General features: G+C 38.1%; 119 protein-coding genes and 2 pseudogenes (1 of these 121 running past the window's edge). 27 read left to right on the top strand and 94 right to left on the bottom strand.

Going from position 1 to position 115,343, the window contains the following annotated elements:
- The 36 genes and pseudogenes from IYQ23_RS05615 to tgt all read right to left on the bottom strand — a co-directional run.
- Positions 1–3,607 (bottom strand): Spy0128 family protein (locus IYQ23_RS05615; protein WP_195674353.1); only part of this gene is annotated, 3,607 nt, incomplete at its 3' end.
- A gap of 376 nt (positions 3,608–3,983) precedes the next feature.
- Positions 3,984–5,027: a translation elongation factor Ts gene (gene tsf / locus IYQ23_RS05620; RefSeq protein WP_003026508.1), complete on the bottom strand. Its 1,044-nt coding sequence runs from the start codon at positions 5,025–5,027 to the stop codon at positions 3,984–3,986.
- 82 nt (positions 5,028–5,109) lie between these two features.
- Positions 5,110–5,892, bottom strand: a complete 783-nt coding sequence (gene rpsB, locus IYQ23_RS05625; protein ID WP_003026510.1) for a 30S ribosomal protein S2 — start codon at positions 5,890–5,892, stop codon at positions 5,110–5,112.
- A gap of 232 nt (positions 5,893–6,124) precedes the next feature.
- Positions 6,125–6,598, bottom strand: coding sequence for a sigma-70 family RNA polymerase sigma factor (locus tag IYQ23_RS05630; RefSeq protein WP_195674354.1), 474 nt, complete (start codon positions 6,596–6,598; stop codon positions 6,125–6,127).
- 426 nt (positions 6,599–7,024) lie between these two features.
- Positions 7,025–7,411, bottom strand: a complete 387-nt coding sequence (gene rplQ, locus IYQ23_RS05635) for a 50S ribosomal protein L17 (protein WP_003026513.1) — start codon at positions 7,409–7,411, stop codon at positions 7,025–7,027.
- A gap of 11 nt (positions 7,412–7,422) precedes the next feature.
- A complete protein-coding gene (locus IYQ23_RS05640; RefSeq protein WP_003026514.1) occupies positions 7,423–8,361 on the bottom strand; it encodes a DNA-directed RNA polymerase subunit alpha in 939 nt (312 codons plus the stop codon).
- A gap of 44 nt (positions 8,362–8,405) precedes the next feature.
- Entirely contained in the window at positions 8,406–8,789 is a 384-nt protein-coding gene (rpsK, locus tag IYQ23_RS05645) for a 30S ribosomal protein S11 (RefSeq protein WP_001118385.1), read from the bottom strand.
- A gap of 19 nt (positions 8,790–8,808) precedes the next feature.
- Entirely contained in the window at positions 8,809–9,174 is a 366-nt protein-coding gene (gene rpsM, locus IYQ23_RS05650) for a 30S ribosomal protein S13 (protein ID WP_002262317.1), read from the bottom strand.
- A gap of 15 nt (positions 9,175–9,189) precedes the next feature.
- Positions 9,190–9,306, bottom strand: coding sequence for a 50S ribosomal protein L36 (gene rpmJ / locus IYQ23_RS05655; protein ID WP_001808836.1), 117 nt, complete (start codon positions 9,304–9,306; stop codon positions 9,190–9,192).
- Between the two features lie 24 nt (positions 9,307–9,330).
- On the bottom strand, positions 9,331–9,549 hold the full coding sequence (infA, locus tag IYQ23_RS05660) for a translation initiation factor IF-1 (protein ID WP_001029883.1): 219 nt from the start codon (positions 9,547–9,549) through the stop codon (positions 9,331–9,333).
- Between the two features lie 114 nt (positions 9,550–9,663).
- Positions 9,664–10,302: an adenylate kinase gene (locus IYQ23_RS05665; RefSeq protein WP_195674355.1), complete on the bottom strand. Its 639-nt coding sequence runs from the start codon at positions 10,300–10,302 to the stop codon at positions 9,664–9,666.
- Between the two features lie 242 nt (positions 10,303–10,544).
- Entirely contained in the window at positions 10,545–11,852 is a 1,308-nt protein-coding gene (gene secY / locus IYQ23_RS05670; RefSeq protein ID WP_003071319.1) for a preprotein translocase subunit SecY, read from the bottom strand.
- Positions 11,853–11,864: 12 nt separating this feature from the next.
- Positions 11,865–12,305, bottom strand: coding sequence for a 50S ribosomal protein L15 (gene rplO / locus IYQ23_RS05675; RefSeq protein WP_003026525.1), 441 nt, complete (start codon positions 12,303–12,305; stop codon positions 11,865–11,867).
- A gap of 160 nt (positions 12,306–12,465) precedes the next feature.
- Positions 12,466–12,648, bottom strand: coding sequence for a 50S ribosomal protein L30 (gene rpmD, locus IYQ23_RS05680; RefSeq protein WP_003029471.1), 183 nt, complete (start codon positions 12,646–12,648; stop codon positions 12,466–12,468).
- 14 nt (positions 12,649–12,662) lie between these two features.
- Positions 12,663–13,157 carry a 30S ribosomal protein S5 gene (gene rpsE / locus IYQ23_RS05685; protein ID WP_003029472.1) on the bottom strand — a complete coding sequence of 165 codons (495 nt, stop codon included), beginning with the start codon at positions 13,155–13,157 and terminating at the stop codon, positions 12,663–12,665.
- 18 nt (positions 13,158–13,175) lie between these two features.
- Positions 13,176–13,532, bottom strand: a complete 357-nt coding sequence (gene rplR / locus IYQ23_RS05690; RefSeq protein ID WP_003026531.1) for a 50S ribosomal protein L18 — start codon at positions 13,530–13,532, stop codon at positions 13,176–13,178.
- Positions 13,533–13,613: 81 nt separating this feature from the next.
- Complete coding sequence (rplF, locus tag IYQ23_RS05695; protein ID WP_126467823.1) at positions 13,614–14,150, bottom strand: 50S ribosomal protein L6; 537 nt, start codon at positions 14,148–14,150, stop codon at positions 13,614–13,616.
- Between the two features lie 242 nt (positions 14,151–14,392).
- Positions 14,393–14,791 carry a 30S ribosomal protein S8 gene (gene rpsH / locus IYQ23_RS05700; RefSeq protein WP_003026535.1) on the bottom strand — a complete coding sequence of 133 codons (399 nt, stop codon included), beginning with the start codon at positions 14,789–14,791 and terminating at the stop codon, positions 14,393–14,395.
- A gap of 323 nt (positions 14,792–15,114) precedes the next feature.
- Positions 15,115–15,300, bottom strand: a complete 186-nt coding sequence (locus IYQ23_RS05705) for a type Z 30S ribosomal protein S14 (RefSeq protein ID WP_001085699.1) — start codon at positions 15,298–15,300, stop codon at positions 15,115–15,117.
- Between the two features lie 17 nt (positions 15,301–15,317).
- Positions 15,318–15,860: a 50S ribosomal protein L5 gene (rplE, locus tag IYQ23_RS05710; protein WP_003026536.1), complete on the bottom strand. Its 543-nt coding sequence runs from the start codon at positions 15,858–15,860 to the stop codon at positions 15,318–15,320.
- Between the two features lie 23 nt (positions 15,861–15,883).
- Complete coding sequence (gene rplX, locus IYQ23_RS05715; RefSeq protein WP_003026539.1) at positions 15,884–16,189, bottom strand: 50S ribosomal protein L24; 306 nt, start codon at positions 16,187–16,189, stop codon at positions 15,884–15,886.
- A gap of 75 nt (positions 16,190–16,264) precedes the next feature.
- Positions 16,265–16,633, bottom strand: a complete 369-nt coding sequence (gene rplN / locus IYQ23_RS05720; protein WP_003026541.1) for a 50S ribosomal protein L14 — start codon at positions 16,631–16,633, stop codon at positions 16,265–16,267.
- Positions 16,634–16,658: 25 nt separating this feature from the next.
- Positions 16,659–16,919: a 30S ribosomal protein S17 gene (gene rpsQ, locus IYQ23_RS05725; protein ID WP_003026542.1), complete on the bottom strand. Its 261-nt coding sequence runs from the start codon at positions 16,917–16,919 to the stop codon at positions 16,659–16,661.
- 27 nt (positions 16,920–16,946) lie between these two features.
- On the bottom strand, positions 16,947–17,153 hold the full coding sequence (rpmC, locus tag IYQ23_RS05730; RefSeq protein WP_003029476.1) for a 50S ribosomal protein L29: 207 nt from the start codon (positions 17,151–17,153) through the stop codon (positions 16,947–16,949).
- Between the two features lie 9 nt (positions 17,154–17,162).
- Positions 17,163–17,576, bottom strand: a complete 414-nt coding sequence (gene rplP, locus IYQ23_RS05735) for a 50S ribosomal protein L16 (protein WP_003029477.1) — start codon at positions 17,574–17,576, stop codon at positions 17,163–17,165.
- A 3-nt stretch (positions 17,577–17,579) separates the two neighbouring features.
- Positions 17,580–18,233, bottom strand: a complete 654-nt coding sequence (gene rpsC / locus IYQ23_RS05740; protein WP_195674356.1) for a 30S ribosomal protein S3 — start codon at positions 18,231–18,233, stop codon at positions 17,580–17,582.
- A 12-nt stretch (positions 18,234–18,245) separates the two neighbouring features.
- On the bottom strand, positions 18,246–18,590 hold the full coding sequence (gene rplV / locus IYQ23_RS05745) for a 50S ribosomal protein L22 (RefSeq protein ID WP_003026550.1): 345 nt from the start codon (positions 18,588–18,590) through the stop codon (positions 18,246–18,248).
- 14 nt (positions 18,591–18,604) lie between these two features.
- Positions 18,605–18,883: a 30S ribosomal protein S19 gene (rpsS, locus tag IYQ23_RS05750; protein ID WP_000533765.1), complete on the bottom strand. Its 279-nt coding sequence runs from the start codon at positions 18,881–18,883 to the stop codon at positions 18,605–18,607.
- A gap of 237 nt (positions 18,884–19,120) precedes the next feature.
- Entirely contained in the window at positions 19,121–19,954 is an 834-nt protein-coding gene (gene rplB, locus IYQ23_RS05755; protein WP_003026553.1) for a 50S ribosomal protein L2, read from the bottom strand.
- A gap of 17 nt (positions 19,955–19,971) precedes the next feature.
- The gene (locus IYQ23_RS05760; protein WP_003026555.1) at positions 19,972–20,268 is read right to left on the bottom strand and encodes a 50S ribosomal protein L23; all 297 of its coding nucleotides are present in this window, start codon (positions 20,266–20,268) and stop codon (positions 19,972–19,974) included.
- The gene (gene rplD, locus IYQ23_RS05765) at positions 20,268–20,891 is read right to left on the bottom strand and encodes a 50S ribosomal protein L4 (RefSeq protein WP_003026556.1); all 624 of its coding nucleotides are present in this window, start codon (positions 20,889–20,891) and stop codon (positions 20,268–20,270) included. The genes IYQ23_RS05760 and rplD overlap by 1 nt, the downstream gene beginning before the upstream one ends.
- Before the next feature lie 24 nt (positions 20,892–20,915).
- Positions 20,916–21,542: a 50S ribosomal protein L3 gene (rplC, locus tag IYQ23_RS05770; RefSeq protein WP_003026558.1), complete on the bottom strand. Its 627-nt coding sequence runs from the start codon at positions 21,540–21,542 to the stop codon at positions 20,916–20,918.
- Positions 21,543–21,748: 206 nt separating this feature from the next.
- Positions 21,749–22,057 carry a 30S ribosomal protein S10 gene (gene rpsJ, locus IYQ23_RS05775; protein ID WP_002894478.1) on the bottom strand — a complete coding sequence of 103 codons (309 nt, stop codon included), beginning with the start codon at positions 22,055–22,057 and terminating at the stop codon, positions 21,749–21,751.
- Between the two features lie 513 nt (positions 22,058–22,570).
- Positions 22,571–24,388: an acyltransferase family protein gene (locus IYQ23_RS05780; protein WP_195673267.1), complete on the bottom strand. Its 1,818-nt coding sequence runs from the start codon at positions 24,386–24,388 to the stop codon at positions 22,571–22,573.
- Positions 24,389–24,567: 179 nt separating this feature from the next.
- A pseudogene (locus tag IYQ23_RS05785) lies at positions 24,568–25,215 on the bottom strand (uridine kinase family protein).
- The gene (gene tgt, locus IYQ23_RS05790) at positions 25,216–26,358 is read right to left on the bottom strand and encodes a tRNA guanosine(34) transglycosylase Tgt (protein WP_003026563.1); all 1,143 of its coding nucleotides are present in this window, start codon (positions 26,356–26,358) and stop codon (positions 25,216–25,218) included. It lies immediately after the preceding pseudogene.
- Between the two features lie 178 nt (positions 26,359–26,536).
- Between tgt and IYQ23_RS05795 the strand changes: the two genes are divergently transcribed.
- The gene (locus tag IYQ23_RS05795) at positions 26,537–27,382 is read left to right on the top strand and encodes a DUF975 family protein (RefSeq protein ID WP_195674357.1); all 846 of its coding nucleotides are present in this window, start codon (positions 26,537–26,539) and stop codon (positions 27,380–27,382) included.
- A gap of 256 nt (positions 27,383–27,638) precedes the next feature.
- Here IYQ23_RS05795 and IYQ23_RS05800 read toward each other — a convergent pair whose 3' ends face one another.
- From IYQ23_RS05800 to IYQ23_RS05825, 6 genes are all read right to left on the bottom strand, one after another.
- On the bottom strand, positions 27,639–28,133 hold the full coding sequence (locus IYQ23_RS05800; protein WP_195674358.1) for a kinase: 495 nt from the start codon (positions 28,131–28,133) through the stop codon (positions 27,639–27,641).
- Positions 28,134–28,571, bottom strand: a complete 438-nt coding sequence (locus IYQ23_RS05805; RefSeq protein ID WP_195674359.1) for a CoA-binding protein — start codon at positions 28,569–28,571, stop codon at positions 28,134–28,136.
- A 166-nt stretch (positions 28,572–28,737) separates the two neighbouring features.
- Positions 28,738–31,383: a DNA polymerase I gene (gene polA / locus IYQ23_RS05810; protein WP_195674360.1), complete on the bottom strand. Its 2,646-nt coding sequence runs from the start codon at positions 31,381–31,383 to the stop codon at positions 28,738–28,740.
- Positions 31,384–31,681: 298 nt separating this feature from the next.
- Positions 31,682–32,713 carry a sensor histidine kinase gene (locus tag IYQ23_RS05815; protein WP_126467841.1) on the bottom strand — a complete coding sequence of 344 codons (1,032 nt, stop codon included), beginning with the start codon at positions 32,711–32,713 and terminating at the stop codon, positions 31,682–31,684.
- Between the two features lies 1 nt (position 32,714).
- On the bottom strand, positions 32,715–33,401 hold the full coding sequence (locus tag IYQ23_RS05820) for a response regulator transcription factor (RefSeq protein ID WP_195674361.1): 687 nt from the start codon (positions 33,399–33,401) through the stop codon (positions 32,715–32,717).
- A gap of 97 nt (positions 33,402–33,498) precedes the next feature.
- Entirely contained in the window at positions 33,499–36,063 is a 2,565-nt protein-coding gene (locus IYQ23_RS05825; RefSeq protein ID WP_195674362.1) for an SSURE domain-containing protein, read from the bottom strand.
- Positions 36,064–36,214: 151 nt separating this feature from the next.
- On the opposite strand from IYQ23_RS05825, the gene IYQ23_RS05830 reads away from it, so the two are divergent.
- A complete protein-coding gene (locus tag IYQ23_RS05830; protein WP_195674363.1) occupies positions 36,215–36,751 on the top strand; it encodes a histidine phosphatase family protein in 537 nt (178 codons plus the stop codon).
- Between the two features lie 549 nt (positions 36,752–37,300).
- Here IYQ23_RS05830 and glf read toward each other — a convergent pair.
- The 32 genes from glf to IYQ23_RS05985 all read right to left on the bottom strand — a co-directional run bounded on the left by glf (position 37,301) and on the right by IYQ23_RS05985 (position 66,792).
- Positions 37,301–38,395 (bottom strand): UDP-galactopyranose mutase, encoded by a 1,095-nt coding sequence (gene glf, locus IYQ23_RS05835; protein ID WP_049476458.1) that lies wholly within the window; start codon positions 38,393–38,395, stop codon positions 37,301–37,303.
- 8 nt (positions 38,396–38,403) lie between these two features.
- On the bottom strand, positions 38,404–39,819 hold the full coding sequence (locus tag IYQ23_RS05840; protein ID WP_049476457.1) for a flippase: 1,416 nt from the start codon (positions 39,817–39,819) through the stop codon (positions 38,404–38,406).
- 3 nt (positions 39,820–39,822) lie between these two features.
- Complete coding sequence (locus IYQ23_RS05845) at positions 39,823–40,968, bottom strand: polysaccharide polymerase (RefSeq protein ID WP_003031177.1); 1,146 nt, start codon at positions 40,966–40,968, stop codon at positions 39,823–39,825.
- Between the two features lie 120 nt (positions 40,969–41,088).
- Positions 41,089–42,144, bottom strand: coding sequence for a hypothetical protein (locus tag IYQ23_RS05850; protein ID WP_003031170.1), 1,056 nt, complete (start codon positions 42,142–42,144; stop codon positions 41,089–41,091).
- Between the two features lie 89 nt (positions 42,145–42,233).
- On the bottom strand, positions 42,234–42,431 hold the full coding sequence (locus IYQ23_RS05855; protein ID WP_003031133.1) for a hypothetical protein: 198 nt from the start codon (positions 42,429–42,431) through the stop codon (positions 42,234–42,236).
- 10 nt (positions 42,432–42,441) lie between these two features.
- The gene (locus IYQ23_RS05860; protein WP_018543612.1) at positions 42,442–43,410 is read right to left on the bottom strand and encodes a glycosyltransferase; all 969 of its coding nucleotides are present in this window, start codon (positions 43,408–43,410) and stop codon (positions 42,442–42,444) included.
- A 76-nt stretch (positions 43,411–43,486) separates the two neighbouring features.
- On the bottom strand, positions 43,487–44,032 hold the full coding sequence (locus IYQ23_RS05865; RefSeq protein WP_018543613.1) for a serine acetyltransferase: 546 nt from the start codon (positions 44,030–44,032) through the stop codon (positions 43,487–43,489).
- Positions 44,029–45,195: a glycosyltransferase family 4 protein gene (locus IYQ23_RS05870; protein ID WP_003031259.1), complete on the bottom strand. Its 1,167-nt coding sequence runs from the start codon at positions 45,193–45,195 to the stop codon at positions 44,029–44,031. Before IYQ23_RS05870 ends, IYQ23_RS05865 begins: the two co-directional genes overlap by 4 nt.
- A 3-nt stretch (positions 45,196–45,198) precedes the next feature.
- On the bottom strand, positions 45,199–46,371 hold the full coding sequence (cps2T, locus tag IYQ23_RS05875; protein WP_195674364.1) for a beta 1-4 rhamnosyltransferase Cps2T: 1,173 nt from the start codon (positions 46,369–46,371) through the stop codon (positions 45,199–45,201).
- Between the two features lie 37 nt (positions 46,372–46,408).
- On the bottom strand, positions 46,409–47,782 hold the full coding sequence (locus IYQ23_RS05880; protein ID WP_195674365.1) for a sugar transferase: 1,374 nt from the start codon (positions 47,780–47,782) through the stop codon (positions 46,409–46,411).
- A 22-nt stretch (positions 47,783–47,804) separates the two neighbouring features.
- The gene (locus IYQ23_RS05885; protein WP_003026604.1) at positions 47,805–48,500 is read right to left on the bottom strand and encodes a tyrosine-protein kinase; all 696 of its coding nucleotides are present in this window, start codon (positions 48,498–48,500) and stop codon (positions 47,805–47,807) included.
- A gap of 12 nt (positions 48,501–48,512) precedes the next feature.
- On the bottom strand, positions 48,513–49,208 hold the full coding sequence (locus IYQ23_RS05890) for a CspC family polysaccharide chain length determinant protein (protein WP_195674366.1): 696 nt from the start codon (positions 49,206–49,208) through the stop codon (positions 48,513–48,515).
- Positions 49,209–49,216: 8 nt separating this feature from the next.
- Entirely contained in the window at positions 49,217–49,948 is a 732-nt protein-coding gene (gene cps4B / locus IYQ23_RS05895; RefSeq protein ID WP_195674367.1) for a capsular polysaccharide biosynthesis protein Cps4B, read from the bottom strand.
- Positions 49,949–49,950: 2 nt separating this feature from the next.
- A complete protein-coding gene (locus IYQ23_RS05900; RefSeq protein WP_195674368.1) occupies positions 49,951–51,402 on the bottom strand; it encodes an LCP family protein in 1,452 nt (483 codons plus the stop codon).
- A 184-nt stretch (positions 51,403–51,586) separates the two neighbouring features.
- Entirely contained in the window at positions 51,587–52,192 is a 606-nt protein-coding gene (gene nrdG, locus IYQ23_RS05905) for an anaerobic ribonucleoside-triphosphate reductase activating protein (protein WP_003040794.1), read from the bottom strand.
- A 4-nt stretch (positions 52,193–52,196) separates the two neighbouring features.
- Complete coding sequence (locus tag IYQ23_RS05910) at positions 52,197–52,700, bottom strand: GNAT family N-acetyltransferase (RefSeq protein ID WP_024053208.1); 504 nt, start codon at positions 52,698–52,700, stop codon at positions 52,197–52,199.
- A 9-nt stretch (positions 52,701–52,709) separates the two neighbouring features.
- On the bottom strand, positions 52,710–53,207 hold the full coding sequence (locus IYQ23_RS05915) for a GNAT family N-acetyltransferase (RefSeq protein WP_195674369.1): 498 nt from the start codon (positions 53,205–53,207) through the stop codon (positions 52,710–52,712).
- A gap of 59 nt (positions 53,208–53,266) precedes the next feature.
- Complete coding sequence (locus tag IYQ23_RS05920) at positions 53,267–53,407, bottom strand: hypothetical protein (RefSeq protein ID WP_003031250.1); 141 nt, start codon at positions 53,405–53,407, stop codon at positions 53,267–53,269.
- An 8-nt stretch (positions 53,408–53,415) separates the two neighbouring features.
- Entirely contained in the window at positions 53,416–55,626 is a 2,211-nt protein-coding gene (gene nrdD / locus IYQ23_RS05925) for an anaerobic ribonucleoside-triphosphate reductase (RefSeq protein ID WP_195674370.1), read from the bottom strand.
- A gap of 107 nt (positions 55,627–55,733) precedes the next feature.
- Positions 55,734–57,266, bottom strand: coding sequence for a heme transporter CcmD (locus IYQ23_RS05930; protein ID WP_195674371.1), 1,533 nt, complete (start codon positions 57,264–57,266; stop codon positions 55,734–55,736).
- Between the two features lie 54 nt (positions 57,267–57,320).
- Positions 57,321–57,455, bottom strand: a complete 135-nt coding sequence (locus IYQ23_RS09645; protein ID WP_267490141.1) for a hypothetical protein — start codon at positions 57,453–57,455, stop codon at positions 57,321–57,323.
- A gap of 62 nt (positions 57,456–57,517) precedes the next feature.
- The gene (gene cls, locus IYQ23_RS05935) at positions 57,518–59,050 is read right to left on the bottom strand and encodes a cardiolipin synthase (RefSeq protein ID WP_174720870.1); all 1,533 of its coding nucleotides are present in this window, start codon (positions 59,048–59,050) and stop codon (positions 57,518–57,520) included.
- A 259-nt stretch (positions 59,051–59,309) separates the two neighbouring features.
- Positions 59,310–59,747: an SP_0198 family lipoprotein gene (locus IYQ23_RS05940; RefSeq protein ID WP_195674372.1), complete on the bottom strand. Its 438-nt coding sequence runs from the start codon at positions 59,745–59,747 to the stop codon at positions 59,310–59,312.
- A 48-nt stretch (positions 59,748–59,795) separates the two neighbouring features.
- A complete protein-coding gene (locus IYQ23_RS05945) occupies positions 59,796–61,037 on the bottom strand; it encodes a bifunctional folylpolyglutamate synthase/dihydrofolate synthase (RefSeq protein WP_195674373.1) in 1,242 nt (413 codons plus the stop codon).
- A 199-nt stretch (positions 61,038–61,236) separates the two neighbouring features.
- Positions 61,237–61,548: a DUF1292 domain-containing protein gene (locus tag IYQ23_RS05950; protein WP_003027765.1), complete on the bottom strand. Its 312-nt coding sequence runs from the start codon at positions 61,546–61,548 to the stop codon at positions 61,237–61,239.
- Positions 61,549–61,564: 16 nt separating this feature from the next.
- Entirely contained in the window at positions 61,565–61,984 is a 420-nt protein-coding gene (gene ruvX / locus IYQ23_RS05955; protein ID WP_195673242.1) for a Holliday junction resolvase RuvX, read from the bottom strand.
- On the bottom strand, positions 61,984–62,250 hold the full coding sequence (locus IYQ23_RS05960) for an IreB family regulatory phosphoprotein (protein WP_009569646.1): 267 nt from the start codon (positions 62,248–62,250) through the stop codon (positions 61,984–61,986). The genes ruvX and IYQ23_RS05960 overlap by 1 nt, the downstream gene beginning before the upstream one ends.
- Positions 62,251–62,530: 280 nt before the next feature.
- On the bottom strand, positions 62,531–63,088 hold the full coding sequence (locus IYQ23_RS05965; protein WP_003026633.1) for an SP0191 family lipoprotein: 558 nt from the start codon (positions 63,086–63,088) through the stop codon (positions 62,531–62,533).
- A 103-nt stretch (positions 63,089–63,191) separates the two neighbouring features.
- The gene (locus tag IYQ23_RS05970) at positions 63,192–63,761 is read right to left on the bottom strand and encodes an SP0191 family lipoprotein (RefSeq protein ID WP_003026634.1); all 570 of its coding nucleotides are present in this window, start codon (positions 63,759–63,761) and stop codon (positions 63,192–63,194) included.
- 85 nt (positions 63,762–63,846) lie between these two features.
- Positions 63,847–64,245 (bottom strand): transcriptional regulator Spx, encoded by a 399-nt coding sequence (gene spx / locus IYQ23_RS05975; RefSeq protein WP_003026638.1) that lies wholly within the window; start codon positions 64,243–64,245, stop codon positions 63,847–63,849.
- Positions 64,246–64,331: 86 nt separating this feature from the next.
- Complete coding sequence (recA, locus tag IYQ23_RS05980; RefSeq protein ID WP_003040800.1) at positions 64,332–65,477, bottom strand: recombinase RecA; 1,146 nt, start codon at positions 65,475–65,477, stop codon at positions 64,332–64,334.
- A 46-nt stretch (positions 65,478–65,523) separates the two neighbouring features.
- Entirely contained in the window at positions 65,524–66,792 is a 1,269-nt protein-coding gene (locus tag IYQ23_RS05985) for a competence/damage-inducible protein A (RefSeq protein WP_195674374.1), read from the bottom strand.
- Between the two features lie 599 nt (positions 66,793–67,391).
- On the opposite strand from IYQ23_RS05985, the gene IYQ23_RS05990 reads away from it, so the two are divergent.
- Positions 67,392–67,805: an EamA family transporter gene (locus IYQ23_RS05990; protein WP_192876136.1), complete on the top strand. Its 414-nt coding sequence runs from the start codon at positions 67,392–67,394 to the stop codon at positions 67,803–67,805.
- Positions 67,806–67,907: 102 nt separating this feature from the next.
- On the opposite strand, the pseudogene IYQ23_RS05995 reads toward IYQ23_RS05990, so the two are convergent.
- Both IYQ23_RS05995 and ruvA read right to left on the bottom strand, forming a co-directional pair.
- Positions 67,908–68,487, bottom strand: a pseudogene (locus IYQ23_RS05995) (DNA-3-methyladenine glycosylase I).
- 10 nt (positions 68,488–68,497) lie between these two features.
- Positions 68,498–69,088, bottom strand: a complete 591-nt coding sequence (gene ruvA / locus IYQ23_RS06000; RefSeq protein ID WP_049517294.1) for a Holliday junction branch migration protein RuvA — start codon at positions 69,086–69,088, stop codon at positions 68,498–68,500.
- Positions 69,089–69,249: 161 nt separating this feature from the next.
- Here ruvA and IYQ23_RS06005 point away from each other — a divergent pair, with 161 nt between their 5' ends.
- A complete protein-coding gene (locus tag IYQ23_RS06005) occupies positions 69,250–69,759 on the top strand; it encodes a helix-turn-helix domain-containing protein (RefSeq protein ID WP_195674375.1) in 510 nt (169 codons plus the stop codon).
- 472 nt (positions 69,760–70,231) lie between these two features.
- On the opposite strand, the gene mutL is transcribed toward IYQ23_RS06005, so the two are convergent.
- Positions 70,232–72,178: a DNA mismatch repair endonuclease MutL gene (gene mutL, locus IYQ23_RS06010; RefSeq protein ID WP_174721375.1), complete on the bottom strand. Its 1,947-nt coding sequence runs from the start codon at positions 72,176–72,178 to the stop codon at positions 70,232–70,234.
- 253 nt (positions 72,179–72,431) lie between these two features.
- Here mutL and IYQ23_RS06015 point away from each other — a divergent pair, with 253 nt between their 5' ends.
- Entirely contained in the window at positions 72,432–72,872 is a 441-nt protein-coding gene (locus IYQ23_RS06015) for a LytTR family DNA-binding domain-containing protein (protein ID WP_195674376.1), read from the top strand.
- The gene (locus IYQ23_RS06020; protein ID WP_003026654.1) at positions 72,869–73,327 is read left to right on the top strand and encodes a DUF3021 domain-containing protein; all 459 of its coding nucleotides are present in this window, start codon (positions 72,869–72,871) and stop codon (positions 73,325–73,327) included. The genes IYQ23_RS06015 and IYQ23_RS06020 overlap by 4 nt, the downstream gene beginning before the upstream one ends.
- 188 nt (positions 73,328–73,515) lie before the next feature.
- Here IYQ23_RS06020 and mutS read toward each other — a convergent pair whose 3' ends face one another.
- Both mutS and argR read right to left on the bottom strand, forming a co-directional pair.
- Positions 73,516–76,077: a DNA mismatch repair protein MutS gene (gene mutS / locus IYQ23_RS06025; RefSeq protein ID WP_195674377.1), complete on the bottom strand. Its 2,562-nt coding sequence runs from the start codon at positions 76,075–76,077 to the stop codon at positions 73,516–73,518.
- Positions 76,078–76,447: 370 nt separating this feature from the next.
- Positions 76,448–76,888 carry an arginine repressor gene (gene argR, locus IYQ23_RS06030; protein WP_003027809.1) on the bottom strand — a complete coding sequence of 147 codons (441 nt, stop codon included), beginning with the start codon at positions 76,886–76,888 and terminating at the stop codon, positions 76,448–76,450.
- Between the two features lie 103 nt (positions 76,889–76,991).
- On the opposite strand from argR, the gene argS reads away from it, so the two are divergent.
- Positions 76,992–78,680 carry an arginine--tRNA ligase gene (gene argS / locus IYQ23_RS06035; RefSeq protein ID WP_195674378.1) on the top strand — a complete coding sequence of 563 codons (1,689 nt, stop codon included), beginning with the start codon at positions 76,992–76,994 and terminating at the stop codon, positions 78,678–78,680.
- A 54-nt stretch (positions 78,681–78,734) separates the two neighbouring features.
- Here argS and nrdI read toward each other — a convergent pair whose 3' ends face one another.
- The 4 genes from nrdI to malQ form a co-directional block, all read right to left on the bottom strand.
- Positions 78,735–79,190, bottom strand: a complete 456-nt coding sequence (gene nrdI / locus IYQ23_RS06040) for a class Ib ribonucleoside-diphosphate reductase assembly flavoprotein NrdI (RefSeq protein WP_022526075.1) — start codon at positions 79,188–79,190, stop codon at positions 78,735–78,737.
- A 75-nt stretch (positions 79,191–79,265) separates the two neighbouring features.
- Positions 79,266–79,775 carry a hypothetical protein gene (locus IYQ23_RS06045; protein WP_022526076.1) on the bottom strand — a complete coding sequence of 170 codons (510 nt, stop codon included), beginning with the start codon at positions 79,773–79,775 and terminating at the stop codon, positions 79,266–79,268.
- A 149-nt stretch (positions 79,776–79,924) separates the two neighbouring features.
- Positions 79,925–82,183 (bottom strand): glycogen/starch/alpha-glucan family phosphorylase, encoded by a 2,259-nt coding sequence (gene glgP, locus IYQ23_RS06050; RefSeq protein WP_195674379.1) that lies wholly within the window; start codon positions 82,181–82,183, stop codon positions 79,925–79,927.
- A gap of 25 nt (positions 82,184–82,208) precedes the next feature.
- On the bottom strand, positions 82,209–83,732 hold the full coding sequence (gene malQ / locus IYQ23_RS06055; protein ID WP_195674380.1) for a 4-alpha-glucanotransferase: 1,524 nt from the start codon (positions 83,730–83,732) through the stop codon (positions 82,209–82,211).
- A 329-nt stretch (positions 83,733–84,061) separates the two neighbouring features.
- Between malQ and IYQ23_RS06060 the strand changes: the two genes are divergently transcribed.
- The 6 genes from IYQ23_RS06060 to pulA all read left to right on the top strand — a co-directional run bounded on the left by IYQ23_RS06060 (position 84,062) and on the right by pulA (position 91,657).
- Entirely contained in the window at positions 84,062–85,324 is a 1,263-nt protein-coding gene (locus tag IYQ23_RS06060) for an extracellular solute-binding protein (protein ID WP_022526079.1), read from the top strand.
- A 73-nt stretch (positions 85,325–85,397) separates the two neighbouring features.
- Positions 85,398–86,693, top strand: a complete 1,296-nt coding sequence (locus tag IYQ23_RS06065; RefSeq protein WP_125442719.1) for a sugar ABC transporter permease — start codon at positions 85,398–85,400, stop codon at positions 86,691–86,693.
- Position 86,694: 1 nt separating this feature from the next.
- Positions 86,695–87,537, top strand: a complete 843-nt coding sequence (locus IYQ23_RS06070) for a sugar ABC transporter permease (RefSeq protein ID WP_003026676.1) — start codon at positions 86,695–86,697, stop codon at positions 87,535–87,537.
- A 215-nt stretch (positions 87,538–87,752) separates the two neighbouring features.
- Positions 87,753–88,565: a DUF1189 domain-containing protein gene (locus IYQ23_RS06075; protein WP_195674381.1), complete on the top strand. Its 813-nt coding sequence runs from the start codon at positions 87,753–87,755 to the stop codon at positions 88,563–88,565.
- A gap of 10 nt (positions 88,566–88,575) precedes the next feature.
- On the top strand, positions 88,576–89,562 hold the full coding sequence (locus tag IYQ23_RS06080; RefSeq protein WP_003026679.1) for a LacI family DNA-binding transcriptional regulator: 987 nt from the start codon (positions 88,576–88,578) through the stop codon (positions 89,560–89,562).
- A 13-nt stretch (positions 89,563–89,575) separates the two neighbouring features.
- Entirely contained in the window at positions 89,576–91,657 is a 2,082-nt protein-coding gene (pulA, locus tag IYQ23_RS06085; protein ID WP_195674382.1) for a type I pullulanase, read from the top strand.
- 219 nt (positions 91,658–91,876) lie between these two features.
- Here pulA and IYQ23_RS06090 read toward each other — a convergent pair whose 3' ends face one another.
- From IYQ23_RS06090 to hisS, 4 genes are all read right to left on the bottom strand, one after another.
- Positions 91,877–92,812, bottom strand: coding sequence for a YitT family protein (locus tag IYQ23_RS06090; RefSeq protein WP_070496861.1), 936 nt, complete (start codon positions 92,810–92,812; stop codon positions 91,877–91,879).
- A complete protein-coding gene (gene aspS, locus IYQ23_RS06095) occupies positions 92,799–94,553 on the bottom strand; it encodes an aspartate--tRNA ligase (protein WP_195674383.1) in 1,755 nt (584 codons plus the stop codon). The genes IYQ23_RS06090 and aspS overlap by 14 nt, the downstream gene beginning before the upstream one ends.
- A 119-nt stretch (positions 94,554–94,672) precedes the next feature.
- A complete protein-coding gene (locus IYQ23_RS06100; protein ID WP_049516944.1) occupies positions 94,673–94,879 on the bottom strand; it encodes a hypothetical protein in 207 nt (68 codons plus the stop codon).
- Between the two features lie 80 nt (positions 94,880–94,959).
- The gene (hisS, locus tag IYQ23_RS06105) at positions 94,960–96,240 is read right to left on the bottom strand and encodes a histidine--tRNA ligase (RefSeq protein WP_195674384.1); all 1,281 of its coding nucleotides are present in this window, start codon (positions 96,238–96,240) and stop codon (positions 94,960–94,962) included.
- A gap of 228 nt (positions 96,241–96,468) precedes the next feature.
- Here hisS and rpmF point away from each other — a divergent pair, with 228 nt between their 5' ends.
- The 3 genes from rpmF to dcm all read left to right on the top strand — a co-directional run bounded on the left by rpmF (position 96,469) and on the right by dcm (position 98,668).
- Positions 96,469–96,651, top strand: a complete 183-nt coding sequence (gene rpmF / locus IYQ23_RS06110) for a 50S ribosomal protein L32 (protein WP_003026691.1) — start codon at positions 96,469–96,471, stop codon at positions 96,649–96,651.
- Positions 96,652–96,666: 15 nt separating this feature from the next.
- Complete coding sequence (gene rpmG, locus IYQ23_RS06115) at positions 96,667–96,816, top strand: 50S ribosomal protein L33 (RefSeq protein ID WP_003026692.1); 150 nt, start codon at positions 96,667–96,669, stop codon at positions 96,814–96,816.
- A gap of 361 nt (positions 96,817–97,177) precedes the next feature.
- Positions 97,178–98,668: a DNA (cytosine-5-)-methyltransferase gene (gene dcm / locus IYQ23_RS06120; RefSeq protein ID WP_195674385.1), complete on the top strand. Its 1,491-nt coding sequence runs from the start codon at positions 97,178–97,180 to the stop codon at positions 98,666–98,668.
- Here dcm and IYQ23_RS06125 read toward each other — a convergent pair.
- Positions 98,657–99,310 carry an NgoBV family restriction endonuclease gene (locus IYQ23_RS06125; RefSeq protein ID WP_195674386.1) on the bottom strand — a complete coding sequence of 218 codons (654 nt, stop codon included), beginning with the start codon at positions 99,308–99,310 and terminating at the stop codon, positions 98,657–98,659. The two genes, dcm and IYQ23_RS06125, sit on opposite strands and share 12 nt — an antisense overlap.
- Positions 99,311–99,421: 111 nt before the next feature.
- Here IYQ23_RS06125 and IYQ23_RS06130 point away from each other — a divergent pair, with 111 nt between their 5' ends.
- From IYQ23_RS06130 to IYQ23_RS06165, 8 genes are all read left to right on the top strand, one after another.
- Positions 99,422–100,852: a helix-turn-helix domain-containing protein gene (locus tag IYQ23_RS06130; protein ID WP_195674422.1), complete on the top strand. Its 1,431-nt coding sequence runs from the start codon at positions 99,422–99,424 to the stop codon at positions 100,850–100,852.
- 330 nt (positions 100,853–101,182) lie between these two features.
- Positions 101,183–101,614 (top strand): sigma-70 family RNA polymerase sigma factor, encoded by a 432-nt coding sequence (locus IYQ23_RS06135; protein ID WP_195674387.1) that lies wholly within the window; start codon positions 101,183–101,185, stop codon positions 101,612–101,614.
- 260 nt (positions 101,615–101,874) lie between these two features.
- A complete protein-coding gene (locus tag IYQ23_RS06140) occupies positions 101,875–102,189 on the top strand; it encodes a hypothetical protein (protein WP_195674423.1) in 315 nt (104 codons plus the stop codon).
- Positions 102,189–103,277 (top strand): cell division protein FtsK, encoded by a 1,089-nt coding sequence (locus tag IYQ23_RS06145; protein WP_195674388.1) that lies wholly within the window; start codon positions 102,189–102,191, stop codon positions 103,275–103,277. Before IYQ23_RS06140 ends, IYQ23_RS06145 begins: the two co-directional genes overlap by 1 nt.
- Positions 103,278–103,280: 3 nt before the next feature.
- A complete protein-coding gene (locus tag IYQ23_RS06150; RefSeq protein WP_195674389.1) occupies positions 103,281–103,880 on the top strand; it encodes a hypothetical protein in 600 nt (199 codons plus the stop codon).
- 142 nt (positions 103,881–104,022) lie between these two features.
- Complete coding sequence (locus tag IYQ23_RS06155) at positions 104,023–104,652, top strand: replication protein (RefSeq protein WP_195674390.1); 630 nt, start codon at positions 104,023–104,025, stop codon at positions 104,650–104,652.
- Positions 104,624–104,875, top strand: a complete 252-nt coding sequence (locus IYQ23_RS06160; RefSeq protein ID WP_195674391.1) for a MerR family transcriptional regulator — start codon at positions 104,624–104,626, stop codon at positions 104,873–104,875. The genes IYQ23_RS06155 and IYQ23_RS06160 overlap by 29 nt, the downstream gene beginning before the upstream one ends.
- An 87-nt stretch (positions 104,876–104,962) precedes the next feature.
- Positions 104,963–106,228: a tyrosine-type recombinase/integrase gene (locus tag IYQ23_RS06165; protein ID WP_195674392.1), complete on the top strand. Its 1,266-nt coding sequence runs from the start codon at positions 104,963–104,965 to the stop codon at positions 106,226–106,228.
- 275 nt (positions 106,229–106,503) lie between these two features.
- On the opposite strand, the gene IYQ23_RS06170 is transcribed toward IYQ23_RS06165, so the two are convergent.
- Together IYQ23_RS06170 and IYQ23_RS06175 are read right to left on the bottom strand one after the other, a co-directional pair.
- Positions 106,504–108,216 (bottom strand): hypothetical protein, encoded by a 1,713-nt coding sequence (locus IYQ23_RS06170; RefSeq protein ID WP_324253122.1) that lies wholly within the window; start codon positions 108,214–108,216, stop codon positions 106,504–106,506.
- A gap of 416 nt (positions 108,217–108,632) precedes the next feature.
- Entirely contained in the window at positions 108,633–109,496 is an 864-nt protein-coding gene (locus tag IYQ23_RS06175) for a cation diffusion facilitator family transporter (protein WP_022526088.1), read from the bottom strand.
- Between the two features lie 170 nt (positions 109,497–109,666).
- On the opposite strand from IYQ23_RS06175, the gene IYQ23_RS06180 reads away from it, so the two are divergent.
- On the top strand, positions 109,667–110,188 hold the full coding sequence (locus IYQ23_RS06180) for a TetR/AcrR family transcriptional regulator (protein ID WP_195674425.1): 522 nt from the start codon (positions 109,667–109,669) through the stop codon (positions 110,186–110,188).
- A gap of 64 nt (positions 110,189–110,252) precedes the next feature.
- The gene (locus tag IYQ23_RS06185) at positions 110,253–111,422 is read left to right on the top strand and encodes a CynX/NimT family MFS transporter (RefSeq protein WP_195674393.1); all 1,170 of its coding nucleotides are present in this window, start codon (positions 110,253–110,255) and stop codon (positions 111,420–111,422) included.
- Positions 111,423–111,488: 66 nt separating this feature from the next.
- On the opposite strand, the gene IYQ23_RS06190 is transcribed toward IYQ23_RS06185, so the two are convergent.
- Positions 111,489–112,073 carry a DNA-3-methyladenine glycosylase gene (locus IYQ23_RS06190; protein ID WP_037613090.1) on the bottom strand — a complete coding sequence of 195 codons (585 nt, stop codon included), beginning with the start codon at positions 112,071–112,073 and terminating at the stop codon, positions 111,489–111,491.
- Between the two features lie 252 nt (positions 112,074–112,325).
- Here IYQ23_RS06190 and IYQ23_RS06195 point away from each other — a divergent pair, with 252 nt between their 5' ends.
- Positions 112,326–113,150 (top strand): Cof-type HAD-IIB family hydrolase, encoded by an 825-nt coding sequence (locus IYQ23_RS06195; RefSeq protein WP_021002223.1) that lies wholly within the window; start codon positions 112,326–112,328, stop codon positions 113,148–113,150.
- 128 nt (positions 113,151–113,278) lie between these two features.
- On the opposite strand, the gene dltD is transcribed toward IYQ23_RS06195, so the two are convergent.
- The 3 genes in view from dltD to dltB are tightly spaced (at most 15 nt apart) and all read right to left on the bottom strand, a layout consistent with a single transcriptional unit that may run on beyond the window.
- Positions 113,279–114,547 (bottom strand): D-alanyl-lipoteichoic acid biosynthesis protein DltD, encoded by a 1,269-nt coding sequence (dltD, locus tag IYQ23_RS06200; protein WP_037606334.1) that lies wholly within the window; start codon positions 114,545–114,547, stop codon positions 113,279–113,281.
- Positions 114,540–114,779: a D-alanine--poly(phosphoribitol) ligase subunit DltC gene (gene dltC, locus IYQ23_RS06205; RefSeq protein WP_003026725.1), complete on the bottom strand. Its 240-nt coding sequence runs from the start codon at positions 114,777–114,779 to the stop codon at positions 114,540–114,542. Before dltC ends, dltD begins: the two co-directional genes overlap by 8 nt.
- Positions 114,780–114,794: 15 nt before the next feature.
- On the bottom strand, positions 114,795–115,343 hold the 3' end of the coding sequence (gene dltB, locus IYQ23_RS06210) for a D-alanyl-lipoteichoic acid biosynthesis protein DltB (protein WP_195674394.1). It continues 696 nt past the right edge of the window; the window shows 549 of its 1,245 coding nt (coding positions 697–1,245); its start codon lies beyond the right edge, outside the window — the gene reads right to left on this strand; the stop codon is at positions 114,795–114,797.

A 115,343-nucleotide genomic window follows, 5' to 3' on the forward strand; every position in this document is an offset into this window, starting at 1 on the left:
TAGACCACGTTCCGTCAGCTGCCGCTTTCACTTCTTTGGAAGCTACTTTTTCACCATCTGCCAAGAGATTAACCGTAATATATTTCGGACGTTTACCATCTTGGTTATTAGCGTCATCCCAGTTCTTCGTTGCTTTAATATCAATTGTTTCTGGTGTGTATTTATTGGTAATAGTAAAGCCTGTCTTAGCATCTCCGCTGATTTCAGTTGTATAACCAGCTACTGAACTCACTTCAACTACTTTATAATCAATCGGAGCTCCGCCTTTATCTGCATCTAAATCCGTGAAGTTACCTGCCCAGCCATTAGCTTCTGACAATTCAAGAGTTTTGCCTGTATCTTGACCGTCTGCTAAGAGCTTAACTGTGATAGAAGCAGGACGTTTGCCATCTTGATTGTCGGCATCATCCCAGACTTTCTTCACTGGAATTTGTGTTTTAGCAGGGGTATATTTATTCGTGAAGACAAGGTCTTTCGCTTCTTTCGAAACCGTTGCTTTTAATTCAGTAGCACTGATTTTTTCAACCTTGACTTCTACTTCTCGAACAGTCTTATCATAAGTGATTCCTGCTTCAGATCCAGCAACTTCTGAGATGGTATACTTGTGAGTTCCCACTTGGCTCTCATCATATGAGATTGGTGAGAAGGTCACTGTTCCATCTGCAGCGTTGGTTACTGTTTCGACAACAGTTCCGTCTGCTTTCTTCAAGACAAAGCTGTATTTACCTGCTTCAAGAGTTTTACCTTCAAGAACTTTCTTAGCTCCGAGAGTAATGGATGTGTCACCTGCTGGGGTGTATTTGTTAGTGAATGGCTTTTCATCGTCATAGACAACAGTTGATTCAAGGGTGCCTTTACCGTTATCAGTCACTGTAATCGTAGCAGTGATAGTCTTGGTATCATAAGTTACCCCAGCAATATTTCCTACTTTTTCAGCAATCTTATAAGTATAGATTCCAGCAGTAGCAAATGTTAATTCTGAGAACTTAACATTTCCTTCTTTGTCATTCTTAACAGTTTCTTTAACATTGCCATCTTTATCGGTCAAAGTGAACTCGAACTCATCAGCTTTCAACTCACGACCTGTAAGTGTTTTCTTCACTCCAAGACGCATCTTTGCTTTTTCAGCTTTATAAGTATTTACGAATTTCTGAATTCCACCATTATCAATAACAGAAATGGCTCCAGGAGGAAGCAATGAGTCAGAACTTGCGAAATTCTCAAAAGGAGCTATTAAAGCAGAAATCTGATTATAAAGAGGGGTTGCAACAAGTTTACCCTGTCCAGGATCATACACAGAAACGGTGACATGAACACTTCTTGAATCGTGAGTCACACCGTTAATCGTTTGACCAGCATGAGCTTCCACAATAGTGAATTTGTACTGTCCTTCCTTGTCGAAAGGAATATCCCTGAAGACAACATGACCATTGGCATCATTTTTAGCGCGTTGAACTTCGGTTCCTTTCTCATCTTTCAAGATGAATTCAAATTCATCTGCTTGAAGAGGAGTCGGACGATTACCAGTCAATTCTTTATCAACGAAGATATCAGTTTTAGTTGGTAATAATTTATATGTATTTGTGACAGTCGTAGCATCTGTTTGATTGGCTGTGTAGCCGCCTACGGTAGTGACTGGTTTTTCCTGAGCATCTACTTCTTTAACACTATAAGTGTACTTCTTAGCATTTGCATCTGTCGCAGGAAGATTGGTCCATTCAACAGTTCCATCTGTCTTTGGAACTTCTTTCTTCTCAGCATTAGGTGCTGCTTCTTCAGTTCCACCTTCTAGTGTGCGGTAAAGTTTGAAGTAGGTAGTTGGGCGAACACGTTCCTGACCGCCAACCCAGACTTTCTTAGCCGTCACGTTTATCTTTGGAACTTCATAAGTATTGGTAACTTGAGTCTTGTCTGCATTGTAAGATACGACATAGTTATTCTCTCCAACTTTGACTTTCTCTCCCTCTTTCAAAGGAAGGTCAGTCTGGTCTTGAAGCTCGCGAACAGAGTAAACCAACTCTGTCTTTCCATCTACGTCATACTTAGGGAGTTGTTTTTCCCACTTGTAAGTATAAACACCATTGGACTCAGTTACTTCAGGAGTATAGTTCCCTGAGACAGGTTTTGAATCTGCAACAGTTTGTCCTTTCTTATGGACATACAAGCCAAGTTTGACTTCTTTGTAGTCAGTTTTCTTTCCGCCTACCCAAGTCTTGGTTGCTTTAAAATTAACTGTCACACGTTTGTTAGAGATGTTGAGAGGAACACCTTGTCCACCTTTCAGCTCTACTTCAAATTCTTGACTATTTACCTGATAGCCTGATTTAGGAGTTTTTTCTTTAACAATATACTTACCATCACTGAGAGCCTTTGAAAGAGCAATTCCATCCGCATCTGTTGTAACGGTATCAACCAAATTATTAGTGGTTTTCTCACGGATTTCAAAGACAACGCCTGCCAACTTAACAGTTGCATCCGCTTCATCGAATTTAGTGATTTTAATCTTACCAGCAATATCAGCTGTGACTGATGCACCTGCAGCCTTAACCGTTTTCAGCGTTACAACACTCTCTTTACTTGTATTAATCTTATCACCCCATTTTTTCCACGTTAACTGGGGCTCATTATCAATCAAAAATTGTGCTGAATTCTTAATCTCAGAGGTATCAGCTGGTGAAGTTGTCGAATATTCAAGAAAGAAACTCTTCTTTCCCATATTAGTTGGCATCAGCAATTTAAAACTACGCTTACCATTTGTCAGTGTAAGCAAAGCCGTATTATCAGAGTCCTTTTTATATTCTTCAGGATCAGTCGTTACTTTATAGGGTTTAATTTTCCGTTTAAGATTAGCAAAATTCGTATTTGTTGTATCAAACTCCGCTTCATTTAGTGCAAAACTACCATCTATATAAGAAGCAAATGCCCCTAAACTAATATCATCGGTTATTTCAATGGTTTTATTCTTTAAATCCTGTTGAGATCGGTTAATCCTTACATAATAACCTGCTTTTGCAAGACTTCCGTGATTCCAGCCACCTTTGTAAATGACCTCTCCTTCAACAGGAGCCTGTTGCGTTTTCAAAGTCTTGAATGTAATTATTTGCGTTTTACCTCCCGGCAAAACGTAGGTAACTATCTTATCTTCTTTTGTGACTGTCTCTTTTGCACTAGCAAAGAAATCTCCACGAATATTCTGTTTATCCTCTACTTCGCTATTAAAAGTGAATACCAATCGGTGTTTGGCACTCTCTACCCTCACATTCCCTATAGTCTTTCCTGATATTTTATCTTCCAACTTGAGGGTTCTATCCTCTAAACTCAGATTAGAAGGGGCTTCTACTATAAAAAAATCTCCCTCCTTAATCTCATTTGCTGTTACATTTGGAAATGAAAATTCTCCCGAATACTTTAATGCAACTGTAGTATCATTTTCACCATGATAACCCGTTGACTCATCTCCAGTAGAGGCAATGGTGATTTTCAAATTCTCGAATTTAGCCTTATCGGTAACATCAGCAGCAGAAACCCGCTGGACGTTCCAAAATCCTAGAAAAGCAAAAATCATTAGCAATGACAAAAAGAAACTCATCCACTCTTTTAGCCTCATAATCAATCTCTCCTTCTTTCATAAACAAAACTAAAAGAACACCTATCCTTTTAGTCTACATTATAGCTAATACTATTATACCTCAAATAAATAGAAAGTCCATATATTCGTAAGTGCTTTTTTTGACACAATGTAAACTTCAGTTTTCTAAAATAGGTTCCCTAATCCCAGAACTCTTAGTATTTTATTAAAACGAAAGGCTCTGGACAATGAGGAATCTATCACATATTCCAAATTTAGAAAAAGCCTCATACGAATCACCATTAAAAGCAACAAAGCTTTGGAAAGATTCATATGAGACTTCTTATAAATACCACAAAACAGGGAAAAGCAGGAAGCCTATCTCATGTTATTTTATATGTTTGTTTTTTTATTCTTAGTTTTGACCAAGAGCAGCAGCCATAGTTGCAGCTACTTCTGATTCAAAATCATTGGCAGCTTTTTCAATACCGTCACCTACTTCAAAACGAGTGAAGCTTGCAATTGTCACACCTTGGCTTTCAAGAAATGCTTCAACAGTCTTGCTGTCGTCCATGATATAGACTTGCGCAAGTAATGTGTAAGCTTGGTCAACTTTTGTATTGTCCAGCATGAAGCGATCCATTTTACCAGGAATAATTTTGTCCCAGATTTTTTCTGGTTTACCTTCAGCTGCAAGACCAGCTTTGATGTCTTCTTCAGCTTGTGCAATCACTTCATCCGTCAATTGAAGTTTAGAACCAAATTTGTAGTGTGGAAGCGCTGGTTTACCAACCATTGCACGACTTTCGTTGTCTTGATCAATTTTGTGGTTCATTTGAGCCAATTCATCATGGATAAATTCTTCACTCAATTCTTTGTATGAAAGAACAGAAGGTTTCATAGCGGCAACGTGCATTGCCACGTGTTTTGCAAGATCTTCGTCACTGCCTGAAAGAACTGTGATAACACCGATACGTCCACCATTGTGTTGGTAAGCTCCAAATACTTGATCATCTGCTTTTTCAACAACTGCAAAACGACGGAATGAGATTTTTTCTCCGATTGTAGCAGTTGCACTAACATAAGCAGCTTCAAGTGTTTCACCTGAAGGCATTGTCAAAGCAAGAGCTTCTTCGTTGTTAGCTGGTTTGCCTTCTGCGATTACTTTAGCTGTTTCGTTTACCAATTCAACGAATTGAGCATTTTTTGCTACAAAGTCTGTTTCTGAGTTCACTTCAACGATAGCGGCAACATTGCCGTTTACATAGACACCAGTCAATCCTTCAGCAGCAACACGGTCTGCTTTTTTAGCAGCTTTTGCCATACCTTTTTCACGAAGCAATTCAATTGCTTTTTCGATATCGCCATCTACTTCTACAAGTGCTTTTTTAGCGTCCATGACACCAGCTCCAGATTTTTCACGCAATTCTTTTACAAGCTTAGCTGTAATTTCTGCCATTTTGATCCTCCAATTAAGATATTACGGTTTTATTTAATAAAAAGGGGAGGGCTAGGCCCCGCCCCATAAGTTCGTTACTTGATTATTCGTTTGAGCCTTCGACAACTTCAACGATTTCTTCGATAGAATCTGCTTGTGAATCAGTTGCAGCTAATTCTGCTTCTACTGATTCAACGTTATCTTCACCTTGACGGCCTTCGATAATTGCATCAGCCATTTTCGCAGTGATTAACTTAACAGCACGAATAGCATCGTCGTTAGCTGGAATGATGACATCAATGTCATCTGGATCTGTATTTGTATCCACCATCGCTACAACTGGAATACCTAATTTCTTAGCTTCTTTAACAGCGATTTGTTCTTTATGTGGATCCACAACATACATCACATCTGGAATACGTGGCATTTCTTCGATACCACCCAAGAATTTTTCAAGACGAGCGCGTTGTTTGTTAAGAAGAGCGACTTCTTTTTTAGGAAGAACATCAAAAATTCCGTCTTCTTCCATACGTTTGATTTCTTTCAAACGAGCAACACGTTTTTGAATCGTTTCCCAGTTTGTAAGTGTTCCACCCAACCAACGGTGGTTGATGTAGTATTGACCAGCACGTTCTGCTTCTTCTTTTACAGCATCAGCAGCTTGTTTTTTCGTACCAACAAACAAGATAACTGCATCGTTAGCAGCCGCATCACGCATAAAGTCGTATGCTTGATCTGCAAATTTTACAGTTTGTTGCAAGTCGATAACGTGGATACCGTTACGTTCTGTGAAGATATACTTCGCCATCTTAGGGTTCCAGCGACGAGTTTGGTGACCAAAGTGTACACCAGCCTCAAGAAGTTGTTTCATTGAAATTACTGCCATGAGTAATGTCTCCTTTTTTGTTTTTTCCTCTCCCAGATTTCAACTCGCAAAACCACCCGTAGGCAACGGCTTCACAATTCATCTGAAATGAGTATTTGCCGATTACACGACATCTACTATCATATCAAAATTTCTTCCATTTTACAAGAGGGTTTCTGCTTTTTCATGCCAAATGCACGAAGAAAATCATTCGAAATTTATAACCTTTTAAAAGGGAAAGTCCTGACTTATCTTAATCACTATAATCTTTTAAGTAGGCTCTTAATTCTCGAATCATGGCTTGGCGGCCTTTGAACCGTTCATCGGCTAGTAAGCGCTCGTACTGCTCCTGTTTCTCTGGGCTCAGTTGAGCTTGATAGCTCTTTAGCTGGTCTCGGAGAATCACCAATTCATCCAGATATAGTTCTTTTAGGCTGAGCTTGTGACCAATCTCGCTCACTTCTTCATAAGCTTGACGATCAAGTTTGCGTTTTTGACTTTCCTGTTTACGGAGGATGTCCAGAATATGATTGCGGAACTTGGTCTTATAGTAAACATAGAGCTGACTTTCTTCTTCTACCAGCTGCGGATACTGGCTTACCAACTGATAGAGCACCAACATGCCCTCTTGTTCCCAATCGCTTAATTTCCACAGGTGGACATAATATTCCCTCCGACACTTCAGCACAATTCCTCTCACCTTGGCATATAACTCCTTGAACTCCATTTCCTTCTCCTTCCTTTTACTTACCTTTTAAGGATAGCAAACTTGAAGCTTTTAGGAGAGCTGGGTAGCCGTTCTACTCTTTTTGGTTTCTATTTCGCACTTCTTAATACACCTATCTATCTCTTCAGGTACTTTTACATTCTTTTCAGCGGATAAAGTTAAAATTAACAGATGTCTGTTTGGGAGTTTTCATGATAAATTCAGCATTATAATTCTGTAAATTCTGTAGTGAAGCATCGATTATGAAATTCTAAAAAACGCCTGCTTACGAAATTGTTTTTTTGTAAAAGCAATTTCGTAAACAAGCGTCTACGTTTCTTATCATAAGATGAGTGTTCCCGCTAGGAAAAATCCTAGCGGTAGACCAGAGCTAGACTAAGAGTAACATTACTCCATCATCATAACACTCAACAAAATTGATAAAAATTATACTAATTCAATGATTGCCATTGGAGCAGCATCACCACGACGTGGTTCAGTTTTAAGGATACGAGTATATCCACCGTTACGTTCTGCATAACGAGGAGCTAAATCAGAGAATAATTTTTGAAGAGCAGTAGTTGAAGTATACTTTTCTGTTTCTTCATCATAGTTTTCTGATGCAATTTCGTTACGAACAAAAGCTGCTGCTTGACGACGAGCATGCAAATCACCACGTTTACCCAAAGTAATCATTTTTTCAACTGTTTTACGGATTTCTTTAGCACGAGCTTCTGTTGTCACAATTGATTCGTTGATAATCAAGTCAGTAGTCAAGTCGCGAAGCATTGCTTTACGTTGTGAGCTAGTGCGTCCTAGTTTACGGTAAGCCATGTTTTCCTCCTTTATTTATCATTTTTTAATCCAAGACCGAGATCAGCAAGTTTTACTTTCACTTCTTCAAGACTCTTACGTCCTAGATTTCTTACTTTCATCATTTCAGGTTCGGTTTTTTCTGTCAAATCAAATACAGTATTGATACCAGCACGTTTCAAACAGTTGTACGAACGAACTGACAAATCTAATTCTTCAATTGTACGATCCAACACACGATCATCTGAAACTTTTTCTGTTTCTTTCATCACATCGGTAGATTTTGCTACTTCAGTTAAGTTAGTAAACAGGTCTAAATGTTCCGTTAAAATGCGCGCAGAAAGCCCTAGAGCATCTTCTGGAATAATCGTCCCGTCTGTCATGATTTCAAGAGTTAATTTATCAAAACCATCATTGCTACCAACGCGAGCTGGTTCAACTTGATAATTAACTTTTTTCACCGGCGTATAGATTGAATCTACCGCAAGCGTCCCTACTGGTGCATCATCTTTTTTATTTTCATCAGCCGGTACATAACCACGACCTGTATTTACGGTCATAATAGCTTTTAAGCTAGCACCTTCACCAATTGTAAAGAGATAATGATCAGGATTTACAATTTCAATATCACTATCTGTCAAAATATCACCGGCAGTAATTTCTGCAGGACCTTCAACATCAAGCTCAATTGTCTTTTCGTCTTCGACGTAAGATTTTACAGCAATCCCTTTGACGTTCAAAATAATTTGCATGACGTCTTCACGGACACCTGGAACTGTATCGAATTCGTGCAATACACCTTCAATATTGATAGATGTTACAGCAGCACCCGGTAGAGATGCAAGAAGTACACGGCGAAGTGAGTTCCCAAGCGTTGTACCATAACCACGTTCTAGTGGTTCTACTACAAATATGCCATAGTCTTTATTTTCATCAATTTTTGTTATATTTGGTTTTTCAAACTCAATCATTTAGTTACTCCCTCTTAAACGAAAAGCAGTGTAATGGTTTATGATTATACACGGCGACGTTTTGGAGGACGAGCACCATTGTGTGGCACAGGAGTCACATCACGAATAGCTGTTACTTCAAGACCAGCGGCAGCAAGAGCACGAATAGCTGACTCACGACCAGAACCTGGACCTTTAACAGTAACTTCAACTGATTTAAGACCGTGTTCTTGTGCAGACTTTGCAGCAGCTTCAGATGCCATTTGGGCAGCAAATGGTGTAGATTTACGAGAACCTTTAAATCCAAGAGCTCCGGCAGATGACCAAGCAATTGCGTTACCATGCACATCAGTAATCATAACAATAGTGTTGTTAAATGTAGCGTGAATATGAGCAATACCAGATTCGATATTTTTCTTCACACGACGTTTACGTGTTGGTTTAGCCAAGACTTTTTACCTCCTTATATTATTTTTTCTTACCAGCAATCGCAACAGCTTTACCTTTACGAGTGCGAGCGTTGTTCTTAGTGTTTTGTCCACGTACAGGAAGTCCACGACGATGACGGATTCCACGATATGAACCAATTTCCATCAAACGTTTGATGTTTAAGTTTACTTCACGACGAAGGTCACCTTCAACTTTGATAGCATCCACTTCACGACGGATAGCGTCTTCTTGATCAGATGTTAAATCTTTCACACGAATATCCTCTGAAACTCCAGCAGCTGCTAAAATTTTCTTAGATGTTGGAAGACCAATACCGTATACATAAGTCAGTGAAACAACTACACGTTTGTCATTTGGAATATCAACTCCAGCAATACGAGCCATTTTTTCTCCTTTCTATTATCCTTGACGTTGTTTGTGTTTTGGATTTGCTGGGCAAATCACCATAACACGACCATTACGACGAATAACTTTGCAGTATTCGCAAATTGGTTTGACCGATGGTCTTACTTTCATTTCTTATCCCTCCAAGTATTTCGATTATTTAAAGCGGTAAGTGATCCGTCCACGTGTCAAATCATAAGGACTCATCTCGACAGTAACACGGTCTCCCGCTAAAATACGAATATAGTTTTTACGAATTTTACCAGAAACTGTTGCTAAAATCTGATGTCCATTTTCAAGTTCAACCGTAAACATTGCATTCGGCATTGTATCAACTACTTTGCCTTCAACTTCAATCACATCGTCTTTTGCCACGCAAAAGCACCCCCTAAATTTCGATTCATTCCTCTGAGCACAGAGGTAACAATTATAAGTCAGACTAATTCATTGTATCACTACTTGTCAAATATTGCAAGTGTAAAAACGCTTTTATTTTAACTTCAACAAGACTTTTTCAATATCTTTAAATACATCATCAATCTCTTGATTTCCTTGAATATCATAAACCAAGCTTTGAGAACGATAGTGCTCAATAATTGGTACTCCTTGAGCAATATTGACATCCAAACGACGTTTCACAGTTTCTGGCTTATCATCCTCACGTTGATAATAATCCTCTTCATTATAATCTGCTGGTGGATTGAAGACTTTATGGAAGGTTTCTCCCGTTTTTTTGTGAATAATCCGTCCGCTCAAGCGCTCTAGCAAGCTGTTAGGATCCACTTCGATATTAACAACCCCGTCTAAAGTAAGCCCAAGTTCAGCAAGTATCTGATCCAGTGCATGTGCTTGATCAATGGTGCGTGGGTAGCCATCTAATAAAAAGCCTTTTTCTTTAATATCATCTTGTGCTAAACGTTCTTTGACAATTCCATTAGTCACTTCATCTGGCACTAATTCACCTTTATCAATATATGATTTCGCAAGTACCCCCATTTCAGTTTGGTTTGCCATAGCTGCACGGAACATATCCCCTGTTGAGATATGCGCAACACCAAATTCCTCAACGATTTTAGCCGCTTGAGTCCCCTTGCCTGCACCTGGCAAGCCCATAATCAAAAGATTCATGATCCTTCTCCTTTTTTGTTTTTAAATAGATCTATTACAAATTCTTAATAAACTTGTTTAAAAACAAAATAGAAAGAGTGGGACAGACTTCAGAAAATCTATGATTTTCGATTTGCTCTCCCACCCCGCAACATAGTTGATTCAGGATGAAAACAAAAACTCATTTTCATCATCAACCACTGCGTTCGTACTTTAACGCAAATTGCTTTTGAAAGTATAGAATATCTTTCTTTACTCTGTTTCTATTCTGTTGTATTCATAAAGCCAGTATATTTTCTCTTCAGAAGGTAACCTTCAAGCTGTTTCATTCCTTCAATACCAGTTGCAATAATAATCAGCAAACTAGTACCACCTAAAGCAACAGCATCTGTCAATCCAAACAAATCTTTTGCTAAAATCGGTAAAATCGAAATAAAGCCCAAGAAAAGTGAACCAACTGTTGCCAGGCGACGAAGTAGCTTAGACATGTATTCTTCTGTACCTTTGCCCGGACGGACACCATGAATATAGGCACCGCTCTTTTGCAAATTTTCCGCAGTTTTCTCTGGATTGATTTGTACAAATGTATAGAAAAATGTAAACAAAATAATCAAGAGAGCATACATTGCGATGCCGCTGACTGTCGTCGTCGCAAACAACGACTGCGCCACTCGAACCCACTGTGTATTGTGACCTGTAGCTGTCAAAAATTGGAAAATAGCTGCAGGTGCGGCAGTAATCGAACTTGCAAAGATAACCGGAATAACACCCGCCGGATTGACCTTCAAAGGAAGGTATGAGCTAGAAGGCGCACCTTGCGCAATCTTTGTATACTGGATTGGAATTTTGTATTCTGCTTGTTGAACGAAGGTTGTAAAGTAAACAATGAGCAAAACAGCTATAATTAGAATAGTCACAAAAATGATAGATGAAGTAATACGGCTGCTTGGTACATTGACAAAGTAGTCTACATATATACTCTTAATCATTCCTGGAATTGCTGCTACGATACCTGCAAAGATAATCATAGAAACACCATTACCATAGCCTTTATCTGTGATTTGTTCCCCTAACCAAGTCACAATCATAGAACCTGTTGTCAAAAGGAAACCAATCAGCAAATAAGTTTGCCAGTTAGGCGTTGCCACCAACTTAGCACTAGACAAGGTATGGAAACCTGCTGTAATACCGATAGATTGAACAAACGCCAAGACTAAGGCAATATAGCGCGTTGCTTGATTTAACTTTCTTCGTCCAACTTCACCTTGCTTGCCCCATTCTACAAACTTAGGTAAAATATCCATTTGTAGCAATTGAACAACAATAGAGGCGGTAATATACGGACTAACTCCCAATGCAAATACTGAGAAATTTCGCAAAGCATTACCTGACACAAGGCTGAGCATGTTTAGAAATGAAAGCCCGTTAAGAGCTTCCAAGCTTTTTGCATTAACACCTGGAACAGTAATCGTCGTACCAATTCGAAATACTAATACAATAAAAATTGTAAAGAGAATTTTTGAACGAACCTGTTTGATTTTTAATGCATCTTTTAATAGTTTAAAAAACATAGGTCACCTCGCTTAGATGACTTCCACTGAACCACCTTTAGCAGTGATAGCTTCTTCGGCTGATTTAGAGAATTTAGCTGCTTTCACAGTCAATTTCTTTGTCAATTCGCCGTTACCAAGAATCTTAACACCAGATTTTTCAGCTTTTACAATCCCTGCTTCGATAAGGACAACTGGAGTTACTTCTGCCCCGTCTTCAAAAACATTCAATTGATCAAGATTTACAATTGCATATTCTTTACGATTGATGTTCAAGAAACCACGTTTTGGCATGCGACGGAACAATGGTGTTTGTCCACCTTCAAAACCAAGACGAACTTTACCACCACTACGAGCTTTTTGACCTTTTTGACCACGTCCAGCTGTTTTACCATTACCAGATGAAGTACCACGACCAACACGATTGCGGACTTTACGAGAACCTGTAGCAGGTTGTAATTCATGAAGTTTCATTATATTTTTTCTCCTCTTTTGTAAAATGCTAGCGCTTATACTGAGAAAAAGGTGTCCTCAGGATAAACTCGCCTATACATATATTTAGTTTAAGGGGCTGAGAAAATCCTCTCATCCCCTAGTTTATTTCAATTTAAAGTTTTGTTAGCAAAATGATTACTTACTTAACTTCTTCAACAGTTACCAAGTGTGATACTGCTGTAATCATACCACGAACAGCAGCATTATCTTCTTTGATAACTGAGCTATTTAATTTGCCAAGTCCAAGTGCTACAACAGTTTTACGTTGTGACGGAATGCGTCCGATTGGAGACTTTGTCAAAGTAATTTTAATTTGAGCCATTTGAATCTCCTTTCTTATGCTAAGTCAGAAACTGAAATACCACGAAGGGCAGCAACTTCTTCAGCGCGTTTTAATTGTTTTAAACCTTCAACAGTTGCGCGAACGATGTTGATTGGAGTGTTAGAACCAAGTGATTTAGATGTTACATCTGCTACACCTGCCAATTCGATGACGGCACGAACAGCACCACCAGCAGCCACTCCAGCACCTTCTACAGCTGGTTTCAACAAGACACGAGCTCCACCAAATTCAGATGTTACTTCGTGAGGAATTGTTGTGCCAACCATTGGTACTTCAATTAGGTTTTTCTTTGCATCTTCAACGGCTTTGCGAATTGCTTCTGGTACTTCTTGAGCTTTACCAGTACCAAAACCAACACGACCATTACGGTCACCAACAACTACAAGAGCCGCAAAACGAAGACGACGTCCACCTTTAACAACTTTTGTAACACGGTTAATCGCAACTACGCGTTCTTCAAGTTCAACTGCATTGTCTTTAAATGCCATTTTTTAGTGTCCTCCCTATTAGAATTTCAATCCGTTTTCACGAGCTGCATCAGCCAAAGCTTTTACACGTCCGTGATATAGATATCCACCGCGGTCAAACACCACTTCAGTAATACCTTTAGCAACTGCACGTTCAGCAACAAGTTTGCCGACAACAACGGCTTGTTCAGTTTTAGTTCCTTTTGAAACTTCTTTGTCAAGAGTTGAAGCGCTTGCGAGCGTTACACCCGCTACGTCATCAATTACTTGAGCGTAGATGCCTGTATTAGAACGGAATACGTTCAAACGTGGGCGATCAGCAGTTCCAGAGAGTTTTCCGCGAACGCGACGGTGGCGTTTTTGGCGGACTTTATTTTTATCTGGTTTCGAAATCACAATTTTCACCTCTTAATTTTATTTCGTGCCTAAGCACAAAGTTGGAAATAAATATTTTGGTTAAAAAACAACCTTATAATATTATTTACCAGTTTTACCTTCTTTACGGCGGACGAATTCACCAACGTAGCGGATACCTTTCCCTTTATATGGTTCAGGAGCACGCAAGCTACGGATATAAGCAGCAGTTTGTCCAACTACTTCTTTTGAGATTCCGTTCACAACAATAGTCGTTGGATTTGGAAGTTCAAAAGTAATACCTTTAGGAGCTTCCACTTCATCTGGATGAGATTTACCAACTGAAAGTACCAATTTTTTTCCTTGAAGTTGAGCACGGTATCCAACCCCACGCATTTCAAGTTCTTTCTTGAATCCTTCTGATACACCATGAACCATGTTGTTCAAAAGAGCACGAGTTGTTCCGTGGATTGTTTTCATTTCTTTTGTATCGTTTGGACGGTGAAGAGTTACTTCAGTTCCTTCCACACGAATATCAATATCTTTAGAGAACGTACGAGTGAGTTCTCCTTTAGGTCCTTTTACAGTTACGACATTGTCTTTGTTTGTCAATTCGACACCAGCAGGCAATACGATAACTTTATTACCAATACGTGACATGTTATTTTTTCTCCTGTTAAATTGTCAGGTCGTCCGAGGACGGCCAGTTTTCACGGGGCAACTATCATAGCAGTTTGTATGATAGTTCTAACGTTTTATTCAAATATATCATTCAAATCAGTTTTGCCAATCTGAACACGAGCTACGGCCTGTGTGGAAAAGATAAATCTATCTTGAATGTGAGCATTCATCGCTAGATTTCCTATTTTCACTTTGTCCGTCACGCTCTTTGTATCATGCAATTACCAAACGTAGGCGATTACTTCCCCACCAACATTCTTTTGGCGTGCTTCTTTGTCAGTCAACAAGCCTTCAGATGTTGAGATAATCGCAATTCCAAGTCCATTCAAGACTTTTGGAAGATCTTCACATTTTTTGTAAACACGAAGTCCTGGTGTTGAAACACGTTTCAAACCAGTGATAACTTTTTCACCGTTTTGACCGTATTTAAGGAATACACGAATAACACCTTGTTTATCATCTTCAATGTACTCAACGTTCTTCACAAAACCTTCGCGTTTAAGAATTTCAGCAATCCCTTTTTTGATATTTGATGCAGGTACTTCTAGCACTTCATGTTTTGCTTGATTCGCATTACGAATACGTGTCAAAAAGTCTGCAATTGGGTCAGTCATAACCATTTTGTTTTTCTCCTCTTACTAGTAGTTTGATAATTCACTTGCTAGTTAATGATTGAGCTAGGCTCAGTTTGATGGATACACTCTAAACAGACTTGCTGATTAGAACACGGACTACAAGCTGTGCAAAATAGATAGATTTCTCTAGGAGCATCGCTCCTGAGCGAAATCCCCTATTTTTGCTGGGCTCGTTACGCCTTTTGTATCATGTTTTAATTGAGTTCAAGCTAAGAACTTGGTGAAAAAGATAAGTTTGCCTTGGAGCATCGCTCCTACACCAAACTTCCTATTTTCATTGCGTTTTCTTAACGCTCTCACATCTTAAATTACCAAGAAGCTTTGGTAACGCCTGGAATTTGTCCTTTGTATGCTAACTCGCGGAAGCAAACACGGCAAAGTTTAAACTTGCGGTAAACTGAATGTGGACGACCACAACGTTCGCAACGAGTGTAAGCTTGCGTAGAGAACTTCGCAGGGCGTTTGTTCTTAGCAATCATTGATTTTTTAGCCAATTTATTTACCTCCTAGATTATTTTGCAAAAGGCATTCCAAGGCCTGTAAGCAATTCACGTGATTCTTCATCCGTGTTAGCAGTTGTTACAATAACAATGTCAAGACCGCGAGTCTTGTCGACATCATCAAAGTTGATTTCTGGGAAAATCAATTGTTCTTTCACACCAAGTGTGTAGTTTCCGCGTCCATCAAATGATTTTGTTGGAACACCGTGGAAGTCACGAACACGTGGAAGTGATACAGTAACCAATTTATCCAAGAATTCATACATGCGTTCACCGCGAAGAGTTACCTTAGCACCAATCGCTACACCTTCACGAAGACGGAAGCCGGCGATAGATTTTTTAGCTTTAGTGATAAGTGGTTTTTGACCTGAGATAAGAGCAAGCTCTTCAGCAGCTTTTTCAAGATTTTTAGCATTTGATACAGCATCTCCAACACCCATGTTCAAAACGATTTTATCCACTTTTGGCACAGCCATAACAGATGAGTAGTTAAACTTTTCAGTCAAAGCAGGAACTACTTCATTAAGATATTTTTCTTTTAAACGATTAGCCATTATACTTCTCCTTTCCTTCGTGATTAGTCAAGCACTTCGCCTGATTTTTTATTGTAACGAACTTTTTTGCCGTCTACAAACTTGTAGCCAACACGTCCTGCAACACCATTTTTGTCCAACACTTGAACATTAGACACATGGATTGGTGCTTCTTTTTCCACGATAGCACCTTGAGGATTTTCGTTATTCGGTTTTTGGTGTTTCTTGATGATGTTCACACCTTCAACAACAACTTTATTTACTTTTGGAAGTGCGGCAACGACTTTGGCTTCAACACCTTTGTCTTTACCAGCAATCACGCGAACTTTGTCGCCAGTTTTTACAAACATTGGTTTCTCCTTTGATTTCTTACGCCCTGACGGGCACCCTATCTATCAAAGATAGGGGACTTAGTTTGTTTTTGATTAAAGTACTTCTGGAGCAAGTGAGACGATCTTCATGAATCCACCTTCACGCAATTCGCGTGCAACTGGACCAAAGATACGTGTCCCGCGAGGTGTTTTATCATCACGGATAATCACTGCAGCATTTTCGTCAAATTTGATGTATGAACCATCTTTGCGACGAGCACCTGATTTAGTACGAACGATAACCGCTTTTACAACGTCACCTTTTTTAACCGCACCACCAGGAGTAGCTTGTTTTACAGATGCAACGATGACATCGCCAATGCTAGCGAATTTACGCTTTGAACCACCAAGAACTTTGATTGTCAAGATTTCGCGGGCACCGCTGTTGTCAGCAACTTTCAAACGAGTTTCTGTTTGAATCATTTAAGTTTTCTCCTTTCTGGTTTGATTAGATGATAACTGCTTCTTCTACAACTTCTACAAGACGGAAGCGTTTTGTAGCTGAAAGCGGACGAGTTTCCATGATACGAACAATATCGCCTTCCTTAGCGATGTTATTTTCATCATGCGCTTTGTATTTTTTAGAGTAGTTAATACGCTTACCATAGACTGGGTGGTTACGTTTTGTTTCAACTACAACTGTGATTGTTTTATCCATCTTGTCAGAAACGACGCGTCCAACAAGCGTTTTACGTTGATTACGTTCCATTTTAGAATTTCTCCTTTCCCAAGTCTATTATTTCATTTCTGATTGAACAGTTTTGATACGAGCGATTTGCTTTTTCACTTCTTTCAAGCGTGCGGTTTGTTCTAATTGACCCGTTGCTGCTTGGAAACGAAGATCAAACAATTCTTTCTTCAATTCTCTTTCACGCTTCGCGAGTTCTTCTTGAGAAAGACCACGAAGTTCTTTAACAAATTCTTTTACTTCATTAAGTTTCATGCCTTCTCCTTATTCTGCTTCACGTTTCACGAATTTTGTTTTAACTGGTAATTTGTGGCTTGCAAGACGAAGCGCTTCGCGAGCAACTTCCTCAGGCACACCAGCGATTTCAAACATCACTTTACCACGTTTAACTGGTGCAACCCAACCTTCTGGAGCACCTTTCCCAGATCCCATACGAACCCCGATAGCTTTGGCAGTGTATGATTTGTGTGGGAAGATTTTAATCCAAACTTTACCACCACGTTTCATGTAACGCGTCATAGCGATACGAGCAGCTTCGATTTGGCGGTTTGTGATCCAATGGCTAGTAGTTGCTTGAAGGCCATATTCTCCAAATGCCACTTCCTTACCACCTTTAGCTTCACCACGCATTTTACCACGAAATTCGCGGCGGTGTTTAACACGTTTAGGTACTAACATTGGTTATTTACCTCCTTTAGTGTTTTTACGAGCTGGAAGAACTTCTCCGCGGTAAATCCATACTTTAACACCAAGTTTACCGTAAGTAGTATCTGCTTCTTCCCAAGCGTAATCAATATCTGCACGAAGCGTATGAAGCGGAACAGTCCCTTCAGAATACCCTTCACTACGAGCGATATCAGCACCGTTCAAGCGGCCAGATACTTGAGTTTTAATTCCTTTAGCTCCCGCACGCATGGTACGTTGGATTGCTTGTTTTTGAGCACGACGGAAAGCAACACGTTGTTCTAATTGGCGAGCAATTCCTTCACCAACAAGATGAGCATCCAAATCTGGTGATTTGATTTCAATGATGTTGATGTGGACTTGTTTACCAGTCAATTTGTTAAGTTTTGCACGAAGTGCATCAACGTTTGCTCCACCTTTACCGATAACCATACCTGGTTTAGCAGTGTGAAGAGAAACGTTTACTTTATTTACTGCGCGTTCGATTTCAATAGTTGAAACAGCTGCGTCAGCTAATTCTTTTTGAACGAATTTACGGATTGAAAGATCTTCATGAAGGTAATCCGCGTATTCTTTTTCAGCATACCATTTGGCATCCCAGTCACGGATGATACCGACACGCATACCTATTGGATGTACTTTTTGACCCACGATTTTACCTCCTTATTTTTCTGCAACGACCACTGTGATGTGGCTAGTGCGTTTGTTGATTGGTGAAGCTGAACCTTTTGCTCGTGGACGGAAACGTTTCATTGTTGGTCCTTCGTTTGCGTAAGCTTCAGATACTACCAAGTTTGCTTTTTCCAAACCAAAGTTGTTTTCTGCATTAGCGATTGCTGAGTTCAACACTTTTTCGATAATGCCAGCAGCTTTGTTTGGTGTGAATTTCAAGATTGCGATTGCGTCAGCGACGTCTTTCCCGCGGATATTGTCAAGAACTAGACGAGATTTACGAGGTGAAACGCGCACTGTACGAGCCATTGCTTTAGCTGAAGTAATTTCTGCCATGTTTTTCTCCTCTCTTATCTACGTGTCTTCTTGTCGTCAGCAGCGTGACCTTTGTAAGTACGAGTTGGTGCAAATTCACCAAGTTTGTGCCCTACCATGTCTTCTTGGATGTAAACAGGAACATGTTTACGCCCATCATAAACTGCAATTGTATATCCGATGAAACTTGGGAAAATCGTTGAACGACGTGACCAAGTTTTGATGACTTTTTTCTTTTCGTCATTGGCTTGAGCTTCAACTTTTTTCATCAAATGCTCATCGACGAAAGGTCCTTTTTTAAGACTGCGTCCCATTTTTATGTTTTCTCCTTTAAAATATGTACCACAACGGCTTGCACTGACAATCAGCGCTACCGAGCTGGCGGAATTTTGCGAGTTAGCTCGCTAATTATAAGTATGTAACAACTCACGAGGGGCAGTGGTTGATTGCTAGTTAGCTATAGCTACAAGCCTTGCTACACATCTAATCAACTTTGCCAAGGTTTCGCAATGAAGTTTGGTAGCTAAACCGCCAAACTTCTGCTCAGCCGCCTATTTCTCGTTGCGACGACGAATAATAAGTTTGTCGGATTTCGCTTTCTTGTTACGAGTTTTAAGTCCAAGAGCGGGTTTGCCCCATGGAGTAGATGGTGCTTTACGACCAACTGGTGCTTTACCTTCACCACCACCGTGTGGGTGATCGTTCGGGTTCATTACAGAACCGCGGACTGTTGGGCGGATGCCTTTCCAGCGGCTGCGTCCAGCCTTACCAAGGTTAACCAATCCATGTTGTTCATTTCCAACAACACCGACAGTTGCACGGCAAGTGCCAAGAATCATACGAACTTCACCAGATTGAAGACGAACAAGGACGTATTTCCCTTCTTGTCCCAACACTTGAGCAGAAGCTCCAGCAGCACGTACTAATTCACCACCATGTCCTGGTTTCAATTCAATATTATGAATCAATGTACCAACTGGGATATTAGCAAGTGGAAGAGCATTTCCGACTTTAATATCCGCTTCTGGTCCAGAAACGATGCGTTGACCAACTTCAAGGCCTTTAGGAGCGATGATGTAAGCTTTCACACCGTCAGTGTAATGTACAAGAGCGATGTTTGCTGAACGATTTGGATCGTATTCAATTGTTTTAACAACTGCTTCAACACCGTCTTTGTTACGTTTGAAGTCAATCAAACGGTAATGGCGTTTGTGTCCGCCACCTTGGTGACGAACTGTGATACGACCGTTGTTGTTACGACCAGCTTTGTTGTTCAAAGAAACAAGCAAAGTTTTTTCTGGAGTGCTCGTTGTGATTTCAGCAAAATCCAAAGAAGTCATATTACGGCGACCATTTGTAGTTGGTTTATAAACTCTGATTCCCACGATATTTCCTCCTTAGATTATTCTGCTTCAGCACCGAACAACTCGATTGCTTTTGAATCAGCTGTAAGAGTGATGATAGCTTTTTTAGTTTTGTTTGTAAAACCAGTATAACGACCTACACGTTTTGCTTTTGGTTTTACATTGATTGTGTTCACATTTGCAACTTTCACTCCGTCAAAAGCAGCTTCAACCGCTTGTTTAATCAAAAGTTTATGAGCACGAGTGTCCACTTCAAATACGTATTTACCTTCTTCAAGAAGAGCCATTGTGCTTTCTGTGATGATAGGCTTTTTGATTACGTCATACAAATTCATTATGCAAGAACCTCCTCGATTGTAGAGATAGCTTCTTTAGTAACAAGAAGTTTGTCGCTATTTACGATATCAAGAACACTTGCAGTTGTTGCTGTTGCAACTTTCACATTTGGAAGGTTACGAGCTGAAAGTGCAGCAAATTCGTTTCCTTCTTCGAGAATTACAAGTACTTTTGTATCAAGGCTAAGCGCAGCAAGTACTTTTGCAAACTCAGCAGTCTTTGGAGCTGTAAATGAAAGGCTGTCTACAGCTACGAATTTGTCCTCAGCAACTTTTTCAGAATAAACTGATTTAAGTGCCAATCTACGAACTTTTTGTGGAAGTTTGTAGGCGTATGAACGAGGAGTTGGACCAAATACGGTACCACCACCACGCCATTGTGGAGAGCGAATAGAACCTTGACGCGCACGTCCAGTTCCTTTTTGACGCCATGGTTTGCGTCCGCCACCTGATACTGCAGAGCGGTTTTTAACAGCGTGAGTTCCTTGACGAAGGCTTGCACGTTGACTGATAACAACGTCAAAGACAACTGATTCATTTGGCTCAATACCAAATACTGCATCGTTAAGAACTACTTCACCAGCTTCTTTACCAGTTTGGTCAAATAATTTTACGTTTGCCATTGTGACTGATTTCCCCTTTCTTTATTATTTACCAGCTTTAACTGCTGACTTGATAGTGATAAGAGATTTCTTAGCACCAGGCACGTTACCTTTGATGAGGATAACGTTTTTCTCTGGAACAACTTGTGCGATTTCAAGGTTTTGAATCGTTACACGATTGCCACCCATGCGTCCTGCCAAGTGTTTGTTTTTGAAAACACGGTTAGGCGCAACTGGTCCCATAGAACCAGGACGACGGTGATAACGAGAACCGTGAGCCATTGGACCACGTGATTGACCGTGGCGTTTGATAACACCTTGGAAACCTTTACCTTTTGAAGTTCCTGTTACATCAACAACATCGCCAGCTTCGAATGTATCCACTGTGATTTCTGCACCGACCTCTAAGCCTTCAATGTTTTTGAATTCACGAATGAAGCGCTTAGGAGCCGTGTTAGCTTTCGCTACATGTCCTTTAGCAGGTTTGTTGCTCAATACATCACGAAGGTCGTCAAAACCGACTTGAACAGCGTTATAACCATCTGTTTCAACTGTTTTTACTTGAAGAACCACGTTTGGTGTTGCTTCAACAACAGTTACAGGGATCAATTCGCCAGCTTCAGTGAAGATTTGAGTCATTCCCACTTTTTTCCCTAAGATTCCTTTTGTCATGAGAAAATGTTTCCTTTTCTATATTTTTTCAAAAAGTTTTTAACGAGCGTTTTTTATGCTCAAGATTAAGATATTAAGGGCGTTAAGAGAGCCTGGCAAAAATAGGAAACTGACGCAGTGTTCGACGAACACTAGGAAGTTCATCTTTTTTGCAGAGCTCTTAGCCCGTATCCAGTTAAGCCCGAATACTTTTACCTTGCATCTGATTATAGTTTGATTTCTACGTTCACACCACTTGGAAGATCCAACTTCATCAAAGCATCAACTGTTTTTTGAGTTGGGTTGATGATATCAATCAAACGTTTGTGTGTACGCATTTCAAATTGTTCGCGAGAATCTTTGTATTTGTGAGTCGCACGAATGATTGTGTAGAGGCTACGTTCAGTTGGAAGTGGGATTGGTCCTGCAACTTCTGCACCTGTACGAGTAGCAGTTTCTACGATTTTTGCAGCCGCTGTATCAAGTGTACGATGTTCGTATGCTTTCAAACGGATACGGATTTTTTTGTTTGCCATCTTTTTCTCCTTTTCGTCTATTTAAGATAATAGGCTAGCTCCACAAGAAAACCGAGACGTCATTGCGTGGCAATGCAACCGAGCGTGTCGCAACCTCTTGCATCAAAGCTACAGACTGTTTTTCACAGCACCATAATAGAATAACACAAAGCCTTACTGATTGCAAGGGATTTGAGCAAGTTTTTTAGTTTTTTTATTTGAAAGCGTTCCCCTTTCTTATTGAGCTTTTACTATCTTCTGAAAAAGCAAGAGATTAAATATAGAAATCTTTATTAGTCGTGAGTACCAACACAAAAAAATCAAGTCTCATTTAAAATGAGGCTTGACATTTACAAATCATTTTTTCTTTAATATGAATAAGTAGAATTGCCTGGTAAGAAGACAAACTACCCCTTCCACGCTTAAAGTCAGTTTGTTTCCTACATGCTTAGTTGAAGGGCTTGCACAGATTTTTAACTACTAGGATAAATCGAATGATCAATACAAACTTGCACTTCCCCATGCACTAAGAATTTACTTGTGCTTTACAGGCCCATCTGCTGCTTTTGTGACAGCCTTTTGAATTTCCTGCGCATAGAGTCGACCACCTGCAGCAATTGTGTCGGCATCTTCTCCAAAGTGGATATGATCACTACCTACCCAGATTTCTGGGTGCTGCTTGGCAGTAGTGTTCCAATCGGCAATAGTGACGTAAGCATATTTCTTGGCTAACTCTCTGGCATATTGCGCATGTTTTTCGGCGACAGGATTGTCATATTTGTCTGAATTACCATCGTAAGGAGTTACCAGAATAAGCCGATGTCCCTTCGGTAGGGTCTTGACCAACTCATTCAGTTCTTCTTCGTAGTTAAAGACAATATTAACACCGGTTGCTACCACGACGGTCTTGAGCAAGCCGCCAGCTGCGGCATTATTGCTCATAATTTCGCGAGCCTGAGCTGTATTGCGACTGCCTTGAGCATCGACTTGTGCATCCGGCAGGACTTCCTTCAGCGGAGTACTAGCCCGTAAGGTAACGGAGTCACCAATAATCGTCACACCATCTGCAATATTGTAACTACTAGCTTCTCCTTTTTCTGCAAGATTTTTAGTCCGATTTAGCTTGGTGTCAGCCTGATGAAGACCATTGACTAGCATATCTGTCTCAAACGCCCCAATCTTCGGAGCAAGTCCGATAGCCAGCAGGCTGATAAGAAGCAAACCTACGAAACTCATTGCCAAGACCTTTTTCAACTGCGTAAAATGCAAGTCCCAACCGAGAAAAGCAGGGGATTTCCCAGCAATGATTGGCTCAATAACATAAAAGGACAGTCCAGCAAAAGCAAGAGAAAGAAGACTTGTTAAAATCACCGCAGGCAGATTGCCCATCAACTGTGAAAAAATCGTGTAGAAAGGCCAATGGAAAAGATAGACTCCATAACTCGTATCAGCAATCACTGTCAAAACTAGCGGTTCTTTTAGGTCGAGAGTCTTCTCATGCAAGACCCGTGTAGCCAATATCATAGCCGCCGCTGACAAACTAGCCAAAAGAAAACCAAGCAAATAGGTAAAAAGCGAATCAAACTTGATCCAAAGCATCATCACGCCTAAGAGACCCGCTCCCGCCGCAAAGACCAGACAAGCCTCTCGCAAAGACCAGGAGCGAATTATTTTCTTTAACAGGCCTGTCATTTGTTTGATACCGGTCAAGGTCGCTAGGATACTGCCGACAAAGAAAGGATAAATGTGAGTCCAGGTCGAGAAATAAAGCCCCGAAAAACTGAGTCCTAAAAGGCTGCCAATAAACATACTGAGAAAGCTGATAAGCAAACCAAACGAAGACAGCAAAAAGATACTGCCCCTCAGCTGACCGGCTGTTTTGCAATATTTGGCTAGGAACCAGACAGCCAGTCCCCAAAGTAGATAATAATGAACCTCTACAGCCAGACTCCAGTTATGGACAAATAAATGTGGAATAAACTGAGCCTCGTAGCTTCCACCCGTCATCATTTCGTAAAAGTTAGTCACAAAGCCCATGACTGCTGCAATCTGCGTTCCAATACCGGCTACAAAATCCCGCCGAATCAAAAAGGTAAAGGGCATGACCACCAATACCATGACGATGACAGGGGGAACAATCCGATAAAAACGCCGTCGAAAGAAGGCTAGAAGCTCTATTTTTTTACTCTGAGAAAACTCATCAATCAAGAGCGCTGTAATCAGAAAACCTGAAAAGGTGAAAAAGACATCAACACCGAGAAATCCCCCAGGAAATAATTTTTGAAAAAAGTGATACAAGAGAACCAGCAATAAGCCTGTCACTCGAACCATTGAAAACCATTTGATACGCATATTTCTCCTAAATCCTTTTCACTACTGATACAGACCGACCAACTCCCGCAAGCCTACATCACTGCTGAGTCAAGCAAGCCAAAAATTCTGTTAATTGCTGCATTTAGCAACGTTGCTATAAAATCTATTTTATTCTATTTTACCAAAAAATAAGCCAAAAAAACAAAAGACCTGGAATTTTATTTTCCAAGTCCATTGCTTATTTTATCTATTCCAAAGCCCTCTTCAGTCTGGCTGATGAGAAAATCAGCCTCTTCCTGATACATTTTATAGTAGTGTTCATATTGCTGGCGGCGGCTGGTGTGCGCTTGCCGAATCCAGTGCACATCGCGACCTCGAACGGCTGTATCTCGAGCCAAGCGGCGCTCTAATTCCGTCGCTGTATCGGTGTAAAAACAAATGGACAAATCAAACAATTCTTTCGGCAGAAAAGCAACTGACATGCCTTCCACAATTAGAATTGGTTTTTCCGCTGAAAGTCGCTGACTTGGTGCCCAAGGCTAGTCAATCGTCACTATATCGCAGCCAGATTGCAAAGCTCTTATATCACGTTCCAAGCTCTTCAATTCATGAGCCACTGGAAGACAGGCTGTCACTTTTTGCTCAGGAAATTCTTTAACCGCCAGCAAGTCACGATATTCCCCGTCTATTATATAAGGATCAGCCACAAGCAGATTAACTCGCTCTCGCCCCAGACTTTCTACTAAACGTTTGGCAAAAGTAGATTTTCCAGAAGCACCGTGTCCGTAAATCGCAAGCGTATGTTTTTTCCCATCCAGCAAATAATTCTTGACTACTTCTACTAACGACTTCTCACCGTGATTCATCTAGAAATTCCTCTTTGAATGATTGTAACCATAGCGCTCGATGAAATCTTCACGAAATTCAAGCAAATTGTCATCTAGAATGGCTTGGCGGACATTTTTCATCAGATTGATGAGGAAATAGAGATTATGATAGCTGGTTAGGCGGAGTCCAAAGGTTTCATCAGCCTTGAGCAAATGACGAAGATAAGCGCGCGTATAGTTTTTGCAGGTGTAGCAATCACAGTTATGATCGAGCGGTGTGAAATCCTCTGCAAATTGAGCATTTTTCACGACCAAACGCCCCTCACTGGTCATGCAGGTACCATTTCTGGCAATTCGTGTTGGTAGCACGCAGTCAAACATATCCACACCACGTATTACCCCGTCAATCAGACTGTCTGGCGCTCCAACTCCCATGAGATAGCGAGGCTTGTTTTCAGGCAGCATCGGAGTTGTAAAGTCCAATACGGCATTCATCTCTTCATGAGATTCACCTACAGCTAAACCACCAATAGAATATCCTGGAAAATCCATACTAACCAAATCATGGGCTGACTGGCGGCGCAAATCTTCAAAACCAGCACCCTGCACAATCCCAAAGAGACCCTGGTCATGCGGACGGCGATGCGCTTTGAGTCCACGCTCTGCCCAGCGGCTGGTCCGCTCAATGGATTTCTTGACATAATCGTACGGTTGATAGAACTGCGGGCATTCATCAAAGGACATCATGATGTCACTGCCTAGATTGTTTTGAATAGAAATGGCCTTTTCTGGGGAGAGAAACATTTTTGCGCCGTTCAGGTGATTCTTGAAGGTCACCCCTTCTTCGGTGATGTTACGGCTGTCTGCCAAGGAATAAACTTGAAAACCACCGCTGTCTGTCAGAATAGCCTGATCCCAGTTCATAAATTTATGAAGTCCACCAGCACGCGCAATCAGCTCATCACCCGGCCGCAACCAGAGATGGTAGGTATTGGATAAAATAATCCCTGAACCCATTTCTTTGAGTTCTTCTGGCGACTGGGTCTTGACGGTCGCCTGGGTTCCAACCGGCATAAACATGGGAGTTGGAAAAGTGCCATGCGGCGTGATAATTTCTCCCAAACGAGCACCTGTATGCTTCTCTTTTTTAATCAAACGATATTGAATCGGTGAATCTGACATTTTTACCTCCGATACTGGGAAAAACAGTCCCAGACCTTCATTTTACAGTGTGTGAATTCATTTGACTCACAACATCCTGTATGATTTTATCAAAAAAAGGAAGAAAGATAAAGTAGATAAAAACTTTTCTTTCTCTTAGAAGAATATGGTATAATATTTTTCAATATAGGAGGCAAATATGAACTTAAGTGAATTGCGAGCAGAAGCTCGTCGTATCCAGCGCCAAACCAAGGGAATCTACGCACTCTTTTTAGTGCCAATTGTGACTGCGATTGTTTCCGTTGTTTACAATTATTCTTCAGACACCTTGTCCAATAATATCTTACAATATGGTATCCAAAATACGGTTGTCCACGGGATCAATCGCTCATTGTTCCCAGTAGCGATTAGTTTTATCGTATCTTTCTTTTTAACTGCTGCCTTTTGGACCTTACTGGAAGTCATTCGTGGAAAACGACAAGAGGTGCATTTTACAGATTCCATTCGGACTTTTGACAGTAAAATAATTGGTCCTGTTTTCATGACACTTTTGCTCAAGCGTATTTTACTATTTCTATGGAATCTTTTCGTCTGGATTGGGAGCGGTATGATGATTCTTGCTAGTTTTAGTATCATTAAACTCCTCCCCAATTCTCAAGATATTTCACAAAATGTTGCACTTCAGACAACTATTGGAACATTGTTGCTCTACATTCTTATCGGTTTTCTCTTGATGATTATAGGCGTTCTGATTGCACTCCCTCAGTACTATGCCTATTCTCAAGTGGAATTTATCCTCTGTGACAGTTTAGAAAACAATAGCTACGATGGCGCCTTTAAAGTAATCCGTGCGAGTCGTCAGATGATGAAAGGTTATAAGGGCAAGAGATTTGTTCTTGATTTAACCTTTATCGGTTGGTACTTGCTAAGTGCCATTACCTTTGGAATTGCTTCTATTTATGTTTATCCCTACGTTTATACAGCTCAGACTCTTTTCTATGAAGCTGTCAGAAAGGAAAAAGAACAACCTCCGATTTTCTCTTAGTTTTTCTAACTCTGAAAAATAAAATTAACCTCACAAAGACTTGGACAGTTGTTCAGGTCTTTTAAGTTGCTTTCAATTCACTTTACATAAGTCGCCCTCAGGAAATACCATAAACTCTACACAAAAAAGCCACCAATTGAGTGACTTTATTAGGGAGATTATTATGAAAAAGTTTAGGATTTCTATCAAACAAAGTTAGGAGGTCTTCATTTGATAAATATAGTATAACCAAGTTAGCTTAAACCAAACTTAATTTTTAGAACAAATTGATTTTTTTAGAAATTTCTTGAAAGGCATCTTCCAGTGAATCTTGATCTGTAAAAGTTGTTGCTTCCCAACCTAAGAAATCACGTTCTTTCCACCAACGTTTCATGTCGGCTGGACTAAAATCTGCTTTCTTGCTCCTGGTTTGGTGGCGACGAACTGTCTCTTCAAAAGTCAAATCATAATAGTAAGACAGAACTTTTGGATAAAAGAGGTCACGCAGTTCTTCTAGCATTTGCCTGTAAATGTCTGTTTCATAAAATCCTTCAACGATAACCAACAAATCTCGCTCATAGCCATAACGGGCAATGGTTGCCGTCAAAGAGATTGACAAATTGTCCGGCCCGACTTTTTCTTTTAGCATGTCACGGCAAACGACATCTTGAGAAATGACAAGTGTCCTTCGTCCATAATACTCTTGCAATTTCTTTGCCAGACTCGTTTTTCCTGAACCAGAATTACCTCTGATAATCACCAATGTTGCCATTTATTCTCCAAAAATTAGACGGGTATGCTCCCGCTTGATACAGCGGTTCATGACAATATCATCGTGCCCAACTGCACGAAGGATTTGCTCGGCTTCTTCATTTTCCAAGCCCAATTGTGCCCAGAAAATCTTAGCATTCACTTGCAGAAAATCACGCGCCACATCTGGCAAAAACTCACTACGACGGTAGACATCAACAATATCCACCGAGAAAGGAATGTCCTTGAGACTAGCATAGACGGTTTCTCCTAAAATCTGACCACTGGCTGCTCGGGGATTGACCGGAACAATCCGATAGCCCCGTTCTTGCATCTCTTTGGATACACGATGGCTGGTTGCCTCCTCACGATCCGACAAGCCAACAACCGCAATCACCTTGCTATTTTTTAAATACTGTTTGATAACCCCATCGCTGGGATTTTGGAAATGATAGGTCATAAAATTTTCTCCGTAATCTTTCATGTATCGTGAGCCATACCGTCCCTTTTTGAACCAGAAACACAAATATTTTATAAAGTTGATGTATTTGCCTTGAAAGTTTCTGATCTGAACTGAACACAGCTAAAAAATCAGAATGATATAGCTCTTTGGGGGACTTTTGATTCTACTTCGCTTCATACCAGGTTTTGCCAGCACTTTCGTCCGCTTTCAAGGGTACAACAAGTTCAATGGCAGATTCCATGATGTCTTTGACCAGCGTTTTGATAGCGGTCAGTTCGTTTTCAGGTACTTCCAGCACAATTTCGTCATGAACTTGCAATAGCATTCTGGTTTTAAAATTCCCATCTGTCAGAGCTTGATCCAGTCGAATCATAGCAATTTTGAGAATATCAGCTGCACTGCCCTGAATAGGCGAATTGATTGCTGTTCGTTCTGCAAATCCTCGGATATTGAAGTTACGAGAATTGATATCTGGGATCTCCCGACGACGGTGAAAGAGAGTTTCTACATAGCCCTTGTCTCGTGCCTCTCGCACTACATTTTCCATATAATTCTTGATACCTGGATAGCGCTCAAAATAAGTATCAATATAGGACTTCGCTTCCTTACGACTAATACCCAGATTGTTGGCAAGTCCAAAGTCAGAGATTCCGTAAACAACACCAAAGTTGACAGCTTTGGCATTGCGGCGGTCATTTGGTGTCACATCTTCTGGTCTTTCGATATTAAAAACCCGCATGGCTGTCGAAGTGTGAATGTCCGCTCCGTGTCTGAATGCCTCAATCAGATGTTCATCACCTGAAATATGCGCCAAAACCCGCAACTCAATTTGCGAATAATCAGAGCTAAGTAAGACACTGTTCTCCCACTCTGGCACAAAAGCTTTCCGAATCAAGCGCCCTTGCTCTAGGCGAATTGGAATATTTTGCAGATTAGGGTCAACACTTGATAGTCGTCCTGTCTGAGTCAAATCTTGAAGATAGCGAGTATGAATCTTTCCGTCCGCCAAAATCCAGTCCTGTAGCCCCATGACATAGGTTGATTGAATCTTAGCAATTTGCCGATAGTCCAGAATTTTTTCCACAATTGGCGCGATTGGTGCCAAACGTTCCAATACATCTACTGCCGTAGAGTAGCCCGTTTTGGTTTTCTTAGTAAAAGACGTTGGCAAACCTAGTTTTTCAAAGAGAATACCCCCCAACTGTTTAGGTGAGTTAATGTTAAACTCTTCCCCTGCTAAGTCATAGATTTCCTGAGTTAGCCGAGTCAGAATTCTCTCATTTTCAGCCTGCATGGTTTGCAATGTTTCGCGCTCTACTTTGATACCAGCAATCTCCATTTTAGCCAGCACAAAGGCTAAAGGTTGCTCCATTTCGTACAGCAGATTAAGCTGGTCATGCTGGCGCAGCAAGTCTGTCATAGGCTTTTCCGTTTCAACGAGAACTGTGACTTTTCTGGCTAAATGGCTCAATAAAATAGCTTTTTCAGGCAGTGCCCGCTTAGCGCCTTTCCCATAAACCGCCTCATCTTCGGCGAGTTTGGTCTTGCCATAAAGGTCAGCAATTGTTGCGATTTCATTGTTATCAACAGTTGAAAGAAGGTACTTAGCTAAACGGCTATCAAATGCAGGTCGCGAAAGCTCAATGCCTAAGCGACTGAGCAAGACCTTGGAGCGTTTAAAATCATAAACCTTGAGGGCTGTGTTTTCCAAAAATTCTTTGAAAATTGGTTGCTGCAAGAAACTGATGTCCTGACTAGCATAAATCTGCTGTGCAGTCCCCCAAGCAAAGCCCACCATCTCGTCAATGTGGTAATTGTCACCCAACATTTCAAAGTAGAAAAAATCATCTTTACTGAGCATTTCTGGACGGACTTCCGTCACTTCCTCAAAAGCAATGTCAGCCGCCTTTTCTGGCCCTACTTCCGCTTCTAGCGCTTGCTTAAATTGCTTAAAGCCCATTTCATCATAGAATCTGCTTAATTGTTTGATATTCGGACCTTGATAGAGGATATCTTCCAAACCGATTTCGATGGGAGCTTGGGTATCAATGGTAACAAGTGTTCTAGACAAGAAAGCAATGTCCTTGTCATTGATGAGATTTTCCTTCATCTTAGACTGCTTCATTTGGTCAATGTTGTCATAAATGCCTTCCAGAGAGCCGTATTCCAAGAGAAGCTTGAGTCCCGTTTTCTCACCGATTTTCGTCACACCAGGGATATTGTCCGAAGAATCACCCATAAGAGCTTTGAGATCAATGAACTGGGTTGGCGTAATTCCCATTTTTTCCATGAGGTAGGCTGGTGTGAATTCCTCGAACTCAGCCACACCCTTTTTGGAAATTTCCACAACGGTATTGTCATCGGTCAACTGGATTAGATCCTTATCTCCGCTTACGATTGTCACATCGTAGGGAACAGCTGTGTTTTCAGCCATTTTATCCAAAGTTCCGATAATGTCATCCGCTTCATACTGATCCAAATCGTAATAGCGAATGCCCAGCTTATCTAGCATTTCGCGAATAAAAGGCAGCTGTTCACGAAATTCCTCTGGTGTTTTAGCCCGACCGCCCTTGTAATCAGCATACATCTCTGTCCGAAAGGTGGTCTTCCCCGCATCAAATGCCACCAAGATATGAGTCGGCTGTACACGTTCTATCAAGTGATTCAACATAAGATGAAAGCCGTAAATGGCATTAGTGTGAAGCCCAGACGGACTCTTAAAACGGTCAATTTGATTATACAGTGCAAAAAAAGCACGAAAAGCGACGGACGAGCCGTCAATCAACAGTAATTTATTCTTGTTTTCCATAGGTTTATTATAACATGAAACCAAAAAAATTTTTTGATTAAGGATAGTGGTAGCACACAAAAAGCCTAAGAAAATTTTCTTAAGCCTTTATACTATTTTGATACAACAATTTCTCCAAATGTTTCACCGCATCTGCAAAGTGATCCACTACATACGTAGCTGCTTCTTGGACAGCCTTCGGAGCATGTGCCATACAGTAGGAAAGATCGGATTTTTCAAAGACTGCAAACTAACTAATAAAAATAAAGAATGAGATAAACCGGAAATGTTCATTTTTCTAGTCTATCTCACTTTCATTTTATAAATCTAATACAAGCGAAAAACTGCTACCTTGTCCATACTCACTTTGCACGAAAATATCACCACCCAATTGGCGTGCCAATTCACGTGCAATATAGAGCCCTAGACCGTGCCCGCCAGTTTTCATATTGCGAGAAGATTCTACCCGATAAAGTCGTTTAAATATTTTCTCCAAATCCTCTGACTTAATGCCCTGACCTTCATCTGCCACCGTTAAAGTCAAGCGCTTATTGTCAACCGCCGCATCAATAGTAAGCTTAGTGCCTGCTTCTGAATACTTAAAAGCATTGCTGACCAGATTGAGAATAATCCGTGACAGCTTATCATAATGACTCACGATTTTGGCTGATTCTGGCTGCACCGAAATCTGAATATCTCGGTCTTCTTTATCAATCACCAATTGGAACTCCGACATAATATCAATCAAGAGCTTATCAAGGAAAATCTCTTCTTTTTCAAGCGGTACATCTGGCTGATTCATCGTATTCAGAGTGATAAAACTTAGCTCCTCGACCAGCTTATTCAACCGATCGGTCTGCCGACTGATGGTTTTGAGATAATACTGCTGCTCATCTGCCGCAATCACACCATCCAACATTCCTTCGACAGTTGCCTGAATGGATGTTAAAGGCGTTTTAATATCGTGTGAGAGCTGAGCAATCATCAAACCCTTTTCCTTCTCACTTTCTTCCAACGAAGTAAAGGTACTTTGCAAGTTTCTTGACATATTATTAAAGGCATCTGCCAGCTCTTTAAATTCAGTAGGATTTTTAATGTCGTTCACCGTTTCAAATTTCTTGTCAGAGATTCCTTTTATGAGTTGTTTTAATTTATCCAAAGAAAGAAAGACACGGCTCAACAGCAAAAGGCTAACCAATGCCCCTGTAATACTAGCCAGAATGCTAATACCAATAATAAAATAAATATCACTTTTTGAAATCAGCATGGTGTTGACAGACCAGATAATGGCAACAACCGTGATCGTTGTGGAAATGAGGTATCCCACAATAATAAAGTGCTTTAATTTCATCTTACACCTCTATCTTATAGCCCAGTCCCCAAACAGTCTTAATCGTGGGTGTTTTTTCTGTACTGTATTTTGCTAAATCTTGCCGCAAGGCATGAATGTGAACATTCAACGTATTTGTATCATCTACAAAATCTTCTTGCCAGACTTTCTCATACAATTCTGTCTTAGAAAAGACCCGCTGAGGATTGCTGGCCAAAATCCATAGCAACTCAAAAGATTTAATGGTCATCATCAACGATTGTCCGTGCACTGTCACTTCGCGCGTTGCATGATTTATCTCTAAATCCCCTAGTTGGAGTTTTTCATCTGCTCCCACACTGCGGTGAATGCGCCGCAAGATATTATGCACCCGCAACACCAACTCCCGCGGACTGAAAGGTTTGGTAATAAAATCATCCGCTCCCATACTGAGGGAATAAATTTTATCCGGTTCAGATGTTTTAGCAGTGATAAAAAGGAAAGGTTGCTCCGGAGCAAGATACTGCACTTCGCCAATCAAATCATACCCGTCCATGTTGGGCATCATAATGTCGGTGACAATCAAATCAATCGGATATTTCTTAAAAAGCTCCAAAGCTTCCTGCCCATCATGCGCCACATTGACTTCATAACCTGCCTGTATTAAATAACGCTTGTTAATCTCGGTAATCTCTACTTCATCATCTACTAACAAAATTCTCTTCGTCATTTTCTTACCTCTATTGTGAAAAATAGTGTTATACCACGGAAAAGTATAACACTATTTCTATACTTGATTCAAGCGTTATTGCTCACAAATGCGAGAATTACTTCTTTTCTCTGCGTTTCATGCCAACGAGTGCTAAAATAGCTGCTGCACTTAATCCAAGAAGTCCTAGGACTGTCAAGCCAAGAGAGGATTTTTGACCTGTATTAGGAAGCGATTTTTTGCTTGCTGTAGCTTGTCCACCTTTTGAAGTTGTTGCAGAAGGTGTGCCACCTTTATTTGAATGCTTGCTTCCGTCATGATCTGCTTTTTTACCTTGGTTTTGTACCTGATCATTTTGACCTTGTTGAGATTGTCCTTTAGGGTCCGCTTTCTTTTCACCTTTTAGGTTAATCGTCACAGATTTCGTCGCAATGACATTCTTCAAGTCCGCTTTGCCATCTTTGGTTGCTCCATACACTGTAACAGTCGCTTTATAAGAATGCGTACCATTAGCTTTTAGTTGGTCTAATAAAGCTTTATCCTGTTTACCTGCTGCATTACCATCTAGTGAAACTTGATAGAAATATTGCCCCTTTTCTAAACCTGCAAGTGGTAGGAGACCTGCATGGTTTGCTTTACCATTATCTGACCATGAGGCGCCGTCTGAGGATTTCAACAAGAGACGTGTTAACATACCGTCACCACCGAAGAGCTCATACGGAATGACTTGGTTAACACCAGCCGTAAATGGTCCTGGAAAGACTGCATTTTTCAAGTAGCTTGCTGGAACATCAATTTTATCTTTGATGTTGTCTACTACGGATTTTTTCACTTGGTCAACGGTCGTAGTGCCATTCAAATTCAGATTTACTTGACGTGTTGCGATAACATTGTTCAAGTCTGCCTTACCATCCTTAGTTGCACCGTAAACCTTAACAGTCGCAGTGTAAGTATGAGTACCGTTCGCTTTCAATTGATCCAAGAGGGCCTTGCCTTGTTTGCCGGCCGCATTACCATTGAGTGATACTTGGTAGAAATATTTACCTTTTGGAATGTTGGCAAAGGGTAGTAAGCCAGCGTGTTTTGCCGTGCCGTTATCTGACCATGGGGCGCCATTTGAAGATTTCAACAAGAGACGTGTCAGCATACCGTCACCACCGAAGAGTTCATACGGAATGACTTCGTTCACGCCTGCCGTAAAGGGACCAGGGTGGGTCGCATTGGCTAGGAAGGAAGCCGGAACATCTGTACTGCCCTTGATGCTGTCAGAAACGGATTGTTTGGCTTGAGCAAGAGATGGATCTTCTTGCGCTTTTTGACCATTCAAATTCAGATTTACTTGACGTGTTGCGATGACATTCTTCAAGTCTGCTTTACCATCCTTAGTTGCACCGTAAACCTTAACAGTCGCAGTGTAAGTATGAGTACCGTTCGCTTTCAATTGATCCAAGAGGGCCTTGCCTTGTTTGCCGGCCGCATTACCATTGAGTGATACTTGGTAGAAATATTTGCCTTTTGGAATGTTGGCAAAGGGTAGTAAGCCAGCGTGTTTTGCCGTGCCGTTATCTGACCACGGTGCACCGTCTGAGGATTTCAACAAGAGACGTGTTAACATCCCGTCACCACCGAAGAGTTCGTACGGAATGACTTCATTCACCCCTGCTGTAAAGGGACCAGGGTGGTTCGCATTGGCTAGGAAAGAAGCCGGAACATCTGTACTGCCCTTGATATTATCCGCTACAGATTGCTTAGCTTGAGCAAGAGATGGATCTTCTTGCGCTTTTTGACCATTCAAATTCAGATTTACTTGACGTGTTGCGATAACATTGTTCAAGTCTGCCTTACCATCCTTAGTTGCACCGTAAACTGTGACGGTTGCGGTATAACTGTGTGTGCCGTTCGCTTTCAGTTGATCCAAGAGAACTTTGCCTTGTTTGCCGGCCGCATTACCATTGAGTGACACTTGATAGAAATATTTACCTTTTGGAATGTTGGCAAAAGGTAGTAAGCCAGCGTGTTTTGCCGTGCCGTTATCTGACCATGGGGCGCCATTTGAAGATTTCAACAAGAGACGTGTCAGCATACCATCACCACCGAAGAGTTCATACGGAATGACTTCGTTCACGCCTGCCGTAAAGGGACCGGGGTGGTTCGCGTTTTGTAAGAAGGAAGCAGGAACATCTGTACTGCCCTTGATATTGTCCGTTACAGATTGCTTAGCTTGAGCAAGAGATGGATCTTCTTGCGCTTTTGGAGTTGCTTCTTTTACAACTGTTTCTGACGCCTTTTGGATTTTTTTCGCAGCTTCTGCAATGGATTTGCCTATTTTGTTTTCTTTTGTAACTTCTTGTTTTTCTTGCACCTTTTTATCTGGTGTTTGAGTTGTTCTGCCAGACAAATCTTGTGAGGGCTTAGTTGCATCTGGCGTTTCTTTCTTGTCAGCTGTTGGTTTTTCAGATTGTCCTACTTTCGAATCAAGTATGGATTTCCCAGATTCTGTTGGACTATTTGACGGGGCTGTCGTGACCACCTTGTTTTGCGTACCAACTTGTGCATTTACAGGATTACTAATGAGAATAAAGAACCCACTTGCTACAACAACCGAAGCTACACCCACACTCAGGCGGCGAATAGACCATTTGGTATATCTTTCATGATTTGGACGATGATTTTTGTCAACCATATTATTTACTCCTTTGATTATTTTTAATGGTTGATTAAAGTTTACCAAGCTCTTATTAACTATCCGTAAGACAAAGTTAAAGTTTTTCTTAAATAAGCATTATTTCTTGCTTATTTATAGAATTTTCACATGTTGTGATATACTAGATTACATGAACAACACCTATTATTTTGTCCGCCATGCACATTCGACTTACACACCTGACGAATGGACACGCCCTTTGTCACAAAAGGGACTCGCTTCCCTCTCACAATTAAAAATACTAGAGAATAAGCCAATCTCTGCTATTTATTCTAGTCCTTACCAACGAGCAATTGAAACGATTGAGCCTTTGGCACTAACCTTTGGGCTTCCGATTCAACTTGATAAGCGATTGATTGAACGAAAACTAAGCAGTCAGCAGGTTTCCGACCAAACATTTGAAACTACACTCAAGCAACTTTGGCAAAATCCTGACAGTTCTCTACCGGGTGGCGAATCGAACCTCATGGCTCAAAAACGAGCTCTAGCATTTCTGCAAAAATTAGAAGAAAATCACCAAGATGAACACATCATCATCAGTTCTCACGGCAATCTGATTTGTATCCTGCTCAGCTATTTTGATGGACAAATCCATTATGATTTTTGGAAACAACTGCCCATGCCCGCTATTTTAATATTAAAAGATGAAAAAGTTTACTTGCAGTAAGATTCGAATCAACTTTATCTATCAGTCACAAATTATTTTTTCACTAGTGAAACTCCTAAACCATTCCTATTTAGTTTAGGAATTTTTATTTGACAAATGATTTTCCAATCACCTCAAATTCTTATACAGTTTCTTTCGCGTTCGTTTCTTCCATGAAAATGCATTACTCCCCGTCCAAAAGTATTTGTTTCTGGCATCGAAACATGCTCATCAATCGGTCGAAAATCTGTCTCTCGAATCTCACGAAACAATCTCTTGTCTACGACCAGACAATAAACTAAATAGAAATAACAATATGAACTAATCGTTATCCACAAAAAATGTTCTTAGTCCATACAATCCCTCCCACATGCTCTCATTTTAAGATAAATATAGTTACACCTGTTTTCAACAATTTTATCTATATTCTTTTTTCTCTTTTTAAGCAACAAAAAGCACGCAAATGAGACACTTTCCTAAAATGCGAAAGCTTCATTCGTGTGCTAGGGTTAGGTGGAAAAATAGAATAAAGTTAAACCAAGAAAATAATGAAAATTAGTTGACTCTATCTTAGAATTCTTTCTCCACTACTTCCAAAGCTCGTTCAATAACCACATGCATATCATAATATTTGTAATCGGCTAAACGCCCACAAAAGATAACATTATCGTTCTTTTTTGCTTCTTCTAAATACTTATTATAGATAGCATTGTTTTTCTCATCATTGATTGGATAATATGGCTCATCTCCACGCTTCCAATTAGCTGGATATTCTCGCGTGATAACTGTTTTTTCTTGTGTTCCATATTCAAAATGTTTGTGTTCAATGATACGAGTATAAGGAATTTCACGCTCTGTATAATTGATGACTGCATTCCCTTGATGATTTTCTTCATCTAAAACTTCATGCTCAAAACGAAGACTACGATATTCCAATTCACCATGCTTATAATCAAAATATTGGTCGATCATACCTGTAAAGACAATCTTATCAGCAGATGCTTCCAACTCTTTGCGATTGACAAAAAAATCTACTCCAAGCTCAACTTCAACACCTTCAAGCATATTTTCAACGATAACATTATAACCACCGATTGGAATTCCTTGATAACGGTCGTTGAAGTAATTATTATCAAAAGTTAAACGTACTGGTAAACGTTTAATGATAAATGGTGGTAATTCTGTCGCAGAACGTCCCCATTGCTTTTCAGTATAGCCTTTAATCAACTTTTCGTAAACATCAGGACCAATCAATTTAATCGCTTGTTCTTCCAAATTTTGCGGTTCAACATTTTGTAAATCTTTAGTCTGATCTGCAATTTTATCCTTAACTTCTTGAGGTGTCTTCGTTCCCCAAAGAGCATAAAAGGTATTCATATTGAAAGGTAAATTGTACAATTTACCTTTATAGTTAGCAATAGGAGAATTAATATAATTATTAAATTCTGCAAATTGATTTATATAATCCCAAACTCGTTTATTTGAAGTATGAAAAATATGCGCACCATACTTATGAACATTGATGCCTTCAATATTTTCACAATAGATATTCCCACCGATGTGATCTCGCTTATCAATCACCTTTACTTTTTTACCACGCTTGGCTGCCTCATAAGCAAAAATTGCTCCAGATAAACCAGCACCAACAATTAGATAATCGTACATAATAACTCCTATTTTTTCAAAAATTGTTCTTTTAATTCTTTTATATTAACAACTCGGAACACTAATATAAAACTTATATAAAAGACAGCCCCTAATATACCATAAATTCCGACATTCACAACAGACGAAAATTTTAGTAATGGTTGCAATAATAATAAAATTATATACATCAAGCTTGAGGACAAAATGATTTTTAGCATTGATGATAAAATCGGTACTTCTTTGAGGTATGAACGAGTATAGTAATATTGAATAACCCAAACGAGTGCCTCTGTCAGAACCGATGTAATTGACGCTCCAATAAATCCCAAAGAAGGAATTAAAAGTAAGTTTAATCCAACGCTTACAAAAGCAGGAATTGTAGTTGACAACATAAACTCTCGATTTTTATTATGAGGTATTAAAATCTGAATTCCCATAATATTTGTCCAACCAATAAAGAACATCCGTGCAATCATAATATCAATAGCCACTCGTGCTTCTTGAAAGTCCTTCCCTAAAAAGAAATTGACAAAATCTTTATTTACAATTAACATCCCTGCAATAATTGGGAAAATAATCAAATTATAAATCAAGAAAGACATTTCATGCATTTTATTAACTGCTTTATAATCACCTGAAGACAGCAAACTTGAAACACGAGGAAGCATCACACTGCCAAGAGAAGTTACAATTGTTAGTAATATATTTATGATTTTTAAGGCTTGATCATAAATTCCCACATCCTTAGTTGAAGATAAAGCGCCTAGCATAGTTCGATCTAGCGTCACATATAGCGAGATGGCAATTTGAGGTAAAAACAACAGAATAACTGGTTTTAAATGTTCTTTTGCATGTACAACATCGAAATGTGGTTTCCCAATAAATTCCTTTGCTGGCAACCACATACTGAGCTGACCAAGTAGTTCAAATCCTGTCAAAAGAAAAACATATAAATATAAATCATTTGGTGTTTTCACAAATAAAAAGATTGATAGGATCCCTAAAAGTTTAACTGTAATATTCCGAATGGTAATCTTACGAAAATCTTCCAAACCTTGAAAAAGCCAAGAAATATCAAGGCCTTTTGACAACAAGCTCAATCCTAAAATGTAAGCAACAGGATTCTGCATACTTGGAACACTCCAACAAAGAAGAAGATAAAGAACTATAGAAATAAATGCTGCAACTACTTGCAAACTATATATTCCCCAGAAAGTCGGCTGAATATTCTTTCGATTTGCAGAAACCTCTTTCGTACCATAATTCGCTACTCCTAAAGTTGCTAGTAAGATGAAGTAGGTCACAATTGAATTAAAATAACCATAAGTTCCTAAATCCTCAGACGAGAAAATCCGTGTTACATATGGAGTAGTCAGTATCGGAAGGATGATGACCAGTAACTGATAGGAGAAGTTATAAGCGTAATTTTTTAATATTTTCATGTATTAATCCTCAAGTTCACTTTCCTTTTTTGGAAAAGTAATTGAAGCAAACATTATATACATAAATATATCATAGGATGGTCGAATCCAAAATGCTTCAATCATACAGTTTACGGATACCAAAGATAAAATTGCTAACAACAAATAATTCCCTTGTTTATATGACTTCCAAGACTGTAGAACATATAAAATAATAAGTATAATTAATGGAAATATGCCATAGGTAAATAGCATTTGTATATAAGAAGAGTCCACATAATTATAACTGTAAACCGATTCTGTCGAACCTCCATATCCAATAAATTGAATCCCTTTTGTTCCAAATAAATGTAAATCATATTTTGATAGAGCTTCTTTACCTAAATGCAGTCTCATACTCATTAAATTATTCACCAATACATAAAATGGACTTGCCCAAGTAAACCGCGAACTTAAATAATACATTAATGAAGATAAAATTGGAACAGAAAAGGGTAAAATAGCATAAACTTTCAGCTTCGTATTCTTCATATAATAAAAAAATAAAAAGATTAATGTAGCAATAAAAATAGAGAGAGCATTTAAACGAGCATCACAATATTTAAGAACAAAATAAGAAAGAAGAAGACCTATAATACTACGTATCCATATTATTTTATCTTTTAACAAATAAGAAATAGCTAGAAAAAGATAAAAACAATGAGAAGCAAAGTCTGTTGGATAAATAAAACCAAATGAATTTCGTACAACAGTTCCTGATAAGCGCTCTTGGACAAATTGTAAATTGGGAATTATACCAAGAAAAGATAAAAATACAACCAGTAAAACAACACTTCCTACAAAAATAACATATATTTTTAAAATACTCTCAATCTTTGCATTCAAAAGTAAGACAATTAATAGCGAGTAAAGTAAAAAATCAGCTTTTCCTGTGGAACAATAGACCTCTATTCCAGAAAATAATAAAATCGGCGCAATGATGATATAATACAAAGGTATGTTCTTTATAAATCTAAAACGAATACATAAAATCAGAACAACAAGAAATAGTAGTCCAATTGGCAATTGTGGTAAAGTTCTATTTAATACTGTTGTATTGAGTGTGTCCCATACTATAACAATAGCTAATACAATCCCTATTAGTAAATTATCAAATTTCACTTTTAACATTTGACCTTTTCCGTCCTCTTAAAAAACTTAATTATTTTAAAAATCTATGTTTGTCATTCTGTTATAAAATCAATCTTATCTAAAGAATATTTTGAAAATTTTAAATAACATCATATCTAATTATTTAATCAAACATTTTAATGCTGTTTTTAAAAAATAACCATCTCTAATTTTTCTCCCAACCTCACTCACATTTTTTATCATAGTCTCGTATTCAGCTTCGGTTAATTCTGCAAGTACCTTATTTAGTTCTTGAAGTGACTCAACTGCAATCCCACAGTTGTTTTTTAGAATAAATTGAGATAAAGCAGATCTGTTCCAAACAATTACTGGAAAACCTGCTGCAAGGTATAGAGATGCCTTATGAGAATTGTTGTACTTTAAATAATTACCAAATACTCCACTACATGTTTCTGCGCTATCCCCATCCCATACGAGACCAAAACTTCCTCTGAGAACTGACGGAAGATCATCTGGTAAAAATGAGCCAAAATAAGTTTCATTTGGTAATTTCTGTGTTTCATCAAATCCAACACCATACAAATGATAAGCTGGGGAAGTGGGCAAGTTATAAATATATCCCGCTTTTTTAAAGGATAAATTACCTGCAATAATAATTGGGGAATCTTTTTTCAGACATTCCGGCTTTTTAAAATTTGGAATAAGATAGTCAAAAATTCTTAGACTAACGATTTTATTAGAAGAGATACCTTTATTTACAAGAACAGATTTCATCATATCATTATGAGCAATGATACCATCTACTAAATCTAAAGGTTTACTTTCCAATACCTTAATTCTTATTTTATGTCGAAGTGCTGTATTTCTATCTCTGAAAGTTCTTAATTGTTCCAAATCATGAATTAATAAAAATACTCTACCTCCTTTTTTCTGAACAAACTTTATTAATGAAGCAAAAAGAAGACTATGATGAATCATAGGAAATTGAATGACTAGACAGTCGCCTTCTGTTATCTGAGAAAAGGTTTGCTTAAGAAGCTTGTACTTATAAACCTGTGCTTGTAATAGGCTCATTTGATGCCAGTTTTCAGATTGTAAATAAAGTGGTTGGTAGCCTTCTAATTGTAAAATCTTATTAACATCATTTCTTGCTTTATTACCTGCATTTTTTATATCGGCGTTCTGTATAAAATTTTCTTGTAAATAGTACTTCATTTTCTCTCCTTTATATCTCAGAATTAGACTCATCTGGAAACGAATTTCAAAATAGTTCACCAACAATTTTGAAATTTCTAACTTTTCGATCAATCTTCTAACCAATATTTATAAAAAAAGTAACCAGGAATTCTTTTTAATATGGCTCTTATGTTATGCATACAAGAATTCCCCACTTGCTTATATGGAGTAGATACTTCCACACTATCTATAGTGATATTACTTGCAACAAATTGCTCAAATGTATCAATTTGTTCAAACAATAATAAAAATTTTTTTCTAATCATATTATTATCTCTATCTATTCTTTATCAAAATTTTTATCTTAGCTGATAATTTCAAAATATGTAATCTATAAAATAAATATTTAATATAATTAGGATACTCTTTTAATTGAAACGGAGAAATCCTATACAATTTCAGCTCTCTTAAGATAGTTTTACAAACTTTACTATCTTCCTTGTTTTCTTCATATAGTTTCATAAGTAAATAGACAAGCCCATTATTATAATATGCTTTAGAGATACGATTGTCATCATCTAATACCTTTGTTGATACATGATAAATGTCCTGAAAAAATCGGAACATATCTTTAAACTTTTTATCTGACCAAGTTTTAGTAATTGCATTCTCATTTTTCATAAAATAACAATAATAAATTTGATTAGTATAATACACTTTTTGAGAAACTAAAAGCAACTTATAAATCGTACCTAAGTCTTCATAATATGCATTTTTAGGGAATTCAATATCATTAACCACAAATAATTCTTTCCGATACAATTTATCCGTAGAAAAACTAGTAATTTCTTGAGACCTTAACATACTTTCTAAAGATTCGTGTCCTATAAATAGATGTTCCTTGAATAAATATTCTCTTCTAATATCCGCTTCTGTATAAACTTTTTGAACTCCAAACTGAATAATATCATAGTTAGAAGATAAAATAATATCTTTCATATCATTAAACATGGTCTTAATAATCCAATCATCTGAATCTAAGAAAAAAATGTATTTGCCTTTTGCATGTTGAATACCAACATTACGTGCATCAGAAAGTCCACCATTTTCTTTATGTATAACTGATATATGTTCAAATTGTTGAGCATAGTCATCACAAATTATCGGTGAAGAATCAGTGCTGCCATCATCAACCAAAATAATCTCATAAGAATCATAATCTTGGACTAATACACTCTCAATACAACGACTCAAATAATTTTCAACTTGATATACTGGTATAATTACACTAAGCTGGATGTCCATATATTTTTTAACCTATAATTATTCCTAATTTAAAACATTTACATTAACAAAAGTAATTTTTTAGAATACAATCTATCTATTCATTTTCATATATTGAATTTATTATATATCCTTTTGTAGCATCAGATTTTGGTATTATCTTTCCAGGATTACCTAATACTATGGTATTATCTGGTACATCAAAATTAACAAATGCCCCGGGTGCTATTAATACATTATTTCCAATATTAATTTTACCAACAACAACAGCATTTGTCCCAATCCATACAGAATTTCCAATAGTTGGAGTCCCTTCCCTAGCTCCTCTACTTTGAGAGCCAATTAAAACACCATTTAACAGAGTTACATTTTCTCCAATAATTACATTAGGATTTATAACGATATTACCAATATGTTCAATTCTTAGGCCTTTCCCAATTCTTACTCTTGCTGGAATATCCATCATATATTTGATTTTATATCTTTCATATAGAAAGCGAAAAATATAAAATAAAAATCGGAAATTTAATCTATATGCCTCACATTTTCTTTTTAAAAACAGGAATCTGTACTGTGGTAAGTACCATAAAAATTTTCGGTTTCCCCATCTATATTTATCAGCCTTTAGTTTTTCATCTCTCATACAGTTTTCCCTTTCAATAACTCAATATATATATAAGAAAAATTTTTTACATAGCTCTCCAGAGAAAACATCTCTTTCTGACGTTTCATCGAAGCTTGTCCAAATTCGCTGATTTTTTCTGGATTATCTATTAAATTCTGAATAAGTCGAGATAAAGCTTCAGAATCATTTGGTTTCGCTAACAAACCATTGATATCTTCTTCTACCATTTCACAAACACCACCATGTCGATAGCCTACAATTGGCTTTCCACATGCCATTGCTTCTAGCACTACTGTTGGTAGCGGATCTGGATTGGTACTTGGAAGCACAAAAATGTCAAACATATTATATAGCTCATTCGTATTAGCGTAATAATCAATACGCTTAATCTGTTCAGCTACTGGTAAGGAAGCAATTCTTGCATCCAACTCTTGCACGCGCCATTCTTCACCCTCAAACGCACTCCCTGCTAGGAAAGCTACTATGTTAGAGTTACCTTTCAAAATCGGAATTACTGCATCTAAAAAATCATTCTGACCTTTCCATGCATTCACGCGTCCTATCATTCCAATAACCATGAAAGTCTGATCAATCTCAAATTGTTCCCGAATAGACTGATTATCTTTTGGATAATAAGTAGCATTATCCACTCCATTGTAAATGACAGAAATTTGCTCTTTATTCACAAAACGAGATGCCAATACATGATTTGCAACTGCTTCTGAAACTGTGATAATTCTATCAGCATATCGTCCCATTAGCATATTAATGAAATCAGAAACAAATTTAGGTCTAACAATGATTTCATGAACATGCCATAAAAGAGGCAACTTCAACTTCCGTTTGAGGTAAATTCCTTCCAAAACAGCCGTTGTATTATTATGAACAAGGTCAATCCGATGTTGTTTCGCATAAGTGGCAATCTTTTTAGCATAGCGATGATAGGAGCGGATATAGTCAATCATGCCTTTGGGATTAAAATATTTCCGGCGAAGAATAGGATATTCTATAACTTCAACTTTAGCACCTACTTGACGCAAAGCTTCAACTAAAACACCTTTGTTTGGTAAAATCACATGTGCTTCAAATTCTTGCTTATTCAGTCCTTTAATTAACTCTAATAAGACCTTATCTGCTCCATACATTTCTGCACCTGCATGTAAGTATAAAATCCTCTTCATTACCTATCCCTTAAACACCTTTTCATACTCACTAACAATCTTCTCCCAAGTAAAAGATTGATTGATTCGTTGGCTTGATTGGTGATCTAATTTTTCAATTGCTGTTTTATCCAACTGCTCTGCTTTATCAATAATCTGAGCTAGTTCATCCTTCTTCCAATACATTGCCCCATCTTCTCCGACCTCACGGTTAAATCCGACATCAAGTAGGAGGTTTAATTTTGTAGAAGCTAGTGCCTCTAAAAGAGACGGATTAGTTCCACCAACTTCATGACCATGGAGGTAAGCAAAAGCATGCTCACGGATATACTTGAGCAACTCTTGGTCATAAACCGTCCCAACAAACTTGACACGTGGATCTTTGTCAAAACCAGTCTCTTGACGCAGTTTCTCATAAAACTTATTTTGCTCAACATTGGTAATCAAGACAAAATCTTTCTTAGAGTTAGACTTCATAAAGCCACGAATCATGGCTTCATAATTATTTTCTGGGACGAAACGTCCAACTACAAGATAATATTCATTCTCACGAACACCTTTTTCATCATACCAAGAACGCACTTTTTCATCTGAGGATGTCAGTTGTGATCTAGTTATGTCAGTCCCATAAGCAATATAAGTTGTATTTGGTTGATAATGAGTATAATCCGTTTGGATATACTTTTCGATATTCTTACTATCACAAATCAAAAGGTCTGCGTGCTTCACCATAAGTCGCTCAGAATATTTCCAATATTTACGAACAGGTAAACTCCATTTAGCTCGCAGCCACTCATGTCCATCTGGATTAACCATCAAAGTGCCCCCAAGAGCTTTGATTTTTCTTTTTATAGTTGAAATAAATGGACCAATTCGGCAAGCTAGAATATAAAATATAGGTGCTTCGTCCTTGTTTTTCTTTGCTATTTCAATTGCCTTGTTGAGAGCAGCAATATCATAAGCGATTGCACGAGCCGGTCCAATATTCGGAACATCAATGTTAAAGCATGTGGCACCATTATGTTCAAAAACATCCTCTGTGATTCTAGACTTAGCTGAGTTTTCACGCATACAAGCGACATAATATTGAATGTCTTTATCCTTTTGAAACTCTGTTAATTTCTCTACAAAAGTTTCAAATCCGCCATATTTAGCTGGTATTCCTTTAGAACCGATAATATAAACTGTTTTTCCCATTCTCTCTTCCATCATAAATAGAGAGGAGGAAGTAGAACTACTTCGCTCCGTCTTTCATTAGTACAACTTTAATTGTTTTGAGTAAGATTTTAATATCTGACCAAATGGTCCAACCGTCAATATAAGCGACATCCAGTTTGACGACTTCGTTAAAATCTGTAATGCTACTACGACCGCTGATTTGCCATAAGCCAGTGATTCCTGGTTTAAAGCTCAATCGCCGCTTTTGCTCTGGTGTGTATTGCTCATATTCGTCTTTGGTAGGTGGTCGTGTTCCGACAAGGCTCATATCGCCTTTGAGGACATTATAAAACTGCGGTAGTTCATCTAGACTGGTTTTCCGAATGAATTTTCCAATAGGCGTAATCCGTGGGTCATCATCCATTTTGAACATCCCACCACTCATAGTATTATGTGCCATCAGCTCTTTTTTGCGCTCCTCGGCATCTACGTACATAGAGCGAAATTTGTAAAATTTAAAAATCCGACCGTTTTTTCCAACACGTTCTTGAACAAAAATTGCTGGTCCGCCATCTTTACGAATCATTGGAACTAGGAAAAGCGCTGCAATTCCACATATAAGAAGTCCAAAGAGAGAACCAATGATATCCAAAACTCTTTTAGCAATGATGTGACTATAATTGTAGAAATTTGTTGAAAAAGTGACCACGCTAAAGCCAGCAATTTCTTGAAGCTTCTTCTCACCAATTTGAAAATCCAAGGCGTTAATATTCACATTAACGGTGATTCCCATATTCTCAAACTGAACAACCAAATCTTCAATGGAATAGTAATCGCTCGGCAAGCTAATAAAAACTTCATCTACAACAGAGCGAGTTGCAAATTCGATGAGACGTTCTTTTGGTATTGTTTGAATTGTCGGATGTTGGTAACGCGAGTTATCAAATACTGAGATAGCTACTATACATTCATTAAATGTGCGTGTTTCGGTTAATTGCTTTAAAATTCTGTCTAGACGATTAGAAACCGTAATGATGAGTACTTTTTTACTGCTTTTTAATCTTGGATGTACTCGTGCATAATATTGCTTGATTAATAGATTAATGCAATAAACACCCAAAGCATTCAACAAGATAAAAAAGATGAGATTGCTACGGGATAATGAAAAGTTGCCTCCCAGCATAAAAGAAGAGAATGTGATAATGACTGCATAAAAAGCACTGTATTTCAGTGTCTCGGTAAATTCAATTAAATAGCCACGTTGAAAAAAATGATAGTTATAATTACTAATATAAAAAGCAACAATATGTAGCAACATTAACATCACAATTTCTTTATTAGTTAGACTAAAGTTTGAAATTAAATTTATGATTGTAATCACAACAAAAACTGCAACTAGTTGAATAAAAGCAATTCCTGTTTTTTGAAACTCATTTCTATTTTCAAACATCCCTACTCCTAAATGCTAATCTCTACTTTTTCTTTCCGTAATTTCCGTAATTGCCATAATTTCCATAGGAGCCATATTTTTCTAACTGTGTATCATATTTATTTAGAATAACTCCCAAAAATGGCGTCCCGGTTTGTTCTAATTGTTCTTTTGCCTTTTGCAATGTTTTCCGTTTTACATTTCCTGACTCGACGACTAAAACGCTAGCATCACATTTTTGAGCAATGATAGCCGCATCAATGACCAGTCCAATCGGTGGGGTATCAACAACGATATAATCGTAATGGTTTCTGAGAATATCAATCATGATACCAAAGTTTTTACTTTGCAATAAAGCTGTTGGATTGGGGGAGACTTGTCCAGCTTCAATCACAAATAGATTGTCAATATTTGTTTCGCATAAACCGTTTGACAAATCTGTCGCACCAGCTAGATAATCTGTCAGACCTGTGATTTTATCACGCGTTTTAAAAATCCCTGACATGACAGAGTTACGAATATCTGCGTCAATTAGTAAAGTATTATATCCTGAACGTGCAAAAGCAATGGCTAGATTTGTAGAAGTCGTTGACTTCCCTTCACCGGACTGTACAGAAGTGACAGCAATGACCTTAATATTATCCCCACTAAGCTGAATATTAGTTCTTAAGGCATTGTAGTATTCTTCTGTTTTCTTTATCGTTTTTTCTTTATTTTTAGCTAATTCTAAACTCGGCATTATTTTCCCCTCTTATAGTTTATTCATATTTGGCACAACTCCAAGAAGAGTAATTCCCAGCGATTCTTCCACATCTTCTGGCTTTTTCACTCGGTCATCTAACACTTCAACGACAAGAATCACAACTGAGATTAAAACCCCGCCTGCAAGAAAACCAATCAAAGTATTGCGTCTAATATTTGGTGAAGAAGGGGAATTTGGTACTTCTGCCTCTTCTAACGTTGTTACATCGGATACTTTGGTAACAGCAATAATTTTTTCAGCTGCAATTTGACGCAAACTATTAGCAATACGCGCAGCTTCTTTGGCATCCCCATCTGAAACAGCGATAGACACAATACGCGTATCCGTTGGGACAGTGACATTGATTTTTTTAGCTAATGCGCTTGGTTGTACATTTAACTTCAAGTCATCAATCACTTTTGCTAACACATCTTGAGATAAAATAATTTCTTTGTAGTCTTTTACCAAGTATGTCCCAGCTTGAAGGTCTTGATTGGTAAGAGTAGAATTTTCATTGGCTTGTCGATTTACAACGTAAATACGAGTTGTACTAGTATAATTCGGCTTTATAATAAAGGTACTATAGCCTAAAGCAACAATAGCCATTGCAAAAGCGGTCACAATGATGAGAAATTTTCGTCTCCACAGGATCTTAACTAATGATAGAACATCAATTTCCACCGTCTGATTATCTTGATTTTTCATTTCTTCTCCTAAATTAAGTCGTCTTTTAATAATATTTCTTGATTTTCGCGGAATAGTGCATCAGCATATGCTTTGCCATACTTTTTAGAGATAATTTGATAGGCCTCCTGCATATAAGGGGGGCGCGGACCTAAATTGTGCATATCACTCGCCACAAAGTGCACTAAATCCTGCTCCATAAAGAATTGTGCCCGCTTCTTCATGAATTTATACTTTTCACCAAATAACTTCGGTTTGAGGACGCTAGAGCTGTTGATTTGCATATAACAACCCATGTTAATCAAATCCTGTACTTTTTTCGTTTCATTCTCCAAGCAATGATAACGCTCAATATGAGCTACAACTGGTGTAATTCCTAAACGGAGCACATTGTTTAAAGCGCTGTGGATTTCCCTATATGGTGTCGTCATACTAAATTCAATTAAAGCATAACTCGTTCCGCCTAAAGTTGGGATGATTTCCTTATCGAGTTTTTCTAAAATATCGCTGGTATAATAAATTTCAGCCCCATACAAAATAGTGAGATCATCTGCTACTTCTTTAGCGATTTGCTGAACTTCATGAAAGTTTGCTGCGATTTTTTCTTCAGGTGTTTCAAACATCCCTTTTCTACGATGAGACGTTGAAACAATCGTTCGAACTCCTTGACGGTAACTCTCTGTCAAAAGCTCTCGTGTGTCCTGACGTGTCTTGGGGCCGTCATCCACATCAAACACAATGTGCGAATGAATATCGATCAATCTTATTTACCTTCCATCACTTTCTGAATTGCCGTTTTGGCTGCATTCAAGCTATCTTGATTTAACTCCATCATGTAAAGATTGGCATCCGGCATGGCATAAGACGGAAGGTCCGTCCGACCTTCTCCTGTAACTGCCTGAGAAGTCACGGTATAACTACCACCAGATTCCAGTTGCGTGTTGATTAGACTCATCATGGTTTCAAGACTCATATTGGTTTGAACTGAATCTTGTAGTCCTGAAATAATAGCATTGTAATTCTTCAAAGCACTTGTTGAAGTCAATTTTTTAATAATAGCCGCAATGACCTTTTCTTGGTTTTTACCACGGTCATTATCGCCACCACTCAATGAATAGCGTTCTCGCACAAAGCCTAGAGCCTGCTCAGAATTTAGATGAACATCTCCTACACCAAAATGATAATTACCGTGTAAGCTTGTAAACTCTTGATCATTATAAACGTCAATACCACCTAGCAAATCCACGAGTTTAAGGAAAGAAGTGAAATTGAGACGAACATAATAATTCGTTTTGATGCCGTAGAGATTTTCCAACGTGTGAATGGACGCCTCCACGCCATAAATACCAGCATGCGTTAATTTATCATTTTGATTGTTACCACCATCAGCAATCGGCACATAGGCATCACGCGGTGTTGTTGTCAACAACACTTTCTTCGTCTTGCGATTCACCGTCATGATAATATTCACATCAGAGCGAGAAACAGATGAAACGGGGCCATAAGTATCAATACCACTGACATAGATGTTGAAGACATCGTTATTAGTAGCTGGTGACTGAGCGTTTCCAATCTTTTTACTAATCTTGTAAGTATAGATTTTCTTAATTTTTGAAGCGTAGTCTGGATATTCGTTTTCGATAACACTTTCAAAGACGCTATTTAGCACCATAGCCTTCGCTTCACCGCTCATCAAAGACTTATAGGCTGCCAGATAAGAAGATGACTGGTCAACCGTCAGGTTCACTTTTTTAGTTTGCGCTAGGTTATTTGTCAATGCCTTGATATTATTTGCATCATTTGCCGTTGGTGCTAGAACATTTTTGACTTGGCTAATATCCTTGATATCGCTATTTTTCGGTACCACTACACTCATTTCATATTCAGAGTAGTTGGATGTTGAATTTAAGCCATTAGACAAATCTAACACTTCTTTAACCGCATACATCGCACCCGAACTTGCCAGAATCGCTAAAATCAGTATAATCGTCGTTGTGACACGCGCTTTGTTTCTAAAAATTAAAAAACCAGTCCCTAGTGCTACAACTGCTAGCAAGATTGATACCAAAGCATTCATGTACCGAAAGGCTAAAATGTTATATCGGAACATTGAAAAAATCAACAATGCTGCTAACAATGCAAAGATGACTAGCAAAGCAACATTTAAGATCCGATTGCTTTTCTTCTTAGAAGAGCGCGATCTTTTTTGGACCATTTGAAACTCCTATGCAAAAATATTCATTTTATTATCCCTATTATAGCATAAAATAACTAAATGTTAAACGTTCTTTAAAAATTCTTAAAACTTTCATCTATAAATACGTTTTCAATGCAATCTTTCGCCATTACATTTTAAACAACAAAAAAGCAGGAACATTCAGTCCTGCCTTGGTTCAAATTTATTCTGTTTTATCTCGATTAACTTGTTCAAAACTTTCTGTGCCATCATTCAGTCTATCCCAAATGATCACTTTCCCAGCTTTGAGAGACTTTTGCACATCAATGATTCGTTGGTTAGAAGAACCGCGAAATTGCAGCATGAGATTTTTCTTGGCTTTGTCAAACCGTCCATCGACCAGGATGTCAATAAGACTCAGCAGTTCCAGCTTATCTGGTGTTTCCAACATCATTTCTTCCCATGTGTAGCCCGTCCAAGACCAAATATCTTTATTTGGCAATTCCTTACGAATCCGCTTGACTAGAGGTAAAAGAATGCCTGTATTAAGAAAAGGCTCTCCGCCAAGCAAAGTCAACCCTTGAACATAGGGCTCTGCTAGATCTTTCATAATTTGCTCTTCCAGCTCATGCGTATAAGGAATCCCTGCATTGAAAGACCAAGTTGCTACATTGTAGCAGCCCTCACAATGAAACATGCAGCCGCTGACATAGAGGGAATTACGCACCCCTTCGCCATCTACAAAATTAAAGGCTTTATAGTCAATAATACGTCCTTTGCTTAACTCTTCGCTTTTCCACTCACCTGGCTTCGGTGTATTCCATGTCATTTTTCTACCCCAACTCTATCCAATAACGCTCTTTCCCAGCTCGTACATCTTCCAACACTCCACCATTGGCCAAAATCACTGCTCGACTAGCAGCATTATCCATATCGCAAGTAATCAGAACGGGAGAGAGCGCTAATTTTTTGGCTTCAAGTAAAGCCAAGGCTAATTGTTGTTTACCATACCCTTTCCCCCGCTCACTAGGCCGAATGCCATAGCCAATATGCCCGCCCAACTCTAAGTAAAAATCATTTAGTGTCATACGAAGCCCTAAAAAACCTAATGCACGATCATCTGCAAAGGAAGCAAACAAAATAGCTGGAACACGCCCTTCTTTCAAATTCAGTCCTGCCTCTTGATCACGATTGATTTGCAACCAATCTTCGTAATTTTCTGCATATGCCCAAGTGCTTTCTACACCGCCATTCATGAGAAGCCCCTGCTCTTTGTATTCTGCAATCATTTCAAGTATCGCTTCTTTATCTGCCAATTCTGGTCTTCGTAATTCCATAAATTACTCCTAATTCAAATCTATCCAATAGCGTTCGGTGCCCTGTCGGATGTCTTCTAATATGCCCCCGTTTTTTAAAATAACTGCCCTACTAGCAGAATTGTCCTCCGCACAAGTAACTAGCACTCGGTGGATATTCTTTGAAGCAGCGACAAGAAGCCCTTTTTTCAACATAGCGGTCGCATAGCCTTTCCCCTGCATAGACGGACGAATGCTATAACCAATATGACCGCCATGTCCGCGTAAATGTTCATTCAGACGCAAGCGTAAATTTAGAAAGCCAACAGCCTGTCCTTTATCAAAGGCAACAAACTGTATAGCCGGCACCCATGTATTAGGAATATTGAGACCCATTTCCGCATCTTGGTTTCCAGCAATCCAATCTTCATAAACGAAATTTTCCTTGTCCCAAAAACCGCCATCGTGTGCAGCATTTGACCTTTCAAATTCTAGTATGAGGTCTATCACCGCCTCTTTATCTTCTAATCCTGGTCGTCTTAATTCCATTTTTCTCACCTTGATAGAAAGAGAGTGAGACTAGCTTCATGCAAACCTCACTCTTTCTCCTATTTTTTCTTTGTTTTTTGTAAGAATTGTTCTCGCAAATTTGCAACACGATCTTTTTTATTGACTCCGCCTTTGGAATGCTTTTCATGATAGCGTGTCACTTGTGCTTTTCCTTTATCGTCTAATTGATATTTTCCCATGAAAGTTCCTACTTTTCTACATGATGTCCTTCGAACTTGATTGTTGAACCATTCATGTGTTTAACACGAGCTGAAATCTCCTTGTGACGTCCATTTACCATCGGACGGGCTTGAGGATTTCCAAGATAACCACAAGTTCGCTTGACAACATCAACTGTCTTAGGATCGCTATTGCCACAGTTTGGACAAGTAAATCCACGTTCTGTTGGCGTGAAATCCCCTTCAAAATCGCACTTATAACAATGGTCAATCGGAGTATTGGTTCCCAGATAGCCCACACGATCGTAAGCATAGTCCCAAACAGCTTCGAGCGCTTTTGGATTTTGTTGCAAAACAGGATATTCACAATAGTGGATAAAGCCGCCCGACGCACCCGCTGCTGGATAATCTTTTTCAAAATCTAATTTTTCAAACGGTGTTGGATTCTTCCGAACATCATAGTGGAAGCTATTAGTATAGTATTCCTTATCTGTAATATCTTTCACAAGACCAAATTTTTCTGTATCCAGACGACAGAAGCGATCTGTCAGACTTTCAGACGGTGTAGAGTAAACTGAGAAGTGATAATCATATTGGTCAGACCACTCTTCGACACGGCGTTTCATTTCACGAACAATATCTACTGTAAATTTCTTAGCTTCTGGGTTATGTTCCCATTCACCACCATAAAAGACAGTCGCTACTTCATACAGACCGATATAGCCGAGAGAAACCGTAGCTCTACGATGTTTAAAGAGTTGATCTACCTTGTCATATTTACCAAGACGTTGCCCAAAAGCGCCATATTGATAAAGGATAGGAGCATTAGCTGGCGTTGCTTCTTTTGTACGTTCCACACGATAGACAAGGGCATCTTCAGCGATGTTCATCCGTTCATTGAAGATTTCCCAGAATTTATCCATATTACCTTCAGATTCGAGGGCAATTCTTGGAAGGTTGACAGTTACAACCCCAAGATTCATACGACCAGAATTGACTTCTTGACCATTTTCATCTTTCCAACCTTGTAAGAAAGAACGGCAACCCATTGGAACTTTAAAAGAACCTGTTAATTCCACAATTTTGTCGTAAGACAAGACATCTGGGTACATCCGTTTCGTAGCGCATTCCAAAGCCAGCTGTTTAATATCATAGTTTGGGCTATCCGGTTCTAAGTTCAATCCGCGCTTCAACGTGAAAATCAATTTAGGAAAAATAGCTGTCCGATGTTCAGACCCCAGACCTTTAATGCGAATTTGAAGAATCGCTTTTTGAATTTCACGCTCAAAACGATTGGTGCCAAGACCAAAACCAAGCGATGTAAATGGGGTTTGTCCATTTGACGTAAACAAGGTATTGATTTCATATTCCAAAGACTGCATGGCATCGTAAATGTCTTTTTTCGTCTTTTCCCAAGCAAACTCTTCCTGTTTTTCAGGAACGACCCATTCACGCGCATCCTTCAAATGCTTTTCGTAATTCTTTTCAGCATAAGGCGCTAAAACTTCATCAATTCGATCAGCTGAACAACCACCATACTGACTAGAGGCGACATTGGCAATGATTTGAGAAATTTGCGCAGTCGCAGTTTGAATCGACTTTGGACTTTCCACCTCTGCATTTCCAATCTTGAAACCATTTCCCAGCATACCTTTGAAATCAATCAAGCAGCAGTTTGTCATCGGCGTATATGGGCTATAGTCCAAATCATGATAATGAATATCCCCTTTTTGATGGGCGTTTGCTACATGCGGCGGCAGCATTTGCAAACCAATTGATTTCCCAACAATCCCCGCTGTCAAATCACGTTGAGTATTGAAAACATCACTGTCCTTGTTGGCATTTTCATTGACAACCGCTTGATCTTTATTCAGCAATTTGCCGATTGTGAAGTTGATATCTGTTGCTTTTGAACGCGCAAAATCACGTTGCGTACGGTAAGTAATATAACTTTCCGCAATAGCATATTCATTGGCTTGCAACAATTCATGCTCAACGATATTTTGAATTTCATAAATTTTAACACCAGCAGGGAAGCGTTCAATCACCTCTGCTACAATTTTATTGGTAATCCCTTCAAGTTTTGCTTCTAACAACGGCGTCATCGTCGTTACTTCTTGACTAGCTTTGACAAGCGCTTTATAAATCTTATCTGCGTCAAAAGCCACACGACGACCGTCACGTTTTTCAACATAAATATCAGCAAAACCTTGTACTGTTTCTTCTTTTAATGCTATCATGAGCTCCTCCATTCATATAAATCATATTATATCACTCTCATAAAAAAAATCAATATCTTGTGGTAAAAAACTTAAAATTTTATTTTAAACACAAGATATTGATTAAATCATTTTAATTTATAAAGCTTGAAATGATGAAGTTCCAGGTCAGTTTTCTCATAATTTTTCTGAATTTGTTTTTGCACATCTTGAAGAACAGGCACTTGATTATTCACTAAAATATAGGTTGGTGCATTTTCTTTCAGACTCCTAGCTAGCGCCATTTTATTTTCATCGGTTCCTTGGTACAAGCTAGGTGTTAAAATTGGTACTGCAGATAAGTGTCTACTCGCCTGATAAAGCGCTGCTGTTTTATCCCAAGCATAGATTTTATCAGTCTTCTTCGCTTTATCTTTGATATAATTTGCCGCAGAAACACGTTCACTTGCTTCACCTGAAGATAAAATATAGTGATTAACAAGCGGAGAACCAATTAAGTAAGTAACTGCTAAAAGCGGCAAGAAAGCATTTTTTGCAACATACGTTCCTAAAATAGATGTAGATTTTTGTACACGGCTATGACGTCCACCTCTTTTAAGTTTACTTTTTCCTAACCACATACTGAGCAAAATCAGGAAGAATGGCAAAACAGGCAACAGCTGATAAGCGCCTTGATCTGGCAAAAAGAAAACAAATAAAACTAAAATTAAGGACGCGAAAAAACTAAATAGCTGCAGGAAACGTTCCAAAGAATTTGCTGGCAATGAAAAACTTCTCACCCAAGAAAACACTAAACCAATTCCAATGATTAACCCACCATAAAGTAAACCATTATACAACAAGTGCTGCCCTGCAAAGCGTAAGCTTTCCAACGGATAAAGAATCTGACTAATCGCAAGACCAAAGCTACCATTTAAAACCGTATAATAGCCTAAAGGATAAAATAGAAACGAAAAGCCTACAAGTGCTGCTAAAAATTGATAAAGGCCATGTACTTTTTTCTTTACACTAATATTATAAGCTGACAAAACAAGGAAAGCCACTAAATAAAACACGAGACTTGTCATCGGATCTGTCATAAACATCAATGTACCGAGCGCACCAAAACCAATAAAACCTCTGTCACTAGCTTCTCCTGCAACATAGCGCATCAGAAAGTACAGTGCACCAAATACAAAAGGAAAAGCAAAAATACTAGAATATAAACCGCCCCAGCCCAAAGCTAAGGTTAATCCATAAAATAAAGAAAGAATCTTTACAGAGGTATTCCTTACAGTTGTTAATTGGTAAACAATTTTAAAAAGAAAAATTCCTGCAACAAATAGGGCAAAGCACTGCACTACTGCAAATAAAATATTACCCATGAAAAGACTACCCACCCAATTAGTTAGATAATAAAGCAAACCACTCGTTCCATAAATATTTCCATAAATAACCTGCCCCTGCGCCATTGCCCATCCAGCATATAAATTTTGAGATTGCAGATTAGTAGCAAGGTTGGTCAAAAACGGATTGGCAACACTTAAAACACTCAATAATAAGCTCCACAAAAATAAAACGACAAACGGCGTCGGTGTAGGTTCTACAAAAAAATTTTTCTGTTCACTTTCTTCGTGAATACTCTCTACTATTGGCTCTTGTTCAAGCATTGTGTCGTGCATAAAGATTCTCCTTGATATCAGTCTTATTTAGTATACCAAAATCTCCTCTATCTGTCAGCTTGATTCTGACACAATCTTCATCTTTTGCAAAAGCAAAGTGTAGTATTCCAATTCTCGAAAACGATGATAACTTACAGCCGCATACTCTTTCAAAAATTCTTTTTCTTCACTTGTTAAATCGATAACCATTCTGCCTCCTTTTACTAGATTATTCGTAAAAAAGAAAAATTCCTCTCATTACAAGAGAAATTTTATAGCATCGGTGCAAATAATTCGACAATTTCTTTAATCAAGCGTTGATACCAGGTATTTTTAATGGTATCTTCATGTATTTCTTGTGAGGTTTCAAACAATTCCTCAAAATCTCGCTTCAAGTCAAACATAGAAGGCGTTTTATACATCAAAACAGCATTTTCATAGTGATGAACTAAGCTGCGGTAATCAAAATTGATTGTTCCGACAACACCAAAATCATCATCAGCCACTACATGCTTACTGTGAATAAAGCCCGGTGTATACTCATAAATCCGAACCCCAGCCGCCATTAAATCAGGATAAGCTCCTCGCGTAATAAGCTGAATGATTTTTTTATCCGGAATATAAGGTGTCACAATGCGGACATCTACCCCCCGCATAGCAGCATTTTTGATGTCTTCCGTCAAATCATAATCAATGATTAAATACGGCGTGGCAATATACACATAATCTGTCGCCTGGCTGATTATATTTTGATAGACATTTTTACCCACTTGAGCTTTATACATGGGCTTCGGGCCGCTTCCATACGGAATATAGAGCCCTGACGCATCTACAGCTTTGTTGTCCAAATGATAGCGATCGAAATCACTGATTTTCCCACGGTTGATATACCAGTTCATCAGAAACAGCCGTGTCAAGGCTTTTACAGCGCGCCCGTTCAGACGAATCCCACCGTCTTTCCAGTGACCAAATCGCTCGATGTGATTGATATATTCATCTGCCAGATTGATGCCACCAGTATAGCCAATCTGCCCGTCAACGACGAGAATTTTACGATGATCTCGATTATTATAAGCCACCGTCATCCGCGGAATCACTTTGTTAAACTTATGAGCGTCAATCCCCATAGCCTGCAATCGGCTAGTATAATCTCCCGGAAGAGTTGCCATACAGCCAATGTCATCATAGAGCATTTTCACTTCCACACCTTGGGCTGCCTTTTCACGCAGAATATCCAAAATACTATTCCACATGATACCTTCTTCCACAATGTAATATTCTAAAAAAATAAATTTTTCTGCTTTGCGTAAATCTTCCAGCATTTTCTGGAACATCTCTTCTCCCAAAGAGAAAAATTGCGATTCCGTGCCGTCGTAAACATCCGCATTATGATCCATGCTGAGAAGCGACTTAATAATCCCGTAAGCTGATTTATCTGTTTTTTTCAAGTCTAACCGCAACTCATAGCTATTGTCCTCACGAAATTTCATCTGATCCATATTTTTTAGCTGTTTCAGTTCACTTCTGGATAATCGGCGCTCGCCAAACATCAAATAAAGCAAGGGGCCAATGACTGGAACAAACGCTACCAAGAGCCAAGTTACTTTACTTTCCGGTGTCATTGAACGATTGACAATCGCTAAAATCGTTGCCAAGCTGAATAAAATCACAAAGACAATCCATAAAGTAGGTGTCCAGCGACCAAGCCAAAAGAAAAACCAAAAAATGAGCGCAAGTTCTAGTAACATGATAATAATACTGAAACCATATTTTGACATCAATAGCTGAAATTTCCTAAGATTCATTTTCTCTCCCTGTTTTTACTTAGTACTAGTATAACGGGGATTTCCTAATAAATCAAGCCAGAATCACTCATTCTTCGATATTCAAAGTATTTTTTCATTAGAGCAAAAAAGAGTAAAAGAAAAGTTGTGGTTCGTAACCATCAACTTTTCCTCACTCCCTTATTCTAAGTGCTAACTGACATATTGCCTGTTCCCTTTTCACTCCCGCATGCTTCAACAATCTGGAGAGTGGCTAAAATTTGCTCCAGTCCCAGACAGGCTATTGCTTCGTTAAAACGACCGTATCATTTTCTCCATTTTCTTGCTCAATATCCTCAATCGTTAACTGTTTGCCATCAATCATATAACGCTCAATGTCATCACCAATCGTCATTCTCTGATTTGTTGGATCAATGCTCACCTGTTTTACTTCTTCCTTACCATTTGGTTCTTTTTTTGTCCATGTACCACTGTTTCCCTTGATAGCCAAAGTGATCTCCTCTTCTTCGTCCATACCTTTATAAGTACCGTCTAATTTTTCTGAGGAATTTTCCGCAATAGTTGACGAAGTACCACTCTCACCTGAGACTGTAGTTGATTGACTGCTTGAGACAGATTGAGATGACGGTGAAGTTTGGTTAGACTTGGCACACGATGTCAAAATGATAAGTCCTATCAGAAAAAATGCGACGTAGCAGAATTTCTTTAATTGTGCCATTTTTATCCTCCTTTACTTACATTTCTATTATACCATCAACCATTCTAATCAGTCAATTTCTTTCTCCAAAAGAAAAGCACGAACTTCCGCAATAAAATAAAGAGAACCTGTTACAAAAAGGAGCTGATTGTCATTAGCGCTTTTAATAAATTGTTCGATAAAGTCCTGATAAGAGGCAATGTAGAGACCATTTGTAAAGTCCTGTTCATTTGCTGCACCGTCATCCTCAAAAGTCGTTACGAACAACTGCACATGAGGCAATTCCTGCTGAAGATAAGACAGCATCCCCTGATAATTTTTGCGTTTCAAAGCACCGAATAAGAGAAAGATTTCTTTTTGTCCTTGCTGGCGAATAAACTCCACCAAACGTGACAAAGCGGGTAAATTGTGAGCCCCGTCCAAATAAATTCCTCTCTCAAAATATTCCAGTCTCCCTGCCCAATGGGTCTCTTGCAAAGCCTTGCGTATCCATTTTACTTGTGGTTGCCAATTTTGCTGTTTCATGAATAAAAGAAAACTTTGCAAAGCAACAGCTGCATTTTCTTCCTGATAAGTACCTTTGAGACCCAGCTGTAAACCAACTATCATTTTATCTTGATTAGAAAATTGTCCTTTTGAAAATGAAAAATCCCTACCGTGTTCATACAAAACGACTCCCAACTCATCTGCGCGCAATTCGCAGACCCTTCTAGCTTCTTCAGCCAGCGGCCCGATAACAGCTCGTTCCTTTTTCTTGAAAATTCCTGCTTTCTGCTCCGCAATTGCTACTATGGAGTCTCCTAATGTTTCTTGATGATCCAATCCTACAGACGTTACAACCGCAACATCTCCTATCACTACATTTGTTGCATCTAAAAGTCCACCAATTCCCACCTCAATTAAAGCCACATCTACCTGCTCTTCTTCGAAATACAATAAAGCTATGAGTGTTAAAATTTCAAAATAAGATAATGAATCTTGTGTCCGCAAAAGTTGCCTTTCCATTGCTTGAATACGGCGCCCAATTCTAACAAAATCCTTGTCAGAGATTGGTTTATGATTGACACAAATCCGATCATAAATGCTCACCATATGAGGTGACGTAAAGATTCCCACCTTCTTTTTATGCTCTGCAAATAATTGACTCATAAAAGCAATGCTTGAGCCTTTTCCGTTCGTTCCTGTCACATGAATAATGGGATAATTTTCTTCCGGATGATCCAAAAGACTTATAGCCTGTCTCATTCGCTCTAAACCAGAGCGAAAATTTAAACCAATGCGACTCTCTAGCCACGTTTCAATTTCATTCATATTCTTCTCCCAGCAAAAAGGGAGTGAAACAGAACCAGACTTTGGTTCATGTCACACCCCACAATTTACTTGAATGGCTGGAACTCTTGCTCCACATGGGAATTAACCAACCACTCATTCGTATACCATAAAATAACGATTCACACAGCCTTTTAATCTCTTCATCGTCTGTAATACGAAAAGCTAGTGTACGCAATTTTTATTCTTCCATAAAGCTATTGAAAACTTCTTCAATCATATCCCATTCAGCATCTGAATCTTCTGGGATTGGTTGCAAATCGCCTTCTGTTCCGTCCTCATTTTCAGTAAACGAGTAAGCTTGAATTTCTACCTCGCCATTTTCATCTTCTTCTGCGCTAGCTGGAATTAAGAGAACATAGTTTTTACCAAATTCTTCTTTTCCGTCAATGGTCAAGAGAATTTCAAACAAAGTTTCATTTCCTTGCTCGTCTACTAGCGTAATCAACTCACGCTCTTCGTGTTCATGGTCATGGTTATGATCGTGTGCCATGTTTTCTCCTTTATTATTAAAAATTTCGATCTAAATAATTCTGCAATATGAGCTGCGCTGCGAGCTTATCAATCACTTTTTTTCGCTTCTTTCTGCTCACATCCGCTTGCTCAATCAGCATTCTTTCCGCAGCTACCGTTGTTAGACGCTCATCTTGGTATTCAACTGGCAAATGAAATAATTGCTCAATCTTAGCACCATAAGTTTGACTTGCTTCTACACGTGGTCCGCTTGTATTGTTCATATTTTTAGGGAGTCCTACAACGAACTTATTAACCTTATATTCTTTTACAAGCTCACTCAAACGATCAAAACCAAATTCCCCTTTTTCTTCATCAATAGGAATAATTTCAAGTCCTTGAGCTGTAAAACCAAGTGGATCACTAACTGCGACACCAACTGTTTTTGAACCAACATCTAACCCCATAATTCTCATTAGAGATCAATGCCTTGCCCTTTCAAATAATAACGAACTAATTCTTCTACAATCTCATCACGTTCATATTTACGAATTTGATTTCGTGCATTATTATAGCGAGGTACATACGCAGGATCACCACTAAGCACGTATCCCACGATTTGGTTGATTGGGTTATAACCTTTTTCATTCAGCGACACATAGACATCTTTCAATGTTTCACTAATCTCTTTTTTGTTTGAATCATCAAGATTAAAACGTACTGTCTCATCTGTAAATCCCACAATTACACCTTCTTTCACTAGAATATCCATATTATAGCACATTTCAATACTTTTCACAAATGAAAGAGGTTGAAAAAGGGAGTGGGACAAAAATCGGTAATTTCGAAGAAATTTGATTTTGTCGTCCCACCCCCGCACAGTTGAGTAGGGCTGTAAAGGTTGATTTATCAACCGCATAGAACCCACTCAACCGCTGCAACTTGCAAGAAACTCATAAAAATCTGACGAGGTTAAGGACTTTTGTCCCAGCCTCTTTTTGTTTCATTATACACCTATAAAATCATGGATTTGCAACTTCTTTAGCTCCAGCTGCTTTGACAGATTCAATATATTGTTTGGGTGTTAAATTTTTAATAGTTGAAAACATAGAGCCATATGTATCCAGTTTTGATGCTTCATCAAGGTTGATTTTGCTCATATCAATATTGATTGTAACTTTAATAATATAGTCTTTTGTAATGTCTGTTTTAACATCAACACCGCCCAAAGACTTAAATTTATCCAATCCTGCAGCCTTTTCAAAAGCAGAAATCAAGTGCGGCTTAGTGCTTTCTAAATCTTGACCCGCTAATACACTCTTCATATTTTCAGGAAGTATTTGTTCAAGATTTATCACAAACTTCTTAAAGGTTTTTCCTTCATAAGAAATAGTTTGCGTAAGTGTTTGTTCAATCCCTTGGACAGTCTGTTTTTGTTGAAAAGACTTGGTCACAACAGAATCCTTTTTCACAACACTCGAACCAGTCTTACTATCCCCTGACTGATTCTGACCGGATTTTTGACCACAAGCTGTGAGCAGCAACAAACTTGCTCCTAACAAAACAACCGATTTTCTCATAAAAATATCCTCCTTGTATTTTAGAGCTTTATAAGAATAGTATACCATCTTTTGTAAGCGTTGTCAAAACAGCCTGTCTAAAAAGGCAACCAATGATTGACAGTTATTGATTGACTTCCGTTGCACCACTCGCAATCTGATTTTCAACATATTCTTTTGGTTTCATTTTTAAAAATTCTTTTAATTTCATATTTTTTAAATATTCAGTATCAGCGGCCTTATTAACATCCAAAACTTGAAAATCAAAAGTATGAACTCGCTTCAATTCTTGATCATTTATAATTTCCAAAGAGGTCGAAAAACCTTCCAAACTTTTTGCTTGTGTAAATTTTTCATCTTCAGCCAAAGATTTCTCCAATAATTTTTGCGCTTCAGCAACTCCAACTTCCGCAACTACTTTTTTCATTTCTTCTTTCATCGGCATGATTTGCTCAATCGTTAAACTTAAAAATTGATCGCCTTTGTAAGTAATTGTTTGTGTTTGTTGAATCCCTTCAGCTGTTTTAGGGAATGATAAGGTTTTTGTCACAACTGTTTCTTTTTCAGCGTTTGCAATAACTGGCAACGTACTATCAATTGATTGCTTGCTTGTTTTTGATTTTGTTTCTTTTTTTTGACCACATCCTGCTAAGACTGTAAGAATAATGGTTAATAGAATCAGGCTTCTTTTCATGGATTAACTCCTCCTCATTCTTTATTTTATCATATTTTTAATATCAATAAACATCGAAATAAAAAAAGAGTGGAAATTCCACTCTTTACAAGGCCGCGCGTAAACGCGCTTCTGTATTTTCAACATTACGAACCGAGCGAGGTAAGAATGCACGAATATCATCTTCTTTGTAGCCCACTTGTAGGCGCTTGTCATCTACTAAAATAGGGCTTTTCAAGATGCGTGGAGTTTCCATAATCAAGTCAATCACTTCACTCACACTTAATTCTTCAATATCTACACCTAAGCCTTTTGCATAACGATTTTTTGAAGAAACAATGCTTGCAACCCCATTTTCAGTTTTTGTTAGAATATCTAATAACTCTTCTTTTGTAATTCCTTCTTTACCAAGATTTTGTTCTTTATAAGTTAACTGGTGAGCATTGAGCCATGTTTTTGCTTTTTTACAACTAGTGCAACTTGAGACAGTATAAATTGTAATCATGTAAGTACTCCTTTCGCCACACGGTACTATTATCATACTATATTATACCACAAAATTCCTCCGTCTTGCGACCTATTTTTAAAAAATTATTCCTCAATCTCAATCGCGTCATCCAAATCTAGTGTGACTTCCTCCACCTTGTTTGCTGATTTAGTTGCTTCTGCATTTTTTTCATCTTCAGCATCATCCTCAATCAAACCGTAATGCACTCGAACTTTATGATCAATTTCATCAAAAATTTCTGGATGATCCGCCAAGTATTTCTTAGCATTTTCAGACCCTTGACCAATCTTTTCATCATTATAAGAATACCAAGCACCCGCTTTTTTGATAATATCAAGGTCTGTCGCAATTTTAATCAACTCGCCTGTTTTAGAAATTCCTTCACCATACATGATTTCTACGAAAGCTTCCTTGAATGGCGGAGCAACCTTATTCTTCACAACCTTAATCTTGGTTTCCTTACCAACATTGGTATCTTTCTCATCACCAGTCCCCTTGATTTGGGTATTTCCACGAACATCTAAACGAACAGACGCATAGAATTTCAAGGCACGACCACCAGGTGTTGTTTCTGGATTTCCAAACATAATACCAACTTTTTCACGCAATTGGTTGATGAAAATCGCAATTGTCTTCGTTTTGTTAATGGAAGCAGACAATTTACGCATAGCTTGACTCATCATCCGCGCTTGCAAACCAACGTGACTATCTCCAATGTCTCCATCAATCTCAGCACGTGGTACGAGGGCTGCCACGGAGTCAATAACTACCAAATCTACCGCACCAGAGTCAATCAATTTCCCAGCAATCTCAAGACCTTGCTCACCAGAGTCCGGCTGAGAAAGTAAGAGTTCATCAATATTAACTCCAAGGGCTTGTGCATAAGCCGGGTCAAGAGCGTGTTCTGCATCAATAAAAGCTGCAATACCGCCTTCTTTTTGAGCTTGCGCTACTGCATGAAGAGCTACGGTCGTCTTACCAGAAGACTCTGGTCCATAGATTTCAATAATCCGCCCCTTTGGATACCCTCCTGCACCAAGAGCAATATCTAGCGCCAAGCTACCTGAACTCATGACTTGAACTTTTTGTTCAGCGCGCTCACCTAGGCGCATAATCGCTCCTTTACCAAAATCTTTTTCAATATTTTTAAGTGCAGTATCTAGCGCTTTTTGACGTTCCTCGCCAAATTTCTTTGAAATTTCTTCTAATTTTTTTTGTTTTTTCGCCATTTATTTCTCCTATATAGTGATAAATTATTTTTTGCCTATCTAATTATTATAGCATGTTTTCGTTTTTTAATAAAGTTTTTCGCAGCAGATTGAAAGCATGCAGAACGGCTATTTTACGTACATCTGTCCGACTGCGACCCGCAATATTAACCTTAATAGACCGAACATCTTCTGTGGTTGCTAGGCCGATATAAACTGTCCCTGCTGGATGTCCTTCTAAGCTGTCTGGACCTGCCACACCTGTCAAGCTCACCGCATAGTCACTAGCGGTCAATTTTCTTGCCTGCTCAGCCATTTTCTCCGCTGTAAAAGCTGAAACTACCCCATGCTTTTCTAAGTCTGCCAAGGGAATGCTCAGCATTCGGCTCTTTTCCTCCATACTGTAGGTAACAAAGCCACCACTAAAGACATTGGAGGCTCCAGAAAAGTTTGCCAAAGTCGCTTGAAAGAGTCCTGCGGTCAAACTTTCAGCTGCTGTGACGGTCTTTTCTGCTCTTCTCAGCAGTTCAAAAGCTGTTTGCCCCAGAGAATTATTATCTCCATAAGCGTAGAAAAGGTCTGCTAAATGTTGTTTCTCAAAAGTCTGTACTGCTAAAATTTTCTTTTCTAAATGAGCAAACTTAATATCTGCTTCCTTTTGACTAGTAGCCTTGGTGGACAATCGCAATGTCACCTCTCCCGTCTTAGCATAAGGAGCAATGGTCGGATCGGTCTGATTATCAATTAAATCTCCTAAAAGGGTTACTAATTGACTTTCACCGATACCAAAGAAACGTAAGACTCTTGAATACAATTTTTGACCAGTCGCTAAAAGTGGAACCAGCTTATTGTTCACCATAGGTTTTAATTCACTAGGCGGACCAGGTAGAACAACATAAGTCACGCCACTGACCTCAATCACGCCTCCTACTGCAAGCCCAGTTTCATTTTGTAGAGGAGTCGAGCCTTCCACTATTTGAGCTTGTCGCTCATTGTTTGGTGTTCGAGCATAATCCGGTCGACTTGCGAAAAAGCGGTCCAATTTCTCCGTAGCCATTCGGTCAAATACCAACCTACGATTTAAGAATTTTGCCAAAGTCTGCTTAGTCAAGTCATCTTCTGTTGGGCCTAATCCTCCAGTTAAGATGACCAAATTACTACGATTTCGAGCAATTTCTAAAATGGATAACAGACGAGCTTCATTATCTCCAACTGCTGTTTGGAAATATACATCTACACCCAGACTCGCTAATTTTTCCGATAAAAATTGAGCATTCGTATTAACAATTTGCCCGGTCAGAATTTCAGTACCCACAGCAATAATTTCTGCTTTCATAGAACCTCCTACTTTACTATTCGCAATTGATTTTATTTTATCACAAAAAATCTTAAAAACTTCATTTTAAGAAAAGAATCTGTAAGCAAATTGATAAGATTAAGAATTTTTCAAAAAGAAAAAGTCTGGAATTGCCAGCCTTCTAATTTATAACTATAATTGTGTCACATCAATAATATGATTACCTCGATTATGGGAGTGAGGTAGAACTCATCTTGAAAATTTTTAGTTCGTAATCTCACCTCCGCAAGCTTGCTCGACAGTCTGGGAGACTGTTGAGACGGTGGATAAAGAAAATAAAGTTTTCGTCAAAAGTGTTTTTGCGAGCTTGAAAAGCTAATACCCTGAGACTTGCTTCGCATCACCACAAAGCCGTGCTTTGAGCAATCAGCTACTACGTCATTGATTTATCGCTTTATATACTTTGAAGTTGGAGACTTTCGCCCCAGCCTCTTCAAAAATGAGGATTAGCTTAGCAAAACTAGGTTTTATATAAAAAACAGACAATTTTGTACTGCCTGAGTGCCTTTAGTTTGCTGTGTTAGATAGAATCAAATGTGATAAAATAAAGAAAACAAAACATTTAAGGAGATTTAATGATGTGGGCAGTTTTTGCATTTCTTTCTGCTTTATTTGCAGCACTGACATCTATCTTAGCCAAAATCGGGATTTCTGGTGTCAATTCTAATCTAGCGACAGCTATTCGGACAGTGGTCGTTGTTTTAATGGCTTGGGGTATGGTCTTTTTGACGAAAGGGCAACTCGGTCTTGCTAACATCAGCAAGAAAAGTTGGATTTTCTTGATTTTATCTGGATTGGCGACGGGCGCTTCCTGGCTCTGTTATTACCGAGCATTGCAGGAGGGAGAAGCCTCCAAGGTCGTTCCTATTGATAAACTTAGTGTTGTCCTCACACTCATTCTTGCTTTTATCTTTCTACACGAGGATTTTACTATGAAATCCTTGATTGGCAGCATTTTGATTACGATTGGAACTTTGGTCATGGTTTTGTAGTGATGTCATATCATCATAAATACAGCAATATTACGAAAAATATAAAACAGTATCGGTCAATAAATATTGCACCGACTACTCACATAAAAGATAGCAAAGCTATTAAAATCGTTTGATTGTTTTTCTTGCTGAATTAAAATCGCAAGTCTCCTCATGGTCATTGACAAGACCTGCCGCCTGCAGGAAAGAATAGACACAGACTGGTCCTACAAACTCGAAGCCTCGTCTCTTCATATCTTTGGCCAGTTTTTCAGACAATGGAGTCTTGGAGGGCATCTGCTTGTAGTCCTTGACAGGATTGTCAATCGGTGTAAAGTCTACAAAAGACCAGAGATAATGATCAAAACTGCCAAACTCTGCCTGTATTTTCAGAAAAGCTTGAGCGTTAGCACGTGTTGCATAGATTTTCCGACGATTTCGGACGACGGCAGGATTTTGTAAAATACCTTCTAACTCCCGCATCTGTCATGACTGCCACCTGATGAACATCATAGCCATGAAAAGCTTGTCGGAAGGCTGCTCGTTTATTGAGAATGGTCTCCCAAGATAGTCCTGCCTGATAAGTCTCTAGGCAGAGCAACTCAAATAAAGCCCGCTCATCATGCAAAGGACGACCCCACTCTTGGTCATGATAGGCGATATATAAAGGATTATTCTCTTTTACCCAGCTACATCGTTTCATCTTTTCTCCTTTATTTTACCAGCATTTTGAGGGCGGATTTGATATAGTTTTCCGCGGTATCATTGGTTCCTTCAAAGAATTTCTTAATTTTCTTGAGTTCAGCCGCCTTGTAGCCCAGAGCCAACATAGCTTCCATGGCTTCTTCCAATTCTTGATTGTCACTAGTAGCTGCAACAGCAACTTGCTTAGGAGTAGCACCTATTGCCACAACCTTGCCTTCTAAGTCCAGCACCATTTGTTGGGCTGTTTTTTTGCCAATTTTAGGAAATTTTGTCAGATAAGTGATGTTTTTCTGCTCAATGGCCTGCACCAAACCGGCATTATCATCGGCAGCGATTATCGCAAGAGCAGAAACGGGTCCAATGCCAGAGACCGAAATCAAATTGAGAAAAAGCTGCTTTTCATCCTCTGTGCGAAAACCGTAGAGGAGCTGGGCATCCTCTCTGACCACCTGATGAACAAAAACTTGAATCTCCTGATTGACCTGACCTGAATAGGCATAGGGATTTGCCACATGCAGGATATAGCCAATTTGCCCCACTTCCACTACAATATATTTGGCTGTGATTTTACTTAAAATTCCTTTAAAATATTCGTACATGACTTCTCCTTTTCAACCCTTTTAGTATATCATATTCTGAGCGCAGAAACTGCAAATAAAAGCGCAACCTCCGGTTGACAAAAAGGAAAGCTGGCTATATGTTCAAGTTCTCTCAATCATGGTACAATACAAGTAGAGAAATATGAAAGGAGATTTAGCAAATGCAAATCAATAAACGAATTTTTGAACTGCGAAAGGAAAGAGGCTGGTCTCAGGATCAACTGGCGGAAAAGGTCAATGTCTCCCGGCAGAGCATCTCCAAGTGGGAATCTGCTCAGGCCCTGCCGGAAATCGAGAAGGTCATCGAACTGAGCAAAATCTTTCAGGTGACGACGGATTATCTGCTACTGGATCAAGCAGATGAGAAAGAAGCCAGATCCAAGTGGACTACTTCGGAAAGCGAGGGCTATCAACAGGAGGTCAGAAGCTTTGGTCTGGTCAACGTCCTCTATATCCTCTTTCTGGCCATCACCCTCTTCTTTTTCGCAGGAGTACTCTATCTTCCCTGGAATCCATCCCTCATCTTTTTCCTCTTCTTTCTATCTGTCGGCGCAGCCTTATCTTGCAAGAGGTATCTGACCATCAAGAAAACTTACTTGGACCAGATAACTAACTTTAGAGTAGGAAGTGCTGAACATCAAGAACCCCATTCCTATAGCCAAACATCTTAAATCACTGCTGAAACTCAATTACAGATAAAATCTTAAAAACAGAAGCTGAGACAAAAGTGTTCAACTTCTTTTGTTTATATAGTCAGAATTATAAGACGCAGTGATTTGGAGAAGCTCTAGTGACTTTAGTCAATGTAGAGTTTCCCATGCACAATTGATTAGGCACTTTAGTGCCAATCAATCACTGCTGAGTGGACTCTAATACGTTGATAACTCAACTTTTCCAGTCCTTTTGACCCAAGTTTCACTTGACTTTATTTCCAGCCTCGAAGGGTTCCCCAAACCTTTCGAGCTGTGCGGAGGAGGCTGGGACAAAAGTCCGACCTCAAATATAAAAAGCGAACAAATCAGAATTCTGCTTTGTTCGCTTTTCGCATTTAATTATAGATTTGAAGGGCTTAATAATTAAGATTTTTAAAAATTGAAATCTTTTTGTCCCAAACTCTCTGTTTTAGAGCTTTTATAAATAGTTTTAATACTTGCCCAATTCTCTCAAGCTAGTATGGTTTTCCTGAATCCGACGGAACATTTTTTCCATATCAGATTTGGTGAAGTTGACTAAAACGGGACGACCGTGAGGGCAGTTGTAGGGATTGTCGCATTGTGATAACTGAAAAATCAAATCACGCGCTGAATAGTCATCTAAACTGTGATTGGCTTTAATAGAGCGTTTGCAACTCATCATAATAGCCAGCTCAGCGCGATATTTCTTGATAGAGACTTCCTTGGTTAGAAGTAGCATATCGCACATCTCATAGATACCCGACTCGATCTCCTCTTCCTTAAGCCAAATGGGATGTTCACGAAGAATAAATTGATTAGTTCCGTATTCTTCAAGGAAAACACCGACTTCTTCTAAAAGAGCCATTCGTTGTTTCAGACGCAACATATCATCAGCTGGAAATTCAAAGATATAGGGAACCAGAAGCTGCTGCTGACTAGCATCTACATCTCCGATTTTTTCGCGGTAATATTCGTACTTTACTCGCTCTTGAGCTGCATGTTGGTCAATAATATAAAGACCACCGTTTCCTTGAGCAAAAAGGTAGGTGCCGTGCATTTGCCCGAAATATTCCAATTCTGGAAACGTTGAAGTTTCTTCTCCATCTAGCTTATCTAAAGCTCTCTCTAAGCTCGCCTGATCCAGCTCTGGATGATCTAGTTGATTGTAAGAAGGAGATTGCCTTTCTGCAAATTTGACAGAAGCAACTTTTGAATTGAGTTCATCTGTATCAGCAGATTGTTGGTCTAATCGGGCAGATTCCTCAAAAGAAGGTTGAGCTTCTGACACTTGTGGTTTCACAAAGAAGTCATTTCTTTCTTTATCGTAATAAAGTCGGTTCTCTTTGAGAGGGAGGCTGGTCTGCTCAGGCTTAATTGCTCGGTTAATAGTTGATTTGGCTAAATTCTCTAATGCGTCCGGAATCAAATCTTGCTCTTTCAAACTTGCAGCAATAGCTTGCGATATCAAGGCCATGAGCTCTCGCTCCTTTGAAATCCGCACTTCTTGCTTGGTCGGGTGAACATTAACATCAGCAAGATATGGGTCAATCCGAATATCAATCACAGCAATCGGGAAACGTCCCACCATGAGCTTGCTACCATATCCATCTAAAATAGCTCGATTGAGTAGGAAATTCTTGATGTAGCGACCATTGATGAGGATAGTAATGTAATTCCGATTAGCCCTTGTTAATTCTGGCAAACTAATATAGCCTGATACTTCAAAATCCAAATCAGATGCTGAAATTTCAATCATTTTTTTGGCTGTTGTCAGTCCATAAATGCCAGCAATTGCTTGACGCAGATTTCCTGTTCCTGCTGTCCGTGTCATCTCTTTACCGTCATTAACAAGAGTGAAAGCGACCTCCGGATGAGCCAAGCTCAAACGATTCATCACATCTACAATATGAGATAGTTCCGCTTGTTGACTTTTCATATATTTCAAGCGAGCAGGCGTATTAAAAAAAAGGTCTTCCACTTTGATTTTGGTACCCCTAGGACAGCTACTTGGCTCTAAAGTCTCAACTTCTCCACCTTGCGCAATCAGAAGCGTTCCATGTGCACCACTACTTGTCGCAGTTTCAATCGTCAAACGTGAAACAGAGGCAATGGATGGAAGTGCCTCGCCCCGAAAGCCCAATGTCCGAATTCGAAAAAGGTCGGCTTGTTTCTTGATTTTACTAGTAGCATGCCGCCGCAAAGCCAAGGAAACCTCCTCATGCTCAATTCCTTCACCATTATCAATGACTTGAATGCTCCTGAGTCCCGCTTCTTCAATCTCAACTATAATCCGAGTAGCACCAGCATCAATGGAATTCTCTATCAACTCCTTGACCACGCTGCTAGGTCGCTCGATGACCTCACCTGCTGCAATCTGATTAGCAAGATTTTCTGGTAGTTCAATAATTTTTGACATAGTTTTCTCCGTAAGTATTCTAGCTATTATTATAACATAAAGCTGTTTTTCTATCAGAAGTCTGGTGTGAGAGGAACACACATCGTTTCCTAGAAAGGACCAAATAGACAAGCAAAGCAACCACTTAGGTAAAAGTCCTTGTTTTCCTAGTCGAAATAATGTTTAATAGATTTAGGAAGAGGGAGGTAGTTAGTAACCTCTTGCTATTAACGAAAATAAGCAACAAGCTAACATCTGGAAAGAAGGGATGTTTATGAAAGTTCAATTGCATATTGACGAAAAGTTTTCAGAAGAAAAAGTCATTATCGAAGCACCGGCTTTGTCAGATGCCATTCAGCGACTGCTGAAATTTGCTCAACAACTCGATAAAAACAAAGTTATTCGAGCCAAAAAAGAGGAAGATATTTACCTATTAGATACTACTGAAATCCAGCGGGTTTATATTGAAAACCGCCAAGTTTGGGCTGAAACAGTAACAGACAATTATCACTTAGGACTTCCACTTTATCAAGTTTTGGAATTGCTTCCTGCTGATTTTCTACAGATTTCCCAATCTGAAATCATCAATACCAAACAGATTGATCATCTGAAATTGACCGGCAGCGGTCTGATTCAGATTACACTAAAAAACGGTCAGATAACTTATTCATCTCGCCGTTATCTCAAAGCTATAAAGGAGAAATTACAGCTATGAAAAAAACATTATTCAGAGATGCTCTAGGAGGTATTGTTATCGGGCTTCTCCTATCCGTCATCTTTTCTTACTTTTTTGCACCTGTCTATCATCCGCTCAACCCTTATTCAGCAGTTGGTCTTTGGATGGAACAGCATCATATTCACGGCGCCTTAGTCGTTCTCTATTGCGCAGCGATATGGTGTCTAATCGGCTTGCTCTTTAGCTTAGGGAAAGAGCTTTTCAAAAAAGATTGGAGCATTCTCAAAGCAACAATCTGTCATTATGGGCTTATGATTTTAGGGTTTATCCCTCTAGCTCTATTAGCCGGCTGGTTTCCAAGTGAACCCATTTTCATCTTACAGTTAATTTTGGAATTTACTGTTGTTTATCTCATCCTTTGGGCAATCCTGTCTTATCTGACTAAAAAGAAAATTGAGAAAATCAATCATCACTTAAACAAACAAAGCAAATAGCAAGAAATAACCGCTGTGAAAAAACTCACGGCGGTTATTTGAGCCCAACTTAGAATGCAGATTGATAGAAAACGATCATAGCTTACTAAATTGTTGTGGTTTGAAGATTAGACCCTAGCTGCAATTCTGGTATGACATTTCAGCAAAATAAGCTGTTAGCCAGTCACACCCACTATAGCTTCAACATTTTAAAGTTTCTTCTTCATCTCTGCCACAGCCAACATCACTTCCATTGGGGTCATATTATAAATGTCCAACTGGCGCAACTCGTCTAAAATAGGTGATTCAGTTGTTTCTGTAAATAAAGACATCTGCTCAGCCACTTGATTTTTTTCACGAGCAGCCGCAGGCAATGTATTAGAGATGCCGAGAGATGATTTCTCATTTGCTTGGCTTTCTAATCGTGTCAATATTTGATCCGCTCTTGTCAACAAATCATTTGGCAAACCTGCAATTTTTGCTACATGAATCCCATAAGATTTATCAGCAGGCCCAACCTCAATCTTATGAAGAAATGTTACTTGACCATCTTTTTCTAGGGTTGCTACATGGACATTTTCTAGTTGTGTCAAGCTAGTTGACAGTTCTGTCAACTCGTGATAGTGAGTCGCAAAAAGTGTCTTGGCTCCTGTCCGATTGTGAATATACTCAATAATAGCTTGAGCAAGCGCCATGCCATCATAGGTAGCTGTTCCTCTTCCTAACTCATCAAAAAGAATGAGTGAATTTTCTGTTGCTTGAGAAATAGCATGGTTTGCTTCCATCATTTCCACCATAAAGGTTGATTGTCCAGAAACCAAGTCATCAGCTGCACCAATTCGAGTAAAGATTGCATCAAAAATCGGCAATTGGGCACTTTCGGCTGAAACATAAGAGCCCATTTGAGCCATAATCACAATAATCGCTAACTGCCGCATATAAGTTGACTTCCCACTCATATTTGGGCCTGTAATTAGCTGAACATTAACATTCTCATCCATTGAAATGCTATTAGGAATATAGGTTTGTGCACCCATAACTTTTTCTACGACCGCATGCCGCCCTTTATCAATTTGGATAGAGCGCTGCTCAATAAATTCTGGTCTCACAAAATGTTGCTTTTCTGCTACAGCTGCAAAGCTTTGCAGCACATCAACCGTTGCCAGAGTTTGCGCCAAGGATTGCAGGCGTTTGATATATTTACCAGCTTCCTCACGAATGCGCATAAAAATCTCGTATTCCAAATTAGCTGATTTTTCACGCGCTTCCAACATCTCACCTTCAATACGAGCCAGTTCTTCCGTACCAAAACGCTCCGAATTTTTCAAAGTTGCCTTGCGGAAAAAATGACTGGGAACATGTTCAAGCTGAGAATTGGTGACATGGAAATAATAACCATCTTTTTTATTGTAATCAATCTTCAGGTTGTTAATTCCACTAGCTTCTCTTTCTTTCGCCTCAATATCTGCAATCCAGCTCGTTCCATCTCGCATGACCACTCGATACTTGTCCAAGGTTTCATCAAAACCTGTTTTAATAATATTACCCTCTGTAATGACATTTGGAGCATCCGGCGAAATTGCTGACTGAATTAAGGACGCCAGTTCAGGAATTTCATCCAATTTTGCAATCAAATCTTCCAAAACTGGGCTATCAATTCCTTTTAAAATTCCCTTAATTTGTGGCACATGACTCAATGTCGCAGCAAGTTGTAATAAATCTTTTGGATTGGTCTTGCCAAACGAAACCCGACTGGCTAAACGCTCAATATCATACACTCCTTTGAGAGTGTCTGATAAGTCACTGCGCTCAAAGAAATGATCTAAAAAGACTTGCACTACACCCTGCCGCTTGACGATTCGCTCTTTATCAATCAACGGACGTTGAATCCACGCTCTCAACAATCGTGTTCCCATAGCTGTCTTGGTATCATCCATCAGCCAATAAAGGCTCCCGTGCTTCTTTCCTGTCCGAGCATTCTCTGTTAAATCCAGACTTGCCATAGTTGAGTAGTCCATCTGCAAGAAATCTTTGATTTCATAATGATGAACTTGTTTCAAATGACTAAGCTCACGTAGCTGCGTTTTATGAACATACTGTAATAACTTTCCAGCTACTTGGCGCTCTAGCGGCGACAAGTCCTTTCCTAGTAGCTGAACATCATCAAATGTAGTTTCTACTTGCGATAAAAGGAGATTCATTTGAGTCTCCAATACTTGGCGCTCCATTTCAGACAATTCATACCCTAAGACCACTTCACGCGCTCGCAGGTTTCGGATTTCTCCACAGACTATGTTAAAGTCACTAAGACTTGTGACCTGAAATTCACCCGTTCCCACATCCATATAAGCCAGTCCATATATACATGACAGCTTATCCAAAGCCACTAAAAAGTTATTCTGACTGTCTGGTTTTGAAGAATCAACTACTGTCCCCGGCGTAATCACCTGTACTACTTCGCGTTTGACTACTCCAACCGCTTTTTTAGGATCTTCCATTTGCTCTGCAATCGCAACTTTATAGCCTGCTTCAATTAAAACATCAATGTATTGCTGCACTGAATGGTAAGGAACTCCTGCCATTGGGATTGGATTTTCCGAGTTTTTATTGCGACTAGTCAGAGCAATCTCTAAAATCTGTGCCGCATTGGTCGCATCATCATAGAATAATTCATAAAAATCTCCCATGCGAAACAACAAAAAAGCATCTGGATAATCTTTTTTTATATCTAAATACTGTTGCATTCCTGGAGATAGTTTTTCTTTTGTCATTCTCATCCTTTCTGTTGGTTAATAGTGATAAGAGTGGGATAGAAATCAATAGTTTCGTAGAAACTTGATTTCTTCGTCCCACATCCACATAGCTGGAGTAGGACAAAACTCATCTTGAAAATTTTCAGTTCGTAGTCTCACTCCCGCAGGGTTGCTCAACAGTCTGGAAGACTGTTGAGGTGGTGGATAAAGAAAACAAAGTTTTTGTCAAAGGTGTTTTTCCGAGTTTGAAAAACAACAGCTTGAGACGTGCTTCGCAAGTCCTATCCGCCACCTCGAAGCATTGCTTTGAGCAATCAGCTACTGCGTCTTGTTGACTACATAAACAAAGGAAGCTGAGCTCTTTGTCCCAGCCTCATCATTCATTTTCTTAATCCATTTTCTCAAGAAGCTGCTCTTCCATTTGTTTTGCAGCTGCTGTATCACGACAGATAACTAAGAGCGTGTTAGCTCCTGCTACCGTTCCTAAAATTAGCTCACCTTTATTGGCATCCACAAAGTTAGCCAGAATAGAAGCATCCCCTAAGCGAGTATGAAGAACCAAGGAAAATTCCGCCCGAGAAACGCCCTCTACATGATAAGACAAGAACTCAACCAAATCGATTTTATTTGTTTCATCTGCTAAAACATAATAAACTTCATTGTTTTTCTTGGCTTTCGTCAATCCAATTTCACGTAAGTCCCGAGAGAGGGTTGTCTGTGTTACAATGATGCCTTGTGCCTTTAAACGATCCTGAATATCTTTTTGTGTACTCAGTTTTTCTTCCTTAATCATTCGCTTAATTAGTTTATGACGTTCACTCTTTTTCATTTTATCCTCAATAATGTATATTTATACTCAAAATTATACCAAAAAAATTGAAGATTCGTCAAAAAATATGTTAAAATACTAGTAAAAGACCAAAGGAGAAACCATGGATAATAAACAATTGATTGCAAGTGAATTGGCTAAGGTCATTGACAGCTTAGACCAAGACGCTATTTTAAATTTACTAGAAAAACCCAAAAGCTCAGATTTAGGTGATATTGCTTTTCCTGCCTTTTCTTTAGCGAAAGTAGAACGAAAAGCGCCTCAAGCGATTGCAGCAGATATTGCAGAAAAAATTGACTCAACAAACTTTGAAAAAGTAGTGGCAACTGGTCCTTATGTTAATTTCTTCCTTGATAAATCAAAAATTTCAGCTCAAGTTATCAAAGAAATTGTAAAAGAAGGAAATAACTATGGTCAGCAAAATGAAGGAAATGGAGAAAACATCACCATTGACCTCTCCAGCCCAAACATTGCAAAACCATTTTCAGTTGGTCATTTGCGCTCAACTGTTATCGGTGATGCCCTTTCTAATATTTTCCGTAAATTGGGCTATAACACCATTAAAATCAATCACTTAGGTGACTGGGGAAAACAATTCGGTCTTTTAATGGTGGCTTATAAAAAATGGGGCAGCAAAGAAGCCGTCGAAGCAAATCCAATTGATGAATTACTGAAACTGTACGTTCGTATCAATGCGGAAATCGAAACAGATCCTGAGCTTGATGACGAAGGTCGCCTCTGGTTCAAAAAACTAGAAGACGGTGATCCTGAAGCTACTGAATTATGGCAATGGTTCCGCGACGAAAGCCTGAAAGAATTTAACCGTATCTACAAATTGCTTGGCGTTGAATTCGATAGTCTGGCTGGTGAAGCCTTCTATAATGACAAGATGGACGAAGGCATCAAAATCCTTGAAGAAAAAGGATTGTTGGAAGAGTCTAAGGGGGCTAGCATTGTCAACCTTGATGATGTCAATCTGCCACCAGCTATGATTAAGAAATCTGACGGAGCAACACTTTACATTACACGTGATATTGCGACAGCTATGTACCGTGCTCGCACTTACAACTTCGTTAAAAACATTTATGCTGTAGGTCAAGAACAAGCTAATCACTTCAGACAATTAAAAGCCGTTTTGAAGAAGATGGGATTTGACTGGAGCGATGATATGATTCATGTAGACTTTGGCTTGGTAACAAAGAACCGCCAAAAATTGTCTACACGTAAAGGAAATATCATCCTTCTTGAACCAACTCTTCAAGAAGCTATCAATCGTGCTCAGTCACAAATTGAAGCCAAAAATCCTGACCTTGAAAACAAAGAAGCTGTTGCTCGTGCTGTCGGAGTAGGAGCTGTTAAATTCTACGATTTAAAAACAGACCGCCGCAACGGTTACGACTTTGATTTGGAAGCCATGGTATCTTTTGAAGGAGAAACAGGACCATATATCCAGTACGCTTATGCACGTATCCAATCAATCCTTCGCAAGGCTGACTTCAAGCCAAGCGCTGAATCAACATACAGCCTAGATGATGCTGAAAGTTGGGAAATCATTAAACTGCTGCAAGATTTTGCCCGTGTTATCAAACGTGCAGCTGACAATTATGACCCATCACTCATTGCAAAATATGCGATCAGTCTTGCACAAGCATTTAACAAATTCTACGCACACACTCGTATCTTGGACGAAAGCCCTGAACGTGACAGCCGTCTGGCTCTCAGCTACGCAACAGCTGTTGTTCTAAAAGAATCTCTTCGTCTTCTCGGCGTTGATGCTCCAGAAAAAATGTAATTTTCTAACCCTATCAAAAAATCCTATCGATATTTACAACGATAGGATTTTTTATTACATTCCGTATAATTCTTCAATTTTCAGACCAATTCGTTTAACATCTTCATTCAAGCCACGAAGTTCAAATGTGTCCAAGACTGGAAAGCCAAATCGCTCTGAATATTGCTTTGCTGTTAAACAATATTGGTTGTTAAAATTACGATTACCACTACCAACAATTCCAAAACAGCGCTTGTAATTCTCTTCAAAAGCGATAAAGTCACCTAAATCATTGGTAAGAATCTCCACATCCCCATTATCCAAACCATTTCCACCTTCTAAGTAGGTTGGCAAAAAGGCTACAAAAGGCTGAGACATGGCGTAAAATGGTCGCTCCTCTTTCACCATATCTTTTATATCCACCTGCTCAATCTCGACATTTTCATGTCGCTCTTGCAAAAAAGTGGACAAGCGCTTGATAAAACTCGCTGTGTTGCCACTTAAGCTAATATAAACTAAGGAAATCTTCATATTTTCTCACTTTCTAAAAATAAAACACATCTATCATTCTCTTAAAATTTTAAGCTGATAGATATGTTTTGTCAACTATTGTAATTCTTCTTTTGCTAAGTCTTGTTGCTGCCGTTTCATCTTGAAAAAGACAATAACAAGGAAAAGAATATTAAATGCAAAATAAATAATGGTTAAAACTCTTGTCGATGAGATTGCTGTAGCACGCATCGTTTGATCTTTATAAAGATTGTTGAGTGGCATACCACCGATATAATTGTAAATTGTCCCAATAATTCCTAATAGCACATAAGCAATATAGGCAAAATTAGCGTATAGAATGTTTTTCTTGACGATAAACACAATGGCAGCAATCAACAGTAGAATGGAAAGGATAACTAATATTTTATGCGGAATATTATGAAGAAAGACAAGACTTCTTTCAGTTACTTCCACGATTTGCTTCACAACCGTTTCAGACAATCCTTTATAAGAACTTGTATTCGTTATTTTTTCACTGCCAAAAAAGGTTCCTACAAGTGTAAAAGATGATAGAATGGCTGATAGTGTCAGCAAGACATATAGATAAATTGGTCGTTTTTTCACAATAATCCTCCTCGTTGTGAAAAAGTTTTCAGTTTTATTTATTATAACGTAAGCAGTCAAAAATGGCAACAAAAGTTTCACTAGTGTCAATTATTTTTTTCAAACAAAAGCCCCTCAACTATCAATCAAGGGGCCTATTTGCTATTGAACTAGTTCAAATGCCAAATTTCATCGTTATATTGAGCAATCGTACGGTCAGCAGAGAAGAAGCCTGCTTTTGCAATATTGACAAGAACTTTTTCAAGCCAGACATCACGGTCTTCATAATCCGCAAACATGCGTTCTTTTGTTTCAATATAGTCTTCCAAGTCAAGAAGCGTCATGAACCAGTCTTTATTGATCAATTCATTGTAAAGTCGTTCCAAGCGCTCTTTCTTACCAACTGCAAGAATAGCATCACTGACAATGAAATCAACCAGCGGTTTGATTGCTTTACGAGCATAGAATTCACTTGACTTATAAGCTTCTTTGGCATACAAATCAATAACTGTTTCAGAATCTTCACCAAAGATATAAATGTTGTCATCGCCGACTAATTCATGAATTTCAACATTTGCTCCGTCTGAAGTACCAAGCGTTAAAGCACCATTTAGCATGAATTTCATGTTACCAGTACCTGAAGCTTCTTTAGAAGCAAGGGAGATTTGCTCAGAAATGTCACCGGCTGCAATTAAGAAGCTAGCTGCTGTTACATTATAGTTTTCAACCATAACGACTTGCAAGTATGGAGAAACTTCTGGGTCGTTAGCAATTACTTCTGACAAGCAAAGGATTAAATGAATAATATCTTGCGCAATCGTGTATGCTGGAGCAGCTTTCCCACCAAAGAAGACTGTAATTGGACGCGCAGGAATGTTTCCAGCCTTGATGTCCAAGTATTTGTGAATGACATAAAGAGCATTCATTTGTTGGCGTTTGTACTCGTGAAGACGTTTGATTTGGATATCAAAGATTGATTCAGGATTGATTTCAACACCTTGGTGCTCTTTCAAGTGACGAGCTAACTTCCGTTTGTTGTGAGCTTTGATTTTTTCAAGTTCAGCTTTCACATCAGCCTTACCAGAAAATTCAAGTAAGTCTTCTAATTTTGAAGCATCATGGTGCCAATCGCGGCCAATCAAGCTATCAATGTAATTTGACAAACGTGGATTTGCGTGCATAAGCCAGCGACGGAAGGTGATTCCGTTTGTTTTATTGTTGAATTTTTCTGGATAAATGTCGTAAAAGGCCTTGAGTTCTGAGTTTTTCAAGATTTCTGTATGAAGAGCAGCAACCCCATTGACACTATATCCATAGTGAATGTCCATGTGAGCCATGTGTACACGATCATGTTCATCAATAATTTGAACAGCTGGATCTGCGTATTCAGCCTTCACGCGCTTATCCAATTCTTTGATAATTGGAACCAAGTGTGGAACAACTTCTTCCAAGAATTCAAGCGGCCATTTTTCAAGCGCTTCAGCAAGAATGGTATGGTTTGTATAAGCCGTCATATTCTTAACGATATTGATTGCTTCATCAAGAGAAATACCACGTTCTGTCAAAAGACGAATCATCTCTGGAATGACCATAGATGGGTGTGTATCGTTGATTTGGATAACAGCATAGTCAGCCAAGTCATGAAGATTGCTACCTTTTTCAATCGCTTCATCAATAATCAATTGTGCACCATTTGACACCATAAAGTATTGTTGGAAGATACGGAGCAATTCACCTTGCTTATTACTATCATCTGGATAAAGGAATAGAGTCAAATTACGAGCAATATCTGTCTTATCAAAGTCAATCCCATCTTCAATGATACTTGCATCTACTGAGTCAAGGTCGAACAGACGAAGACGGTTTTTAGTAGCTGTTTTATAACCAGGCACATCAATGTCATAAAGAGTTGATGTTAAAGTGAAATCAGCAAATGGTACTTGATAGCCACGGCTTGATTTTACTAACCAATTTTGCTCTGTCAACCAGAAGTTTGGTACTGTTGTTTGCTCATTATTTTTCAATACTTGTTGGAAAAGACCAAAGTGATAGTTCAGACCTACACCGTCTCCATTCAAACCAAGTGTTGCAATAGAATCAAGGAAGCAAGCAGCCAGACGTCCTAAACCACCATTACCAAGTGAAGGTTCTAATTCGACTTCTTCCACTTCAATCAAGTCTTTACCAGCGTCTGCTAATTCTTTTTTGACATCATCATAAAGGCCAAGGTTGATGAGGTTGTTTGACAACAGTTTTCCAATCAAAAATTCTGCTGAAATGTAATACAATTTCTTTTTACCAGTATTAACTGGCTTTTGTGCACTAGCCAATTTTGTATAGTTTAAAAGGGCAATATACAATTCTTCATTGCTGCATTCAGCAATTTCTTTTTGATAAGTTTGTTGGATAAATTCTTGTAAATTTGACATTTTTTCTCCTACTTAGAAAAGAACGTTACAATTCATTCTCTTTCTTTAATAATTTTTTATTTAAACGACGATATGTTTTCGTCAAGCTATATAACTCTGCTTCAATCACAGGGTCCAATTCATCTGCTGTCATACGCCATGACCAATTGCCACCAATGCTTGATGGATAGTTCATGCGAGCTGAGCCGTCTAGTTCAAGCAAATCTTGCATGGTTGCAATTGCCATAAAGCTGACAGAAGCAAAGATAGTCCGTAGCATAGCATGAGGTACTGTTTCATATTCTTTACGATTAGTATATTGAGCCATATATTCACGTGTGGCATCATCAATTTCATCGCGATACCAACCAAGTACCGTGTTATTATCATGCGTACCTGTGTACATGACAGAATTGTTAGGCGCAAGATGTGGACTATCAATACTTTCAGACTCTGGATTAAAGGCGAATTGAGTGACTTTCATACCAGGGAAGCCTGTTTTTTCCCGCAAAGCAATCACTTCGTCGGTCATAAAGCCTAAATCCTCGGCGATGATGTTTAGTTCACCCAATTCTTCCTTCACAGCTTTAAACAAAGCATAATCAGGACCTTTCACCCATTTACCAGGAGCGGCTGTATCGGATCCAGCAGGGATTTCCCAATAAGATTCAAAACCACGAAAATGATCGATACGAACCACATCGTAGATTTTGAAACTCTCACGTAAGCGTTCAATCCACCAGCTATACCCATCTTCATCCATTGCCTTCCAGTCATAAATTGGGTTTCCCCAAAGTTGACCGGTCGCAGAGAATTCATCTGGCGGACATCCTGCTACACATGTAGGCTGTCCTAATTCATCTGTTTTAAAGAAATGCGGTTGCGCCCAAACATCACAGCTATCAGCTGCCACATAGATTGGCATATCGCCAACGATTTCAATATGATGTTCGTTAGCATAATTTTTCAATTCTAACCATTGTTTGAAGAAGAGATATTGCGTAACACGATGATAGGTCAATCGATCAGCTAGCTTTTCGCGATAAGTTGCCAAGCTAGACGCTTCACGATGACGTACTGCTGCATCTGGCCATTCAGTCCAAGCTTTCAAGTCGAAATGCTCTTTAATCGCCATGTATTCAACAAATACTTCAAGCCAAGACGCATTATCTGCTACAAATTTTTCATAAGCCGCTAAATCTCCGCGTTCTAAGAAACGTTTCACAGCTTTTTCTAAAACCGGTCTACGATTGTTGAAAACTTTCGCATAATCTACTTTTCTTGGATCTTGACCAAAGTCTAAACCATCAAGATCACTTTCAGTAAGTAGACCCTCTTCAATCAGTCGGTCAAAATCAATAAAATGTGTATTTCCCGCAAATGCAGAGAATGATTGGTAAGGAGAATCTCCATAACTGGTCGTGCCCAAAGGCAAAATTTGCCAGTAGCGTTGCTTTGTTCTTACCAAAAAATCCACAAAATCGTAAGCACTTTTTCCAAATGAGCCGATTCCGTATTTCCCTGGAAGAGAAGAAATATGCATGAGAACACCACTTTGACGCTCTTTCATCTTATCACCTCAATAAATTTTTCTGTTAAATTTTGCATTCATTTAACGAAAACGTTTGCGTTGATTTGATTATAACTTAATTTCGACCTGTGTGCAACCATTTTTCTAGTTTTTTTATAAAATTTTAAAATATTTTGGACAATTGAATCATTTTCTTCTATATTTTTTCAAGATTTTTGGAGTGGAAAATAAAAAATTTTCAAGATTTTTTAAAAAAGTGTTGCAACCGTTTTCTATTTGTGGTATACTTAAGCATAGTTTAAGAAAACGTTTGCGTAAACTATTTTAAATTGTTATCTTATTATTTTATTCTTTAGGAGGAATAAATCATGAAACATAAAATGTTGAAAAGTGTTGCAGTTCTTGGAACTGTAGGATTAGCTAGTTTGTTACTAGTAGCTTGCGGTAGCAAAAATAATAAATCAGCTTCTTCTGGTGATGGTAAAAACCTCACTGTTTACGTAGAAAAACAATACGAAGGCTACATGAAGAAAGCTGCTGCTGCTTTTGAAAAAGAAAATGGAACAAAAGTTACTATTAAAACTGGCGACCAACTTAAAGGTCTTGAAAATCTTTCACTTGACAACCAATCTGGCAAAGCTCCAGACGTTATGATGTCTCCATATGACCGCGTAGGTAGTCTCGGTTCGGACGGCCAACTTTCAGAAGTGAAACTTGACAAAGGTTCAATGACTGATGACACAACAAAAGCACTCGTAACTACAAAAGGTAAGACTTATGGCGCACCTGCTGTTATCGAAACATTAGTAATGTACTACAATAAAGACCTTGTTTCTAAAGCTCCAACTACATTTGCTGAATTAGAAGAACTGGCAAAAGACAGCAAATATGCTTTTGCTAACGAAAATGGCAAAACAACTGCTTTCCTCGCGGACTGGACAAACTTCTATTATGCTTACGGTCTGTTAGCTGGTAACGGTGGTTACGTATTTGGTAAGAACGGTACCGATCCTAAAGACATCGGTCTTGCAAATGACGGTTCTATTAAAGGTATTGAATACGCTAAATCTTGGTACGAAAAATGGCCAAAAGGAATGCAAGATACTAAAGGTGCCGCAAACTTAATTCAAACTCAATTCCAATCAGGTAAAACAGCTGCTATCATTGAAGGCCCTTGGAAAGCTGCATCATTTAAAGAAGCTAAAGTGAACTATGGTGTTGCCACTATTCCTACACTTCCAAATGGTAAAAACTATCAAACCTTTGGTGGTGGTAAAGCTTGGGTCATCCCTGCAGGATCTAAAAATGCCAAAACAGCTCAAAAATTTGTCAACTTCTTGACATCAACAGATCAACAAAAAGCTTTCTATGATGCTACAAACGAAGTACCTGCTAATACAGAAGCTCGTAAATATGCTGAAGGTAAAAATGATGAATTGACTTCAGCTGTTGTTAAACAGTTCCAATCTGCTCAACCTATGCCAAATATCTCTGAAATGAGTACTGTATGGGATCCAGCAGCAAGTATGCTCTTTGATGCTGTAAGTGGTAAAAAAGATGCTAAAACTGCTGCAAATGATGCCGTGAAATTGATTAAAGATACTATCGATCAAAAATTTGGTAAAAAATAAAACAGATTGAGGTAGGATAGAACTCGATTGGCAGCACCAGTCGAGTTCTATATTTTAGATAAAGGAGGCTCTGATGACAACACAACAACAGCCACGTAAAGCATTGCTGCTCTCCCTCATCCCAGGACTTGGGCAAATTTATAATAAACAAAAAGCAAAAGGGGCTATCTTTTTAGGAGTTACCATTTTATTTTTGATTTACTTTTTCGCCATTGCTGCTCCTGAGTTAGGAAACTTAATTACTCTCGGTGAGGTGCCTGGACGCGATAACTCTCTTTTCATGCTGATTCGTGGTGCATTCCACTTTATTCTTGTCATTGTTTATTTCATCTTTTATGCTCTCAATCTAAAAGATGCTTATACTATTGCGAAACGTTGGAATAATGATTATCCAGTTCCTACGACTTTCAAAGATATGTTAAAAGGAATTTACGCTAATGGTTTTCCTTACCTATTGATTATTCCTTCATATATTGCAATGACTTTTGCTATCATTTTCCCTGTATTGGTCACTCTTTTAATCGCCTTTACAAACTATGATTTCCAACATCTGCCTCCAACCAAGCTCTTGGATTGGGTTGGCGTGACAAACTTCACTAATATTTGGCGACTTAGCACTTTCCGCTCTGCTTTCGGAGCCGTTCTTGGTTGGACTATTATCTGGGCACTGACTGCCTCAACTGTCCAAATCGTTATTGGTATTTTTACCGCTATTATTGCAAACCAACCATTTATTAAAGGAAAACGCATTTTCGGCGTTATCTTCCTACTGCCTTGGGCTGTCCCAGCATTCATCACTATCTTAACTTTCAGTAACATGTTCAACGATAGTATCGGTGCGATCAATACCCAAGTCATTCCGCTTCTTGGTAAACTATTGCCATTCTTAAATGGACATCTGATTCCTTGGAAAACAGATCCAACCTGGACTAAAATTGCTCTAATTATGATGCAAGGTTGGCTTGGTTTCCCTTACATTTATGTATTGACACTTGGTATCTTGCAATCCATTCCAAACGATCTTTACGAAGCAGCTTACATTGATGGTGCAAATGCATGGCAAAAATTCCGCAATATCACTTTCCCAATGATTTTAGCAGTTGCTGCCCCTACACTCATCAGTCAGTATACTTTCAACTTCAACAACTTCTCTATCATGTACCTCTTTAATGATGGCGGTCCTGGTACAGTTGGTGGTGGTGCAGGTTCGACTGACATCCTCATTTCATGGATTTATCGTTTAACGACAGGTGCAGCTCCTCAATACTCAATGGCCGCTGCGGTAACACTTATCATTTCTCTTATCGTGATTTCAATCTCCATGATTGCGTTCAAGAAACTACATGCATTTGATATGAAGGATGTGTAAGATGAATAATTCTATTAAATTTAAACGCCGTTTAAACCACTTTTTAACTTATTTCTATCTAGTGGCTTTATCTATTATCATTATCTATCCTCTCTTGATTACGATTATGTCTGCTTTCAAGACAGGGAATGTCCTTGCGTTTAAGCTAGATACAGATATTAATTTTAGCCTAGAAAACTTTAGCAAGCTTTTTACTGAAACTCTTTATGGGACTTGGTACTTTAACACTTTAATCATTGCTATCTTGACAATGATTATCCAAACAAGTATAGTTGTACTAGCTGGTTACGCTTATAGTCGTTATAATTTCCTAGCTAGAAAACAAAGTCTGGTCTTCTTCTTAATCATTCAAATGGTACCAACAATGGCTGCCCTGACCGCCTTCTTCGTTATGGCTTTGATGTTAAATGCGCTCAACCACAGTTGGTTCCTCATCTTCCTTTATGTCGGCGGTGGTATCCCAATGAACGCTTGGCTCATGAAAGGGTACTTCGATACAGTGCCTATCTCACTTGATGAGTCTGCTAAATTGGACGGTGCTGGTCACTTCAGACGCTTCTGGCAAATTGTACTGCCACTCGTTCGTCCAATGATTGCTGTACAAGCTCTCTGGGCTTTCATGGGACCATTCGGAGACTACATCTTATCTAGTTTCTTACTTCGTGAAAAAGAATTCTATACAGTTGCTGTTGGTTTACAAACCTTTGTTAGTGATGTGAAGAATTTGAAGATTGCTTACTTCTCAGCAGGTGCTATCTTGATTGCTCTGCCAATCTGTATCTTATTCTTCTTCCTACAAAAGAACTTTGTATCTGGTTTAACAAGTGGTGGCGACAAGGGATAATCTTGTCCCACCCTCTTTTATTTATAGTTGTATGATAGCTAATAAACTTTGCTTTATTAGCCATTACCTGATTATAAATTTGGGAACTATATAGCACTTTACACTAATCACAATATATAGTATCTTAAAATAAGATTTTTGTAAATTTGACAACTATACTTTGTAGTTGTGTAAACAGGTATATAATTCCCATAAATTTTTAGAAAGAGTGTCTTATGCTACCTTATCCATTTAATTATTTTTCTAGTATTTACGGTTTTAAAAAGCCTTTTGCCAACCGAAAATTACTGACCTGGTGTCAATTGATTTTTACAAGCATCTTTTTAATTTCCTTATCCATGATACCAGTTGCTGTGCAAAACGTGTCTCTCAAGACTTATCCACTCACTACTTTTGTAGATGGTGTTTTTGACCCTGTTACAAAGGAAGTAATGGACGATATCACAGAGAATGCTAAAATAGCAAATCATCAATTCAGCTATGCTGGTCAGCAATCAACTCACAATAGCAAAGCAGGAACTGTCCTTCTTGGAAAAGGGAATACAGCTTTAGGAGAAAAGCTGACCCTTGCTTTTGAGCCAAAGCAATTGGTTATTAGTAAAAAAGGAAGAAAACTGGCAAACATTCAATATCAGCATATCAATCAAGCTGCTCTAAAAAATAAAAAGTCGCTCAGTGCCGCCATTTCACAAGATTGGTTTCAACAAAATCGTGTTACCGTCAGTCTATTTTTGATTCTGATTTCAGGATTTCTATTGGCATTAAACTTCTTTATTGTCCTTCTAGGTGCCACTTTTTTCCTTTACTTAACGAAAAAATCTCGTCTTTTTTCTTTTAAAACCGTCAAAGAATGCTATCATTTTGCTTTGAATTGTTTAGGTTTGCCAACATTGATTGCTGTCGCGGCAGGGTTATTGTTTGGTCAAGCCATGACCACTATGATTACCATTCAAAACATTCTGTTTGTTCTTTATCTCGTCATTATTTTCTATCGGACACATTTCCGTGATGAAAAAATGAAAAAGTAGGAGGTTTTTTATGCGAGTTACTATTAAAGAAGTTGCTAAATTGGCAGGAGTTTCGCCTTCTACCGTTACCCGTGTTGTCCAAAATAAATCCAGCATCAGCGATGAGACCAAAAAAAGAGTCCGTAAAGCTATGAAGGAATTGAATTATCATCCTAATCTTAATGCACGTAGTCTTGTTAGCAGTTACACACAAGTTATTGGTGTTGTTTTACCTGATGATTCCGATGCTTTTTATCAAAATCCATTTTTTCCTTCAGTCTTTCGCGGGATTGCTCAGGTAGCTTCTGAGTTTCACTACGCTATTCAAATTGCGACCGGGAAAAATGAAAAAGAACGCATGGAAGCTATTTCCCAAATGGTTCTAGGAAAACGTGTGGACGGACTCATTTTTCTCTATTCTCAGGAAAATGATCCATTAGTGAAAATGGTCAGCGAAGAACAATTTCCTTTCTTAATTTTAGGAAAATCTCTTTCGCCATTCATTCCTTTGGTGGACAATGACAATATTCAAGCCGGATATGATGCAACAGAATATTTTATCAAAAAAGGCTGCCGCAATATTGCTTTTATTGGTGGTAGTAAAAGGTTATTTGTGACACAAGATCGTTATAAAGGATACCAAAAAGCGCTAGAAGATTACCATTTAGAGCTTGACACTCAAAATACAGCCTTTGCAAATGAATTTTTGGAAGATAAAGGATATCAATTTACCAAGCGCCTTCTCAGTCATGATACAAAAATTGATGCTATTATCACAACAGACAGTATGCTGGCAGAGGGAGTTTGTAATTATTTAAATGAAAATCAATTATCTGTTCCCATTCTAGCCTTTGACTCTATTAAACCCAAACTTGATTTAATAGCTTATGTAGATATTAACACATTAGAGCTAGGACGGGTTTCGTTCAAGACTATTCTACAAATTATCAATGATACCAAAGAAAATCGACAAATTTGTTATCGCCAATTAATTCCACATCGCATTATCGAACAATAAAGAAAGGAAGTTTATGGCTTTCCGAACATTCCAAGCCTACTTAGATGACCAAAGTCTCATCACGATCGAGTTAGAAAAACAATTTTATACTGAACAATTACAATTTACAATCGAAACGGTTGATAGCACACAAACCTTACAGATAAGAACTCTGGAAGAACAAGATGACTTCGTGCAATACAGTCTTGCTCCTCTTGAGCCGTTAGATTTAACCAGTCATTATTGGATTTACGACCAAGATCGCAATAAAACCTTTTTGCAATTTCGCCATATTGTGAGAAAACCGATTTTTGACCAGACCTTTGCTTATGATGGCGATGACTTAGGAGCTCATTACACTCCTAAAGTAACGACTTTTAAACTCTGGACTCCTATTTCCGAGCAAGTTTTGCTCCATTTACAAAATCAAGTTTATCCGATGACACTTGGTGAAAAGGGCGTTTGGCAAACAGAGGTCTCTGGAGATTTTGATGGGGCTGCTTATTACTATCTACACAAAGTGAATGGTCATTGGGTGGAAGTCCACGACCCTTATGCCCTATCTTCTGAAAGCAATTCTGGTGTTAGTTATGTTGTCAATCCAGAGAAAATTACTCGTCCAATTCACCGAGCAGCAACACAAATTCCAATAACAAAAGCTGTTATCTACGAGATGAGTGTGCGAGATTTTTCCATGCAAAAAGAAGCTGAGTTTTCTTACCCTGGGAAATTCAAGTCCCTAACAGAGTCTCCTGATTTGCAAGAACACACTTTGGGAATGGATTATGTCAAACAACTGGGCATTACTCATATCCAACTCATGCCAGTGTATGATTTTGGCAGTGTTGATGAAAACCATCCAGAACTCGTGTATAACTGGGGCTACGACCCTATGCAATACAATCTTCCTGACGGCAGCTTTGCAACAAATCCACATGATCCTTATACAAGAATCGTTGAATTGCAAGAAGCAATCGCTGCTTATCATCAAGCTGACATCAGTGTTATCATGGACGTCGTTTACAATCATGTCTACAATCCCAAAACCTATGCTTTTGAAAAAATCGTCCCAGGCTATTTCTTCCGCTACAATCACAACGGAAATTTGACAAATGGTACGTTTTGTGGAAACGATGTAGCCAGTGAACGAGCAATGGTTCGTAGCTATATTAAGCATTCCCTCAAACAGTGGTTGACAATCTATGGATTTGACGGATTCCGCTTTGACCTCATGGGCATTCTAGATATAGAAACCATGAAGCAGATTGCAGAGGAATTGAAGTCGCTTTATCCAAATGTTTATTTGTATGGAGAAGGGTGGCGTATGAATACGGGACTCGATAGCAATCGACTTGCACATCAATTCAACGCTGACAAATTACCAAGCTATGGATTTTTCAACGATCATTTTCGCAATACAATAAAAGCAACCATTGCAGAAGGGCAACAATTATCAGAGGTTCATTCGCTAAATTCCATAGAGAATGTTCTAACTGCTAATATTGGCTTCTCAGGTACTGGTACTGAGCACTTTATCGCACCGCAACAAGCAATCAACTATGTAGAATGCCATGACGATGCAACTGCTTTTGACTATTTTGCGATTCAAAATCCAAAGATTGATTTGAAGGAACGGCTTGATAATGCCCGTCTCGCTCTGCATCTCTCCTTACTTGCACAAGGGGTGCCTTTTATTCACAGCGGGCAAGAGTTTTTCCGTAGTAAAAACCTCATGGATAATACTTATAATGCTCAAGACGCCATCAACCGTCTTGATTGGCTACGCTCAATTGAATATGAGAAAGACGTAGATTTTGTTCGCCAGTTGATCCAATTCAGAAAAGCAAATCTGCTCCTCAGTTTGGAAACAAGAACAGAAATTAAAGATTACTGTTCTGTCGAATGGCTAAGTGATTCTGTGGTCGAATATAAAATTAAAGAAAAAGAAGATCAAATCACAATCCTCATTAACTTTGGAAACGAAGCATTTAGCTATCCAAATCAGGATAAACAAGCTATTTTTATCAACTACCCAGAGATCAGCCTTGACGTTCCTCTCAATACTAACAGAGATTCCTATACTGTCCCTGCAAAACAAGTTCTCGTACTTAAATAATCGTGAGGCTGGGCAAAAACACCATTTTTAATCAGAAATAGATAATCAACGACATTATAAAAGGCTTAAAATCAAGATTTATTTAAACCAGATTCTAAGCCTTTTTGCTTTTATGCTTGTTTTTGCCCAGCCTCTATTTGTCCCGCACCGAAGGCCGCGAGACAGACTGCAAGTCATATAAAAAAACATCAGATTGACCAAACTAGCCAATCTGATGTTTTATTCTTCTACGAAACGTCCAAGAATGTGAACATTATCTGCTACCGATACAAAAGCATGCGGATCGGTTTTACGCATGATATGCTTGAATTCATTAAATTCAGCACGCGTAATAACTGTAATCAAAACTGCTTTTTTCTCATGATTGTAGGTACCTTCTGCACCATTGATAATCGTTGCACCACGATGCAACTTATTGTGGATTTTTTCAATAACGGCTTCAGGATAACTGGTAATAATCATAGCTTGCATCCTCTTTTGCTTAGTAAAGACTGCATCTGTCACACGGCTTGACACAAAAATCGTAATCATCGAATATAGTGCATATTTCCAGCCAAAAGTCACACCGGCAATAATCATAATCATGCCATTGACCATAAAGGAAATATTTCCCACATTTCTGCCGGTTTTCTTCCGAACCGTCAAGCTGACAATATCCGTCCCACCACTGGAAATATTGGAACGCAAGGCAAAGCCGATTCCCATTCCCATGATAACCCCACCAAACAAGGCATTGATAATCGGGTCATTCGTTAAAGTCACTTCAGGAACAAACTGGATAAACAGCGAGCTCATGGAAACGGTTATAAAAGTAAATACCGTAAATTTGTGCCCAATTTGATACCAAGCCAAAATCATCAGCGGGATATTGATGAGATAGAAAGTCACAGAAACCGGAATAGTAAATCCTAAAAAACGCGTACTTAAAGCGGCTAAAATCTGTGCCAATCCAGTCGCACCGCTTGAATAAACATGTCCCGGTTGAAAGAAAAGATTCACTGCAACCGCAGATAGAAAACCATAAATGAGCGAAGCAGAAATCTTTTCATCGTACTTCTCACGAGAAATACTCTTAAGTACTCGTATCAACTTAAAATCATAGGCTAGACGGCGCAAATAATAACGCAATCGTTTGTAAATCTTACTTTTCTTCATGAGTTTCTACTTGTAAACTTAATTCTTCAAGTTGTTTAGCGTCGACTATGCTTGGCGCCTGAGTCATTGGATCACTTGCTTTGTTGTTTTTAGGGAAAGCAATCACTTCACGGATATTTTCCTCGCCAGCCAGCAACATGACAAAACGATCTAGCCCAATTGCCAGTCCACCATGCGGTGGAAAACCATAATCCATTGCTTCTAGCAAGAAACCAAATTGATCAGTAGCTTCTTCTTCAGAAAAACCAAGGGCTTTAAACATTCGTTCTTGCAAATCTTTGTGGTTAATACGAAGACTTCCACCACCCAATTCATAACCATTCAAGACAATATCATAAGCAATAGCACGAACCTTGCTCAAATCACCTTCTAATTCATGAGCTGTGTCTGCTTGTGGAAGAGTGAATGGATGGTGCGCACTCATATAGCGACCTTCTTCTTCCGACCATTCAAACATTGGCCAATCCACAACCCAAAGGTAATTAAATTTCGATTCATCAATCAAGTCTAGATCTTTTGCAAGACGAACACGAAGAGCTCCCAAGGATGCATTGGCAACTTCAAGCGTATCCGCTACAAAAAGAACCAAATCATTGTCTTCAAGCTGTAAAGCATCTGTCAAGTCACTTGTCAAGTCTTTCAAAAACTTAGCAACTGGTCCATTTAGTTCACCTGATACCACTTTCACCCAAGCAAGTCCTTTTGCTCCATACTGTTTTGCTTGCTCTGTCAACTTATCAATATCTTTGCGAGAATATTTATCAGCAGCATTTTTCACAACAATCGCTTTAACGGCTGGTGCTTCTGAGAAAACTTTAAAGTCAATTCCCTTGACAAGTTCTGTCAAGTCTTGCAATAGCATCTCAAAACGTGTATCTGGCTTATCACTTCCATACAAAGCCATTGCATCATCATATTTCATTCGTGGGAATGGCAGTGTAACCTCAATCCCCTTCGTTTCTTTCATCACTCGAGCAATCAAGCCTTCTGTAATATCCTGGATTTCTTGATCAGATAGGAAAGAAGTTTCTAAGTCAACCTGTGTAAACTCTGGTTGACGGTCTCCACGTAAATCCTCATCACGAAAGCATTTTACAATTTGATAATACCGATCAAATCCAGCATTCATCAACAGTTGCTTGGTAATTTGAGGACTTTGTGGCAGAGCATAGAAATGACCTTGGTTCACTCGACTTGGTACCAAATAATCACGCGCCCCTTCTGGAGTTGACTTAGTAAGAAACGGCGTTTCCACATCAATAAATTCAAGCTCATCCAAGTAATTGCGGATAGAATGTGTTACCTTAGCCCGCAATTTCAAATTTGCCAACATTTCAGGACGACGAAGGTCTAAATAACGGTAACGGAGACGGGTATCATCATTCGCTTCAATACCGTCTTTGATTTCAAATGGAGTCGTTTTGGCCGTATTGAGAACTGTCAAATGCTCCACGTGTAATTCAACGGCTCCCGTTGCCAATTTATCATTCGCCTGCGTACGGGCCTCTACTTTTCCAGTCACTTCGATCACATATTCGCTTCGCAAACTTTCAGCGGTTTCCATGACTTCTTTATCCACATTTTCAGGATTGATAACTAGCTGCATTATGCCTTCACGGTCACGCAAATCAATGAAAATCAGTCCTCCCAAGTCACGACGACGGGACACCCAACCTTTCAAAGTGATTTTTTGACCAACATGTTCACTACGAACACGCCCGGCATACATTGAACGTTTCATTTTTATTCTCCAAACTTTTAATTCTTTTACTATTTTACCACAAAAGCGATGAAAAAGAAGACATGCTTTTCAAAATCTTCATATCTTAACGTAATATTTTTACAAAAGAAGATGACGACTCACTTCTTACTCTCTTTGTCATATAATTCAGGATGCAAAACCTTGACTACATAACTTGATGCTAAGCGCAATAGCCCTGCTGCCAAGCCAAAAATCGGTGCTAAAAACCGAAAAAAGAAATTTCCTCTTACAAAATAGGCAATTCCTCCTATAATCAAAAAAACAATTAGAAACTGAATTACAGACGGAATGATTATTTTTTTCATTGTTCTCTCCACTTCTACGTCAACGTTCTGCTATGTTACGAGAGAAAAAAGCCATTTGACTGGCCTTCTCCCTTTTTAAATTAAAACCCCAGTTGTTCAAAAATTGTTTGAAAATCTTTTTGAATCTGATTTAAGCTGACTGTCAATTCTTCACGAGTATAATTGTTTTTGACGGTAACTTGGTTGCTTTCAATTTCACTTTCGCCAAGAGTTATCAACACTTTAGCAGAAAAAGCGTCTGCTGACTTGAATTGCGCTTTCAACTTACGATTTAAATAATCACGTTCAGCTGTAAATCCTTGCTTACGAAGTGCTTGTACAATTTCCAAAGCTTTGTTATTAGCACCGTCTCCCAAAACTGCAACATAAACGTCTAAGCTATCCTCCAGCGGCAAGGCTACACCCTGCTTTTCAAGAACGAGAAGCAGGCGCTCCACGCCCATTCCAAAGCCAAAACCAGCCGTCTCTGGTCCACCAAAATAAGCAACGAGGCTATCATAACGACCGCCTGCACAGATTGTCAATTCATTACCTGCCACATCTGCAGTAAATTCAAAAATCGTGTGATTGTAATAATCCAATCCGCGAACCATGTTGGTATTGATAACATAAGGAATTTTTAGTGCTTCCAACATCGAACGCACAGCTTGAAAATGAGTTTGGCTTTCTTCATCTAGATAATCTAGGATAGAGGGTGCATTTTCAACAGCGAGTTTATCTTCTTTTTCCTTACTGTCTAGCACACGGAGAGGATTTTCTTCCAGACGACGCTGGCTATCTTTAGAAAGACTGTCTTTCAACGGCGTCAAATAATCAATCAATGCTTGACGATAAGCGGCGCGACTCTCCGCATTTCCCAAACTATTCAACTGCAACGTTACACCTTGAATACCAATTTCATTGAAAAATTGAGCTGCCATAGCGATTGTCTCCACATCTGTCGCAGGATTGTTGGAGCCAAAACACTCTACACCAATCTGATGAAACTCACGCAAACGCCCTGCCTGAGGACGCTCATAACGAAACATAGAGCCCATATAATAAAGTTTCACCGGTTTTTGGACTTCTGGTGCAAAGAGCTTATTTTCCACATAAGAACGTACAACTGGTGCTGTTCCTTCTGGACGCAAAGTAATATGACGGTCGCCTTTGTCATAAAAATCATACATTTCTTTGGTCACAATGTCAGTCGTGTCGCCAACAGAACGACTAATCACTTCATAATGCTCAAATAGTGGGGTACGAATTTCTGCGTAATGATATTTTTTAAATGTTTTGCGAGCAAATTCTTCTACATATTGCCATTTGACAGACTCTTGAGGGAGAATATCCTGAGTCCCTTTCGGTTTTTGTAATTTCATAGCTTTCCTCTTCATTCATATAATATAATTATTTTACCACAAGTAGCCGATTTTGAGGATAGTTTCGGTATATTTTCTCTGAAAAGCTAGCACGCTCTGCCATTTTCCAAAAAATAAAAGAAAATCTGTCAAGTAACTTTACTTTACAAAATTTTTTTGATATACTATTACAGTTGATGAAAATCAAAGAGATTGAATCGAACTTATATTAAAAGGAGAATAAAGAAAATGGCAGTACCTGCACGTCGCACTTCAAAAGCGAAGAAAAACAAACGCCGCACTCACTACAAAATTACAGCTCCATCTGTACATTTTGACGAAACTACTGGAGATTACTCACGTTCTCACCGTGTATCCCTCAAAGGATACTACAAAGGACGTAAAATCGCCAAAGCTGCAGCAGCAGAATAATAGAAGGGAGCTATCATGCGCGTAAATATCACACTTGAACACAAAGCATCTGGTGAACGCTTGTACCTTACTTCTAAAAACAAACGCAACACTCCAGACCGTCTTCAATTGAAGAAATACTCACCAAAATTACGTAAACATGTAGTGTTTACAGAGGTGAAATAGGGATTCACTACACGTCAATGGGCGGTAGAAACCTTGATTTAAAGCGATTCTTGAAATTTCAAATTTCACTACATTGTAATAAAAATCAACCGAATCACTACCTTTTTCACTACCTTTTTTGAAATAAGATTTTGATTCGGATATTAAAAAGTAAGAGAAACTTCATTGTGGGGTCTCTCTTTTTTTATACTTTCATTCCTAAAAATCCTAGAAATAGCATGGTCTTTTCTAGGATTTGTGGAATTTAGACATACAGATATGGAAATCTGTATGTCTTTTGGTTCCGTAAAACTTGAAAAAACAATGCTTTTGTGATATGATATATAAAGTATTGAAATAACTTGTAAGGAGAAATATCAAAATGCACGGTGGTATAAGAGATGGAGCGGGTAGAAAGACAAGTGTAAACAAAAAGAAAGCTGTAACAATTTACTTAAATGATAGCGAAATCGAAACTATCGAAAAGATTCCTCTGCCGAATCAAAAGACTTTCTCTAAAAAATGTCGTGAATTAATTTCTGTTGGTATTAAAGAAATCTCTAATAGTCTTGAGGATTCAGAAAATACAATTAAGTTTATTGACCTTTTTAGTGGTCTAGGTGGTATAAGATTGGGATTCGAACAGGCATTGGCTGAACATGGATTGGTGGGAAAATGTGTTTTTTCAAGTGATATTAAACCTGCAGCTATAAAGGCATACCATAAAAATTTTAACCATAACCCAGAATGTGACATTACAAAGGTAAACCCAGCAAGTATTCCCAATTTTGATTTTTTGCTAGCTGGTTTTCCTTGTCAAGCATTTTCGCAAGCAGGCTTAGGTCTGGGTTTTCAAGACACGAGAGGAACGTTGTTTTTTGATATTGCAAAAATTCTAATGGAAAAAAGACCTCTTGGTTTTGTATTAGAGAATGTTGAAGGACTAGTCAATCATGACAAAGGTAAAACATTCAAAGTCATTACTACTACTCTTGGAGAGCTAGGATACAATATTCAATACAAGGTATTAAACGGAAAAGACTTTGGATTAGCTCAGTCACGCAATCGTATTTATATCATTGGTTATAAAAATACTCAATTACCTGAATTAACAGATTTTATTCATACTCATTCAACTTTAAAAGATGTGATTGAAAATGATGTTCCGCCCATTGAAACAGAATTTACCAAAAAACTACTTACTCATTATGATATTAAAGATATTTACGGTAAGGCAATAAAAGATAAACGTGGCGGAGAAAATAATATTCATAGCTGGGAAATTGGGCTTAAAGGAGAGATTACCGCAAAACAAACAGAATTACTAAATTTACTTCTTAAACAGCGACGCAATAAAAAATGGGCAGAGATTATTGGAATAGACTGGATGGATGGCATGCCTCTTACTAAGGAAATGATTTCTACATTCTATGATAATTCGAACTTGTCTGAAATGCTTGATGACCTCGTAAGCAAAGGATATCTTGCGTTTGAATATCCTAAGAAAAAAGTCGGAAATAAAAGAGTCCCCGATGAGACTCTTGAAAAGGGATATAATATTGTAACTGGGAAATTATCGTTTGAGTTTTCTAAAATTTTGTCCCCAAATGATGTAACACCTACCTTAGTTGCAACCGATGTTAGTAAATTAGCCGTTCCTGTTAATGATGGTATTAGAAAGCTCACTGTCAAAGAGGGGTTGAGATTATTTGGTTTCCCAGACAACTATGATTTAACCCACCTCAATGAAACAGAGGCGTTTGATTTATTAGGTAATACGGTATGTATTCCTGTCATTAAAGCTGTATCTGACAAGCTGTTATCAAGCCATCTAAATTATATCCGAGAGAGTTCTAGTAATTCAATAATCTAACACCTTTGTCTTCCAATCTTCAGCTGTGAAATCAAGTACTGAGCTTGGATATAATTTAAAAGCTTCATAGATAGCCTCTATAAACTGTTCCTTACTTTGGAAACTTTCCTTACGGTGAAAAGCACACGGTCTGATAGCATAGGGGCTATTTCGTTTAATTTGTAAACCAATTGGGTACTTTTGAGATTTATTAGTAATTTCCCAGATTCGTTTGAGATAAACCTGTTCTACGGTAAATCCTTTTGAAAAGCCATCATTTGCAGGTTTATAGCCTAGAATGATAAAATAAGCATTTAATTTACTAGGACTTTTATAGGTTTGATTTATGAAACTATGAAAATTAGCTATATCGAATGCTGGAGCATTATTATAGTTCCAAGCCTTTACTTCAACGTCATATTGTTTACCATCAAAATTAGCTACAAAGTCTGGAAATTCTTGAGTATGTTCTCCAGGTTTTATGTCAACATCAAGATAAGTAAACCAACTAGGCAGCCACTCTTGTAGAGAGTTTCCTATAATATCGTTTCCAGAGTATACAATAGGATGATTAGCAAAATTTATCGTAATATTTCCTTGTTTACCTTCTAACTGCTCTTTTGTATATTGAAATAATTCATCAATAGAAGTGATTCTGACCATATTAAGCTCCTTGTTTTTATTCACATCTATTATATCATTTATATCATTGAAAAAGGCAAAATTTCCAATTTAACTATTATTGCATATACCATATTTAAAGGAGAACCAATGATAACTTTTTTTGAACTATACTACTCAGATAAAATACCAGCTCGTTTAATAAAACTTAGAGAAAAATATAGATTGACACAATCAGATGTAGGAAATTCCAGTCAAGTTAGTCAAATTGAAAAAGGAAAACGTCCTATTACTAACACAATACTCTACGATTTGAAAGAAAGGACTGGACTAGATTATGCAGATGTAATTTTTGGAAATCTAAATGAGTTTATAGAGGAGTTATTTTACCATTGCTTTAGTACAATACTATATAAAGATTTCTCAATTGAACGGTATAATAAAGTTTATAAATTCCAAAGTAGAGAGTATGTTGAAATACAAGAAATATGTTTAAGACTTGCCAAAACTTTTGCTAACTTCAATATACAGAGAAAAAATTTCAATGAGGATTCTGAAGAGCTGGAAATGGATACATTTCACAAAAAAGATGATATAAATATAATGATGGGAGATAAGGGATTTAATCCTGCAAGAAGTCTAAGAGAAAGTTCCATAAACGAAGAAACAGTAATTGATTTTGAAGAAATGTTCAATATTTTATGGTTAATGTTAGAAGATAAATTGGTTCAATCCTTCAAGGTCAATGTTTGCAACTCATTATTTGAATTAGATAAAGATGATTTTCCAGATAATTTTAGTTTAGATAAAATCGATTTCCTTATAAATAAATGGTGGTCTAATAACATTTCATCTGAAATCATACCTAATTTAATCAAAAAACTTAAAGAGAATCCTTTATTTAATATCGGTTATATGGTGGATGAAATATTAACTAAAATGTACAGAGGAGATATCCCAAACTCTCTACTTAATTCAGTTCCATTACGGATATCAAAAGAATATGGTACCAATTTTGGTTTAACTCTTGTAGGTGGTCAACAGAGTCAAAAATTAGACCCTGTAAAAATAAATCAGGTTTATAAAGATTATATGGAATTAATCTCTCAAGGTAAGGAAATTAGTGAACTCTATCAAAAATATTCAAAGGAAGATTTAACAAGACTGGGCGTGAGCATATATGAGTCACAACCAATAAATAAGATTGAGGAAAGAACTTTTGATGAGATACTAAATTTAGTGACCAATCCTTATTCGACTAGAAAAATTCAAAATTACGATTTTGTTGAAATTGAGCAAACCAGATTCACTCCAGAAGATAAAGCTAGAGTCGAAGCTGGGATACAGAAAGATATGACAGATATCGAGATAATGAATCATGCTGAGTTATATGACCTGAATTTAGATAACAAGAGTGTGACACGTAAAATTGAAGGATTACTAACTAACAATACACAAGTGACATACTATTTTCAAGAAAAATTAAATGAAGAATTGTTAGCTATGGCAAATGCGTTAGACAATGTTCAGCAAGCTTTTATTAGATTATTAGATGAAGAAGAAGTTAAAAACTTTTCTCTTTAAGACTAGGGTTCACCTAGTCTTTTTTTTTACTCATTATTTTACAAATTAGCCTCTTAAAGTAAAAAAAGAAGTAAAAAATAAAAAGAGTTCATGATTTATACTAGGTATATCAAGAAAACATCTTGATAAATATTATTTAATAAAGTCCTAATTGATGGCCATCAAATGGACGGATTTGAAACATATATGACAACTCTGACAATGACAGTCAAGTTATACATATCTCTGTTTATCCGTTTCTTTGGTGTGCCTTTTTACATCTGTTCGGTATTCAGTATGGTTCATAACAGTTTCTTTCCGTCCTAAATATGGACTTGGAAAGAGGCTACAATGGCAATTAACACTTTCAACAATCGACTCACTCCAGAGGATAAAAAAGAATTAGAGCGTTGGGATAAATTACTACGTAATGAAAACAAAGCATTTGCTAATGCAAATCGTAGAAATCGCTATCATAATCTTGGAAGTCTTGATGAAAACATTTCTCTTGATGGGCGTGAAACAGATAGATATGAAGTAACTAAGGGAAATTCACCATCTGGTGAAGAAGCCTATCTAACTAATGAACTATTCGATAGTGTTCTCAATTTCATTAAAAGTCTGACAGAAGAAGACCAAATTATTATGATTAACAAATTGGCTGATAAGCCTATGTCTTCAACTAAATTAGCAACAATGACAGGGCTTAGCGATAAAACTGTAACAGCTCGATTCAAAAAACACCAAAAGACATTGCAACAACTTGTAAAAGATTATAGCTAATCTTTAAACTGGTAATCAATCTGATTATCAGTTTTTTTTTGAAAATTATTCCGAATTTTACTTCCTCAATCTCCTTAAATATAGGAGATGAAAATAATTTAAAATTTTTAAATTATTTTCCTAAATTTCTCCGAATTTGTATCTCCTAATCTCCTAATAGATAAGGAGGAAAAAATTTAAGTCCAGCTCATGACCTCAAACCGAGCATGTCTCAACACTACAAAACAAAAATAGAAAACAAGAGGTATTTCGAAATGAAAATGAAAACACAATATCGCAAAGGCGGTTACTCAAATCAAACAGCAGAACAATATATTGATTTACAAGCCCCCATCTATTTACTTAGTGATGAACTTGAACCACAACAACGCTTTGAGGACGGTAAACCAACAGGTGAAATCATCGCTTATAAAACATGGTTTGGTCAAAAAGGTCTTCCACCATTTCAGGTGAAATTTCCTGACGAACCTTCTCTTCCTGACTATTTATCACTTGTCTCTTTTGAAAACTTGATGGCTTGCGAAGTCAATTATAATGTTTACTTCAAAGCAGATGGATTGAAGGAGGTCAAATAATGGTTCAATTTCTTGCCAAGCAAGAGTTGGAACAATACCTGTTGCAGAGTCTAAACATGGCTTTAGGCTCTGTATTGCAGGGTGAAACATCTTATACCAACTCTTTTAATATCAGTGTACTAGATGATGGTTTTATCTTCATCCCACGTCTCCCATCTGGATTTATCATAGATGATGAACTATACCAGAAGATTTTCTTAATCGCAAATGCTTCGTTATATCCACAATATACACTACTGAAGCAAAACTCAGCTTACTTTGTGGCATTGAAAACAAATGATATTCATGTTCAGCGTGGTTTGTTCTTCCCGTGGAAAAAGGGAATCTCTGAACGTCTTATCATCTCAGACCTTGACCAATTTACAAGCACTGTAAAAGAAAATCAAATTCCTTTAATGAAGAATCTAGTGGTAGATTATGACAAGGTTACTTCTATTGCTATCGCAGGAAATTCAGGTAGTGGTAAAAGCTATGCTCTCACTTATCTACTTAGCATTCTGAAGAATATTTCCGATTTGATTATTGTAGACCCCAAATTTGATACTCCATCACGATGGGCACGAGAAAATCGAATCCCTGTTATTCACCCTAAACAAAATCGGTCTAAGTCGGATTTTGTCTCTGAAATCAATGAAAATCTCAGTGATTGCCTAGATATCATCCACAAGCGTCAAGCAATTCTATTTGATAATCCCCGTCATGAATTCAAACATTTAACAATTGTTATTGATGAAGTATTGGCTTTATCAGAAGGTGTCAACAAAAACATTAAGGAATCCTTTTTCTCCTTGCTATCTCAAATCGCCTTACTCGGACGTGCTACCAAAGTACACTTATTACTTGTAAGTCAACGATTTGACCACCAAACTGTTCCTGTATCTGTACGTGAGCAACTGAATGTTCTCATCCAGATTGGAAACATCAACAAGCGAACAACTCAATTCCTGTTCCCAGACCTTGACCCCGAAGGGATTGTAATTCCAAATGGCAAAGGCTGTGGTCTTGTTCAAATTATTGACAATGAACATCCTTATCAAGTCTTACCTCTACTATGTCCTACGTATTATACAAAGAAAGGTATTTTGTAGCCAATGAAAAAAACTTACTATCAAAAGATTTTTAATACATGTACCCTGTTATTCGTCATTGGATTTCTCGGTACAGTTTGTTCAATCTTACTAAGTGTTAGTATTAATAGTTTGAAAGATATTACTTATCTGACTTTCTTATATCAGTTTGTAATCATGATTTATACCATCAGTTTATATGTTTCCATCGTCGCAACTTCACTTTGCCTAGCACTGGCTTATTATGAGATTTACTTACGACTAAAACAAGATAATCTAGTAAATTTGTGGAAATCCATTAAACAAACCGTTGCTGTCCGTATGTTTCTGAATCAAAATGAACATTCAGAAACAGTAACTACAGTTGAACAGATACAAGTGACACGTTATAACCCTATCAATAAACATTTTAACAAGGCGGTTCATAAAGCGATTGTAGACATTCGAGAAGATAAAGCTGTTTTGCTAATTCGAGTTCCTAAAACCCAGCAGGCTACCAAAATTCTAAAAGAAATGGAAACACATATCAGTGAAGACATTTCGAATCGGAATCTTGATTACTATTTTTCTCGCCCTGAAAGAAATGGGAAATGGATGTATTTTATCGGTACTAAACGAAAATAAATGGATAGAAGGAATGGTGCTGTGGCTCACGAAGTGAAAGCCAGACAGCACCATTCAATACCCTAGGATTTTATGGGGGGACTACGACCCCCCATAAAATCAATAATCAATAATCGCAAACTTCAAAGAAAGGTATTTACTTATGGCAAAAGAACAACGTTCTAATAAATGGGCTTTCATTTTCTATAAAGAAAGTGCACCAAACAATTACTTAGATGTCCTTGAAGAAATTCACGTTCCCTTTGTATTATCGCCGTGGCATGATAAGGATGTAAACAAAAATACAGGAGAAATCAAGAAGGCACATAAGCACGGAGCATTCTATTTCGATTCTCTCAAAAGTTACTCTCAAGTATCAGAACTTATTAAAGAAAAATTAAACGGTCCTGCTCACGTTGAACCCGTAATGTCACCCAAAGGGATGTACGACTATTTTATACATGCAGAAAATCCTGATAAAACTCCTTATGATATTGATGACATTGAAAGCGGATGTGGATTTGAACTAGATAAATTTCTAGTGCAACAAAATTCTGATGATTTTACAACCGAGGTCATTGATACGATTGAACAAAATGATTTCACAGAGTTTGAAGAGTTGGTCTGGTATGCACGAGACAACAATACAGCTCTATTAGGACTAATCATTGAACGAACTTACTTTTTTGCTCGTTATCTAGATTCACGTCGGCACAATCTGAAACGACTAGAAAAAGTTATTAAAGCACAGGAAGGAACAGCCTATGGACACGATGAAATTAAACCAAATTGAAGAACTATTAAATATACTCATTGGTATTATTCAACAAGAATTAAAAAAGAGTAATAATTATGGTATTGTGACTCAAAAAGAACTTCTTAAAGTTTTACAAATTTCCCCTAACACCTTAAAATCTTGGGAAATGAAAGGACTAAAACGTCTTGAACCACCAATTGAGGGAACACGTACTGTTTATTACAAAATGGAAGACGTTATTGAATTTTTAACTATTTAACTTTAAAATGTGCTAGAATAGAATTATCAAATAAAGATTGTGAGGGTACTATTCTAGCCTTTTTCATATCCGAATCTACGAGGCTGTATGTACAAAGAAATTATACAATATAACGGTAGAAAAGTTACTAAAACTACCAAAAAAAATGGCGATATCAGTTATTCAATCAAAGGTGTTTACATTGGAACTGATGTAAAGACAGGAAAACGCATTACCAAAACTATCACTGTTAAAACATTAAAAAGTTTAGATAGAAAAATTGTTGAAGCTAAGATTCAATTTGAAAAATCTGGGTCTACTATAAAAGAAACCATTCAAATTGATAACTTTGAAAGTCTTGTTGAAGTTTGGTTTAGTAATTTCAAAACGTGGGTATCATCTCAAAATACAATCAATCGTGTCAGAGGTTACCTTGATACTTACATTATTCCACAATTTGGAGATTACAAACCAGAGCAGATTGAACCTTCAGATGTTCAACTTTGGGTAAACAAGTTAGCTAGAAAAGCAAAAAAATCTGTCGATTCTGGTGTTAAACGTGCTAAAAAAGGTAGCGCTAAAGACTTTGGAGCTATGGCTCACAAACTTAGTGATATTTTCGATTTTGGGATTACAAATTGCGGTTTAACTACAAATCCAGCCAAAACAATCAAGATTCCACCAAAGCCTAAGGCAAACAAAGAGCGTATTATGGTACTCCATGATAATGAGCTTAAAAGTTGGCTGTCTTATCTTGATACTTTACAAAATACAAGAGCAAATAGACGCTTTAAAGTTATTTGCAATACTCTTCTAGCTTCTGCATTGCGTATCAATGAGCTACTTGCTTTAGAGATATCCGATCTTGATTTTGATACTAATGAAATCATTGTCAATAAAACACTAATGTGGAAGAGTGCGAATAGTAAATTAGGCATTAAAGGAGAAGTGGTTTGTAAACAAGCACCAAAAACGGATTCTGGAAATCGTAGAGTTGCCGTGCCAGCATCCATTATTGAGGAGCTTAAAAACTTTCATAATGAAATGACCATGTATTTTGAAAAACATGGTCTACCAAAATCGACACTTATTTTTCCAACTATATATGGTAATTATATGTGTGATAGGAACGAACGTGCAACACTTAAGAAGCGTTTATCTGCTTTAGGGTTACCTGACTATGGTTTTCATTTATTTAGGCATACACACGCTTCTATGATGCTAAATGCTGGCGCCAACTGGAAAGAACTCCAAGCGAGAATGGGACATAAGTCAATCACCACAACAATGGATACTTATGCTGAATTAGCACCCAAGAAGAAGTTTGAAGCAGTTGATATTTTCCTAAGTAAAATGGAAGAATTGACTACTTAAGTTTATCACTACCTTCATCACTACCTTTTTATTTAAAAGGCGAATAAACCTTGATTTAATAAGGTTTTTACATGAAATACTTAATCCTTACAGAGGTGAAATAATTGAGATTAAAAAAGCCTATGAAACCAACGTTTCTAGGCTTTTTTGTCCTTACTAAGCGGGCTGTTTTAGTGTAACCTATCTATCATATCTCACAGTTTGCATACAATGTAAGCATCTATATCTTACAACTCTTAAAACAATTTACTGTTTTTGATTTATTCTTTGTTCCTTTATTTCTTGCCCTTATTGCTAAAAACAGACTTAAGTAAAACAACTATAAGAATAATAAGCCAAGCTAGTTCTGAGAAAATTATCATAACCTTCTCTGTTGCTTCCATTTTATAGGAAATGGTGACACTATTTTTAGCATTTGGAAGTTGCTGGAAAGTGGGAGTTCCGATAGCACTTAAATTTAAGAGGTCATTATTCAACTGCTGCCCGTTAAATGTAATGATAGTATTCTTGTAAACTATTATAGGTAACTCTCTAAAAGAAGTGGAATCCCCCTGCCACTCTAAAGTCAATCCACTCTTTTTTCTTGTCTTTTTAAAGCCTTGATTTTGGATGACCTTGGTGAGGTAGGCATCGTAATAAGAACTGGATTGTTCAGCCAATTGTCCATAAGAGGGCAGATAGTCAGGCGTTCCTTTGGCAACTAATTCTAATGCTTTTTGCTTATCTACATCATAGAAAGAACTTTTAATAGTATCGGAATCTCCAGTAAAAACTACTTTATACTGATTACGCAAAAAGTTATCTGATGAATTCCAATCCAGAACTGCCGTCGCAATCAGAACAGTAGGCTGAATAAGGCTTACTACTAAAATAGATAAGAATATTTTCTTCCTTGTTTTTTGAAAAGGTAGACTGGTTGAGATAAACTTTAGGGCTAAATAGATAAGAATAATGGTTACAGGAACGAAGAAGCGAAAAGGATATTGGATTAGTTGAGCAACTGGATTTCTCCTCTCAATTAAATCGTTCCAAGGGAAAATGCTAGTTGTTAAGAACAAGAAAGCATTCATGACCCAAAACCATGTCTTCATTCCACTATCTAAGTCTTTCCATTTTCTGAAGAAAAAGAAATAGATAAGGAGAAAAATGGGAATCAGCGTTACTGGATTCATCAACCAATAATAACTATTTTGGTTAATGGTATTGAGGTTCATAGATGTATTTATTTTAGGACTTATGAGTTGATTACCAGTTAAAAGGTAAAAATAACTAGACCAGATATTCATTGTCAACCCAAAGAAAATCCCTATTTCAACAAATAATCTTTTTATGAAAACCAACTTTTTAGGATGTTGAAAAAATGCTAAAGCAAAGAATGGTAAGTAAATCAGCACTAATAATACGGAAGATAGCATATGTGTCTGAACCATCAAAGCTGTATAAATGCCTAAGGTATATTTTGGTACCTGTTTCGTATCCTTTAGTTCAAATAAGATACTCAAAGCTAAGGGCATTAAAGCTGCACCCCAACTGGTAAATCCTTGCCGAATTGTCCAATATTGAATAGAGTAGCTAGAGATATAGAGCAAAGCGCCAAGGACAGCGTACTTCTGCTCCATTTTACTTTTAATAAAAAACACATACATAGACAAGCCAGCTAGATTGAATAATACAATATTGGATAAGACCTGATAGATAAACCAATTCTTACTGATTAGAACCAAGAAGCCATGAAAATAAGCTATAAAAGGACCATAAAGGGCATTAACTATCCGTCCAGACTGCTGAAAACCATATAGAGAGATATGATAGTTAAAATTGACATTCTTAATTTGTTCAGCTGTATCATAAAATCGGTTAAAGTGAAAGATGGAATCCGAACCTAAAATTAAGTTACCTGAAAAAAATTGAGGTAATAAGATAAGGATAGAACACAGAAATATCAGAAGCAGACCCGTCAGGTGATTTGTTTTGTTCCTATCAAACACTATAATTTACCTCCAAATTATCATATAAAAACTAAAAGTTGATTATAAATCGACTTTTAAGTACACCACAGTATAATCCATTACTCAATAAACTAAGTATGTCTATATTCTTTGCTTGTATTACAAGTGCTATAGCATGCATACAAAGGACTTACAAAAGTATTTTCTGTCCATCTACTATAATAGCCATGCTTTTGTTTCCATGCTATCCTCCAATAACTTCTTTGTTTTATTTAATTGATTTTTTCATGACAGATACCTCCTGTTTTTAAAATGAAGTATACTATATCTAATTGAATAATACAATGATTACCTAAAATAATCAACCATTTTATGAAAGTAGAATTTTCAACAATCATTAAAAAGAAAACATAGAAATAAAGAGTTTAAAACATCTGTCTTAAACTCTTTGCCCCTCACTGTTGCTCACCAATACAGCATTCTTCGTGCTCATCTAAACTTTCATCTGCTTGAATGGTGACTTTTGTAATTCCATACATTTTGAGATGTTGGCGAATGAGCTGCTGAGTTTCTGCTTGCTGTTCGGGATGTTTCATGCAAATATGAATCATCGCAAATTTTTCTAGTCCGTCGGTTGTCCAAACATTTAACTGAGTGATTGTCTGGATATTCTCGATTGTTTGAATTTCTACATAAAGGTCATTCAGATTTACATCGCTCGGTACGTGATCAAGAAAGATTTGAACATTTTCCCAAAACTTTGGTAGTGCTTTACTCAAGATAAAGGTTGAAATGATGAGTGAAAGCAATGGGTCAAGGAAATACCAGTTTGTAAAACGAAGAATGAAGGATACAAAGATCACAGCCAACCAGCCTAAAATATCTTCTAAGAAATGCAGACTCAGAATGGATTCATTGTGCGTCCGTCCATGACTAACCACCCTGCTGGCTGCAAAGTTGATTACAATTGCAAAAATTCCCAAGATAAGCATACCGTCGTAATTTACCCGTTCAGGCGCAAACAATTTGGGTACATTTTCAACCAGAATGAGAATAGAACCCACTATTAAAATGGTAGAAGTCAACATAGCTCCCAGCAAACTATACCGTTTATAGCCTAATGTATAGTTTCTATCACCTCGTCTATTGGAAATTTTTTCAAAAAATGCTGATAAACCAATCGCTAGGGCATCACCCGTATCATGCACCGCATCTGCCAGTACAGCACTAGAGTTAAACAGAACTCCAAAGATAAATTCAATAACTGCAAAAGAAAAGTTTAATAGAAATGCAATCCAGACATTTTTGCTTGATTTCATTATTGTCTCCTTCTAATCGCACATTGAGATTTGATTTTATTTATTGTATAATGTATTCAAAACAAAACACTTTGTTCAATTATATTATCTACTATTTTAACGGAGGAAACAAGAAACAAATCTAATGCTTCGTTTGATAGTGTACATTTAAGGAGATTTGTTCGGAAATGATGGATAGACGAGTTAAAAAATCACGCACAGCCATTTATCAGGCTTTTCTCACTCTTTTGAATCAAAAAAGCTATGAGTCCCTCACAGTTCAAGAAATCATTGACCTTGCAGATGTCGGTCGGTCGACTTTCTATGCTCATTTTGAGACAAAAGAGGCACTACTTGAAGAAATGTGCCAAGATTTGTTCCAGCATACGTTTGTTGAGCGCTACCAAGCAAGCGAACTTTTTGACGCAACAGCTCATATTTTTTACCATTTCAGGAAAAACCAAGATAAAATAGCCACTTTATTATTGTCTAAAAATATTTATTTTATCAATCGTTTAAAATTAGAACTAGAGCATTATCTTTTTCCTCTCATTCGTGAAAAGCTATTGGCACAAAAGTCTGAGCTACCAGAACCATTTTTAAAAAATTATGTCACGACAACTTTTATCGAAACGGTTACTTGGTGGTTGGGACAACGAAATAAAATCGATGAAGCCACTATTACAGCCTACTATCTTGAGCTAATGCACTAATATAGGACTATAATTTTGGCTATCTCTATGGTATAATTTTTTAAGAACCTTTCTAGGAGAATTTATGAAAAAACAACATTCTATCTTTTTATTACCAGGAATTATCATGGTGGGTGTCGCTTTGCGGACGCCCTTTACAACGCTTCCAACTGTCTTAACAGACATTGCCAATGGACTTCATGTTTCAGTTAGTTCCCTTGGTCTTTTGACCAGTCTGCCCTTAATCATGTTTGCTCTCTGCTCTTCATTTTCGGCGCGTTTAGCGAGCAAAATTGGGCTCGAACGGATTTTTACTCTCGTCCTTGCTCTGCTTACCATTGGATCCTTCATTCGGATTTTTAATCTACCACTTCTTTACGTGGGGACGATTCTCATTGGAGTTTCCATTGCAGTACTTAATGTTTTACTTCCAAGTGTCATCCAAGCCAACCAACCGCATCGGATCGGGCTATTGACAACGATGTATGTCACTTCTATGGGATTATCAACAGCTATCGCTTCCTCTATTGCTGTGCCCATAGCAGAAGCCAGCTCATGGAAAGGGTTGGTACTTTGTCTGACAGCCATCTGTCTTTTAGCATTTTTAGTTTGGTTGCCAAATACTTCCTATAATCACTACTTAGTCAGCAAAGACAAATCAAGTCAAGGCAACACCATTTGGAAAAATAAAAAAGTTTGGGCTATTATTATTTTTGGTGGCTTGCAATCATTGCTTTTTTATACTTGCCTAACCTGGCTACCAACTATGGCAACGCAAGCTGGCATTTCAAATGCTTCTGCTGGAGTTCTAGCCTCTGTCTTTAACTTGATTAGCCTACCTTTTTCAATGACCATTCCTAGCTTGACAACACGGCTGTCTCCTCGTCATCGTATGATAATGTTAGCAATTATCTCTGCTGCGGGTGTCCTTGGTATTAGCATGCTCTTAATTCAAACGAATGATTTCTTTTATTGGATCATTGCAAATATTTTCATTGGGTCAGCTGTGAGTGCTCTTTTCCCATATCTTATGGTTACTTTTTCAACAAAAACGAGTAGCCCTGAACAAACTGCTCAACTATCTGGCTTAGCACAAACAGGTGGTTATTTACTAGCTGCTTTTGGACCAGCTCTATTTGGTTATAGTGCCGATTTCTTCCATTCTTGGCTACCTGCTGTATGTGTCTTGCTCATTCTTACAATCATTATGATTATTGCCCTCTTTTATGTAGAAAAATCTGATAAAATTTTATAAAAATCAAAAACAGAATGGAGAGTGAACCTTTTTCAGTTGTTGGGTTCTTTTCTCCACTCTGTTTTTTTAATTATCTATTTTCCATGTCTTAGCATCTGGCAATAAACCTACCTTCGAAATTTTAGAAACGTGCCGATTGCCCATAACATAAAAGCCTAGAGGCGCAGCTCGCCATTCATCTGTGCAAGTCACGCCAATTCGAGAGCGCAAGCCAATTTGAAGCGGGACAGCATTTTCTACCAATTGCAATCTTGAAGTAGTCAAACCTTGACCATCAAATTCCTTGGTAATCCCTGCAAATTTAGTTAATTTTCCTGGGCCGTTGGCAAGCAATGTACCGTCTGGTAATTCCAAGGCTCGAATCAAGACAGCTTCTGCGACATTCTCAGCTCTTGTGACTAAATTCAGCATTTGATGCCCGTAGATTTGATAGACATACCAGTGTCCAGCAGATAAATACATAGACTCGTTTTTCGGTGTTCGTTTACCATGCGCACTATGACAAGCACTATCTTTAGCTCCCAAATAGGCTTCTGTCTCAACAATTCGTCCCAACACTTGTCCGTCTAAGCACAATTGCATACCTAACAAGGACTTAGCCGTTGCGACTGTATCTGTCTGCATGATGTGTTTAAATTCTTTTGATAACATGATTTCATTATAACATGAATTCCATACAAAAAAGCAATCGAGAAAGACTGCTTTTTTGTTTAGGAGATTATGATGAAAAAAGTTTTTTAGGATTAGTTATAATATACCTTGTTTTGCTTAAATTTGTCTTAATAGAAAATAGCTAAACCGCTTTCAAAAAATCTTTTTTATGTTAAAATAATAACAAAGAAGAAAAATGAACATTCTGGTTATCAACCCACAATGATATCATGCTTATAAGGACAAAATTTTATGAACAAACGACCTATCCGCCTTGTCATAAGCGATATTGACGGTACTATTTTAAATGACCAACACCAAGTTGATTATCAGCTAAAAATACAGCTTCCTCTTTTGCAAGAAAAAGGAATTCCTTTTGTGTTGGCATCCGCACGTTCACCACTTGGCATGGAGCCAATCGCACAGCAGCTTGGTCTCATTGACAATCCATTGGCTTGCTACAATGGCGCTCTTGTCATCAAAGGAAATCCTCAGAATTATGAGGTTTTAATGGAACACGCTTTGGATAAAAAAGAAGTTCGTTGTCTGCTAGAGTTCGTCCAAGAGAAGTTTCCAGCTGTAGCTATCAATCTCTATTCAGGAAAGGATTGGTTTGCTGAACAGATTGACAAATGGGTTCAGGAGGAAGCAGATATTACCGGTGAAAATCCCATCCTTCAATCTCTAGTCTCTGTTGTAGAAGATCGTGCTTCTATTCACAAACTTCTTCTGATAGGTGAAGCAGCCACCATTCAAAATCTTCACGACTATCTGCAAAACACAAATTTTCCTAAAACAGCCTTTTATCTTTCAAAAGAGAATTATCTAGAAGTTACAGCTAAACAGGTTTCTAAGGAAAATGCTCTTCAAGAGATTGCTCATTTTTATCACATTTCTCTCCAGCAAGTCATGGCAATTGGTGATAACTTCAACGACCTCCCCATGCTGAAATTGGCCGGATTAGGGGTGGCTATGGGAAATGCTCCTAAAGCAGTCAAAGAGCAAGTTGCAGCCGTTACCCACACCAATAATAATCATGGTGTCGCTCAAGCAATTGAGCAATACGTCTTGGATTAACAGCTATCTTGCCAAAATACAATAGAAAAGCTGACAGATTCATAAAATTCTCTAGTTCCCCATATAAAAAAACACGGACAAGCAAACTAGCAACCAACTAGTTAATTTGTGTTCGTGTTTTATTTTTCTTATTTAAAATTCTCAATTGCTCCGTCATAATTTGCCCATTCTTTGCTGAAGAATCGATCATTCATCTGGTAAGTCGGAGCAGGCTTGGGATTGGAAATAAAAGGATTGACAGTCTTATCAAACGCCAACCAGCCAAGCCAGCCCATGTGAATGGTATCTTGCATAAAGTAGGGCTTCCCACCATCGTTTGAAAAGTCCGCGATATTGGTAAAACCTTGACTTTCCAACTGATAACGAATTTTCTTCACTGCTTGTTGGTATTTTTCTTGACTCAAACCAGTATAGGCCATCCACTTCGCATTGACAGGAGGAATAACAAAAATTGGATTCGTTTTTGACTTGGCAAATTGCTTCAAAACAAGTTGTAAATCGTTATACTCGGGAGATTTGGTATAAGAAAACTTTGCTTGCTTTCCTTTAAACTTTTTAATACGTTTCCGCAAGCGATGCTTATAAAATTTATTATCAATTCCTAAATCATTATTAGTCGTGTTTCTTTGAGCATCTTTTGTCGCAAATTCTTCCAAATTCTGATAAGAAAATTTATCTGGCAAACGCTTAATTTGAGGCTGTACCAATTTTTCATAATTCTCATTACGTTCGGCAAAAAGAGAACTGAAAAGGGAATCCTCACGTTTATTTAAACGGCTGATAAGACGGACGTACTGTTTGTCAAAGTTTGACAGTTTCTGATGATTAGCTATTTTTTTTACATTGTCTTTCATAGCCACCGTAGGATACAGTTGCAGGAGGCGCTTCGCCGCATATTGAGCATCAATGTCTCCTTCTTGCTGGCGCAAGAAACTAGTCAATTGGTCACTATTGAAATATTGTTGAAATGCTGCTGGACTGTAGCCTTTTTTAGTAAACCATTGAGGAGAGACAACATAGACAGCTGGCTTATTTTTTAACTGCGGAAGCATTTGCTGCATGCCAAAATATTGCGTAAGAGATGCGGCTCCTCGTTGTCCTAAAAAATACGGACGATAATTACGCTTATATTTTTCTGACAAAACCGCAGGATGCATGCTGTCAAAGCGCAGCCATTCACTTGAACCAAAGTAAGGAACAAAGCGGTGCTTCTTATCTGTCAAAGCACGTACTTTTTGCGTTCTTCCCTTGAAACTTCCCGCCGTCAAAGTAACAGCCGAGCGCTTTTCAGCTTGGTAATCATGTTGTTGCTTGGTTGGGTAGAAAAATAGTAAAGCCACCACCATCAAAAGGGCGCAGAAAACTGGGCCTAAAATGAGCCACAATCGTTTAAGCATTACGAAGCTCCGTTACGCCTTCAATAATTTTATTAGCAGTATTCCAATCATCACGACCAAATTCTGAGACGGGAACATGAATGTCAAAACGGTTTTCTAATTCAACAATCAATTCAACCGTTCCCATACTGTCCAGAACTCCTGCATCAAACAAATCTTCGTCCATCATGTCTGATACATCTTCCATAAATAAATCATCAATAATTTCTAATACTTCTGCTTTTACGTCCATTAGAGAACTCCTTTTTTATTTTTTAAACCATAAGTCATTCAAAAATCCTGAGAAGATTAAGAATGAAAACATTACAACATTAAAGGTGATAAACATCCCCACTGCTTGTGTCCATTTGTTATCTGGTAATGGTGGCAAATTCTTCTTTTTCCGCTCTTTATTGATGGTCTTTTTCTTCCGCACCCAAGCGTCATTGATAACGAGTCCTAGACCATGAAAAAGTCCATAAGCAATATAATACCAAGTGACTCCGTGCCAAAAGCCCATGACCAACATATTGATGATATAAGCGACACTTGAAGTGGTATTCCGATTTTTAAAAACTTTGTTTCGGATAAGTACTGTGACTAGCCGCATAAATACAAAATCACGAAACCAGAATGACAGGCTCATATGCCAACGATTCCAAAACTCTTTCAAATCATGAGAGATAAATGGTTTGTTAAAGTTAATCGGACTTTTAATTCCCATTAGATTGGAAATGGCAAGGGCAAACATGGAATAACCCGCAAAGTCAAAAAATAAATCCAATCCAAATACATACATCACTCCTAGAGTTGGCAG

Source organism: Streptococcus sp. HF-100, assembly GCF_015594635.1.
Taxonomy (GTDB): domain Bacteria; phylum Bacillota; class Bacilli; order Lactobacillales; family Streptococcaceae; genus Streptococcus; species Streptococcus vaginalis.

What these genes read in the sequence shown, in the direction of transcription:
- IYQ23_RS05630 (WP_195674354.1), bottom strand. Translation starts at nt 6,598, where the DNA reads ATGGAGTTCAAGGAGTTATATGCCAAGGTGAGAGGAATTGTGCTGAAG.
- IYQ23_RS05880 (WP_195674365.1), bottom strand. Translation starts at nt 47,782, where the DNA reads ATGTTTGAAAATAGAAATGAGTTTCAAAAAACAGGAATTGCTTTTATT.
- IYQ23_RS05945 (WP_195674373.1), bottom strand. Translation starts at nt 61,037, where the DNA reads ATGAATGAAATTGAAACGTGGCTAGAGAGTCGCATTGGTTTAAATTTT.
- cps2T (WP_195674364.1), bottom strand. Translation starts at nt 46,371, where the DNA reads ATGGGAAAAACAGTTTATATTATCGGTTCTAAAGGAATACCAGCTAAA.
- IYQ23_RS05845 (WP_003031177.1), bottom strand. Translation starts at nt 40,968, where the DNA reads ATGTTAAAAGTGAAATTTGATAATTTACTAATAGGGATTGTATTAGCT.
- argR (WP_003027809.1), bottom strand. Translation starts at nt 76,888, where the DNA reads ATGAAAAAGAGTGAACGTCATAAACTAATTAAGCGAATGATTAAGGAA.
- IYQ23_RS06065 (WP_125442719.1), top strand. Translation starts at nt 85,398, where the DNA reads ATGACAACACAACAACAGCCACGTAAAGCATTGCTGCTCTCCCTCATC.
- malQ (WP_195674380.1), bottom strand. Translation starts at nt 83,732, where the DNA reads ATGAAAGAGCGTCAAAGTGGTGTTCTCATGCATATTTCTTCTCTTCCA.
- secY (WP_003071319.1), bottom strand. Translation starts at nt 11,852, where the DNA reads ATGTTTTTTAAACTATTAAAAGATGCATTAAAAATCAAACAGGTTCGT.
- spx (WP_003026638.1), bottom strand. Translation starts at nt 64,245, where the DNA reads ATGATTACAATTTATACTGTCTCAAGTTGCACTAGTTGTAAAAAAGCA.
- argS (WP_195674378.1), top strand. Translation starts at nt 76,992, where the DNA reads ATGGATAATAAACAATTGATTGCAAGTGAATTGGCTAAGGTCATTGAC.
- rpsQ (WP_003026542.1), bottom strand. Translation starts at nt 16,919, where the DNA reads ATGGAACGTAATCAACGTAAAACGCTTGTTGGACGCGTCGTTTCTGAC.
- IYQ23_RS06190 (WP_037613090.1), bottom strand. Translation starts at nt 112,073, where the DNA reads ATGTTATCAAAAGAATTTAAACACATCATGCAGACAGATACAGTCGCA.
- rplX (WP_003026539.1), bottom strand. Translation starts at nt 16,189, where the DNA reads ATGTTTGTAAAAACTGGCGACAAAGTTCGCGTGATTGCTGGTAAAGAC.
- IYQ23_RS06090 (WP_070496861.1), bottom strand. Translation starts at nt 92,812, where the DNA reads ATGAAGAAAAGTAAGATTTACAAACGATTGCGTTATTATTTGCGCCGT.
- IYQ23_RS06165 (WP_195674392.1), top strand. Translation starts at nt 104,963, where the DNA reads ATGTACAAAGAAATTATACAATATAACGGTAGAAAAGTTACTAAAACT.
- tsf (WP_003026508.1), bottom strand. Translation starts at nt 5,027, where the DNA reads ATGGCAGAAATTACAGCTAAGCTTGTAAAAGAATTGCGTGAAAAATCT.
- dcm (WP_195674385.1), top strand. Translation starts at nt 97,178, where the DNA reads ATGCACGGTGGTATAAGAGATGGAGCGGGTAGAAAGACAAGTGTAAAC.
- rplE (WP_003026536.1), bottom strand. Translation starts at nt 15,860, where the DNA reads ATGGCTAATCGTTTAAAAGAAAAATATCTTAATGAAGTAGTTCCTGCT.
- IYQ23_RS05830 (WP_195674363.1), top strand. Translation starts at nt 36,215, where the DNA reads ATGAACAACACCTATTATTTTGTCCGCCATGCACATTCGACTTACACA.
- IYQ23_RS05890 (WP_195674366.1), bottom strand. Translation starts at nt 49,208, where the DNA reads ATGAAAAATCAAGATAATCAGACGGTGGAAATTGATGTTCTATCATTA.
- IYQ23_RS05860 (WP_018543612.1), bottom strand. Translation starts at nt 43,410, where the DNA reads ATGGACATCCAGCTTAGTGTAATTATACCAGTATATCAAGTTGAAAAT.
- IYQ23_RS06185 (WP_195674393.1), top strand. Translation starts at nt 110,253, where the DNA reads ATGAAAAAACAACATTCTATCTTTTTATTACCAGGAATTATCATGGTG.
- IYQ23_RS05760 (WP_003026555.1), bottom strand. Translation starts at nt 20,268, where the DNA reads ATGAATTTGTATGACGTAATCAAAAAGCCTATCATCACAGAAAGCACA.
- IYQ23_RS05800 (WP_195674358.1), bottom strand. Translation starts at nt 28,133, where the DNA reads ATGGCAACATTGGTGATTATCAGAGGTAATTCTGGTTCAGGAAAAACG.
- rplN (WP_003026541.1), bottom strand. Translation starts at nt 16,633, where the DNA reads ATGATTCAAACAGAAACTCGTTTGAAAGTTGCTGACAACAGCGGTGCC.
- IYQ23_RS06135 (WP_195674387.1), top strand. Translation starts at nt 101,183, where the DNA reads ATGGCAATTAACACTTTCAACAATCGACTCACTCCAGAGGATAAAAAA.
- IYQ23_RS06020 (WP_003026654.1), top strand. Translation starts at nt 72,869, where the DNA reads ATGAAAAAAACATTATTCAGAGATGCTCTAGGAGGTATTGTTATCGGG.
- IYQ23_RS06125 (WP_195674386.1), bottom strand. Translation starts at nt 99,310, where the DNA reads ATGGTCAGAATCACTTCTATTGATGAATTATTTCAATATACAAAAGAG.
- IYQ23_RS05780 (WP_195673267.1), bottom strand. Translation starts at nt 24,388, where the DNA reads ATGCGTATCAAATGGTTTTCAATGGTTCGAGTGACAGGCTTATTGCTG.
- rpmG (WP_003026692.1), top strand. Translation starts at nt 96,667, where the DNA reads ATGCGCGTAAATATCACACTTGAACACAAAGCATCTGGTGAACGCTTG.
- IYQ23_RS06175 (WP_022526088.1), bottom strand. Translation starts at nt 109,496, where the DNA reads ATGAAATCAAGCAAAAATGTCTGGATTGCATTTCTATTAAACTTTTCT.
- IYQ23_RS09645 (WP_267490141.1), bottom strand. Translation starts at nt 57,455, where the DNA reads ATGGTTATCGATTTAACAAGTGAAGAAAAAGAATTTTTGAAAGAGTAT.
- IYQ23_RS05985 (WP_195674374.1), bottom strand. Translation starts at nt 66,792, where the DNA reads ATGAAAGCAGAAATTATTGCTGTGGGTACTGAAATTCTGACCGGGCAA.
- IYQ23_RS05965 (WP_003026633.1), bottom strand. Translation starts at nt 63,088, where the DNA reads ATGAGAAAATCGGTTGTTTTGTTAGGAGCAAGTTTGTTGCTGCTCACA.
- IYQ23_RS05915 (WP_195674369.1), bottom strand. Translation starts at nt 53,207, where the DNA reads ATGGAATTAAGACGACCAGGATTAGAAGATAAAGAGGCGGTGATAGAC.
- IYQ23_RS05900 (WP_195674368.1), bottom strand. Translation starts at nt 51,402, where the DNA reads ATGGTCCAAAAAAGATCGCGCTCTTCTAAGAAGAAAAGCAATCGGATC.
- mutL (WP_174721375.1), bottom strand. Translation starts at nt 72,178, where the DNA reads ATGTCAAAAATTATTGAACTACCAGAAAATCTTGCTAATCAGATTGCA.
- rplQ (WP_003026513.1), bottom strand. Translation starts at nt 7,411, where the DNA reads ATGGCTTACCGTAAACTAGGACGCACTAGCTCACAACGTAAAGCAATG.
- rplC (WP_003026558.1), bottom strand. Translation starts at nt 21,542, where the DNA reads ATGACAAAAGGAATCTTAGGGAAAAAAGTGGGAATGACTCAAATCTTC.
- IYQ23_RS05855 (WP_003031133.1), bottom strand. Translation starts at nt 42,431, where the DNA reads ATGATTAGAAAAAAATTTTTATTATTGTTTGAACAAATTGATACATTT.
- IYQ23_RS06180 (WP_195674425.1), top strand. Translation starts at nt 109,667, where the DNA reads ATGGATAGACGAGTTAAAAAATCACGCACAGCCATTTATCAGGCTTTT.
- rplF (WP_126467823.1), bottom strand. Translation starts at nt 14,150, where the DNA reads ATGTCACGTATTGGTAATAAAGTTATCGTATTGCCTGCTGGTGTCGAA.
- IYQ23_RS06150 (WP_195674389.1), top strand. Translation starts at nt 103,281, where the DNA reads ATGAAAAAAACTTACTATCAAAAGATTTTTAATACATGTACCCTGTTA.
- IYQ23_RS06155 (WP_195674390.1), top strand. Translation starts at nt 104,023, where the DNA reads ATGGCAAAAGAACAACGTTCTAATAAATGGGCTTTCATTTTCTATAAA.
- IYQ23_RS05930 (WP_195674371.1), bottom strand. Translation starts at nt 57,266, where the DNA reads ATGCACGACACAATGCTTGAACAAGAGCCAATAGTAGAGAGTATTCAC.
- rpmJ (WP_001808836.1), bottom strand. Translation starts at nt 9,306, where the DNA reads ATGAAAGTAAGACCATCGGTCAAACCAATTTGCGAATACTGCAAAGTT.
- nrdG (WP_003040794.1), bottom strand. Translation starts at nt 52,192, where the DNA reads ATGACATGGAATACACCGAAGCCAGGTGAGTGGAAAAGCGAAGAGTTA.
- rpmF (WP_003026691.1), top strand. Translation starts at nt 96,469, where the DNA reads ATGGCAGTACCTGCACGTCGCACTTCAAAAGCGAAGAAAAACAAACGC.
- glgP (WP_195674379.1), bottom strand. Translation starts at nt 82,183, where the DNA reads ATGTCAAATTTACAAGAATTTATCCAACAAACTTATCAAAAAGAAATT.
- hisS (WP_195674384.1), bottom strand. Translation starts at nt 96,240, where the DNA reads ATGAAATTACAAAAACCGAAAGGGACTCAGGATATTCTCCCTCAAGAG.
- recA (WP_003040800.1), bottom strand. Translation starts at nt 65,477, where the DNA reads ATGGCGAAAAAACAAAAAAAATTAGAAGAAATTTCAAAGAAATTTGGC.
- cls (WP_174720870.1), bottom strand. Translation starts at nt 59,050, where the DNA reads ATGAATCTTAGGAAATTTCAGCTATTGATGTCAAAATATGGTTTCAGT.
- rpsS (WP_000533765.1), bottom strand. Translation starts at nt 18,883, where the DNA reads ATGGGACGCAGTCTTAAAAAAGGACCTTTCGTCGATGAGCATTTGATG.
- rpmC (WP_003029476.1), bottom strand. Translation starts at nt 17,153, where the DNA reads ATGAAACTTAATGAAGTAAAAGAATTTGTTAAAGAACTTCGTGGTCTT.
- IYQ23_RS06075 (WP_195674381.1), top strand. Translation starts at nt 87,753, where the DNA reads ATGCTACCTTATCCATTTAATTATTTTTCTAGTATTTACGGTTTTAAA.
- IYQ23_RS06140 (WP_195674423.1), top strand. Translation starts at nt 101,875, where the DNA reads ATGAAAACACAATATCGCAAAGGCGGTTACTCAAATCAAACAGCAGAA.
- IYQ23_RS05840 (WP_049476457.1), bottom strand. Translation starts at nt 39,819, where the DNA reads ATGAAAATATTAAAAAATTACGCTTATAACTTCTCCTATCAGTTACTG.
- tgt (WP_003026563.1), bottom strand. Translation starts at nt 26,358, where the DNA reads ATGTCAGATTCACCGATTCAATATCGTTTGATTAAAAAAGAGAAGCAT.
- rplD (WP_003026556.1), bottom strand. Translation starts at nt 20,891, where the DNA reads ATGGCAAACGTAAAATTATTTGACCAAACTGGTAAAGAAGCTGGTGAA.
- aspS (WP_195674383.1), bottom strand. Translation starts at nt 94,553, where the DNA reads ATGAAACGTTCAATGTATGCCGGGCGTGTTCGTAGTGAACATGTTGGT.
- IYQ23_RS05640 (WP_003026514.1), bottom strand. Translation starts at nt 8,361, where the DNA reads ATGATTGAGTTTGAAAAACCAAATATAACAAAAATTGATGAAAATAAA.
- dltC (WP_003026725.1), bottom strand. Translation starts at nt 114,779, where the DNA reads ATGGACGTAAAAGCAGAAGTATTAGAAATTATTGATGATTTATTTATG.
- IYQ23_RS06195 (WP_021002223.1), top strand. Translation starts at nt 112,326, where the DNA reads ATGAACAAACGACCTATCCGCCTTGTCATAAGCGATATTGACGGTACT.
- IYQ23_RS05990 (WP_192876136.1), top strand. Translation starts at nt 67,392, where the DNA reads ATGTGGGCAGTTTTTGCATTTCTTTCTGCTTTATTTGCAGCACTGACA.
- ruvX (WP_195673242.1), bottom strand. Translation starts at nt 61,984, where the DNA reads ATGAGAATTATGGGGTTAGATGTTGGTTCAAAAACAGTTGGTGTCGCA.
- nrdI (WP_022526075.1), bottom strand. Translation starts at nt 79,190, where the DNA reads ATGAAGATTTCCTTAGTTTATATTAGCTTAAGTGGCAACACAGCGAGT.
- IYQ23_RS05920 (WP_003031250.1), bottom strand. Translation starts at nt 53,407, where the DNA reads ATGGGAAAATATCAATTAGACGATAAAGGAAAAGCACAAGTGACACGC.
- glf (WP_049476458.1), bottom strand. Translation starts at nt 38,395, where the DNA reads ATGTACGATTATCTAATTGTTGGTGCTGGTTTATCTGGAGCAATTTTT.
- IYQ23_RS06100 (WP_049516944.1), bottom strand. Translation starts at nt 94,879, where the DNA reads ATGAAAAAAATAATCATTCCGTCTGTAATTCAGTTTCTAATTGTTTTT.
- IYQ23_RS06080 (WP_003026679.1), top strand. Translation starts at nt 88,576, where the DNA reads ATGCGAGTTACTATTAAAGAAGTTGCTAAATTGGCAGGAGTTTCGCCT.
- nrdD (WP_195674370.1), bottom strand. Translation starts at nt 55,626, where the DNA reads ATGATAGCATTAAAAGAAGAAACAGTACAAGGTTTTGCTGATATTTAT.
- IYQ23_RS06145 (WP_195674388.1), top strand. Translation starts at nt 102,189, where the DNA reads ATGGTTCAATTTCTTGCCAAGCAAGAGTTGGAACAATACCTGTTGCAG.
- IYQ23_RS05795 (WP_195674357.1), top strand. Translation starts at nt 26,537, where the DNA reads ATGAACTTAAGTGAATTGCGAGCAGAAGCTCGTCGTATCCAGCGCCAA.
- rplV (WP_003026550.1), bottom strand. Translation starts at nt 18,590, where the DNA reads ATGGCAGAAATTACTTCAGCTAAAGCAATGGCTCGTACAGTGCGCGTT.
- IYQ23_RS05850 (WP_003031170.1), bottom strand. Translation starts at nt 42,144, where the DNA reads ATGAAGTACTATTTACAAGAAAATTTTATACAGAACGCCGATATAAAA.
- IYQ23_RS05815 (WP_126467841.1), bottom strand. Translation starts at nt 32,713, where the DNA reads ATGAAATTAAAGCACTTTATTATTGTGGGATACCTCATTTCCACAACG.
- IYQ23_RS05865 (WP_018543613.1), bottom strand. Translation starts at nt 44,032, where the DNA reads ATGAGAGATGAAAAACTAAAGGCTGATAAATATAGATGGGGAAACCGA.
- IYQ23_RS05870 (WP_003031259.1), bottom strand. Translation starts at nt 45,195, where the DNA reads ATGAAGAGGATTTTATACTTACATGCAGGTGCAGAAATGTATGGAGCA.
- IYQ23_RS05910 (WP_024053208.1), bottom strand. Translation starts at nt 52,700, where the DNA reads ATGGAATTACGAAGACCAGAATTGGCAGATAAAGAAGCGATACTTGAA.
- IYQ23_RS05820 (WP_195674361.1), bottom strand. Translation starts at nt 33,401, where the DNA reads ATGACGAAGAGAATTTTGTTAGTAGATGATGAAGTAGAGATTACCGAG.
- rpsJ (WP_002894478.1), bottom strand. Translation starts at nt 22,057, where the DNA reads ATGGCAAACAAAAAAATCCGTATCCGTTTGAAAGCATACGAACATCGT.
- pulA (WP_195674382.1), top strand. Translation starts at nt 89,576, where the DNA reads ATGGCTTTCCGAACATTCCAAGCCTACTTAGATGACCAAAGTCTCATC.
- IYQ23_RS06160 (WP_195674391.1), top strand. Translation starts at nt 104,624, where the DNA reads ATGGACACGATGAAATTAAACCAAATTGAAGAACTATTAAATATACTC.
- rpsH (WP_003026535.1), bottom strand. Translation starts at nt 14,791, where the DNA reads ATGGTTATGACTGACCCAATTGCAGACTTTTTGACACGTATTCGTAAT.
- rpsB (WP_003026510.1), bottom strand. Translation starts at nt 5,892, where the DNA reads ATGGCAGTAATTTCAATGAAACAACTTCTTGAGGCTGGTGTACACTTT.
- IYQ23_RS05805 (WP_195674359.1), bottom strand. Translation starts at nt 28,571, where the DNA reads ATGACCTATCATTTCCAAAATCCCAGCGATGGGGTTATCAAACAGTAT.
- rpsE (WP_003029472.1), bottom strand. Translation starts at nt 13,157, where the DNA reads ATGGCATTTAAAGACAATGCAGTTGAACTTGAAGAACGCGTAGTTGCG.
- IYQ23_RS06015 (WP_195674376.1), top strand. Translation starts at nt 72,432, where the DNA reads ATGAAAGTTCAATTGCATATTGACGAAAAGTTTTCAGAAGAAAAAGTC.
- rpsM (WP_002262317.1), bottom strand. Translation starts at nt 9,174, where the DNA reads ATGGCTCGTATTGCTGGAGTTGATATTCCAAATGACAAACGTGTAGTT.
- polA (WP_195674360.1), bottom strand. Translation starts at nt 31,383, where the DNA reads ATGGAAAACAAGAATAAATTACTGTTGATTGACGGCTCGTCCGTCGCT.
- rpmD (WP_003029471.1), bottom strand. Translation starts at nt 12,648, where the DNA reads ATGGCTCAAATTAAAATTACTTTGACAAAGTCTCCAATCGGACGCATT.
- IYQ23_RS06070 (WP_003026676.1), top strand. Translation starts at nt 86,695, where the DNA reads ATGAATAATTCTATTAAATTTAAACGCCGTTTAAACCACTTTTTAACT.
- rplO (WP_003026525.1), bottom strand. Translation starts at nt 12,305, where the DNA reads ATGAAACTTCATGAATTACAACCTGCTACAGGTTCTCGTAAAGTCCGC.
- IYQ23_RS05885 (WP_003026604.1), bottom strand. Translation starts at nt 48,500, where the DNA reads ATGCCGAGTTTAGAATTAGCTAAAAATAAAGAAAAAACGATAAAGAAA.
- IYQ23_RS05970 (WP_003026634.1), bottom strand. Translation starts at nt 63,761, where the DNA reads ATGAAAAGAAGCCTGATTCTATTAACCATTATTCTTACAGTCTTAGCA.
- IYQ23_RS05950 (WP_003027765.1), bottom strand. Translation starts at nt 61,548, where the DNA reads ATGGCACACGATCATAACCATGACCATGAACACGAAGAGCGTGAGTTG.
- dltD (WP_037606334.1), bottom strand. Translation starts at nt 114,547, where the DNA reads ATGCTTAAACGATTGTGGCTCATTTTAGGCCCAGTTTTCTGCGCCCTT.
- ruvA (WP_049517294.1), bottom strand. Translation starts at nt 69,088, where the DNA reads ATGTACGAATATTTTAAAGGAATTTTAAGTAAAATCACAGCCAAATAT.
- IYQ23_RS06060 (WP_022526079.1), top strand. Translation starts at nt 84,062, where the DNA reads ATGAAACATAAAATGTTGAAAAGTGTTGCAGTTCTTGGAACTGTAGGA.
- IYQ23_RS06005 (WP_195674375.1), top strand. Translation starts at nt 69,250, where the DNA reads ATGCAAATCAATAAACGAATTTTTGAACTGCGAAAGGAAAGAGGCTGG.
- IYQ23_RS05825 (WP_195674362.1), bottom strand. Translation starts at nt 36,063, where the DNA reads ATGGTTGACAAAAATCATCGTCCAAATCATGAAAGATATACCAAATGG.
- IYQ23_RS05940 (WP_195674372.1), bottom strand. Translation starts at nt 59,747, where the DNA reads ATGGCACAATTAAAGAAATTCTGCTACGTCGCATTTTTTCTGATAGGA.
- mutS (WP_195674377.1), bottom strand. Translation starts at nt 76,077, where the DNA reads ATGACAAAAGAAAAACTATCTCCAGGAATGCAACAGTATTTAGATATA.
- rplP (WP_003029477.1), bottom strand. Translation starts at nt 17,576, where the DNA reads ATGTTAGTACCTAAACGTGTTAAACACCGCCGCGAATTTCGTGGTAAA.
- IYQ23_RS05665 (WP_195674355.1), bottom strand. Translation starts at nt 10,302, where the DNA reads ATGAATCTTTTGATTATGGGCTTGCCAGGTGCAGGCAAGGGGACTCAA.